Below are 112,095 nucleotides of genomic sequence, written 5' to 3' on the forward strand. Positions count from 1 at the left end.
ACGGGCAGGCTATGCTTGAAGACGATCATGACGCCTCGCTGTCGATGAGGAATGCCGTGCCGGCAACCTAACACTCGCCGGCCGGCTCGCAACCGCTATCCCGCCGCATCGTCGTGGAAATGGTTGTAGACGATGCGGGCGACCGATTCCGAAATGCCGGCGACCGCCATCAGGTCCGACATGCCGGCGCGCGACACCGCCTTCGCCGTGCCGAAATGCTGGAGCAGGGCGCGTTTCCGCGTCGGGCCGATGCCGCCGATCTCGTCGAGCGGGTTTTTCACCATCTCCTTCTTGCGCCGCGCCCGGTGCGAGCCGATGGCGAAGCGGTGCGCCTCGTCGCGCAGGCGCTGCACGAAATAGAGCACGGGATCACGCGGCGGCAGGGAAAAGTCAGGGACACCGCGCATGAAAAAGCGCTCGCGCCCGGCCTCGCGGTCGGCCCCCTTGGCGACGCCGATGGCGATGACCTGGTCGGTGATGCCGAGTTCCTCCAGGATGGCGCGCACCGCCGTCATCTGGCCCTGTCCGCCATCGATGAGGATGACGTCCGGCCAGGCGGGGAAGGGCAGGTCGGCTGCCTCCGTGCCGGTCTCGGCGGCGCGGTCCGGCAGGCCCTCCTCCTTGATGAGGCGCGAGAAGCGCCGGGTCATCACTTCCTTCATCATGCCGAAGTCGTCGCCGGGCGTGATGTCGGTCGATTTGATGTTGAACTTTCGGTACTGCCCCTTCACGAAGCCTTCCGGCCCCGCCACCACCATGCCGCCGACGGCATTGGTGCCCATGATATGCGAGTTATCGTAGATCTCGATGCGGCGCGGCACGGTGGGCAGCTTGAAGGTCGCGGCGAAACCGTCGAGCAGGCGCGACTGCGACGCCGTTTCCGCCAGCTTGCGCCCATGCGCCTCGCGGGCATTGGCCACGACATGGTCGACGAGGTCCTTCTTCTCGCCGCGCTGCGGCACGGAGATCGTCACCTTGTAATTGGACCGCTCGGAGAGCGCCTGCGCCAGAAGGTCGATTTCCTCGACCGTTTCGGAGAGCAGGATCTGCCGGGGACAGGGCTTGTCGTCGTAGAACTGGGCGAGGAAGGCGTTCAGCACCTCGCTGCCGGAAAGCTGCGGGTCGGCCTTGGGAAAATAGGCGCGGTTGCCCCAGTTCTGCCCGGTGCGGAAGAAGAACACCTGGATGCAGGACACGCCGCCCTCGTGGTGGATCGCAAAAATGTCCGCCTCTTCCACGCCCGCCGGATTGATGCCCTGGTGGCTCTGCACATGGGAGAGTGCGGCCAGCCGGTCGCGATAGACGGCGGCGCGCTCGAAATCGAGGTCCTCGGCAGCAGCGTTCATGGCGTCTGCCATATGCGCCTTCACCTTCTGGCTCTTGCCGGAGAGAAAGTCCTTCGCCTCCTGCACGAGTTCGCCATAGTCCGCATCGCGGATCTCGTTCGTGCAGGGGCCGGAACAGCGCTTGATCTGGTAGAGCAGGCAGGGCCGCGTGCGGCTTTCGAAGACGCTGTCGGTGCAGGTGCGCAGCAGGAAGGCGCGCTGCAGCGAGTTGATCGTGCGGCCCACCGCACCAGCCGAAGCGAAGGGGCCGAAATAGTCGCCCTTGCGGCTGCGCGCGCCGCGATGCTTGAAGATCGCCGGCGCCCGCGTGTCGCCCGTCAGCAGGATATAGGGGAAGGACTTGTCATCGCGCAAAAGCACGTTGAAGCGCGGGCGCAGGCGCTTGATGAGATTGGCTTCCAAGAGCAGCGCCTCGGTCTCCGTGCGCGTCGTCACGAATTCCATGTTCGCCGTCTGGCGAATCATCTGCGTGATGCGGTTGGAATGGCCGCGGCCCTGCGCATAGTTCGTCACGCGCTTCTTCAGGCTGCGCGCCTTGCCGACATAGAGCACGTCGCCATCCGCATTGAACATGCGGTAGACGCCGGGGCTGTTGGGCAGGCGCTTGACGAAGAACTCGATCAGTGCGGCGCCGACGACGCCTTCCGGCACGTCGCCGCCTTCGTTCCAGTCCATGCCGGGTGTCGCGACGGCGGGCGCAATGGCGCCTTCGAGCGGGCTTTCCTGAAGCTCGTCGTCCTCTTCCGTCTCGTTTTCGTCATAGAGGATGCCGCCATCCTCCACCTTCCGGCCATTCATTCCGCTATTCCCCCGACATCGGGTGTTTCCCAGGCGAGATGCTGCCCGCCATCGAGCGCTATCATTTGCCCCGTAATGGATGGCGTGTCGAACAAAAAGCGAACTGTTCGGCCGAATTCCCCAAGCGAAGGGCCGCGGCGCAGGATCAATCCCTCGACCTGCGCCTGGAAGGCGGCGTCGTCCTGCCGCTCGTTCGGCAGCGAAGGGCCGGGGCCGATCGCATTGACGCGCACGCGCGGCGCAAAGCTCTGCGCCATGGTGCGCGTCGCCATCCACAGGGCGGATTTCGAGAGCGTGTAGGAATAATAGCGCGGCGTCGGGTTCCAGACGCGCTGGTCGATGATGTTGACGATGGAGCCCGCCGTGCCGTCGGGAAGCTGGCGCACGAAATCCCGCGCCAGGATCGACGGCGCCTTCACATGCACCGCGAAATGGCGATCCCACAGCGCGTCGTCGAAGGCCTCGACGGTATCGGGCTTGAACAGCGAGGCATTGTTGACGAGCAGATCGAGCGGGCCGACCGTAGCGCGCGCCGCCGCAATGAGTCTGGCCGTCGCAGCCCCGTCCGAGAGGTCGCATTGCACGACGGCTGCCGTCCCGCCGCGCGCGGTGAGGGCGCTGGCGATCGCGTCCGCCTCGTCGCGGGATTCGTTTGCGTGGATGGCGACGGCAAAGCCGTTCGCCGCGAGATCCTCCACGATGGCCTTGCCGATGCGTTTCGCGCCGCCCGTCACGAGGGCCGTCCTGAGGGGGTTCTTCAAGAAAATCCGTCCTGCCGATTCATTTGTTTAACCGGCCCAAGATATAGACATCCCAGCGCAGGCTTAAACTCCCCCCGACAATTGGTTGCAGAAAAATTAACTGCAAAAGCCACTTCAAAGTAATTTGAAGTATATTTTACCGGTTTTCGCGCTTCTTGAATTCATGGTTAATAAATTCCCTGTTGTTCAAAAGTCACATCCCATTTGTGCCGTGTCTCTGCCACAATCATTTCACATTTTGGCTCTTTCAATTCCTCAATCTTTATTCAATTTCCCCTCAACCGGGCGGGACTGAATTAGAAATGACGACGCCCGACAGCCTCCCAACAGAGGGCGTCGTTCAGTAAAGGAGAATATCATGCGTACACTCATCGCCACCCTCATCGCTTCGACCCTCTCGATGGTTGCTTTCCAGGCCGCTCACGCCGCCGACGCCATCGACGAAGTACCCCAGGCTCCGGCCGCTGAATATTCCGAGCCGGTCTCGGGCGGCAACTGGGCCGGCGCCTATGCCGGTGGTACGGCAAGCTGGCAGCGCGGTGACTTCAACCGTCAGGGCGATGCCAAGGCAAACGGCCTCGGCGGCGGCGTCTACGGCGGCTACAACATGCAGTCCGGCCAGATCGTCTACGGCGGTGAAGCCGACCTGAACTACTCGGGCGTCGACGCCGAGCGCAACGGCCTGAAGGCCAAGCAGGGCGTCAACGGCTCGATCCGCGGCCGCGTCGGTATCGACCTGAACCCGGTCCTGCTCTACGGCACCGCCGGTGTTGCAGGCACGAATGTCGAGCTGAAGAACGGCGCCGGCAAGGACGACCGCAACATGGTCGGCTGGACCGCCGGTGCGGGTGCCGAAGCCTTCGTGACCAACAACGTCACGGCGCGCGTCGAATACCGCTACAGCGACTACCAGAAGAAGGGCTTCAACCTCGGCGGCGACAAGGTCAAGTCGGGCTTCGAAGACCACAGCGTCCGCGTCGGTCTCGGCGTGAAGTTCTAAGCCTCACGGCTCTGGAATACGGAAAGGCCGGGCGAAAGCCCGGCCTTTTTGTTTGTGCTCAATCCTTGAACTGCGCGAAGTCCGGGAAGACGGCTTCGAAGCGGGAGAGGAAGCGCTTCAGCTTCGGCCGGCCGCGCTGCCACTTTCCTTCGAAGCGCAGTTCGATATAGCGCAGCATGGCGGCGAGCGCGAAATGGCCGCCATTCGGCTTCTTGCCGAGGCGCGGCATGTTGGCTTCCAGATGATCGAGCGCGCGCTCGGCCTTTTCCCACTGCCGGTCGATCCACGGCTGGTAGATCTTCTCCTCCGGCCGGAAACGGCGTTCATAGACGATGGCGAGCAGGCAGTCGCAGATGCCGTCGGCGGTCGCTTCCAGCACGTCCACTTCGGTGCGCTTGGCCGCATTGCGCGGGTAGAGCGAGCCGCGCGTCTGGCGGTCGATATAGTTCATGATCGCGCGGCTGTCGAAGACGGCAAGGCCGTCGTCGGTCACCAGCGCCGGGATCTTGCCGAGCGGGTTGGCGGCCAGCAGTTCGGCCGGGTCGGCATTGGTGTCGGTGGCGATCGCTTCGACCGGCAGCCCGGCAAAATGCGCGGCCATGCGCACCTTGGTGGAATAGGGCGAGGTGGTGGAATAGAAGATTTTCATCAGCGGGTCCTGTTTTAGCGGATGGGCGGTTGTTCGATGGATTTGGCGCGGCAAGCCGCGCGGTCGACTTCGGGGCAGGGGCGGAAGGAGAGGTCCGACGTCATGCAGATGCGCACTTCTTCCAGCCGTCCGTCCTCACAGGTGACCGCGATGCCCTTGCGGTCGAGCCCGGGATTGGCGGCGGTGAAGGCCTGCTCCATGGCATCGGGCGAAAGGCGCGCGCCGCCGCGCTGCGGCTCTGCCTCCGCCGGAATGCGCACGCGCTCGAAGGCCGCGCGGGTGACGGCGAAATAGTCCTTCTGGCTGAGGCCCGAGCAGGAGCCGTGCTTGCGCCACTGGTGGCCGACCAGGCCCATTGAGGGGATGATGTCCAAGACAGTGCGGCCGAGGTTTTCCGGCACCCGGTCCGGCTCGCGGCTCGGGCAGAATTCCGGATAGCCGCGGTCGTTCTGCGGCCAGAGCCCATGCACGATGAAGCCGTTGTTCTCGCCGTGCCGGCACTGCTGGGTCTTGCCGGCGGCATCGTTGCCCGCGCACCAGGTCGGCGACCAGGACAGCGAGAGCACGTAGAAATCGAACCCTTTGCCGAGAGGGATTTTTTGCGCCGGCGTCTTGCGGCTCACTTCCGTCTTCGGCTTCTCGGCAGGCTTCTCCTCGCTGCAAGCGGCAAGCGTCGCCAGGCCGGCAAGGAGCAGGCTTGCGGATCGCACAACGGTGGAGAAGTGTGGCCGACTCATCGATCGGTGGCCGCGACGAAAGGCGTCATGAAAGTCTCCCGGTTCGGCGCGCGATTGTTGCCGCCGAACGGCAAAGGTCAAGAGGCCTTCGTTTCGCCCGCAAGCCAGAAGGCACGCGCCGAGGCGAAGCGATCCTGCGCCAGCCGTTCCTTCAGGAAGGGCAGCAGCACGTCGAGCTCCGGCTTCAGCGTGAAGGGCGGATTGACGACGATGAGGCCGGAGCCCGTCAGCCCCGTCGTTTCGCGGTCGCTGCGCACGGTCAGTTCCGCACAGAGCATCTTGGGAATGCCGGTCTCCTTCAGCGCCTTGTGGAAGGCGGCGATGGGCGCGTTCTTCTTCAGCGGATACCACAGGCAATAGACCCCGCCGGGAAAGCGCCGCACGGCCTTTTGCAGCCCGTCGACCAGCCGCTCGTATTCGCCCTCGATCTCGAAGGGCGGATCGACCAGCACGATACCGCGCTTTTCCTTCGGCGGCAGATGCGCGCCGAGCGACAGCCAGCCGTCGAGACGGGTGACGCGACTCTGGAAATCGCCGTCGAACAGCCGGTGCAACGTCTCGTAATCGTCCGGATGCAGCTCCATGGCGGAGAGCCGGTCCTGCGGGCGGAAGAGCTGGCGCACCAGTTTTGGCGAGCCGGGATAATAGGTTAGCCCGCCATGCGGATTCAATTCGTGAACGACCTTCAGGTAGGGCGCGAGGATATCCGCCACCGCCGCCGGCATGTCGCCGTCGATGAGCCGGCCGATGCCGTCAAGCCATTCGCCGGTCTTCTGCGCTTCCTCGCTGGAGAGGTCGTAGAGCCCGAGGCCGGCATGGGTATCGAGCACGCGAAACGCCTTGTCCTTGCCCTGCATGTAGAGCACGAGGCGGGCGAGCACGGCATGTTTCAGCACGTCCGCGAAATTGCCGGCGTGGTAGATGTGGCGGTAGTTCATTGTGCGACACCCACGATCATCCGCGCTGATGCGACGATGAATTGTTGCGATGGTAGAATGATTTGCCTTTTGGCACTTTGCGCTCTGCCATATAGAAAAGCCATGAACGTTGCGACCCCCAATCTCGGAAAACCCCGGATCGGCCATTCCGCCTGTCCGCACGACTGTCCCTCCACCTGCGCGCTCGACATCGAGATCGGCGCGGATGGCCGCATGGGACGCGTGAAGGGCAGCGCCGACAACAGCTACACGGCCGGCGTCATCTGCGCCAAGGTCGCCCGCTACGCCGAGCGCCTCTACCATCCCGACCGCCTGATGAAGCCCATGGTGCGCAGGGGCGAAAAGGGCAGCGGCGACTGGGCCGACATTTCCTGGGAGGCGGCGCTCGACGCGATTGCCGAAGCCTTCGTCAAGGCCGAGCAGGCGCACGGCACGGAGGCCGTCTGGCCCTATTACTACGCCGGCACGATGGGCCAGGTGCAGCGCGATTCCATCGAGCGCCTGCGCCACGCAAAACGCTATTCCGGCTTCTTCGATTCGATCTGCACCAATCCCGCCTGGACCGGCTTCACCATGGGCGCCGGCACGCTACGCGGCCCCGATCCGCGCGAAATGGCGAAGTCGGATTGCGTGGTGATCTGGGGCACCAACGCCGTCTCGACGCAGGTCAACGTGATGACCCATGCGGTGAAGGCGCGCAAGGAGCGCGGCGCCAAGATCGTCGTCATCGACATCTACGACAACCCGACGATGAAAACGGCCGATCTCGCGCTGAAACTGCGGCCGGGCACGGACGCCGCACTCGCCTGCGCCGTCATGCACGTCGCCTTCCGCGACGGCTACGCCGACCGCGCCTACATGGAGAAATTCGCCGACGACCCGGCCGGCCTGGAAGCGCATCTTGCGACGCGCAGCCCCGAATGGGCGGCCGCGATCACCGGCCTCACCGTCGAGGAGATCGAAACCTTCGCCGCCCTCGTCGGCCGCACCAAGAAGAGCTTCTTCCGCCTCGGCTACGGTTTCACCCGCAGCCGCAACGGCGCGGTCTCCATGCATGCCGCACTCTCCATCGCCACGGTGCTCGGCTCCTGGCAATATGAAGGCGGCGGCGCGTTCCACAGCAATTCGTCGATCTTCCACCTGCGCAAGAGCGAGCTGATGGGCACGAGGCTCATCGATCCGGACATCCGCGTGCTCGACCAGTCGCAAATCGGCCGCGTGCTGACGGGTGACGCCGTGGCGCTGCGCCATCGCGGCCCGGTCACCGCCATGCTCATCCAGAACACCAATCCGGTGAACGTAGCGCCCGAGCAGCGCCTGGTGAAACAGGGTTTTGAACGCGACAACCTGTTCGTCGCGGTGCACGAGCAGTTCATGACCGATACGGCGAAGCTCGCCGATATCGTCATCCCCGCCACCATGTTCGTCGAACATGACGACCTCTATCGCGGCGGCGGCCACCAGCACATCCTGCTCGGCCCGAAACTCGTCGAGCCGCCCGCCACCGTGCGCACCAACCTCTTCGTCATCGAGGAGCTGGCAAAGCGCCTCGGTGTCGATGGCATGCCCGGCTTCGGGCTGTCCGAGCAGGAGCACATCACCCGCATGCTGCCCTATTACGAGATGGATTTCGACGGCCTGAAAGAAGAGAAGTGGATCGATTGCCAGCCGGATTTCGAAGCCGCGCACTTTTTCAAGGGTTTCGGCTTTCCGGACGGCAAATTTCGCTTCCGCCCGAAATGGATCGACACGCCGGCGCCCAACCGGCCGCCAAAGGTGCTCGGCGCTTTCGGCCCGCATGCGGCGCTGCCGGCCTTTCCGGACCATGTCGAACTCATCGAGACGCCGGATGCCGAGCACCCCTTCCGCCTCGCCACGTCGCCCGCCCGCATGTTCCTCAACTCCAGCTTTACGGAGACCAAGGGCTCGCGCGAGCGCGAGGGCCGGCCGGAGGTGATGATCCATCCCGAGGATGCGATGGCCGAGGGCATCGCGGAGGGCGATATCGTGCATCTCGGCAATGTCCGCGGCGATATCCGCCTGCACGCGAAGATCACCGACAGCGTGAAGCCCGGCGTGCTGATCGCCGAGGGCATCTGGCCGAACTCCGCCCATCTCGACGGGGAGGGCATCAATGTGCTGACCGGCGCCGATCCCGTCGCACCCTATGGCGGTGCCGCCTTCCACGACAACCGCGTCTGGCTGCGCAAGGCCTGATTCCACCTGAAGGATTTTCCATGACGGCTCCAGCCACGTCCGCCATCCGCATCATCGACCAGCAGACCGTCTGGAAGCGCTTCATCCACCTTCGCACCCTCGTCATCGAACAGACCCGCGCCGACGGCCGGGTCGAACGGCTCGACCGCGAGGTGCATGACCACGGCCCGGCGGCCTCGGTGCTGCTGGTCGATCCCGCCCGCCAGTCGCTCATCCTCGTGCGCCAGTTCCGCCCCGGCGCCTTCTTCGGCGGGCATTCCGACGGCTTCCTGCTGGAGGTCCCGGCCGGCCTGCTCGATGACGACGCGCCCGAAGAGGCCGTCGCCCGCGAAGCGATGGAGGAGACCGGTTATGCCGTGCGCGACGTGCGCCACCTCTTCGACATCTATTCCAGCCCCGGCACGCTGACGGAACGCGTCGGCTGCTTCGTCGCCCGCATCGATGCCACGAAGCGCGACGGCAAGGGCGGCGGCGTGGACGGCGAGGGGGAGGATATCGAGATCGTCGAAATGCCGATCGACGAAGCGTATGGGTTGATCGCTACGGGTGGCATTCAGGATGCCAAGACGATCGTGCTGCTGCAATGGCTGATGCTGCATCGGGGCGAGTTTGGCTGAGGGGCGCGGGTGATTCTCGCTACTCCGGCCAGGCAGCTCTCGCGGCTTACCCCCCCTCTGCCCTGCCGGGCATCTCCCCTCAAGGGGGGAGATTGGATGTGGCGATGCCTTGCCTTTAATCGACGCCATATTTGAAGTGGTGAGTCTGCATCTAGCCGATCCCCGCCCTTGAGGGGGAAATGCCCGGCAGGGCAGAGGGGGGTGCCCATCCGCATCGCTTTCAACACTTGCTCCCAACGCGCCGACCTGGCCATTCCCCCGAAAGCCTTGACAAACGGGCGTGGTCATGCGCTTTTCCGCGCGATTTTCATGGTCGCTGCGCCGGGTTCTTCCCGCGCGGCCCTTCAGCATTTCAGGATAGCACGATGCACCGTTACCGCAGCCACACCTGCGCCGCCCTCCGCAAGTCCGACGTCGACGCCACCGTCCGTCTTTCCGGCTGGGTCCACCGCGTTCGAGATCATGGCGGCGTGCTCTTCATCGACCTTCGCGACCATTACGGCATCACCCAGGTCGTCGCCGACCCCGATTCGCCGGCCTTCAAGATGGCCGAAACCGTGCGCGGCGAATGGGTGATCCGCATCGACGGCCGCGTCAAGGCACGCACCGAAGACACCATCAACAAGACCATGCCGACCGGCGAGATCGAGCTTTACGCGCAGGAAATCGAGGTTCTCTCGGCCGCCAAGGAACTGCCGCTGCCGGTCTTCGGCGAGCCGGACTATCCGGAAGACGTGCGCCTCAAGTACCGCTTCATCGATCTTCGCCGCGAGACGCTGCACAAGAACATCATCAAGCGCACGCAGATCATCTCCTCCATGCGCAAGGGCATGGGCGAGGCGGGTTTTGCCGAATACACCACGCCGATCCTGACCGCCTCCTCGCCGGAAGGGGCACGCGACTTCCTCGTGCCGTCGCGCGTCCATGAGGGCAAGTTCTTCGCCCTGCCGCAGGCGCCGCAGCAGTACAAGCAGCTGCTGATGGTTGCGGGCTTCGACCGCTACTTCCAGATCGCGCCGTGCTTCCGCGACGAAGACCCGCGCGCTGACCGCCTGCCGGGCGAATTCTACCAGCTCGACGTCGAGATGAGCTTCGTCACCCAGGAAGACGTCTGGGACACGATGGAGCCGATGATGACGGCGGTCTTCGAGGAGTTTGCCGACGGCAAGCCGGTGACGAAGCAGTGGCCGCGCATCCCCTATGACGAGGCGATCCGTAAATACGGCTCCGACAAGCCCGACCTGCGCAACCCGATCGTCATGCAGGCCGTCACCGACCACTTCGCCGGCTCCGGCTTCAAGGTCTTCGCGAACATGATCGCGTCGAACCCGAAGGTCCAGGTCTGGGCGATCCCGGCCAAGACGGGCGGCAGCCGCGCGTTCTGCGACCGCATGAACGCCTGGGCACAGTCGACCGGCCAGCCCGGCCTCGGCTACATCTTCTGGCGCAAGGAAGGCGAAAAGCTCGAAGGCGCCGGCCCGCTGGCGAAGAACATCGGCGAGGAGCGCACGGAAGCGGTCCGTCAGCAACTCGGTCTCGAAGACGGCGACGCCTGCTTCTTCGTCGCCGGCGATCCGGCCAAGTTCTACAAGTTCGCGGGCGAAGCCCGCACCCGCGCCGGCGAGGAACTGAACCTCGTCGATCGCGACCGCTTCGAATTCTGCTGGATCGTCGACTTCCCGTTCTACGAATACAACGAGGACGAAAAGAAGATCGATTTCGCGCACAACCCCTTCTCCATGCCGCAGGGCGGCATCGAGGCGTTCGACAGCAAGGATCCGCTGGACCTCAAGGCCTACCAGTACGACGCGGTCTGCAACGGCTTCGAAATCGCCTCGGGCTCGATCCGTAACCAGTCGCCGGACCTGATGGTCAAGGCCTTCGAAAAGGTCGGCCTCAGCCAGACGGATGTGGAAGAGCGTTTCGGCGGCCTTTACCGTGCCTTCCAGTACGGCGCACCGCCGCACGGTGGTTGTGCCTTCGGCATCGACCGTGTCGTCATGCTGCTCGTCGGCGCGAAGAACCTGCGCGAAATCTCGCTCTTCCCGATGAACCAGCAGGCACAGGACCTGCTGATGAACGCCCCGTCGCCGGCAACGCCGACGCAGCTGCGCGAACTGGCCCTGCGCGTCGTTCCGACGGCGAAGAAGGACTAATCGCAAAACCTCTCCTCCGTCATGGTCGGGCTCGACCCGACCATCCAACACTTCGAGCAAGCCGGTGGATCCTCGGGTCAAGCCCGAGGATGACCTGGAGGTGGGGCTGATTTTCAGAAAATGGGCCGGCGGAAACGCCGGCCCCTTTCTTTTTGCCGAAAGACGCCACAATGCCGCGAATTCGCCGCCAGTCGATCAGAATTCGGCGCGCAATCAGTCGAAATGCACCCCTAGCGTGAAGTTGCGCCCACAGAGGCGATTCTCGACTGGAGGGACTTTTCATGACGACGACCGAAGCGGACGATCCCGTCCCCGCATCATTCCCGCATGCGATAAACCCCGAGCCGCGCGGCAACCTCGCCACCTTCCTGCGCTCGCCGGGCGTCAAGTTCATCATGATCGGCATCATCTCCGTGGCGCTGCTTGTGCCGCTGCTTCTCGTCTGGGGCCTGACGGAAGAGCGGGCGCAACGCGCCGCCGATGTCTCGCGCCGCATCTCCAATGGCTGGGGCGGCGACCAGACGATCAACGGTCCCTATCTGGCGGTGCCCTTCTTCGTGCAGCGCAGTCGAGACGTGGATGGCCGCACGATCGTTGATCAGGTGACCGAATGGGCGCTGGTGATGCCGGAGACGCTCGACGTCACGGCGGACCTGAAGACCGAGGAGCGCAAGCTCTCGATCTACACGCTGCCGGTCTACAACGGCGCGCTGACGCTCAAGGGCCGTTTCGGCAAGGGCATCTTGCAGGACCTGACGCAGTTCCCGGGCGAACCGCAGCTCGACCGGGCGTTCCTCGTGCTCAACATCAACGACATTACCGGCATCCGCTCCGATGCCGGCGTGAAGATCGACAATGGCGCCGTGCTGCCCTTCGATCCCGGCATGCGGCAGGTTTCCGCCATGGCGCTCGCCGCCGCTGACGGCTACCCAACGCCGCAGACGAATGTCGGCGTGCACCGGGCGATCGAACGGCCGCTCGTCGAAAACGGCTTTGCCTTCGAGATCGCGCTGTCGCTGAACGGCTCGCGCAGCTTCGCCGTCGCCCCCGCCGGCCAGACGACGAGCTTTGCCGCCAAGGCCGACTGGCCGCATCCGGGCTTCGAGGGTCTCTTCCTGCCGGAGCAGAAGTCCGTCACCGCGACGAATTTCGAAGCCAAGTGGACGATCCCCTATCTCGCCCGCGGCATCGACCGGGTCGCGGCCGGCTCGACGCTGCCGCTATCGGGCAGCCTGATGACGATCAACCTCGTGGAGCCCGTCCAGTTCTACCAGGTGATCTCGCGCACGCTGAAATATTCGATCGGCTTCATCTCGCTCGTCTTCCTCGCCGTCTTCGTCGTCGAACTGAAGGGCGGGCGCATGGTGCACTGGATCCAGTATGTGCTGACGGGCCTTGCCCTCATCGTCTTCTACGTGCTGCTGCTGGCGCTCGCCGAACATACCGGCTTCACCATCGCCTATGCGGTGGCGGCGCTCGCGACGACGCTGCTGATCGCCGCCTATCTCGGCAGCGCCACGGGCAGCCGCAAGAACGGCCTGTCGCTCGGCGCCGTGCTGCTCTCGGCCTATGGCGTGATGTATCTGGTGCTGCGTGAGGACGAATACGCGCTGCTCGCCGGTGCGCTCATCTCCTTCGTCACCATCGCGGCGACCATGTATGCGACGCGCCGCGTCGAATGGTCGGCCCCGGTGCCGCAGGCGACCCCGGCTCGTTGATGGCGCAAAACAAAAAGCCCGGAGCAGACGCTCCGGGCTTTCTTCGTTTGAGGTTGCCGAAACGGCTTACATTTCCTCGTTAGCCGTAACCGTCACGCCGAGGACCTGCGGGATGGTCTGCGGTGCGCCCATGGCGGCACCCATGATCATCGGGAACGGCACCGGCTCCTTCGGCTCGGCGCTGATCTTCAGGCTCTTCGGGTCGTCGAGATAGGTGTTCACGGCGGCCGAGATCTGATTCTGCAGGTCAGGCATGTTGAGCTGGGCGATCATGATCGGAACCAGGCCCTTGAGCGACTGCGCCATCTGGTCGCCGGAAACACCCTGTTCGCTGCCGGCATAGTCGAGCAGCTTCTTGGTGATCGAAGCATCCTCGAAGGAGAGCGACGCGCTGTTGAAGGTCAGCTGCTGCACGAGGCCCATCATGGCCATGCCCATGGCGGCGTTGGCCTCTTCCTTGTTCGGGTTGGCTTCGGCGGTCTTCATGGCTTCCTGCAGGTTCTTCAGGAAGTCCAGCGTGTAGCCGGAGAATTCCAGCGACAGGTTGAGGCGGCCGATATCCTTGAAGTCAAAGGCATATTCGTCGACCGCGAGCTTGCCGCTGGCAAGCTCCCAGCTGCCGGACATGTTGACCTTGCCTTCCAGCGACTGGATGCCGAGCTTGGCAAGCGTGTCCTTGGCCTTGGGGTCCTCGACGGTCGTCAGGTCCGCCTTGAGGTCGTTGAGCGTGGCGTCGAATTCAAGGCCGGCATCGGCGTCCATCCGGGTGATGTTCGCTTCCATGCCGGACATGGAGAAGACTTCCTTGCCCTTGGTCGAGACGCTGACCGGGCCGGCGGTGGCCGATTCGTACATCAGCAGCGATTCGAGCGTGCCGGGAACCACGGTGCCGGGGATCGATACGCCGTTCAGCGCGAGGTCCTTGGCCGAAACGGTTGCTTCTGCCTCGGTGACGTCGATGTCCTGGAATGCGACGGTCTCGATCGTGTAGCCGCCTTCGCCGTCTTCCTCGACGCCTTCCATGGTGATGGTGCCGAGCTTGATCGGCGCTTCGGCGCCCGTCGCCTTCAGCTCGGTGCCTTCCAGCGTCACGGTCGAGCCGTCGACGCCGACATTCGAATAGCCGATGGTAACGCCGCTCGTGGCATAGGTGGCATTCAGCTTCGCCATCAGATCCGCGCCGTCGAGCGCAAATGCGGGGCTTGCCAGGGTGGCGAGCGCAGCGCCGGCGAGAAGGGTGCGGAAATGGGAGGTGCGCATCATAGGTTTGGCTCTCTTTCTGGATTTTTTCGACGGCTGCCTTGCCGTTACCGCTCATAGACGTGCGGCGCGGTGACTATATTCGGGCCGGCGCAACTTTCCATGGCTTTCTCGCCCGCCCGCCGGTTTTCTCCGAAAGGCTTTACAAAGCACTATCCACAGCCGGATTGCCCGGATTCCTTGCCGCGAATCGGTCCGCGGGCTAGTCAAGTCCCATGGGACAAAACACCTTGCCGCCGGATGGCGGAGACGACAACATTCTGCCGGTCGACCTCAAGGCGGCGCTGGAAGAGCGCTACCTTGCCTATGCGCTGTCGACCATCACGCAACGCGCGCTGCCGGATGTGCGCGATGGCCTGAAGCCGGTCCATCGCCGCATCATCCATGCGATGAGCGAGATGGGCATCCGCGCCAACTCGTCCTTCAAGAAATGCGCCCGTATCGTCGGCGATGTCATCGGTAAATTCCACCCGCATGGCGACCAGTCGGTCTATGACGCGCTGGTGCGCTTGGCGCAGGATTTTTCCCAGCGCTATCCGATCGTCGACGGACAGGGCAATTTCGGCAATATCGACGGCGATAACGCCGCCGCCTACCGATACACCGAAGCGCGCATGACGGATGTCGCGACGCTCCTGCTCGACGGTATCGACCAGGACGCCGTGGATTTCCGCCTGACCTATAACGAGGAAGACGAGGAGCCGGTCGTCCTGCCGGGCGCCTTCCCGAACCTTTTGGCGAATGGCTCGTCCGGCATCGCCGTCGGCATGGCGACGTCCATTCCCTCGCACAATGTGCATGAACTCTGCGACGCCGCACTGCATCTCATTCGCCATCCCGATGCCGAGCTCGAAAAGCTTGTCGAATTCGTGCAGGGCCCGGACCTGCCGACCGGCGGCATCATCATCGACAGCCGAGAGAGCATCACCGAAGCCTACCGCACGGGCCGCGGCGGTTTCCGGGTGCGCTCGAAGTGGCAGACGGAAGATCTCGGCCGCGGCGGCTACCAGATCGTCATCACCGAAATCCCCTACCAGGTGCAGAAGTCGCGGCTGATCGAGAAGATCGCCGAGCTGCTGATCGCCCGCAAGCTGCCGCTGCTCGAAGATATCCGCGACGAATCGGCGGAAGACGTGCGCATCGTGCTGGTGCCGAAGAGCCGCACCGTCGATCCGACGATCCTGATGGAATCGATGTTCAAGCTCTCCGAGCTCGAAAGCCGCATTCCGCTCAACATGAACGTGCTGTCGATGGGGCGCGTGCCGCGCGTCATGGGCCTCAAGGAAGTCCTCGTCGAGTGGCTCGCCCATCGGCGCGAAGTGCTCCAGCGCCGCTCGCGCCACCGCCTTGCCGCAATCGATCGACGCCTCGAAATCCTCGGCGGCTACCTCGTCGCCTATCTCAACCTCGACGAGGTGATCCGCATCATCCGCGAGGAGGACGAGCCGAAGGTCTCGTTGATGGAGACCTTCTCGCTCACGGACGTGCAGGCCGAAGCAATCCTCAACATGCGCCTGCGCTCCTTGCGCAAGCTGGAAGAGTTCGAGATCCGCACCGAATTCGACACGCTGTCGAAGGAGAAGGCGGAGATCGAAGCGCTGCTCGCCTCCGACGAGAAACAATGGCAGACCGTCGCCTGGGAAATCGGTGAGGTCCGCAAGAAGTTCGCTAAAGCCACCGAGCTCGGCCGCCGCCGCACCCAGTTCGCCAGCGCCCCGGATGCCGATGTCGAGGCCATCCAGCAGGCGATGATCGAGAAGGAGCCGGTCACGGTCGTCATCTCGGAAAAGGGCTGGATCCGCGCGCTGAAGGGCCATATGTCCGATACGTCCGGCCTCCAGTTCAAGGAAGGCGACGCGCTGAAGGTGGCCTTCCCGGCGCAGACCACCGACAAGGTGCTGATCGTGACGACGGGCGGCAAGGTCTACACGCTCGGCGCCGACAAGCTGCCGGGCGGCCGCGGCCATGGCGAACCGCTGCGCATCATGGTCGACATGGAGAACGACCAGGACGTGCTGACGGCCTTCGTGCACGACTCGTCGCGTAAGCTCATCGTCGCCTCGCAGGCCGGCAACGGCTTTATCGTCGCGGAAACCGAGATGGTCGCCAATACCCGCAAGGGCAAGCAGGTGATGAATGTCGGAATGCCGGACGAGGCGAAGCTGGTCGTGCCGGTGCGTGGCGACCATGTCGCCGTCGTCGGCGAAAACCGCAAGCTGCTGGTCTTCCCGCTTTCGCAGCTGCCGGAAATGACGCGCGGCAAGGGTGTGCGCCTGCAACGCTACAAGGACGGCGGCGTCTCCGACCTGCGCTGCTTCGCCATCGCCGACGGCCTCACCTGGGACGACAGCGCCGGCCGCAACTTCGTGCGCAGCAAGGACGAACTCGCCGAATGGATCGCCGACCGCGCCACCGCCGGCCGCACCGTGCCGAAGGGTTTCCCAAGAAGCGGCAAGTTCAGCGGCTGATCAGCCGGAATAGGGGACGCTGACGTCGCGGAGGAAGCGCGTCGCGCCCTCTTCATCGATCTCGCCGGCGGCGACGGCGAGGACGAATGCGATGATATCGGCTTGCGACGCTTCGATCAGGAAGCCGTTCAGTATCAGGAATGAAAACGCCGCGAGGAAGCCCGTCCGCTTGTTCCCATCGGAAAACGGATGATTCCGTACAATGCCGTAGAGGTAAGCAGCGGCAAGCTCGAAAATGTCCGGCGTGCCGTAAGCAGCTTTGTTGAGCGGACGCGCCAAAGCGGCCTCCAGCGCGTTTTCGTCCTTTAGGCCGCTCAGCCCGCCATGTTCTCGCAGCTGTTCGTCGTGCATGACCTCGACAGCTTGGCGGGTCAGCCACTTGATGTTGCTCATTTGGCAAGTTCGCGCAGGGCAACGCGATACTTTTCCATGCCCATGCGAGCGGCCTTCAGTTGCTCTGCCAGATCGGCATTCTGCGGAACGAGTTGAATCTGACCGTTTTCTTCTTTCAAAGTCAGATCATCGCCCGCCTTAACGCCCATGCGGTCAAGGACGTCCTTCGGGATGATGATGCCTTCGGAATTGCCGATCTTGCGGATGGTGACGTTCATGGTGGTGATCCTTTGTTATAACTGAGTTATAACACGGCATGCCGCCAATCTCAACCTCACCCCGTAAACGGAAACTCCGCCGCCGGGTCGCCTTGCCGGGCGGCGCGGGATTTTGAGCGCATCTGCCAGAGGGAATGGGCAAGCAGGGCGAGGATGAGGATGGAGCCGCCGATCAGGGTTTGGGTGGTGGGGGTTTCGGCAAAGACAATCCAGACCCAGATGGGGGCGAGCACGGTCTCGACCAGGTAGAACATGCCCACTTCGGGTGCCGAGAGGTAGCGCGGGCCGGTGGCGAGGCACCAGAAGGCGAGGGGCAGCAGCACCAGGCCGTTGAAGAGGATGTAGACCGGTTCGGCGACCGTCAGGCCGCCGGAGGGAAGACAGAACAGCGCGACGACCCCTGAGAGCACGGCGGCGACGAGCGGCACGAAGCCCATGTCGGCGCCGCTTCTGCGGCTGAGCGTCAGGGCGATGGCCAGCAGGAAGGCCGAACAGGCGGCCATGGCGTCGCCGAAGACGTTTCCGCTCGAAAGCCCGTCATGCACGATCAGCAACACACCGGCGACCATGGCGGCCATGGTGAGAAGCGTCGCGTTGCTCGGTCGCTCTCCCAGGAAGATCCAGGAGAGGATTGCCGCGAACATCGAGGTGAAGGCTAGGATGAAGACGACATTGGCCGTCGTCGTGTTGAACACCGCCAACATGAAGGTCAGCCCGTTGATGCCGTAGACCAGGCCGATCAGCAGGCCGATGCGGCCGGGAATGAGCACCGTCTTGCGGCGGAACACGAAATTCAGAACGGCCCAAAGAACGAGCGCCATCACGAAGACCGAGATATTGCGCAGGACGACCATCGACCAGACGTCACCGTCGGCGGAGCGGATCAGCGGGATGTCGAAGGAGAGGGCAAGGCCGCCGATGGCGGTGATGAGAAGCCCCTTGCGATGAAGGGCCGGGTCATTCTTCTGGGACAAGGCGGCAATCGATTCTACGGCTGGGGTTCGCTATTTTCCCCATCATAGCGCTCCCAGCCGCGCGGCATCAGGTGTTCCTGCGGCAAAAACTTTGTTTTGTAGTCCATTTTGCGCGAACCCTTGACCCAATAGCCGAGATAGACATGCGGCAGGCCGAGCGCCTGGGCGCGGCGGATGTGGTCGAGGATCATGAAGGTGCCGAGCGAGCGTTCGGCGCGTTCCGGATTGTAGAAGGAATAGACCATCGAAAGGCCGTCGCCCATGCGGTCGGTGAGCGCTACGGCCAGCAGCTCGCCCTGCGGGCGCTCCTGAAGGCCGGAGCCTTCCTCGCGCAGGCGGTATTCGATGATCTTGGTGTGCACATGGGTGTCCTCCACCATCATCGCATAGTCGAGCACCGACATGTCCGACATGCCGCCCTTCTGGTGGCGGGCGTCGAGATAGGTGCGAAACAGCGAATATTGCTCGCTGGAGGGCTCGGCCGGATATTCGTGCGAGATAAGATCGGCATTCGTCGCCTGCACCCGGCGCATGGATCGGCGCGGTTCGAACTCGTTGACAAGGATGCGCACGGAAATGCAGGCGCGGCAGGTTTCGCAGGCCGGGCGGTAGGCGATGTTCTGCGAGCGGCGGAAGCCGCCCTGGGTCAGGAGGTCGTTCAGCTCCGGCGCGCGTTCACCCACCAGATGGGTAAACACCTTCCTCTCCATCTCCTGCGGCAGATAGGGGCAAGCCGCCGGCGCGGTGAGATAGAACTGCGGAGAGGATGTTGCCTGCGTATTCATCGGCCGTGAGGCGACTCCGTCGTGTGACACTTCTATGCCAATACCATGGCCTAGTTCGAAAAAAGGTCAACTGGCGCATGACCCTTCAAACCGCAATCGGTTTGCGATCATGCGCCGAACGGAGGGTCCTGGCCAGTCCGTTCCCTCAATAGCGGTCGCGGCGGACCACCACGGTGCCGAGCAGCAGGTCGTGCAGCAGGCGCCCGCGATCGGTGAAGAGGCCGACGAGCACGATGAACGGCGTCAGCACCGCATTGCCGATCCAGAACAGCACGAGATGCACGATGGCCGTCAGGAAATCGACCGGCCGGCCGTCGGTGCGGGCAAGTGCGAGGCCCATCACGTTCATGCCGGCACTCGCCTGGCTCGGGCCGCCCATCGTCAGGCCGAAATAGAGCATGGCGACGATGGCGAAGAGCGCCGGATAGAGGAAGAAGCCGAGGCCGAGCGTCAGGATGCCGAGGAAGAACACGATGACGGCGGCCGGAACCCACAGCAGCGCGACGATCGCATAGTCGATCAGAAACGCAAAGATCCGGCGCGACAGCACGCCGCGATAGGCCTGCCAATCCGTCGTCGGAACCCGCGTTTCATTAAAGTCGGCGCTCATCTCATTGTCTCCCGAATGGAACATGCCTGTTATATGGGGAGGCTCTTTGGGGAAAACAACGGTGATTGGGATTGGGGCGTATGCCCCTCATCCGGCCTGCCGGCCACCTTCTCCCCGCAAGTGGGGCGAAGGGGATATGCCGCGCCGTTTTCCTAACTCTCTGCCGTAGAGTTGGGCGCGCCCCCTCTCCCTGCTTGCGGGGAAAGGGCTAGGGTGAGGGGCAAATCAGATTTCAGCCCTTGCGGGCGAGATGCCGCGCCACGTCCATCGCGAAATAGGTCAGGATACCGTCACACCCGGCGCGCTTGAAAGCGAGGAGGGTTTCCAGCATGACGCGTTCGCCGTCGATCCAGCCGTTCATCGCGGCGGCCTTGATCTGGCTGTATTCGCCGGAAACCTGATAGGCGAAGACCGGGAGGCTGAAGGCCTCCTTCATGCGCCAACAGATGTCGAGATAGGGCAGGCCGGGCTTGACCATCAGCATGTCGGCGCCTTCTTCGACGTCCAGCGCCGCGTCGCGCATCGCTTCGGTGCCGTTGGCGGGGTCGATGTAATAGGTCTTCTTGTCGCCCTTCAAGAGCCCGCCGGTGCCGATCGCATCGCGATAGGGACCGTAGAAGGCGGAGGCGAACTTCGTCGCATAGGCCATGATGCCGACATTCTGGTGGCCCGCGGCATCGAGCGCCCGGCGGATCGCGCCGACCCGGCCGTCCATCATCTCGGACGGCGCGATGATGTCGGAGCCGGCATCGGCCTGGAGCACGGCGGCCTTCGCCACTAGCTCGACCGTCTCGTCGTTGACGATGACATCGCCGCGCAGCACGCCGTCATGGCCATGGCTGGTGAAGGGATCGAGCGCGACATCGGTGATGACGCCGATGTTCGGCACCGCCTTCTTGATGGCGCGGGTCGCCTCGTTGATCAGGTTGTCGGCGGCAAGACAGTGGGAGCCCGTCTCGTCGCGCAGGCTCATCTCGATGTTCGGGAAGGTGGCGAGGGCCGGAATGCCGAGATCGGCGGCTTCCTTGGCGGCTTCCACGAGCCTGTCGATGCTCATGCGGTTGACGCCCGGCATGGCGGCGACCGGATCGACGACGTTGGTGCCCGGCACCACGAAGACCGGCCAGATGAGGTCATCGACCGTCAGGCGGTTTTCCTGCACGAGGCGGCGCGTCCAGTCGGCCTTCCGGTTGCGCCGCATGCGGCGGTGGCCGGTGATCTCGTCGACGATGTTCCTGCTGCCGGTCATGATGTTTCTTCCCTTGCATGGGTCCTTTGCCGCCTCCTTATCACGCAAAAACCATCGATCAAATCGCGAGCGGTGAGGGGGCCTGCGGCATATGGCCGTGCATGACGGATTTTGCGGGCTTTATACCAGCCTACCTTGCCCTTACTGTCCGCGCCATGGTTGCTGATTCTGCCAAGGGCCCGAGATCTAGCCTGACCGAAACGCTGTTCGTGCTGTTCCTGCGGCTCGTGGCGCTCGGCTCGCTGTGGTTCGCGTTGCAATATTGGGCGATGCTGACCGGCGTCTCCTTCAACGGGCAGGGGCGCTTCGATCTTCTGCCGCCCGCGTGGAAGGCGGCCTATACGGCGCTGGCCGTCCTGTTCCCGGTCGCGGCCGTCGGGCTCTGGCTTCTGGTGTCCTGGGGGCCGGTGATCTGGCTCATTGCGGCGGCCACCGAAATCGCCATGCACGAGGCCTATCCGTCCATTTTCGGCATCGACCGGCTGCTGGTTTTCATGCATGCCGCAATCGCCATCGTCTTCGTGCTTTTCCGCCTCGCGCTCTTCATCCAGCGCCGCCGCCAGGCCCGCACGGTAAGAACTGATTCACCCTGAGACAGGGTCGCCTTCCGGTAAGGCGCTGTTAAGCCTGCGGTTTAAGTAGAATTTTAGATGCATTCGTTAGGTTCTCACTCAAGGCGGGAAAACAAACCACACCGCCAAACAAAACAGTGAGGCAGTAACCATGAACACCAAGATGAAGCCGCAGCAGGCCCCCGTCGTCGACCCGCAGGAAGACGCGATCCGCAACCTCTATCTGGAATCCCTCCACCTCGTCGAGCGTCTGCACCGTCGCCTGCTCGATGTGATCAAGGACGAGTTCGACCGTGGCGGTCGCTCCGACGTCAACGCCGTCCAGGCGCTGCTCCTCTTCAACATCGGCAATTCGGAACTGACGGCAGGCGAGCTGCGCTCCCGCGGCTACTACCTCGGCTCGAACGTCTCCTACAACGTCAAGAAGCTGGTCGACCTCGGCTTCATCAACCACCAGCGCTCGCGCATCGACCGTCGTTCGGTCCGCATCAGCCTGACGGAAAGCGGCCAGGAAATCGCCGAAACCGTCGCCAAGCTCTATGAGCGCCACATCGGCTCGATCCAGAAGGTCGGCGGCATCGGCGAAGGCGAATTCAACCAGATGAACAAGCTGCTCCAGCGCCTCGATCGCTTCTGGAACGACTCGATCCTCTACCGCCTGTAATCGTCGCGCGACAGTTTCGACCTCCTCCCTAAAAGCCGGCCGCGTTCCCTGCGCGTCCGGCTTTTCGCGTTTTGCGGCTGGCACTTGCGGGCCGCCGTGCCCGCCGAGACACGAATTGGCCATATTGCTGTGACACCCGGACAGTGGGGTTTGAGGTATGCGCGGGCGGCAGGGCCGGTTTGCGTTTGTTAACCCTGTTCGTGATAGCTGCATCGGGTATGGACCTTTTGGGTCGCCGTGCCACGTGCACCTCGCCGCCTTTCGCGGCGCTCAGGAGATGGTAGGATAAATGTCTCGCAAAACCGGATTTGATGTGTTCTCGCGCCGCGCATTCCTGCGCTCTGCCGCAACCTTCGGCGCCGCCGCAGTGGCCGGCCAGGCGCTCGCCCAGACGGCGCTCGACGACATCCTCAATGCTCCGCGCCGCGGCAACTGGGACGACCAGTTCGACGCCGAGGCATCGCGCACTGCCACCGCCGTCGTCTCCAACAACCCGATCTTCGGCTCCGGAAGCTCCGGCTACCTGCAGCAGGCGATCATGGATTACCAGAACATCGTGTCGAGCGGCGGCTGGCCGACCATCAACACGCAGCAGAAGCTTGAAATGGGCGTCGCCGACCCGGCTGTGGCGCAGCTGCGCCAGCGCCTGATCATCTCCGGCGACCTGCCGCGCTCCGCCGGCACGAACGGCGCCTTCGATTCCTACGTGGACGGCGCCGTCAAGCGCTTCCAGGCCCGCCATGGCCTGCCGTCCGACGGTGCCGTCGGCGAATATACGCTGAAGGCGCTCAACGTTCCGGCCGATACCCGCCTCGGCCAGCTCCAGACGAACCTCGTTCGCCTCCAGGCCATGTCCGGCGACCTCGGCCGCCGTTACGTCATGGTCAACATCCCGGCCGCCTATATCGAGGCCGTCGAGAGTGGCCGCGTCGCCTCGCGCCACACCGCCATCGTCGGCAAGATCGACCGCCAGTCGCCGGTGCTGAATTCCAAGATCTACGAAGTGATCCTCAACCCTTACTGGACCGCGCCGCGCTCGATCATCCAGAAGGACATCATGCCGCTGATGCGCAAGGATCCGACCTACCTGTCGCGCAACTCGATCCGCCTGTTCGACGGCAATGGCGGCGAAGTCTCGCCGGAGACGGTCGACTGGAACGCCGAAAAGGCGCCGAACCTGATGTTCCGCCAGGACCCGGGCAAGATCAACGCCATGTCTTCCACGAAGATCAACTTTCACAACGAACACCAGGTCTACATGCACGACACGCCCCAGCAGGGCCTGTTCAACAAGCTGATGCGCTTCGAATCGTCGGGCTGCGTGCGCGTGCAAAACGTGCGCGACCTTTCGGTGTGGCTGCTCAAGGACACGCCCGGCTGGTCGCGCTCGCAGATGGAATCGACCATCAAGAGCGGCGTCAACACGCCGATCAAGCTGGCGGAAGAAGTGCCGGTGTTCTTCACCTACATCACCGCCTGGTCGGCCAAGGACCGCGTCGTGCAGTTCCGCGACGATATCTACCAGAAGGACGGCGCCACCGAACTCGCCCTCCAGACCAACTACAACCAGGAAGGCGGCCAGGCCGTCGACAGCGACCTGTTGCCGCAATAAGGCCATTCGTCGTACTTTTTCAAAGGCCCCGCTTCCGAAAGGAATGCGGGGCCTTGCTGTTTTCAGGCATTTGGCGGCTTGTCGTTTTTGTCTCATAACGCGCGCGGAAATGGCGCAAACCGTGGAGCGGATATTGCCCTTGCCATGCGAGGACGATAAACACCGTGCCACCCACCCTTAAGGAGCCTCGAGGATGAGCAATTCTTCCGCTACCGACGTTTTCTTCACGCGTTCCCTTGCCGATACCGATCCGGAAATTTTCGGCTCCATCCAGAAGGAACTCGGTCGCCAGCGCCACGAGATCGAACTGATCGCCTCGGAAAACATCGTTTCGCGCGCCGTGCTCGAAGCCCAGGGCTCGATCATGACGAACAAGTACGCTGAAGGCTATCCGGGCAAGCGCTATTACGGCGGCTGCCAGTTCGTCGACATCGCCGAGGAACTCGCCATCGAGCGTGCGAAAAAGCTGTTCGGTGTCGATTTCGCCAATGTCCAGCCGAATTCCGGTTCGCAGATGAACCAGGCCGTCTTCCTCGCGCTGCTCCAGCCGGGCGATACCTTCATGGGCCTCGACCTCAATTCGGGCGGCCACCTGACGCATGGTTCGCCGGTCAACATGTCCGGCAAGTGGTTCAACGTCGTGTCCTACGGCGTGCGCGAAGAAGACCACCTGCTCGATATGGACGACGTCGCCGAGAAGGCGCGCAAGAACAAGCCGAAGCTCATCATCGCCGGCGGCACCGCCTATTCTCGCATCTGGGACTGGAAGCGCTTCCGCGAGATCGCCGATGAAGTTGGCGCCTATCTGATGGTCGACATGGCGCACATTGCCGGCCTCGTCGCCGGTGGCCAGCACCCGTCGCCGTTCCCGCATTGCCACGTTGCCACGACCACCACGCACAAGTCGCTGCGCGGCCCGCGCGGCGGCATCGTTCTGACGAACGACGCGGAAATCGCCAAGAAGATCAACTCGGCCGTCTTCCCGGGTCTCCAGGGCGGCCCGCTGATGCACATCATCGCCGCCAAGGCCGTTGCCTTCGGCGAGGCGCTGCAGCCGGAGTTCCAGGACTACGCGGCACAGGTCGTCAAGAACGCCAAGGCGCTGGCCGAAACCCTGAAGGCCGGCGGCCTCGACATCGTCTCGGGCGGCACCGACAACCACCTGATGCTGGTCGACCTGCGCAAGAAGAACGCGACCGGCAAGCGCGCGGAAGCCGCTCTCGGCCGCGCCTATGTCACCTGCAACAAGAACGGCATCCCCTTCGACCCTGAAAAGCCGTTCGTCACCTCGGGCGTGCGTCTCGGCACGCCGGCGGGCACGACCCGCGGCTTCAAGGAAGCCGAGTTCCAGGAAATCGGCAACCTGATCGTCGAGGTTCTCGACGGCCTGAAGGTCGCCAATTCCGACGAGGGCAATGCCGCGGTGGAAGCGGCCGTTCGGGAAAAGGTCGTCAAGCTGACGGACCGCTTCCCGATGTACACCTATATGTAAGGCAGCAGTTCCAGGAAAAGTGTCGCGCGGTTTTCCGTCCGGAACTGCGCAAAACAAGGAGACTTCATGCGCTGCCCCTATTGCGGTTCGGAAGATACGCAGGTGAAGGATTCCCGTCCGGCTGAGGACGGGGCCGCCATTCGCCGTCGGCGTATCTGCCCGGATTGCGGCGGTCGGTTCACGACCTTTGAACGGGTGCAGTTGCGTGAGCTCATGGTCGCCAAGAAGACGGGCCGCAAGGCCCCCTTCGACCGCGACAAGCTGCTTCGATCCTTCGAGATCGCGCTTCGCAAGCGGCCCGTCGACCGGGACCGCATCGAACGCGCGGTGTCGGGCATCGTCCGCCGGCTGGAAAGCTCCGGCGAGACGGAAATTTCGTCCGAAGAGATCGGTCTTCAGGTGCTGGAAGCGCTGAAGGCGCTCGATGACGTGGCCTTCGTGCGCTACGCTTCGGTCTATCGCGACTTCTCCCATGTCGACGATTTCGAGAAGATCCTCGCCGAGGTCTCCGCCAAGATCGCCCGCGACCCGGGCGTCGACAGCTAGATGTCCGGCGGTGCCGACGATAAGCGGTTCATGGCAGCGGCGATCCGCCTCTGCCGCCGCAATCTCGGCCTGACCGCCACCAACCCTTCCGTCGCCTGCCTTATCGTCAAGGACGGGGTGATCCTCGGTTCCGCCGTCACCGCGCCGGGCGGGCGGCCGCATGCCGAAACGCAGGCGCTGGCCGAAGCGGGCGAAGCCGCACACGGCGCGACCGCCTATGTCACGCTTGAACCCTGTTCGCATCACGGCAAGACGCCGCCCTGCGCCGATGCGCTGATCGCCGCCGGCGTCGCCCGCGTCGTCGTCTCGGTGACCGATCCGGACGAGCGGGTGGCGGGCAGGGGGCTTTCGATGCTGCGCGATGCCGGCATTGCGGTCGAGACCGGTGTTCTGGAGGCGGAAGGCCGGGAAGCGCTCGCCGCCTATCTGACGCGGCAGACGAAGAAGCGGCCTTATGTGACTCTGAAGCTTGCCGTTTCCGCCGATGGCATGCTCGGCCGGCTCGGCACGGGACAGGTGGCGATCACCGGGCCGGTATCGCGCGGGCAGGTGCATGTTCTGCGCGCCGAGACGGACGCGATCCTCGTCGGCATCGGCACGGCGCTCGCCGACGACCCGGAACTGACCTGCCGCCTGCCGGGGCTCGAAGCCCGCTCGCCGGTGCGCATCGTGCTCGACCCGCGGCTGGAACTGCCGGTGGCCTCGAAACTTGCGCGCACGGCGCGGGAGGTTCCGGTCATCGCGGTCACGACGAAGGAAAGCGCGCATGATCCCGCCCTTGCCGCCCGGCACGAAACGCTGGAAGCCGAGGGCGTCGAGGTGCTGACCTGCGATCCGCGTCGGCTCGACGCATTGCTGGCCGCACTCGCGACGCGCGGCATTTCCTCGCTTCTGGTCGAAGGCGGCGCGCGGGCAGCGCGCTCGTTCCTCGATGCGGGCCTCGTCGACCGCATCCTGCTGTTTAACGGCGCGGGCACCGTTGGCAAAGAAGGGGTCGCATCCCCATTTGTCTCCGGGCGGATGCCGGACGGGTTTTCGCTCCGCCGCACGGCGCATTACGGCGCGGATAGTTTGCAAGAATACGAAAGAGACGATTGATGTTTACCGGCATTGTCACGGATATCGGAACGGTCGAGACGGTCGAGCCCATGAACGAGGGCGTTCGCCTGCGCGTGCGCACCGCCTACGACCCCGCCACCATCCCCATGGGCGCCTCGATTGCCCATTCGGGCACCTGCCTCACCGTCACGGCGCTGCCGGAAGAGGGCTCCAACGCCCGCTGGTTCGAGGTCGAGGCTTGGGAAGAGGCGCTGCGGCTGACCACCATTGCCGGCTGGAAGGCCGGGACGAAGATCAATCTCGAACGGTCTCTCAAGATCGGCGACGAGCTTGGCGGCCACATCGTTTCCGGCCATGTCGACGGCAAGGCGGAAATCCTGTCGGTCGAGGCCGAGGGCGACGCCACGCGCTTCCGCATCCGTGCTCCGGAAGGCCTGGAGCGCTTCGTCGCGCCCAAGGGCTCCGTCGCGCTCGACGGCACCTCGCTCACCGTGAACGCCGTCGATGGCGCGGTCTTCGACGTGCTCCTCATCCGCCACACGCTGGAAGTCACCACCTGGGGCGAGCGCAAGGCCGGCGATTTCGTCAATTTCGAAGTCGACACGATGGCGCGTTACGCGGCGCGGCTTGCGGAGTTTCCCGCCCCGAAAGCGTGACGGTGGCGTGACACTTTCGATGCCGTTACGCATCGCGACAGCAGGCGTTAAAAATCTGCCGTCCGAAGTAACGATATCGATACCTCTCGCTTCCTAGTGTGCTGGCATCGGACTTTTGGAGACCGTTGCCGCATGGCGCCTGACTACCACACCCTCCTGCTGGCGATCGGGCTTGCGGGCTTCTGCCTGTCGGCGACGCTGTTCGCCTCATGGATGTCGGCGCGTGTCGAGCGGTTCCTCCTGTCCTGGGCGATCGGCATCGGCTGCATCGTGCCGGCGGTGGGGGTCTACAGCCTCTATATCGACGGGGTGAACGTTGCCGTCGGTTGCCTTGCCTTCCTGCTACAATTCTTGGGCTTCTCCTTCATCTATGGCGCCGCCTACCGGTTCCGCTCCGGCAACAGGGCGCGCCGGCGCATCGTGGCTTTGTTCCTCGCCAGCTCGGCCGTGGCCCTGCCGCTGCTGATCGCCGGCTACGACGGTCTCGGCTTCATCGCGCTCAACCTGTTGCTGGTCGGATGCCTTACCGCGACGGCCTGGGAATATTGGCGCGCCCGGCAGGAAGCGCCCCTGCCGCTGACCGGCATCGTCATCCTCTATCTGCTGACGGCACTCTCCTTCCTGCTCTGCGCCGGCGTGCTCATCCACGACGGCAAGTGGGTGATGGGCCATGCGCCGGATAACTGGGCGGAAAACCTCAATCTCATCGCCGCGATCATGGGCATTACCGGCATCGGCGCCATGTCGCTGGCGCTTAACCAGTGGCGCGTCGCCGGCAGCCACCAGCGCGCCGCCATGACCGACCCGCTGACCGGCCTGCTCAACCGCCGCGCCCTCTTCGACCGCTACGGCGACATGCCAGTGCGCGAAAATGGCGCCGCGATCGCCTTCGACCTCGACAATTTCAAGTCGGTCAACGACCGCCACGGCCATGCGGCCGGCGATGCTGTGCTGACCGCTTTTGCCGATATCCTGCGCGACGCCTGCGGCGCCTCAGCCTGCATCGCCCGCCTCGGCGGCGAAGAATTCATCGTCGTGCTCGACCGCACCTTGCCGGACCGCGCGCAGCGCATCGCCGAGCGCATCCGCGAGGATTTCGCCTCAAAACTCATTCCCATCGGCGGCCGCTCCATCACCTGCACCGTCAGCGCCGGCATCGCCTTTGGCAGCGAGGAGGGCGTCAGCTTCGATTCCCTGCTCAGCAATGCCGACAAGGCGCTCTACATGTCGAAGCGCAACGGCCGCAACCGCGTCTCGCTCGCCGCCTGAAGTGCCTCACGCGCCGGGCTCGCCCTCCCAGTAGTCGATGGTTTCACCCGCGCGCGCCATGGCGCGGAACTCCGTCCTGCCGCCGGTGGCAAGACGTGTCTTGGCCAGGAATTTCCCAGAATCCGGATATTCGCAGATCTCGGTCGCTGCCATGGACGAGATCGACAGGTATTTCAGCGGCACCGTGCCCGTATTGATGATCTGGTGCGCCGTCTCCGCCCCGCCGGCCGGTGCGCCGAGCACGTCACCAGGGCCGACGAGATGCCGCTCGTCGCCGTAACGATAGGTGCCGTGGCCTTCGAGGATGACGAAAAGCTCGTCCTCGACATGATGGCTGTGAAAGGGACAGCCGGACTTGCCGGGTGGCACCTCGCCATAGCCGATGCCGAGGTCTTTCAGGCCGAGAACCGCGCCGAAGGATGCGTCGCGGGACTCGTAGAGCGAGCCCTGCGTCCAGTGCTCCAACTCCAGCTTTGCGAGGGTGACGATCGGCGGTTTGCGGTCATCCATTGTTTTCTCCTCTGCCGGCCTTGACATATCGTTCACTTTTTGTTCATGTCTGTCAACCCCGTTCCAAGCGACAAGGCCCATGCCGGGAGCCGAAATCGCCGGGCGGGGCGGAAAACTCTTGCCAACCATCGCCCGTCGTGGTTTGACCGCCGCCTCTGCCCGCACTTGCGCGGCCTGCCTCCAATTTTCAGGTGATCCATGGCCAACAGCGATAATCCCCATCTCCTCATCGTCGAAGCCCGCTTCTACGATGACATGGCCGATGCGATGCTCGACGGCGCCAAGAACGCCTTGACCACCGCCGGCGCCAGCTACGACGTCGTGACCGTCATGGGCGCGCTCGAAATCCCGGCCGCGATCGCCATGGCGCTCGACGGCATGGAGAACGGCGGCACGTGGTATGATGGTTTCGTGGCACTTGGCATGGTCATCCGCGGCGAGACCTACCATTTCGACATCGTCGCCAATGAATCCAGCCGTGCCCTGATGGACCTCGCCGTCAGCGAGAGCCTGCCGATCGGCAACGGCATCCTGACCGTCGAGAACGATGAGCAGGGCTGGGCGCGGGCGCGGCGTTCGGAAGGCGACAAGGGCGGCTTTGCGGCGCGTGCGGCACTCACGATGATCGAATTGAAGAAGCAACTGGGCGGCGAACAGTGACGACGGACAAGGACCAGCAGCCGGTAAAGCCGGCCAACCAGCGTGGTGCTGCGCGGCTTGCCGCCGTGCAGGCGCTCTACCAGATGGATATCGGCGGCAGCGGCGTGCTTGAGATCGTCGCCGAATACGAGACCCATCGCCTCGGCCAGGAAATCGACGGCGACACCTATCTGAAGGCGGATGCCTCCTGGTTCCGGTCGATCGTCGCGGGCGTCGTGCGCGACCAGCGCCTGCTCGACCCGATGATCGGCGCAGCGCTGCAGGACGACTGGGCGCTGTCGCGGCTCGATTCCACCGTGCGCGCCATTCTGCGCGCCGGCACTTTCGAGCTGAAGGAACGCAAGGACGTGCCGATCGCCGTGATCGTCACGGAATATGTCGAGATCGCCAAGGCCTTCTTCGACGACGAGGAGCCGAAGCTGGTGAACGCGGTGCTCGACCGCATCGCCAAGCAACTGCGTCCGGATACGCGCAAATAGGTTGGTAGAGTGGCATGAGCACGGGTACGGTCGAAGGTCTTGAACGGGAACTTTCGGCCGCGCGCCGCAATGTCTTCCTCCTGATGTTCGCGCAGGCGCTGCTGGCGTCTGCCGGGCCCATCGCCTTTTCCATCGGCGGCCTTGCCGGTTACAACCTGCTCGGCGCCGACAAGTCGCTCGCGACCGCCCCGCTCACCGCCTTCAATGTCGGCGTGGCGCTCGGTGCGGTGCTCGTCGCCATCGCCGCTCGTTTGCTCGGCCGCACCTATGGTTTCATCGTCGGTGCTCTGCTCGGCGCAGCCGGCGGCCTGATCGCGGCCATCGCGCTCTTCCGCGGCGATTTCTGGCTCTTTGCTTTCGGCTTCGTCTTCATCGGCATTTCCGGCGGTTTCGCGCAGAAAATCCGTTTCGCGGCCGCCGATGCCTCGCCGTCCTTCTACAAGCCGCGCGCTATTTCCTGGATTCTCGCCGGCGGCGTCATTTCCGCCGTGCTCGGCCCCCAGGTGGTCATCCTCACCAAGGACGTGTTCGAGCCGGTACTGTTTGCCGGCGCCTTCGTGGCGCTGGCGCCGCTCTGCCTTGCCGCCATCGTGCTCTTCCTGTTCCTGCGCCTGCCGGATCACAAGGCGGCAGCGGTCGCCACCGGCTTGCCCGTCCGGCCGCTCCGCGAAATCGTGCTGACCCAGCGCTTCGTGACCGGCATGATCTGCGGCATCTCCTCCTATGCGCTGATGACCTTCATGATGACCGGCGCGCCGCTCGCCATGGTCATCGGCTGCGGCTTCTCGCCGGAGCTCGCGACGCTCGGCATCCAGTGGCATGTGCTCGCCATGTTCGCGCCGAGCTTCTTCACCGGCATGCTGATCCAGCGTTTCGGCACGGAGAAAATCGTGGCGGCCGGCCTGATCATCCTCATGGCCTGCGCGCTGGTGGCGCATGCGGGCATCGAGCTGTGGAATTTCTGGGGCGCGCTGATCCTGCTCGGCATCGGCTGGAATTTCGGCTTCATCGGCGCCACCGCCATCGTCGCCTCCAGCTACCGGCCGCACGAGGCCGACAAGGTGCAGGGTTTTCACGACATCATCCTGTTCGGCACGGTGGCGCTCGCCTCCTTCTCCTCCGGCAAGGTGTTCAACGCCTATGGCTGGCAGACGATCAACCTGATGTTCTGGCCGATCACCGGCGTCAGCCTGGTCCTCGTGCTTCTCCTGCTGCTGCGCACCCGCGCCGCCACCGTCTAATCGTTTCGCATCCGATCGGCGCCGAAAAATCCAGCGCACAGCACGGCTTGCCGCAGTGCGGCGGCTTGACGCAGCCGATTCGCAAACGCACTCTGGCCGCGCGCCGGCCCCCGCCTTGTGAGGAGGCAAAACGGGGACGGGCGCGAACCGGCCGCAGGGAGAGGACCCGGCGGTCTCCAAGGAGGACAGAGCGAAAATGACCATATTGTTGGGCGTGATCGCATGCGGGTTGCTCTCGGTGGTTTATGCCATCTGGGCGACGCGGTCGGTGCTTGCCGCCGATCAGGGGAATGCCCGCATGCAGGAAATTGCAGGTTATATCCGGGAAGGGGCGCAGGCCTACCTCACCCGGCAATACAAGACCATTGCCATCGTCGGGGTCGTCGTTTTCGTCGGCACCTGGCTACTGCTTTCCGCAACGGCTGCGATCGGTTTCCTGATCGGCGCCGTGCTGTCGGGTGTTGCTGGCTTCATCGGCATGCACGTTTCCGTGCGGGCCAATGTGCGCACGGCACAGGCCGCGTCCGTCAGCCTGTCCTCCGGCCTCGATATTGCCTTCAAGTCGGGCGCGATCACCGGCATGCTGGTGGCGGGCCTCGCCCTTCTCGGCGTCTCGATCTACTACGGCTATCTCACCGCCATCCTCGGCCAGGATCCGGCCTCGCGTGAGGTCATCGATGCGCTGGTGGCGCTCGGCTTCGGCGCCTCGCTGATCTCCATCTTCGCCCGTCTCGGCGGCGGCATCTTCACCAAGGGCGCGGACGTCGGCGGCGATCTCGTCGGCAAGGTGGAAGCCGGTATTCCGGAAGACGACCCGCGTAACCCGGCGACCATCGCCGACAATGTGGGCGACAATGTCGGCGATTGCGCCGGCATGGCCGCCGACCTGTTCGAGACCTATGCGGTGACCGTCGTCGCCACCATGGTTCTCGCGGCGATCTTCTTTGCCGGCGCCCCGGTTCTCGGCACCGCCATGATCTATCCGCTGGCCATCTGCGGCGCCTGCATCATCACCTCGATCATTGGCACCTTCTTCGTCAAGCTCGGCTCGAACGGCTCGATCATGGGCGCCCTCTACCGGGGCCTCATCGTCACGGGCGCGCTGTCGATCCTTGGCCTAGCGGCCGCGACGTCGGTCACCGTCGGCTGGGGTGTCGTCGGCACCGTCGCCGGCAAGGAGATCACCGGCACGAACCTCTTCATCTGCGGCCTGCTCGGCCTCGTGGTGACGGCGCTCATCGTGGTGATCACCGAATATTATACCGGCACCAACAAGCGCCCGGTGAACTCGATCGCCCAGGCATCGGTCACCGGCCACGGCACGAACGTCATCCAGGGCCTCGCGGTCTCACTGGAATCGACGGCACTGCCGGCCATCGTCATCGTCGGCGGCATCATTTCCACCTACCAGTTGGCCGGCCTGTTCGGCACGGGCATCGCCGTCACCGGCATGCTCGGCATCGCCGGCATGATCGTGGCGCTCGATGCCTTCGGCCCGGTCACCGACAATGCCGGCGGCATCGCCGAAATGTCACACCTGCCGCCGGAAGTGCGCAAGTCGACCGACGCGCTCGATGCCGTCGGCAACACGACGAAGGCCGTCACCAAGGGCTATGCGATCGGTTCGGCGGGCCTCGGCGCGCTGGTGCTCTTCGCCGCCTATTCGAACGACCTCGCCTATTTCGCGGCAAACGGGGACAAATATCCGTATTTCGCGGATATGGGGCCGGTCTCCTTCGACCTCTCCAACCCCTATGTCGTTGCCGGCCTGATCTTCGGCGGTCTCATCCCGTATCTCTTCGGCGGCATCGCGATGACCGCCGTCGGCCGTGCGGCTGGCGCCATCGTGGAGGAAGTGCGCAGGCAGTTCCGCGAGAAGCCCGGCATCATGGCCGGCACCGAACGGCCGGACTATGGCCGCGCGGTGGACCTTCTCACCAAGGCGGCGATCCGCGAGATGATCGTGCCCTCGCTGCTGCCGGTGCTGGCGCCGCTCGTCGTCTATTTCGGCGTGCTGCTGATCTCCGGCTCCAAGGCGTCGGCCTTCGCCGCGCTCGGCGCGTCGCTGCTCGGCGTCATCGTCAACGGCCTCTTCGTGGCCATCTCCATGACGTCTGGTGGCGGCGCATGGGACAATGCCAAGAAGAGCTTCGAAGACGGCTTCGTCGACAAGGACGGCCAGCGCCACATGAAGGGTTCCGAGGCCCACAAGGCCTCCGTTACCGGCGATACCGTCGGTGACCCCTACAAGGATACGGCAGGCCCGGCCGTCAACCCGGCGATCAAGATCACCAACATCGTGGCGCTCCTGCTGCTCGCCGTCCTGGCCTGATCGGCAAGACGCACAAAAGAAAACCCCGGGGAGCGATCCCCGGGGTTTTTGATTCTTGCGATAAAGCCGGCGCTTACTTGGGGCCGCCAGTGTTGAAGAAGTTCTGGATCGCCGCACCCGGTGCATTGCCGCCGCTGCCGCGCAAGAGCTGGCCGAGGAAGGTGAGCTCGTTGCCGCCGGTGGGGGTGACGCGGGAGATCATGTCGAAGACGCGACCGTCCTTCAGCGTGTAATGGGCGAGGCGTTCGACGACGCCTTCCTTGTCGAAGTAGACGGCGAGAATGCTTTGCTCGACGACCTTCGGCTTCATGAAGGCGACCGGGCGCGTGCGCTTCTGGGAAATGTAATAGAAAACTTCGTTGTCGAAGGTCGCGGTCGCCGACGGCGAGCCGAGCGAGAGCAGGACCTGTTCGCGCGACGAGCCGACCGGTGCCAGCGCTAGGGTTTCCTGGTCGACGACATACCCTTGATGCAGCACTTCGCCCGGACCCTGGCAGCCTGCAAGAACGGATGCGGAGAGGGTGACGGCAATGGCGGCGTTACGCAACAGCTTCATGTTCAGAGCATCTCTCTTCAACAACATCCCCGGGACTGTGATGGCCGCGCAGCCATTGCAATTCATGCCTGCTTCGGTAAACCAGCTTCGACCGTCATGCAACATGACTTGCGACGGCTCCATTGTTTGAATCGGGCAAAACTAGGCTTTATGATGATTTTCGGCCTGTTCGGCAAAAAAAACGGCAACCGGCGCATCGTCGAAAAACAGTACGCGACGCTGACAAAGGCTGCGCGTCACCCCTATCTCTATGAAGTGCTTGATGTTCCGGATACGGTGATGGGCCGTTTCGAGATGCTGTCGGCCATGCTGATCCTCTACTTCCGGCGCACGCGCAAAAGTGCGACGTCGGGCCAGGAGATCGCCCAGGAGATCGTCGACGCCTTCTTCGAGGACGTCGATCACTCGATTCGCGAGCTCGGTGTGGGCGATGTCGGCGTGCCGAAGCGCATGAAGAAGTTTGCCGGCATGTTCTACGGCCGGCTGGAATCCTATGCCGCGGCGCTCGATTCCGGCGACCGCGAGGCGCTTGCAGCAGCACTCCGCCGCAACATCCATCCGCAGGCGGGCGAGGGCGCGCCGTCGATGGCGGGGCTTGCCGACTACCTGTTTTCGGCCGAAAAGACCATGACGGCCGTCGGCGAGGACGAGATCGAGATCGGTGCGCTACGCGTCGCGGAACCCGGCGAACAAGGACAGACCGCCTGAAGGCGGCGCAAGGACGAGAGAATGAACACAGACGACACGCCATTTTCCTACCCGGTCAAGGTGGGGCACATCTCCGCCAACCCGGTCTCGGTGACGATCGAGGCCGACGCCGAGGAGCGCGCGGGGCTGGCAAGGCTCTGGTCCGTGCTGGAGGTGAAGGCACTGTCCGCCACCCTCCAGGTGCAGCGCTGGAAGCGCGACGGCGTGCGCCTCAAGGGGCGTGTCGCGGCGGATATCGTGCAGGCCTGCGTCGTGACGCTCGATCCGGTCGAGGCGCATATCGACGAGCCGGTCGATGTCATCTTCGTGCCGGAGGGCTCCAAGCTCGCGCGGCTTCCGCTGGCGACGGAGAGCGGGGAGATGCTGCTCGATCCCGATGGTCCGGACGCGCCGGAAATCTTCTCCGGCGACACGATCGACGCGGGCGTGACCGCCGCCGAACATGTCGCGCTGGCGATCGATCCCTATCCGCGCCGGGCCGACGTCGCCTTTTCCGGCCATATCGAAAGCACCGACAAGGACGATCGGAAGCCTTCGCCCTTCGCCGTTCTCAAGGACTGGAAAAAAGACTGAACGGCTCCATAAGCGCCCGATAATTCAGTTGTGCCCCCGGCGAAAAGCGGTATTTTGACCGAATTCCGCCGCGGCAGGCCTCTGCCCCTGGAAAACAAGAACTAAGGCAAGACACGCGTGGTCAGAATTTCCGTCGACGTCATGGGTGGCGATTTCGGCCCCAAGGTCGCTATCCCAGGCGCAGCCAAGGCTCTCGAGCGCCATCCCGACATTCGCTTCGTGCTTTTCGGCATTTCTGCCGAATGCGAGCCGATCCTGGCGCAATATCCCAAGCTGAAGGCCGCAAGCGTCTTCCATCATTGCGACGTCGCCGTCGCCATGGACGAGAAGCCGAGCCAGGCGCTGCGCCGCGGCCGCGGCAAATCCTCCATGTGGCGGGCGATCGATGCGGTCGCCAAGAACGAGGCCGATGTCGCCGTCTCCGCCGGCAATACCGGCGCGCTGATGGCCATGTCGAAATTCTGCCTGCGCATGATGGCCAATATCGAGCGCCCGGCGATCGCCGGCATCTGGCCGACGCTGAAGGGCGAGAGCATCGTGCTCGATATCGGCGCGACGATCGGCGCGGATGCGGGCCAGCTCTTCGATTTCGCGCTGATGGGCGGCGCCATGGCGCGCGCGCTGTTCGAGATCGACCGGCCGACGCTCGGCCTGCTCAATGTCGGCGTCGAGGAGATCAAGGGCCAGGAAGAGGTGAAAGCCGCGGGCCAGCTCATCCGCGAGGCCAATTTCGACACGATCGACTATTACGGATTCGTGGAAGGCGACGATATCGGTCGCGGCACGGTGGATGTGGTGGTGACGGAAGGTTTTGCGGGCAACATTGCGCTGAAGGCGGCGGAAGGCACGGCGCGGCAGATGGCCGAGTACCTGCGCGCGGCCATGTCGCGCACCTGGCTTGCCAAGCTCGGCTATATTCTCGCCAAGAGCGCCTTCGACCGGGTGCGCGAGAAGATGGACCCGCGCAAGGTCAATGGCGGCGTGTTCCTGGGCCTGAACGGCATCGTCATCAAGAGCCATGGCGGCACGGATGCCGAAGGGTTCGCGGCCGCGGTGGATGTCGGCTACGACATGGCCCGCAACGGCCTCAAGGACAAGATCGAAAAAGATTTGCAGAAGTATCATGCGGGCCGCCCCGTTGAAGGCGCCGCCCAGGGCATGATCGACGAGGTATAGAATGATCCGTTCAGTGGTCCGCGGCTTCGGAACAGCGCTTCCGAAGCGGGTACTCACCAATGCCGAACTTGAAAGCATGGTCGACACGTCCGATGACTGGATCGTGCAGCGCACCGGCATTCGCCAGCGCTACATCGCGGGCGAGGGCGAGACGACCGCTTCGCTCGGCGAAGGCGCCGCGCGCGCGGCGCTCGACAAGGCGGGCCTGACGGCCGCCGACATCGACGTCATCATCGTCGCGACCTCGACGCCGGACAACACCTTCCCGGCGACCGCCGTCAACATCCAGAACCGCCTCGGCATGCATCACGGCTTCGCCTTCGACGTGCAGGCCGTCTGTTCCGGTTTCGTCTATGCGGTGACGACCGCCGACGCCTATATCCGCGGGGGTCTGGCCAAACGCGTGCTGGTCATCGGCGCCGAGACCTTCTCGCGCATCCTCGACTGGACCGACCGCACGACCTGCGTGCTCTTCGGCGACGGCGCCGGCGCCATCGTGCTGGAAGCCCAGGAGGGTGCGGGCACCAACCAGGACCGCGGCGTGCTGACGACGCAGCTGCGCTCCGACGGCGCCCACCGCGAAAAGCTCTATGTCGACGGCGGCCCCTCCACGACAGGCACGGTCGGCCATCTGCGCATGGAGGGCCGCGAGGTCTTCAAGCATGCGGTCGGCATGATCACCGACGTTGTCGTCTCATCCTTCGATGCGACCGGCTTTTCGGCCGACGATATCGACTGGCTGGTGCCGCACCAGGCCAACAAGCGCATCATCGACGGCTCGGCGAAGAAGCTCGGCATTCCGCTGGAAAAGGTCGTCGTCACCGTCGATCTGCACGGCAATACCTCCGCCGCCTCGATCCCGCTGGCGCTGGCGGCGGCTGCCAGCGACGGCCGAATCAAGGAGGGCGACCTCGTGCTTCTGGAGGCGATGGGCGGCGGCTTCACCTGGGGCGCGGTGCTGCTGCGCTGGTAGCGTAACGCCGGCCCGCCGGACCGCTTGACCCGAGGGGGCAAGGACAATACTCTTCCGCCACTTAACCATACGCTTTCAATAGGAAATCGGTGAGGAACGATGAGCGGCAAGACGGTGACACGTGCAGATTTGGCCGAATCGGTTTTCCGGAAGGTCGGCCTTTCAAGGACCGAATCCGCAGAGCTTGTCGAAACCGTGATCGACGAGATCTGCAACGCCATCGTGCGGGGCGAGAGCGTGAAACTCTCCTCCTTCGCGACCTTCCAGGTGCGTGACAAGAACGAGCGCATCGGCCGCAACCCGAAGACCGGCGAGGAAGTACCGATTTCGCCACGCCGGGTGATGACCTTCAAGGCCTCCAACGTGCTCAAGCAGCGGGTGCTGAAATCGCATCTTTCGCGCAAGGCCAAGCAGAAACCGGCATCGCCGGCCTCCTGAAGCCTGCCTCGCAAGGCGCGATCTGGAAGATCGCGACGCGCTTCAGGCGATTTTTCTGCCGATTGCCGGCCGTTCGGCAATTTGAAACTTGAATATCGCCTGGCAACCCGCTGAAATGAATACGATTCGGCAGCGTCCAGAATTGGCGGCGCCGTGAGCTTTCATCGAGGGTAGAATGGACAAGAGTCCGGACGCGTTCCGCACCATCAGCGAAGTGGCCGACGATCTCGACCTGCCGCAGCATGTTCTGCGTTTCTGGGAGACGCGGTTCACGCAGATCAAGCCGATGAAGCGCGGCGGCGGGCGACGCTATTACCGCCCGGAAGACGTGGACCTGCTGAAGGGCATCCGCCATCTCCTCTACGACCACGGCTACACGATCAAGGGCGTGCAGAAGCTGCTCAAGGTCAACGGCAACCGCTTCGTCGCGGCCATCGCCAGCGGTGACCTTGCGACCGTCGAGGCGCTCGCCGCCGCCAGCCACGAAGAACCGCCGCCGCCAAAGGCCGCCAGCGACGAGGACCAGATCGTCGGCCGCGCCAAGGCGCCTGCCAGCCGCCGCTTCTTCTCCTTCGTCGGCGGCACCGACGACCCGCCGGAAATCTCGCTGGGAAAGACCAGTGTGGGCAAGGAAGACCGCGCGCTGCTGCAGGAAGCGCTCTACGACCTCCTGGAATGCAAGCGCCTGCTCGACCAGGTTCGCTAAGCCCGCCAGAAGATATTCGGCCGCCCCTTGACGGAGCAGGCGAGCAGCGGCGGTTGGAACATTGCTGGAGTGGATCGGTTCTCCCTTCGACGAAAGGAGACCAACATGTCCATCGACAAAACCACACCCACGGACAACGAAATCGAAACGCCACGCGGCCCGCAGGGCACCGGCGGAATTCCCGATCGCAAGCAGGAAGACGGGGTTATCCCGCCGATCATCAAGCCCGGCGACCAGAAGAACCCGAACGATCCGCCATTGCCGCTCGTTAGCCCCATAGCAGGTGGCGGGACGTTTTAGCGTCTGCGGCGGGAGAGGGTGCAAGCATCGCATGTCGCCGCGCGCCGCCCTCCCTCAGTCGCGCTGCTGCGTCGGGTCCCATCCACGCACGAAGCCCCGGCTGATCGCCGAACGGCTCATTTCAAGCTGGCGCCGCAGGTGGGCGCAATCGGCAAGCAGCGTCGCGATCGTCGCCTTGGCATCTCCATCATGCCAGGCGAGGGCGGCACTTACGGCGTCGTCCTTGCCATCGTTCGGTTTTGCTTCGTACTCGGGAAGCGGTCGCACGTCGGTATTCTCCTGTGGTGGCACAGCAAGCAGGCTGATTTAACGATCAGGGAAAGGCTTCTCACTTTTGTTCCCATTATGTTCTCATTCGCTTTCGAGTCAAGCGGGGAGACGGGATTCAGTGGAGAGAAAAAGCCCCGCACGATGGCGGGGCAAAACAAGCGTCACGCTTGGCTTTCTGTGACGCGGGGGAGTGCTCGCAAATGACAAGCGAGCGACAACACTCTACGACTTTGGTCTAATCCCGGGAAAGGCCTGATTCAGCCGATTCGGTACGGTTGTGAAAAAAATTGCACTTTTCCGACCTCAGCCGACGCTGCGGCAAAACCGCCGATAACGATGAAAGCCAGGGACCGTTTCCCGGTTGTAAGGGCACCGGCATGGCCGCACCTCTGAAACGCCAGGATAACCCCGGAGACACGAAGGAAAAGCCGTGGCGTTTTCCGTGTGAATTTCTGCTCGCAAAACTATCCTAAAGCTGCAATTCTCCACTTTTGTTCTGACGGTTTATTTTTGGGCTTGCATCCAAATGCCCGAGACTATAGGGGTTTCGGCGGTCCGGAATGTAGCGCAGCCCGGTAGCGCACTTGACTGGGGGTCAAGGGGTCGTGGGTTCGAATCCCGCCATTCCGACCATTTTCTTCTCCCTGATTTCCTGAGTTTGCAGGTTCTGCGCGCGGAACTTTGCGCCCCTGTCCGCGTTCTTCTGCCGCCGGCTCCTTCGCCGGTGCTATCCGGAGCTTGAGGAGACGGGAATGGAAGATGCAGGTATCGGCTGGATCGCGGCCATCATCATCGGCGGCATCGCGGGCTGGCTCGCGGAAATGTTCATGAAGAGCAACATGGGCGTGCTGATGAACATCGTGCTCGGCATCGTCGGCGCGGCTGTGGCCAATCTGCTGCTCGGGTTGATCGGCGTCTCGCTCGGCGGCTGGATCGGTTATCTGATCGCCGGTTTCATCGGCGCCTGCGTCCTTATCGCGATCGCAAGGGCGATCCGGCGGTAGGATAGGGGCAGAGTTTTTAGAGGGCCGTCTCTCCGCGAGGAGGGGCGGCCTTTTCGTTTCAGGCGATGAGGCCGCGATAGACGGCTTCCGTCTCGCTGATCATGCGGGCCAGGCTGTAGTCGCCGCTTCGGGCGCGGGCGGCGGCGCTGTGGCGGGCGAGGCGATCGGGATCGCTGAGGCGCAGCATGGCGCCGGCAAGCCGCTTCGGGTCGTCGTCGTTTTCGACCAGCACGCCGTTCTCGCCGTCCTTCAGCACCATGGAGGCGCCGCCGACATCGGTGAGGATCAGCGGCTTGCCGGCGGCGGCGGCCTCCAGCATGACATAGGACATCGCCTCGTAGCGGCTCGGCATGACGAGCACGTCGATGGCCGCCATCGCCTGCGGACCGGTGAAGCCGGTGGTGAGACGGATGCGCGGGGCATGGTCGGAGGCCTCGACCTGCTTTGCGACCGCACGCTCCGCTTCGCCGGAACCGATCATCACCAGATGCGCATTCGGCACGCGGCCGGCGAGAAGCTGGAAGGCCGCGACCAGGCGCTCCGGCGCCTTCTGGTGGCAGAGCCGGCCGACGAAGCCAAAGAGCAGTGCGTTATCGGGAATGCCGAGTGCCTGGCGGACCGACTCGCGGGCGTGATCCGGTGGGGTCTCCACGCCGTTCACGACGATCGACAGTTTGTCCCGCGGCATGCCGAGCGCGCGGGCATGGGCATATTCATCGGCAGAAACGCAGATCAGCTTGTCGGTGAAGCCGCGCGCGAGCAGCTTTTCGATCGAGCCGTAGACCTTGCGGCCGAGATTGCCGAGGCCGGGATCCATGGTGCGGAAGGCATGCGGCGTGTAGACCCGCGGGACGTGGCGGCCAGGCAGGCGAAGGCGCGAGAGCGCGCCGGCTTTGGAACTGTGACCGTGCACGATATCGAACGGGCCGGCGCGGCGCATGACGGCGCGGATCGCCCGCCAGGCATTGAGGTCCGAGGGGCCGGGCGAGCGCGTCATGGCGACGATATGCGTGCCGGCAAGCGCCAGCGACTGCAATTCCTCGACGAAGCGCTCTTCGGCCCTCAGCGGCGAATAGATGGCGTGCACGATATGGCCGCGCGCCTGCATGCCCCGGCAAAGGTCGATGAAATGCCGGCCGGAGCCGCCGCCGCTCGGCTCCAACACCTGGAGCAGGCGCATCTGCCGCGGGTTCCTGTCCTGTTTGGTGCTCATGGCCGGTCCGATGCGATCTTGCTTGTGTGGCGTGCTTCAAGCGCGAGGCAGCCCCACACGATGCCCAGCAGCAGGTAGAAATGGCGCCAGTGGTCCGTGTCGATGACGAAGCCGATCGCGGTGTGGCCGCCGATGGTGATGTAGGCGATCATCAGGTAGGGCTGCCAGGGCCGGTTGCGCAGCAGCGCCTTGAAGCCGGCCCATAGCGTCCAGACGATCAGGGCGAGGTAGCAGACGAAGCCGAGCCAGCCATAGGTGGTAAGCGATTTCAGCCAGATATTGTGCTCGTCTTCCGGAAACATCGTGCTGAACACCATGGGCCCGATGCCGAGCGGCTTTTCCATCGCCATCAGGAAGCCGATGCGGTGGCGATCGAAACGGCCGAGATGGCCGCCGTCATATTCCTGCACGAGCTGCGTGCGGCTGGAGAAGAGATCGGCGACCTTGTCGAATTGCAGGGCGACGACCAGCGCAAGGATCATCAGGCCGGCGGCGGAGATGCTGAGGATGAGGATCTTCAGCCGGAAGGCGCCGGTGCGCTCCTTCAAAAGCATGACGAAGACGAGCGCCACGACGGAGAAGAGATAGAGCGCCCAGGCCGCGCGCGAGAAGGACAAGAAGAGGCCGAGTGCCAGGACCAGCACGCCCGCGACCTTCAGGGGGGCGGCGAGGATGCGGCCGGTGAGCAGCCCGTGCATCAGGTAGAGCGAGGGCGCGACGAGGAAGGGGCCGAAGACGTTCGGGTCCTGAAAGGCGCCCTTGGCGCGGTCGTAGAGCGTGAAGGCCTCGGAGCCAGGAAAGGCATGGAAATAGCCGAGGATGCCGAGGAGGGAGGTGATGAGGGCGCCGGCCACCCAGGCGCGGAAGATGAGGTCGAGCCGCGCGGGCCTTGCCTCGATGATGGCGGCGAAGAAGACGCTGGAAAGCGCCAGGAACAGCGAGACGGCGATATACATCGGCCCGCCGGCAAGGTCGTCCATCACGGTCAGCGACAGCATGCCGCCGACATTGAACAGCACGAGGAGGATCAACAGTGGCGCGATGTTGCGCGAGATGCGCAGGCCGACGATCGCCCACAGGCCGATGAGGCCGGCCATGAAGACCTCGTAGGGCGCCGGCTCGCTGATGACGAAACCCGACAGGAACACGCCGACCGTCACCAGCATGGAGCCGATGATGCCAACGGCCGCAAGATGCGGCCGGAAGGGCTGGGCGTAGGGTAAGGCCGCGTCGCTCAATACGCGTTTTCCGTATTGAGCAGGCGGAAGGGCGTCAGGAACAGGATCTTCAGGTCGAGCCAGAGCGACCAGTTCTCGATGTAATAGAGGTCGAATTCCGTGCGGAAGCGGATCTTGTCGTCATGGTCGATCTCGCCGCGCCAGCCGTTGATCTGCGCCCAGCCGGTGACGCCGGGCTTCACCCGGTGACGGGCGAAGTAACCCTCGACGACATCGACATATTTGCGGTCGTGCGACTGGGCTTGTATGGCGTGCGGGCGGGGGCCGACGAGGGAGAGGTCGCCTCTCAGGGCATTGAAGAACTGCGGTAATTCGTCGATCGAGGACTTGCGCAGGAACCGGCCGACCGGAGTGACGCGCGGATCGCCCTTCGTCACGGCGGCCTTGGCCGACGGGTCGGCAAGGTGCGTGTACATCGAGCGGAACTTGTAGACCTCGATGATCTCGTTGTTGAAGCCGTGGCGCTTCTGCTTGAAGATGATCGGGCCTTTCGAGGTGAGTTTCACGGCGATTGCCGCGCCGAGCATCACCGGCCAGAGCAGGGAAAGCGCAAGCAGGCTGAAGAAGATGTCGAAGATGCGCTTGGCGACATTGTCCCAGTCGGCGATCGGCTTGTCGAAAATGTCGAGCATCGGCATGCTGCCGACCTGCGAATAGCTGCGCGGGCGGAAGCGCAGGCCCTTGGCGTGGGCCGCAAGGCGGATATCGACGGGCAGCACCCAGAGTTTCTTGAGCAGCGCCAGGATGCGCGCCTCGGCCGACAGCGGCAACGAGATGATGAGCATGTCGATGCGCGCCAGCCGCGCGAATTCCACCAGTTCCGCGACATTGCCGAGTTTCGGATAGCCGGCGATAATCGAGGGCGAGCGACGCTCGTCGCGGTCGTCGAAGATGCCGCAGATGCGGATGTCGTTTTCCGGCTGGTGTTCCAGCGTGCGGATAAGCTCCTTGGCGGGCTCCCCGCCGCCGACGATGACGGCGCGGCGCTCCATGGTGCCGTTGCGGGCCCAGCGGCGGATCGAATAGGCGATGATCTGCCGCTCAAGCACGAGGTAGACGCCGCCGGCGGCAAACCACGAGGCAAACCAGACACGCGAATAGTGATCACCGGATTTGAAGAAGAAGACGATGAGCGCCATCGTGGCGAAGGCGATGGCCCAGGCGGCGAGGATGCGCGGCGTCATGCGCCAGGGCGAGCGCAGCGCCGGCACCTGATAGGCATCCGCGAGTTGTAGCAGCAGCACGCCGATGGCCGCGCCGCCGACGAGCACCGACAGGTAGAACACCGTCATGCCCATGCTGACATAGAGCACGTGGATGCCGTAACCGAGCGTCAGCAGCGCCAGGAATTCGACGAGGCGCAGCAGGCCGATGATCATGCTGGGCGAATAGGTGTCGGCGCGGAACTGGAGCGCGATCTTCTGGGCGAGCGGATTGAGCTCGACGGTCTTGCCGCCGTCATACTCTTCCGCCGGCGTTCCCGGCGTGATGGTCCTGATCTCGGAGGCTTTCCGCCTCAGGGCTTCCGCATCGAAGGAAACGGGCTTGTCGACATGGTTCATGGCACGCACCTGTGGAGGCTTTGTACCGGAAATAGCACGAAGCCCCTAAGAAACGTTTACGTGGCGTGAGGCACCAACCTCAGGAAGCGTGCCGATTTCCGCCATTCTGTCGCGCCAGGATCTCGCGGTAGAGGCTGAGCAGCGAGGACGACATGACAGAGGCGGAGAAGGTTTCCTTGAAGGCCTTTGGCTCCGGCATCACCTTGCGCCGCCAGTCCGGGTCGCCCACCGCCTCGGCCATCACGGCCGCCAGCGCATCGGGATTGCCGGGCTCGACGAGCGCGATGCTGTCGGGGCCGAGAACTTCCGGAATCCCGCCAACGCGGCTGGCGATCACCGGTTTTCGCGCGGCGAGCGCCTCCAGCACGATATAGGGCATGGCCTCGGCGCGCGACGGCACGACGACGTTGCGGGTGAGCGCGAAGGCGTCGTGCGCCTTCATGGCGGGCAGCATGCCGATGCGCCGGCCAAGGCCCGCACGCAGCATCATGTCCTCGTATTTCGCCTTGTCCGGCCCGTCGCCGATCATCAGCGCGGACAGCGGCCGGCCGACGCGGCGTTCGGTACGCGCGAAGGCATCGACGAAGAGGTCCGGTCCCTTCAGGTCGCGCAGCATGCCGATATAGAGGAAATCGACGGCGTCCTCGCGCGAATAGACGGGCTCGAAGTCGCGATCGTGAATGCCGTTGTAGATGCGCTCGGTGCGCACGCGCGGTTTTCCCACGCGTGCGGCATAGGCGTCCCGTTCGTAATCACAGACGAAAACGAGCGCATCGCCGAGGGGTTCGAGCAGCCGCTCGGCCGCCAGCACCGCGAAGCCTGTCGCGGTGCGGCGGTCGTAGTGCAGGCTGCCGCCATGCGGCGAGTAGAGGCGGGCTACGCGATACCTGTTGACCCGCAGGGCTGAGCCGATGAGACGGGCAATGGCGCCACCCTTGGCGCCGTGCCCGTGCAGGACATCCGGCTGCAAACTTTTTATTTCATGATAGCTGTTCCAGAACGCGCGGATGTCGCCCGGGCTGACCGACCGGCTGATCGGCAGGCGAACGAGGCCGAGTGCCAGATAGGGCCGGATTTCGTCGAAAAGCCCGTCCTCGAAGGTGCTTCCCGTAAGGCTGTCGCAGACGATCCCGACTTCATGGCCTGCCTTCGTGTGGAATTCCGCGAGATCGCGCACATGCCGGAAGATGCCGCCGATGGGGGAGCGGAAACAATGTATGATTCGCAGGGGCCCATCGTCCGCCATGACGATCAGAACAGCCGTTCACGGACATAGATCGTATCACCGGCCAGAACCGGATCGGAGATGGAGACGCGGCCCGTGAGAATCTTGCCGTTGATCTTGCGTGTGACGTCGACATTGCCCTGGTTGGCGCGCGGCGAGAAGCCGCCGGCGACCGCGATGGCGTTCTGGATCGTCATGCCGGCGACATAGCTGTACTGCCCGGCCTGGCCCACTTCGCCCATGATGTAGATCGAACGGTAGCGGTCGACCTCGATGGAGACGTCGGGATCACGCAGATAGCCCTGGCGGAGTTTTGCCGCGATGGCGCCTTCGAGTTCCTGGATCGTCTTGCCGCGCGCGGGCACCGCACCAATGAGCGGAAAGGCAACGTAGCCGGCCTGGTCGATCGAATAGGTGTTGGTAAGGCCGGTCTGCTCGAAGACGGTGACGCGCAGGCGGTCGCCGCTGTCGAGCCGGTAGGGCTGGATGGTCGCCTCGTGGAACGCCTTTGGGGCGGGGCGGTAACTGCTGCAGCCCGCAACGGCCGGCACGATGAGTGCCAGCGCGAGCAGCATGCCCTTGTTGATGGTGGCGAATGTCATTCGCTTGAACCCAATCCCGCAAATCAGAAATCTGATCCCCGTTATCGATCCGTTAGGGTTAATGGCTGGTAAAGGCCGCGGCAGGTCGGGTCCGATTTTTTCGTGAAAGAAGCGCGTGAAGGTGAGGGGACAACCGCCGGTAATTAACCCTTGCGTTACCATGTTTGTTTACCGTGCCCGGAAATCGTCGTGTCATCGTCGTGTGGTGGAGTAGGGATATGTCGGGCGTTCACGGAAGCCAGCAGGATGTCGATATCGACCTTGGCGGTCTTTTCGGCGCGATCTGGCGCAACCGCATGCGAGTGCTTCTGGCAACCGTCGCCTGCGCGGGCATCGCCTTTGCCGGCGCAAACCTCATCACGCCCAAATACAAGAGCGAGGCCCGCCTCCTCATCGAAACGCGCGAGCCGGCCTTCACGACGGGCACGGATCGCTCGCAGGGCCGCGAACAGCCGGCCTTCGACGAACTCGGTATCGCCAGCCAGGTGCAGCTCCTGAAATCCGCCGACCTCATCAAGCAGGTCACGCGCAACATGAAGCTGCAGGAGCTGGAGGAGTTCGATCCGACGGCGCAGCCCTCCGCCATTTCCGACCTGCTGGTTCTTTTCGGGCTCAAGAAGAACCCGCTCGATCTCGCACCCGAAGACCGCGTGCTGAAGGAGTTTGCCGAAAAGCTCGTCGTCTACCAGGTCGAGAAGTCGCGCGTCATCGCCATCGAGTTCAGCTCGAAGGACCCGGGCCTTGCCGCGCGGATCCCGAACGAGATGGCCAAGGTCTATCTCTCGCTGCAAAGCGGCGCCAAGCTCGACACCAATTCCGAGGCGACGCGCTGGCTGGAGCCGGAAATCGCCAACTTGCGCGAGAAGGTGCGCGAGGCTGAGCAGAAGGTCGCCGAATATCGCTCGAACTCCGACCTCCTGCCGACGGGGGAAAACTCCACCTTCGCCGTGCGCCAGCTGAACGACATCTCGACGGAACTCGCACGCGTGCGCGGCGAACGCGCCAATGCGGAAGCGCGCGCCGAAAGCGTGCGCAACGTGCTGACGGCCGGCGGCGCGCCCGATACGCTGACCGACGTCGTCGGCTCGCAGATGATCCAGCGGCTGAAGGAGAGCGAGGCGCAGATCCAGGGGCAGATCTCCGATCTTTCCACCTCGCTGCTGGAAGGCCATCCGCGGCTGAAGGGCCTGCGCTCGCAGCTCGTCGGCATCCGCGGGCAGATCAAGGCGGAGACGCAGAAAATCCTGTCGAGCCTCGAAAACGAGGCGAAGACCGCGCGGCTGCGCGAAACGCAACTGGTGCAGCAGCTCAACACGGTGAAGGCGGACACGGCACGCGCCGGCGAGGATGAAGTCGGCCTCAAGGCGCTGGAGCGCGAGGCGACGGCGCAGCGCCAGCTGCTTGAAACCTATCTTGCCCGCTACCGCGAGGCGACGTCGCGTACCGGCAGCGGCTCGACGCCGGCCGACGCCCGCATCATTTCGGCGGCCGTCGAGCCGACCGAAGTCTCCTTCCCGAAAGTCCTGCCGATCACCATCGTCGGCGCCGCCGCCGGCTTTGCACTGAGCGCCATCGTCATCCTGCTTGCCGAACTGTTCAGCGGCCGCGCGCTGAAGCCGGTCGGCGTCGTCGCCTATCGCCGCGAAGAGGAGATCGAGGAGATCGAGCCCGAAATCCTGGTGGAGGAGCCGGTCGTCAAGCCGGAACCGGTGGCGCATGCCGAGCCTGTGGTGCGCAAAGAGCAGGTGGTCCACGCCGAGCCGGTGGCCCGGCCGGACTACGGCCCCATCAAGGACGTGCGCGCGCCGGCAAAATCCTTGCTGTCGAGCATTGCGCCTGACGAAGACGAGGTCGAGCCGGAAACCGTCCAGGCTTCGCTGCTCGATACGCCCGGTCTTGCCGATGACGGCGACTTCTCCGTGGCCTCCGTCGCCTGGCATATGATCGAGAACAATGTTTCCGTCGCGATTTCCGTCTCGCCTTCGGGCGACCGCGGATCGACCGCCACCGTCATGCTTGCCCGCCGCATCGCAGAAGAACACCGCAAGACGCTGCTGATCGACCTGACCGGCTCGGCCTGCCCGACGCGCCTGATGGCGCAGTCGACCCATGTGCCCGGCATCACCGACCTTCTCGTCGGCGACGCGGCCTTCGGCGACATCATTCATGGTGACCGGCTGTCCAGCGCGCATATCATCCCGCGCGGCAACGCCAACATCAAACGCGCCATGCGCGGCATCGACCGGCTGGCGATGGTGATCGATTCGCTCGCCGACGCCTATGACACCGTGATCGTCGAATGTGGTCCTGCCGAAGTGGAGGGCGTGCGACGCCTGACGCGCGGGCAGGAGACGGACATCATCCTCTCCATTCCGGGTGCCGAGGAGGACGAGATCGTCGAACTGATCGGCGCCTTTGGCGAAGCCGGCTACAGCGAGATCGTGCTGATGACGGGCGAGGGCGCGGAGCCGCCACGTTACCCGGGGCGCCGCGCCGCTTAAAAAATCTCTATTCCGCGTCGTCGCCGGCGCGGACGAACTCCGTCTTGCCCGAGCGCATGCGCTGCAGGAAGGAATAGACCTGCGGGTTTTGCTTGATGAGCCGCTTGGCGCCGGCTTTTGCCCGATGCACCGCCGCAACCATGCTGCCGGCCACCGTCGTCGGCCAGAGCAGGTCATGCTGCGGCGTCTCGATCGTGCACCAGGAGCGCTTGTAGGGCTGGTCGCCGATGCCGAAATCGAAGAGGCGCACGCCTTCGCCGCACAGTTTGCGGATCGCCAGGTAGAACAGGAATTCGCCGGGGCTGGCATCGGCCGCGATCGTATCGTCGATCGAGCCGAACTGGCAGATCACATGGTCGCCCTTGCGCGATAGCCCGGCAATGGCGACGATGCGCCCCTCGTTTTCACTCTTCAGGCGCACGGCATGGATCTGGAGCGGATAGTTGCCGTCCTTGGCCGGCACAGCGATCGCGCGGCGGAAGAAATTGCGCGTTTCCTCGTCGCGAAAGACGTCCGGCAGGCCCATCGTGTCGAAACGCGCGGCCTTCTGTCGGAAGAAGGTTTCGAGCAGGTGGCGGCTTTCCTCGTTGGTGGAGGCGACCACGTGTTCGTAGCCGCCAAGCGTCGCCAGTCGGCGCTCGGAAAGGCGGAATTTCTTGCGGCGGCGTTTTGCGTTGACCTGCGCCAGCGTGCGGTCGAAATCGTCGAAAAGCTCGAGCTGGAAGGCGGCGTTCTGGTTCAGAACGGAGGGCAGGTCGGCAAAGGAATTCGTTTCCCCGCGCCAGTTGAGCGGCACCTTTTCCAGCATGAACAGGTCGAAATAGCGGGCGAACTGGCTGCGGGCCTGTTCAAAAGCTTGGCGCAGGCGCGGCGGTGCGGCGAGGAAGTGGAATTCCTCCGTATAAAGCCCGGTATTGATGTTGCTGAAGGAGGTGGCGAGGAAGCGGGCGGTGCGCACCGGCCCGTGGCGCACGATTTCGAGCGGCAGGATGAGATGGGTACGCCCGCCGGAAAAACCTTCGACGATCAGCAGCTTGCAGGCATGGGTCTCCGCCCAGGCGCGGCACCAGTCATAGCTCTGGTGGAGCGAAAGCTTGTTTTCCGCTTCGAGCGCCCGCCAGCGGGTTTCCAGCGATTCCATGCGGTCGTGCAGGCGGATCGACAGAGGCACCGTCGAGGGCGTGCGCTCGCCACTGGCGACAAGGCCCAAATAGCGGCTCGCGAGCTCGCGCTCGGACGGCATGATCTGGAAATTGAGTTGCATCGCTCCCATGGCGTCGCCCTTATGCACCCGATGCGGCCGGATCGCCGCACAAACACCATAGGCACCAGACTTGCGGAAATGGTTTAAATCCAGTGGCATCGCCCCGCTTACCCGGGGAAATTGGCAAGTGCGGTTAGCAAGTTCATAACGAAATCCCGCAAAAGCAAAGGGCAGGAGGAAGACATGCAGACGTGGCGCCCGCCGCAGAAAATCCATGTGAAGGTGCTGGGCCTCGCCTGGCAGGGCAGCCGGCTGCTCGCCGCGGAAGTGACGCGGGACGACGGCAGCGTGAAGGGCGTTCGCCCGCCCGGCGGCACCGTCGAATTCGGCGAGACGCGGGAGGAGGCGCTGGCGCGCGAGTTCCGCGAGGAGCTCAACTGCGGCATCGCCATCAACGGCCCCTGGACCGTCTTCGAGAATCTCTTCTGGCACGAGGGCGCGCGCGGCCGCGAATTCATCTTCGCAGCGCCCATCCGCCTGCTCGACGAAAGCCTCTACCGCCGCCCGGAAATCACGCTGGTCGAGCATGACCGCTCGGTCTGGACGGCGCGGTGGTTCATACCGGATGCCTTGCCGAACGGCTGGGAGCTCTATCCGACCGGCCTCGCCGCCCATATCAAGGCGCGATAGAAGCTTATTCGTCGCGCGGCTTGCCGGGCTTTTCCATCCATTTGATGATCAGCATGGCCGGCAGGATCCAGAGCAGGCCGGTCACCGTGAAATAGATGAGGTGGGTCCACCACGGCGATTCCCCCAAGGTCGCGACGGCGACGGTGGTCGCGATCAGCGCATAGACGAGGACGAGGATGATGATCAGCACGGTGCCGATCAGTTTGCGCAGGCGAGGGGGCATTGGCGGTCTTTCAATTCATAAGCGGCAAGGGCGCGACGGCATGCCGCAAAGGTTCGGGCCTTGTTTTGCACGGCCCGGTCGGGCAAATCAACGCCAAGACAAGGAGCAGTTATGATGACCGCCACCACCGCGACCGCATACCGCAGTGACTACGACACGGACAGGACCGACCGCAACCGCCGCCAGGTGCGCCGGTGGCTCGGCTTCGTGCTGTTCACGCTGTTCGTGCTGGTGCTTGTCGGCGGCGCGACTCGGCTCACCGAATCCGGGCTGTCCATCACCGAATGGAAGCCGATCCACGGCGTCATCCCGCCGATCACGGCCGCGGAATGGCAGGAGGAATTCGACCTCTACAAGCGCATTCCGCAATATGAGCAGATCAACAAGGGCATGACCGTCGACGAGTTCAAGACGATCTTCTGGTGGGAATGGGCACACCGGCTGATCGCGCGCTCCATCGGCTTCGTCTTCGCCGTGCCGCTCGCCTTCTTCTGGCTGACCGGCCGCATCGAGAAGAAGCTGCGCTGGCCGCTCGTCGGGCTTCTGGCGCTCGGCGGTTTCCAGGGCTTCATCGGCTGGTGGATGGTCTCTTCAGGCCTCGCCGACCGCGTCTCCGTCAGCCAGTACCGGCTCGCCACCCACCTCACCATCGCCTGTCTGATCTTCGCCTGGACCACCTGGCTGATGCGCGCGCTCTCGCCGCACAGCGACGATCCGGCCCCGACCACGACCGCGCAGCGCATGGCCGGCATCATCGCCTGCATGGCGATCTTCCAGATCTATCTCGGCGCGCTCGTCGCCGGCCTCGACGCCGGCCTCTCCTACAACACCTGGCCGCTGATGGACGGCGCCGTCGTGCCCGGTGGCCTCTTCCTCCAGCAGCCCTGGTGGATCAACCTCTTCGAAAACCCGAAGACCGTGCAGTTCGTCCACCGAATCGGCGCCTACGTGCTCTTCGCGCTCGTGCTGATCCACATGCTCTCATCGCTGCGCGCCTCCCCCGAAACCACCCACGCCCGCCGCGCCCTCGTTCTCTTCGCCCTCATCTGTCTCCAGGCAACGATCGGCATCCTGACGCTGATCTGGCAGGTGCCGCTCGGCTGGGCGCTGGCGCACCAGGGCGGTGCGCTGATCGTGCTGGGTTTTGCGGTCGCGCACTGGCGCGGGTTTGTCGGGGAGTATGAGCGGTAGGAGGGGCGAAACTCAGCCCCGCAGCATCAGATCCATGTTCTGCACCGCAGCCCCCGAAGCGCCCTTCCCGAGATTGTCGAGCAGGGCGACGAGGTTGACGTGGGGGGCGCCGGCGGTACCGAAGACGTAGAGCTTCATGCGGTCGGTGTCGGCGAGTTCCACGGCGTTGACGCGGGGGAGTGCTGCGCTTTCCTTGAGGTCGACCACCTCGACGATGTCCTGGCCGGCATAGTGGGCGACGAGCGCCTCATGGATGGAGCCGAGCGAGGCGTGGTCGTTGAGGTCCGCGAGATAGAGCGGCACCTGCACGATCATGCCCTGAGCGAATTTTCCGACCGAGGGCGAGAAGAGGGGCGCGCGTGACAGCGTGCCGTGCACCTGCATCTCCGGCACATGCTTGTGCTTCAGCGGCAGGCCGTAGAGGAAGTGGGGCGACGAGATGTGCTCGGGGTGCTCGGCATCCTCCATCTGCGCGATCATATGCTTGCCGCCGCCGGTATAGCCGGAGACGGCATTGACGGTGACCGGATAGTCCTCCGGCAGGATGCCGGCAAGGCGCAGCGGGCGGATGAGGCCGATGGCGCCCGTCGGGTAGCAGCCGGGATTGGCCACATAGCGGGCGTCCGCGATCTTCTTCGGCTGCGCGCGGTCCATTTCGGCAAAGCCATAGGCCCAGTCGGGGTGCACGCGGTGCGCGGTCGACGTGTCGATGATGCGCACGGAATTGTTGCCGGCGACCATGGCGACGGCTTCCTTGGCGGCATCGTCCGGCAGGCAGAGGATCGCGACGTCGGCGTCGTTCAGCAGGTCTTCGCGCAGCTTCGCATTGCGCCGCTCGGCTTCCGGAATGGACAGAAGCTCGACATCGTCGCGGCCGGCCATGCGCGTGCGGATCTGCAGGCCCGTCGTGCCGTGTTCGCCATCGATGAAGATCTTCGGTTTCATCTGGAATCCCATCCTGTCAATGCATTCGCCGCGGACCGCCCGCGAGGGTCGGCCCGATATAGCGGCTTGCCTTGTCGCATTCAATGCCGACGGTTCAGCGTCGTTCCGCGAGCTGCGCGGCGTGCAGCCCCAGCATGTACATGGCGATGGTCGAGCCCGCGATGGCGGTAATGTCGGCGTGGTCGTAGGCCGGCGAAACCTCGACGACATCCGAGCCGACGACGTTCAACGCGCCGAGCTTGCGCAGCACCGAGAGGATCTTCGCGCTCGACGGGCCGCCGGAGACCGGCGTGCCGGTGCCGGGCGCATAGGCCGGATCGAGGCAGTCGATGTCGAAGGTGAGGTAGGTCGCCCGGTCGGCGACGTGGTGGACGATCGTGTCGGCGAGTTCGCCGGCCGTCATCTCCTCCACCTCGTAGCCATAGAGGATGCGGATGCCGCAATCCTCCGGCGCATGGGTGCGGATGCCGATCTGGATCGACGTTTCGGCATCGATCAGCCCTTCGCGCACGGCGGTGCCGACGAAGGAGCCATGGTCGATGCGGCCCTTCTCGTCCGCCCAGGTATCCTGGTGCGCATCGAACTGGACGAGCGACAGCGGGCCATATTTTTCGGCGTGTGCGCGCAGGATCGGCAGCGTGATGAAATGGTCGCCGCCGAGCGTCAGCATATAGGCGCCGGATTTGAGGATCTTCTTCGCCTCGCGCTCGATCGTTGCCGGCGTCTTCTGGTGGTTGCCGTAGTCGAGCAGGCAATCGCCGTAGTCGATGACGGCCATGTCCTCGAAGAGGTCGCGCTCGAAGGGATATTGCGGATCGTTGTCCATGATCGCCGAAGCCCGGCGGATCGCTTGCGGCCCGAATCGGGTGCCGGGGCGGTTGGAGGTCGCGGCATCGAAGGGAATGCCCCAGACGACGGCATCGACATCCTTCAGCACCTTCGAATAGCGCCGGCGCATGAAGGAGAGGATGCCGGCATGGGTCGGGTCCGAGGCAGCGCTTTTCAGCGATTTTGCCGTGATGGCGTGGTCGATCGTCTTGTTGGCCATGAAATTCCCTCCGAAATCTGGCCGGACGTTCGCCAATCGCGGGCTTTAAGGCAAGAGGGATTCTACGCGCCGAAAACGAAAAAAAGCCGGGGCGAACCCCGGCCTTTCCTGAACCAAAAATCGTCCGAGCGATTAACGCTTGGAGAACTGGAACGAACGGCGGGCCTTGGCCTTGCCGTACTTCTTGCGTTCGACGACGCGCGAGTCGCGGGTCAGGAAGCCGCCCTTCTTCAGAACCGCGCGCAGGCCCGGTTCGAAGTAGGTCAGTGCCTTGGAGACGCCGTGACGAACGGCACCGGCCTGGCCGGAAAGACCGCCGCCGGCGACGGTGGCAACGATGTCGAACTGGCCATCACGGGCAGCCGCGATGATCGGCTGCTGCAGGATCATCTGCAGAACCGGGCGGGCGAAGTAGGTCTCGAAAGACTTGCCGTTGACGGTGATCTTGCCGGAGCCCGGCTTGACCCATACGCGGGCGACAGCGTTCTTGCGCTTGCCGGTGGCGTAGGAGCGACCCTGGGCGTCAACCTTCTTGACGTGAACCGGGGCGGAGGCAGCGGGAGCTGCGGCAGCGACGCCGAGGTCCTTGAGCGAGGAGAGGTCGGCCATGATCAGGCGCTCCTTGTGTTCTTGCTGTTCAGCTTGGCGACGTCGAGGGTGACGGGCTGCTGGGCTTCATGCGGATGGTTGGAGCCGGCATAGACGCGCAGGTTCTTCATCTGGCGACGGCCGAGCGGGCCGCGCGGAACCATGCGTTCGACAGCCTTCTCGAGAACGCGCTCCGGGAAGCGGCCTTCGATGATCTGGCGAGCCGTACGCTCCTTGATGCCACCCGGATAACCGGTGTGCCAGTAATACGTCTTGTCGGAATACTTCTTGCCGGTGAAGACGACCTTTTCCGCGTTGATAACGATGATGTTGTCACCGTCGTCGACGTGGGGCGTGAAGGTTGCCTTATGCTTGCCGCGCAGGCGGTTTGCAATCAGGGTAGCGAGGCGACCGACAACGAGGCCTTCGGCGTCGATGAGGATCCACTTCTTCTCTACCTCGGCGGGCTTCTGTACGAAGGTTCCCATGGGAGTAGCTCTTTCTTTAGGGGTCCCGAAACCTTGCGGCTTTGGGCGCTTTTTGTTGCTTGGTTTGGCCCCTTGCGGACGCCAAAAATCGAAAGCGGCCCCAAAGGACCGCGATCTCGGCGGCTTATAAGCGAGTGCTGCTTGGGCGTCAAGAGACGCGATCCGGGTGGCGTCAAAGATAATATAGCAAAAACAATGGCTTGCTTATACGGTATTTTGATACCACAAATTATCGTGGCGGAATCGAGTAGGTCGCGGTGGCGTGCGCCACCAGATCCTCGGCATCCTCGTCGAAAATCGACGCTTCGACGATCGCGAGCCGCTTGCCGAGTTTCAGGACCCGGCAGGTGCAGGAGAGGGGGCCGGGCGCCGGCTTGCGCAGGAAATTGATGTTGAGATTGGTGGTGACGGCGAGCGCCACCGGCCCGATATGCGCCAGCACCGCGCACCAGGCGCCGACATCGGCAAGCGCGAAGAGCGTGGGGCCGGAGATGGTGCCGCCGGGGCGCAGGTGCCGTTCATTGGGCATGAGGCGCATGACGATCGCGCCGGGATGCACCTCCGTCACCTCGAAAACCTTACCGTCCGTATGAAGCTGCGGAAAATCGGCTTCGAGGAAGCGGTTCAGCGCTTCCGGGTCCATGATCGGCGTCAGTTTCATCGGCACATCTCCTGTCGCCTGCGTTTACAGACCGATTTGCCGGCCGCGGCAAGCCCCCTCAAAGTCTATGGCGCCACGCTTGAAACTGTCTGCCGCGAGGCGTAGGACCGCAAAACCGAACAGCGAAGGAGGCCGGTCATGGCGGATGTGGTGTCGTTCAGGAAAGAGGAGCCGGCCAACCCGGTGCGTGTCGAGCGCTTCGAGCCCATCCTTCGCATCACGCTGAACAATCCGCCGGCCAACGCGCTCTCCATCGCCGTCATGGAGGCGCTCAGTGCGGCGCTCGATGCCGCTGCCGCCGACGAGGCGATCCGCATCGTCATTCTCGCCTCGACCGGAAAAGTCTTTTCCGCCGGCCACGACCTCAAGGAAATGACGGCGCGCCGCGGCGATCCGGACGGCGGCCGCGCCTTCTTCGAACAGACGATGCGCATGGCCGCCGATCTCATGCTGAAGATCGCCGTGCTACCGCAGCCCGTGGTGGCCGAGATCGACGGCCTCGCGACGGCCGCCGGCTGCCAGCTCGTCGCAAGCTGCGACCTCGCCATCTGCACCGACACCTCCACCTTCTGCACGCCGGGCGTCAATATCGGCCTGTTCTGCTCGACACCCATGGTCGCCGTCACCCGCGCCGCACACCCCAAGCAGGCGATGGAAATGCTGCTCACCGGCGAAACGATCGACGCCTCGACCGCCAAGGATTTCGGCCTCGTCAACCGCATCGTGCCCCAGCAATACCTCCGCCAGGTCGTCGACAAATACGCCGCCGTCATCGCCTCGAAGTCGCCCCAGGCACTCCGCATCGGCAAAGCCGCCATGCGCGCCCAGGCCGGCCTGCCGCTGCCGGATGCTTATGACATGGCCGTCGCGACCATGGTCGACAACATGTTCGCGGACGATGCAAAGGAAGGCATCGGCGCGTTTCTCGACAAGCGCATGCCGGAGTGGAAGTGACGGCTCGTCAGCCGTAGTGATAGCGGCAGGCGGCGATTTCCAGCACCTGTGCGCCGCCGCTGCCGGCCACGCGGTAAATCAGACGATGTTCCTGGGTTATCCGGCGAGACCAGAAACCTTTCAGTTCGCCCCGCAGCGGCTCGGGCTTGCCGAGGCCTGAAAACGGCTCGCGCCGGCATTGCTTGATCAACGCCACGATCTTTTCCGCTGTCTTGCGGTCCGTCTCCATCCAATAGGTGAAATCGGCCCAGGCTTCGGGGGAGAAGCAGATGTTCATTCGCCGGCGACGGTCAGATCTTCGAGCGTCCTCGTGGTGCCTTTGCCGGCATCCAGCGACTGGATGGAGGCAAGCAGGTGATCCCGGTTGGCGGGGCTGGCCAGCAGGTGCATGGTCTCTTTCCAGCTTTCGAAGTCGGCGAGCGACATGATGACCATCGGCTCGCGGTTCTGCCGCGTGACAATCAACTCGTCCCGGTCAGCCTCGACGCTGTCGAAGTGTTTTGCGATGTTCGCACGCAGTTCGGAAAGACTGACGACCCGCATTTTCAACTCCACTGTACAGGAATACGTACATACGGCATGCGTGGCCGGATTTCAATGCTCACGCCAGCTTCAGCACCAGCACCCCGCCTGCAATCACTGCGCCGGCGATGTAGCGCCAGATGCTGGCTTTCTCCTTGAGGATGAAGACGGAGATGAGAAGGGCGAAGAGGATGGCGGTTTCGCGTAGCGCCGCGACGGTCGCGACGGGCGCTTTCGTCATCGCCCACAGCGCGAGGCCGTAGGAGGCGATGGAGCCGCCGCCGCCGAGGAGACCGCGGACCCAGTTGCGGCGCACGTGGTTCCAGACGGGGACGGCGCCGCGTTGCGAGATCGCCCAGCCGAACAGCAGCACCGGCGGCAGCAGAGACATCCAGAGCGTGTAGGATATGGCATTGCCCGAGGCGCGGGCACCGGCGGCGTCCACGAAGGTGTAGCTCGCGATGACGACGGCGTTTGCCAGCGCGAAGACGATGGCGCGCCGGCTGCCGTGGCGCGATTCGAAGGCGAGCGTCAGCACGCCGGCGGAGATGACCAGCACCCCGGCCATGGCCGTGGGCGTCAGGTGTTCGCCGAGCACCAGGCCGCTGGTGGTGGCGACGAGAAGAGGGGCGGCGCCGCGCATCAGGGGATAGACAAGGCCGATGTCGCCCGCCCGGTAGGCGGCTGCGACGAGCTGGAAATAGGCGAATTGCAGGACGGCCGACGTCAGGATGAACGGCCAGGCCTCGGGATGGGGAAGCGGCACCAGCCACAGGCAGGCAAGCCCGACCATGCCGCCGCCAAGCGAGACCATGGCGGCATCGAGCGACTTGTCCGTGCCGGATTTGACCAGCGCATTCCAGACCGCATGCAGAGCCGCGCCGAACAGCACGAGAAAAAGGACGTCTAGCGGCAATCTGGGACCTCGGGGGGCGGGCAGGCGGATGGGGAGTTGGCCCCTTCATCTGCGCAAAACCGGCGATTTGCAATCGGCATTTTCAGCGATTTCGACCAGTGGGAACGGTGAAACCCCGAAATGTGATCCGGATTGGCACAATTCGCAGGCTTTTGCGGGCAGCCGCCCGGTCGTCTTCTTTAAGGTTCTGCGCTAATATCTGTAATTGGAAGACGTGTGAGAGACGGTCGCCAACGCCGGAGGAGGCAGCGATGAACCACGATCACTATGCCGATAGCTATATCCGCCATATCCTCAAATCCGTGCACACCATCGCCGTGCTGGGTGCCTCGCCGAACGACGGCCGGCCGAGCCATGGCGTGATGGGCTTCCTGCTCGGCAAGGGCTATCGCGTCTTCCCGGTGAACCCCGGCCATGCCGGCAAAACCATCCTCGGCCAGACCGTCTACGCCCATCTCGCCGATATCCCCGAGCCGATCGACATGGTCGACGTTTTTCGCGCGGCCAGCCAGTTCGGGACGGTGGTTGACGAGGTGCTGGCGCTCCGCCCGCTGCCCGCGGTCATCTGGGGCCAGTTCACCGTGCGCGACGATGCGGCGGCAGCGCGTGCGGAGGCCGCCGGCATCCAGGTCGTCATGGATCGTTGCCCGGTGACGGAATATCCGGTGCTGATGCTCAAGGCATCCTGACGGTTGTCAATAATATTGACTTCACGCAGCGTTACCCCAATTCTCCCCCGAGAAGACGGGATAACGCCATGAATCATGATTCCTATCCGGACTATTACATCGCCGACATCCTGCGCTCGACCAAGCTGATCGCGCTCGTCGGCGCCTCGCCGAACCCGGAGCGGCCGAGCCATCGGGTGATGGCCTTCCTGCTGCGCAAGGGCTATCGCGTCATCCCGGTCAATCCCGGCCAGGCCGGCAAGGAAATTCTCGGCCAGCCCGTCGTCGCCCGCCTTGCCGACATCGTCGAGCCGATCGACATGATCGACGTTTTTCGCGCGGCCGATGCGCTGCCGTCGGTCGTCGAGGAGGCCCTGGCGCTTTCTTCTCTGCCGAAAGTCATCTGGGGTCAGCTTTCCGTGCGCCATGATGAGGCCGCCGCCACGGCGGAAGCTTCGGGCATCAAGGTGGTGATGGATCGCTGCCCGGCGATCGAATATCCGCGCCTCGTCGCGTGAAATTTTCGGGGCGCAAAACCGATCGTCGCACCGGAAATTCTTTCTTTGACCGGCCCCTATCCCTCTGAAATAGTGCGCCCGACTTCAGCCAGGGAGGCCATTTCATGACGAAGAACAAGCCCGGATTTTCCACGCTCGCCATCCACGCCGGCGCCCAGCCGGACCCGACGACGGGTGCCCGCGCGACGCCGATCTACCAGACGACCAGCTTCGTCTTCAACGATACGGACCACGCCGCCTCGCTCTTCGGCCTGCAGGCCTTCGGCAACATCTACACCCGCATCATGAACCCGACGCAGGCCGTGCTCGAAGAGCGCGTGGCAGCACTCGAAGGTGGCACGGCGGCGCTGGCCGTCGCCTCCGGCCATGCCGCGCAGCTCCTCGTCTTCCACACGATCATGCGCCCCGGCGACAATTTCATCTCGGCCCGCCAGCTCTATGGCGGCTCGGTCAACCAGTTCGGCAATGCCTTCAAGAGCTTCGACTGGCATGTGCGCTGGGCCGATACGAGCGACCTTTCCTCCTTCGAAAGCCAGATCGACGACAAGACCAAGGCGATCTTCATCGAGAGCCTGGCGAACCCCGGCGGCACCTTCGTCGATATCGCCGGCATCGCGGAAGTGGCGCACCGCCACGGCCTGCCGCTCATCGTCGACAACACCATGGCGACGCCTTATCTCGTGCGCCCGCTGGAGCACGGCGCCGACATCGTCGTGCATTCGCTGACCAAGTTCATGGGCGGCCACGGCAATTCCATGGGCGGCGTCATCGTCGATGGCGGCACCTTCGACTGGACGGCCTCGGGCAAATATCCGGCGCTTTCCGAGCCACGCCCGGAATATGCCGGCATGGTGCTGCACGCGACCTTCGGCAATTTCGCCTTCGCCATCGCCTGCCGCGTGCTTGGCCTGCGTGATTTCGGCCCCGCCATCTCGCCGTTCAACGCCTTCCAGATCCTGACCGGCATCGAGACCCTGCCGCTGCGCATGCAGCGCCATTGCGACAATGCGCTCGCCGTCGCCAAATGGCTGAAGGGTCACGAGAAAATCTCCTGGGTCACCTATGCCGGCCTGGACGACGACCCGAACCACGGCGTGCAGCAGCGCTATTCGCCGAAGGGCGCGGGCGCCGTCTTCACCTTCGGCCTGAAGGGCGGTTACGAGTCGGGCAAACGCTTCGTCGAAGGCCTAGAAATGCTCTCGCACCTCGCCAATATCGGCGACACGCGCTCGCTCGTCATCCACCCATCCTCCACGACGCACCGCCAGCTTTCGGAAGAGCAGCAGGTTGCGGCCGGCGCCGGGCCGGATGTCGTTCGCCTATCGATCGGCATCGAGGATGTCGCCGACATCATCGCGGATATCGAACAGGCGCTGGCGAAAGCCTGATTTTCCCGGGCGGTCTTCCAGGCCGCCCGCATTCCTTCCCAAGGAGCAAGCATGAGCAACGCGCAACCCTTCGACATTTCCGGCATCGAACCGGAAGAGGGCCGGCCGGCCGCGGACCGGCTGATTTCGGGCGATCCGGTCTTCACGAGCTGGAACATCGAGGAGGCCGAGGGCGGCATCTATTCCGGCATCTGGCAATCGACGCCGGGAAAATGGCGCATCCAGTACGACGAGTGGGAATATTTCCACATCCTCGAAGGCCGTTCGATCGTCACCTCCGACGACGGCGAGACCTTCCACCTCAAGGCCGGCGACCGGCTGATCCTCAGGCCCGGCTTCAAGGGAAGCTGGGAAGTCGTTGAAACGACTCGCAAGGACTACGTCATCCGCCTCTAATCGTCGGATCCCGGTTTCGCCGCCCGAAAGGCCTTGGCGAAGTCGGGCGTCGAGATAAGCCCGAGCAGGCTGCGCATCTCGGCCGAACGCTCGGCGCCGAACACGGCGTCGAAGCGCCCCTGCGCGTCGCGCCAGAGCGCCAGCGCCTCTTCTTGTTTGCGCGCCCCAAGCGGCGTCAGCCGCGCGCGCTTCACGCGCCCGTCGCGCTCGTCGGGGATGAGTTCTACCAGCCCATCACGCGTCAACGGCTTCAGCGTGTGGCCGAGGGCCGAGAGGTCCATCACCAGCCCCTCCGCCAGCGGCTTCAGGGGTGTGCCGTCCTTGCCGGCAAGCGCGATCTGCGACATCAGCGAGAACTGCGTGCCCTTCAGCCCGCTCGGTTCGATCAGGTCGTCATAGAGCTGGCCGAGTTGCCGCGCGGCACGACGGATCGCGCTGTTCGTGCAGTGCTGCCAGACGCCGTCGGTTTCGCTCATCTCTCACCTCGCTCATCTCTCGATAAAAATCGCGCGGGCCTATTGCAAGCCCGGATAGCGCTCCCAATATAGTGGCATATACCACTGAATTCAAACCGGAGACCTGACATGACCCGCACGACGAACCTTGGAACCGCTATCGTCACCGGCGCATCCGCCGGTATCGGCGCCACCTACGCCGATCGTCTCGCCCGCCGCGGCTACGACCTCGTGCTCGTCGCCCGTGATGAAGCGCGGCTTGCGGCGCTTGCCGAAAAGCTGAAGGCAGACCATGGCGTTGCCGTCGACGTGCTGCGCGCCGATCTCTCCGCCTCTGCGGATGTCCGCACCGTCGAACGCCGCATCCGCGATGACGCGGCGATCACGCTCCTCGTCAACAATGCCGGCATCGGCCCGAAGGGTGCGCTGCTCGCCGATGACATCGACTATCTCGACACGATGATCGCGCTGAACGTGACTGCCGCCAACCGCCTCGCCGTGGCCGCAGCCCAGGCCTTCGTGGCGCGCAAGAAGGGCACGATCGTCAATATCGCCTCTGCCGTCGCCATCATCCCGGAACTGTTCAACGGCACCTATAGCGGCACCAAGTCCTTCGTGCTCGCCTTCACCCAGTCGCTCGCCCGCGAGCTGGACGGTACCGGCGTACGCCTGCAGGCCGTGCTGCCGGGCCTGACGCGGACGGAAATCTTCGACCGGGCAGGGGGTTCCGTCGAGGCGCTCGACCAGAGCCGGGTCATGGACGTCGCCGATCTGGTCGATGCCGCGCTCGCCGGCCTCGACCAGGGCGAACTCGTCAGCATCCCCTCGCTGCCGGAAAAGGCGGACTGGGAAAAGCACGAAACCGCGCGCCAGGCGCTCGGCCCGAACATCTCCCACAACAAGCCCGCCACGCGCTACGCGGCCGCCTAGGACCGATCGGCATTCAGCCCATGCCGGCCTGCAAATGGCGATTTTCCGCGCTTCCGGTGCTCACGTACCGAAAGTACGCTGCGCTCCGGATCACCGAAATTCACCATTTTCGGCACGGCCTGAACTGAATGTCGATCGGTCCTGAGCCTCACCAGGTCAGGTCCAGCGCCTCCAGCCCGTGGAAATGGTAAACATCCTTGACCACGGGCTTTTGCGCGACCTTCAGCCCCGGCAGGCGCTGGAACAGGATCGGCAGGGCGATATTGAGCTCCAGCCTTGCCAGCGGGGCGCCGATGCAGAAATGGATGCCGGCGCCGAAGGAGAGGTTCGCGCCCTCGTTGCGATCCGGCCTGAAGGCGAGCGGATCGGAAAACTTCTTCGGATCGAGATTGGCGGCGGCGAGGATCATCGCCACCTTGTCGCCGCGGCGGAACTGGATGCCGTCGAGCTCGACATCCTCCAGCGCGAAACGATCGAAGATATGCACCGGCGCGGAAATGCGCAGGCATTCCTCCACCGTGCGCTCCGTCGCCGTCTCGTCCGCGAAGATCACGGACGGGTCGGCGCCGTTTTCGAGGATGCTGCGCACGGCATTGCCGATCTGGTGCACCGTCGCCTCATGTCCGGCATTGAGCAGCACGATGGTCGTCGAGATCAGCTCGTCTTCGGTGAGCAGCTGGCCGCGGTGCTCCGTGTGCACCATGTGCGAGAGCAGGTCGTCGCGCGGCTCCGCCCGGCGCTCGGCGATGACGCCGCGCACATAGTCGGAGAATTCCTTCGCCGCCCTGTCGGCCGCGACCTCGTCGTTCTGCGTGCGGCCGAACATGTACATGCGCACATAGGCATGCGACCATTTCAGGAGCTGCGGCCCCATCTCGTCCGGAATGCCGATCATGCGGGCGATCATCGTCACCGGCAGGATATCGGCGAAGGCGGCGAGCAACTCGACCTTGCCATCCTTCTGGAAACGATCGATCGCCTGGTGGCAGAGTGCCGTAATCTCCGGCGTCAGCCGCTCGATCGTGCGCGAAACGAAGGCGCGGTTGACGAGTGTGCGCAGCCGCGTGTGCTCCGGCGGTTCCAGCTCCAACAGCGACCACGCCTCCGCCGCATCGAAATGCCTCACATGATCCTGCGGCTCCGGCAGTCCCAGCTCTTCGCGCGTCGCCACATGCAGGATCTGCCGCCCGAACCGGCGGTCGCGTAAAAGCCCGTTCACATGGTCATAGCCGGTGAAATACCAGCGTTTCCGCTCTTCCCAGTAGAAGGTGGGACAGTGCGCATGCAGCGCGGCATAGACGGGATTCGGATCACGGTAGAAATCCGGATTGCGCGCGTCGAGCGAGACGCGGCGGCTGGCGGGATCGATGGAGAGAAAGGGGAAGGGGCGCGTTGTCATGGGAATGACCTAGCGGATTTCGCCGCGCCGTAAAAGCGCGACGATCCGCGGTCAACAGCCGCATCATTTCCCGATTGCAACACCCTCGCGCCGCGGATCGGCCGCGCCTTTCAGGCCGTCGGCGGTGAGTTCGATGGCGTGGAGGCCGGAGTTCATGTCGCCGATCTTGACCTCGTAGCCGAGGGCTTTCAGCGGTTCGGCGAGTTTTTCGGCGTCGGTGCCGGCTTCGAGGTCGTAGAGGCCGAAGCGGTTGATGGCGTGTGGCATGGCGACGATGGCGCCGACATCCATGCCCCAGTCGATATAGGCGACGAGCGCCTGCGCGACATAGCCGATGATCTGGCTGCCGCCGGGCGAGCCGATGGCGAGAAGCGGCTTGCCGTCCTTCATGACGATGGTCGGCGACATGGAGGAGCGGGGGCGTTTGCCGGGCTCGACGCGGTTGGCGACGGGCATGCCCTCGTCATGGGTCTTGAAGGAGAAGTCGGTCAGCTCGTTGTTGAGCAGGAAGCCGTTGGTCATCAGGCGGGAGCCGAAACCGTTTTCGATGGTCGTGGTCATCGAGACGACGTTGCCGTCCTTGTCGACGATGACGAAATGGCTAGTGGAGGGCAGTTCGATTGCGGCGTCGCGGCCGAAGTTGAAGGCGTGGTCCCATTCCGGCTTGCCGGATGTCACGGCATCCTCGCCCAGCGCCTTCTCGCCGTCGAGCAGCTTGGCCCGTTCGCCGAGATAGGTTTTTTCGAGAAGGCCCTTGATTGGCGAAGGCACGAAATCGGTGTCGGCAAGAAAGCGTTCCCGGTCGGCGAAGGCGAGGCGCTGGGCATCGCCGATCAGCCGCCAGCTTTCCGGATTGTCCTTGCCGAGCGCCTTGAGGTCGAAATTCTCCAGCAGGCCGAGCATCTGGCCGATGGCGACCGCGCCGGAGGAGGGTGGTCCCATGCCGCAGATGTCGAGCGCGCGGTAGGTGATGCAGACCGGCCGCCGTTCCTTGACCTGATAGTTGGCAAGGTCGGCGAGCGCCAAAACGCCGGCATTCTTGCCGGACATGCGCACCGTGTCGACGATCGCCTCGGCGATGGCGCCGGTATAGAAGGCGGGCGCTCCGCCTGCCGCGATGGCGGAGAGCGTTTCGGCATAGGCCGGGTTTTTCAGGATCGTGCCGGCCTTCAGCGGCGCGCCGTCGGCGCCGAAGAAATAGGACGTCGTCGATTCGAAGGTTTTCAGCTTGTCGCCTTCCGCGGCGATCAGGCTGGCGAGGCGCGGCGAGACGGCAAAGCCGTCGCGGGCGATCTTTTCGGCCGGGGCGAAGAGATCCTTCCAGGGCGTGCGGCCCCAGCGGTTGTGCGCCTCCTGCATCAGCATGACGGTGCCGGGCGTGCCGACCGAGCGGCCGCCGACGACGGCATCGAAGAATTTGAGGGGCTGGCCCGTCTCATCCAGGAAGAGTTTTGGCGTCGCCTCCATCGGCGCCGTCTCGCGGCCGTCGAGCGTGGTGATGCGCTTCGTGCCGGCGTCGTAATAGACGAGGAAGGCGCCGCCGCCGAGGCCGGAGGATTGCGGCTCGACGAGGCCGAGCACCGTCTGGACGGCGATCATGGCGTCGATGGCGCTGCCGCCGGCGGCAAGGACCTTTTCGCCGGCCTCCGCCGCGAGCGGATGCGCGGCGGCCACCATATGCGCCTTGGCGGTCACGACCTTGGCTGCGGAAAAGCCGGTCGCGCGCTCCGGCGAGATCGTGTCGGAGGCCTGCTGGGCGAATGCGCCGGCGGCGGTTGCAAGAAGGAGCCCGAGGGCTGCGATAGATCGTGTCGTCATGACTGTCTCCATCCGTCGGAATACGGGCGCAGGGCGCCGGGAAATGCGGGCAGGGTGATGGGACGGATTCATCCTTCCTTCACCCTGTCGGCGCTGCACCTGTGGAAATCGCTTTCCTGCGTCGCGCCAGTTAACCCCATTCTGGCATAGAGCGCCGCAAAACGCGCGTCCGTCTTGAAGTCAGATACCCTGACACTCTATGTAGGGAAGAAGAAACTTGCTGATTCCCAACGTTTGCGAAGGGTTTCAGGGCCACACCGATGAAGGATTGATATGAGAAATCCCGTAGATACCGCCATGGCTCTGGTGCCGATGGTCGTCGAGCAGACCAACCGCGGCGAGCGTTCCTACGACATTTATTCGCGTCTCCTCAAGGAGCGTATCATCTTCCTGACGGGTCCCGTCGAAGATCACATCGCCACGCTCGTCTGCGCGCAGCTCCTCTTCCTCGAGGCCGAAAACCCGAAGAAGGAGATCGCGCTCTACATCAATTCGCCGGGCGGCGTCGTCACGTCCGGCATGGCGATCTACGATACGATGCAGTTCATTCGCCCGGCCGTGTCGACGCTCTGCATCGGCCAGGCCGCGTCCATGGGCTCGCTGCTTCTGGCCGCCGGCCACAAGGACATGCGCTTCGCCACGCCGAACGCCCGCATCATGGTTCACCAGCCTTCCGGCGGCTTCTCCGGCCAGGCGTCCGACATCGAGCGCCATGCAAAAGACATCATCAAGATGAAGCGTCGGCTGAATGAGATTTACGTCAAGCACTGCGGCCGCACCTATGAGGAAGTGGAACGGACGCTCGACCGCGACCATTTCATGACGGCCGACGAGGCGAAGGACTGGGGTGTGGTCGACCGCGTCATCACCAGTCGCGAGGCAATCGAGGGCGTGGACGCGTCGTAATATCGGGGTCGGGGCAGCGCGACCCATGACGCTCGACGAATACAACGCCTTTTGCGCTTCGCTCCCGGCCACGACCCATGTCGTGCAATGGGGCGGGGCGCATGTCTGGAAGGTCGGTGGCAAGGTTTTCGCCATCGCCGGATGGAGCGAGGCGGAACTGCCGGGGGTCACGTTCAAGGTGTCGGAGCTCGCCTTCGATATCCTGCGCGAGCAGCCCGGATGCCGGCCCGCGCCGTATCTCGCCTCACGGGGCATGAAGTGGATACAGCGGCAAACGGGCGAATCAGTGGACGACGCGGCCTTGTGTGACTATCTAAGGGAAAGTCACGGTTTGGTTGCGGCCAAGTTGACGCGCAAGGCGCGCGCAGATCTTGGCTTAATGCGCGGATGAACGCAATCGTGCGATTTGTAATGATCGCGGGGCTTTATCCGCGCAGCAAAGCCGGTAATATTGGCCGTTAATGCTATGTTGATTTGTGACAGCTTAGCATTCGGTGTTTAAACGGGGAATGCGTTGCGACCGGTTGGCGGGCTTGCGTCCGGCCCGGTCAGTGCCCCTGGAGCCTTTGGAGGACGCGAAAGCGCTTCCGGCAAGGCGGTGTGAGTGGTCCGGCCATCTTCCGGGAGATGAACGGCGTGCTGGAAGGAAAGTGATATGAGCAAGGTCAGCGGCAGCAACGGCGGCGACTCCAAGAATACCCTGTATTGCTCTTTCTGCGGAAAGAGCCAGCACGAAGTCCGCAAGCTGATTGCCGGACCGACCGTCTTCATCTGCGATGAATGCGTCGAATTGTGCATGGACATCATCCGCGAAGAGAACAAGACCTCGATGGTCAAGTCCCGTGACGGCGTTCCGACGCCCCAGGACATCATCAAGGTCCTCGACGAATATGTCATCGGCCAGCAGCAGGCCAAACGCATCCTGTCGGTGGCGGTGCACAACCACTACAAGCGCCTAGCGCATGCCGCCAAGGGCTCGGACGTGGAACTGGCGAAGTCGAACATCATGCTGGTCGGCCCGACGGGCTGCGGCAAGACCTATCTCGCCCAGACGCTCGCCCGCATCATCGACGTGCCCTTCACCATGGCCGACGCCACGACGCTGACCGAAGCCGGTTACGTCGGCGAGGACGTGGAAAACATCATCCTGAAGCTTCTTCAGGCGGCCGACTACAATGTCGAGCGTGCGCAGCGCGGCATCGTCTATATCGACGAAGTCGACAAGATCTCGCGCAAGTCCGACAACCCGTCCATCACCCGTGACGTTTCGGGCGAGGGCGTGCAGCAGGCGCTTCTGAAGATCATGGAAGGCACGGTCGCCTCGGTTCCCCCGCAGGGTGGCCGCAAGCATCCCCAGCAGGAATTCCTGCAGGTCGACACGACGAACATCCTGTTCATCTGCGGCGGCGCCTTTGCCGGCCTCGACAAGATCATCTCCGCCCGTGGCGAGAAGACCTCGATCGGCTTCGGCGCCACGGTGCGCTCGCCGGAAGATCGCCGCGTCGGCGAGGTTCTGCGCGAGTTGGAGCCGGAAGACCTGGTGAAGTTCGGCCTCATCCCGGAATTCATCGGCCGTCTGCCGGTTCTGGCGACGCTCGAAGACCTCGACGAGGATGCGCTGATCCAGATCCTGTCCGAGCCGAAGAACGCGCTGATCAAGCAGTACCAGCGCCTGTTCGAGATGGAAGACGTCGAGCTGACCTTCCACGAGGACGCGCTGCGCGAGATCGCCAAGAAGGCGATCGTGCGCAAGACCGGTGCCCGCGGCCTGCGCTCGATCATGGAAAAGATCCTGCTCGACACGATGTTCGAGCTGCCGACGCTGGAAGGCGTGCGCGAGGTCGTCATTTCCGACGAGGTGGTCAAGGGTTCGGCCCGTCCGCTCTACATCTACTCGGAGCGCTCCGACGAGAAGGCCAACGTCTCGGCCTGATCGACGCACACCACTGAGAGGAAAGACCCGCCACGGCGGGTCTTTTCGTTTCAGGGTCAACTCGTGACATTTCGTGACTGGTCGCTAGGCCCCGGACGGGGCATGATGTAGTGCCTGCCGGCCTTATAAGACGTTGCGAAACGTCGCGGGCCAAGCGAATATGAAAGACTTTGATTCTGTATCTCGCGTATGCTCCGGCGCATTGCCGGGGGAAGGCCGCAAGTTCCGCGACAGCGCGGAAGACTACACTTCCTTCCGTTGGTTCGTCTGGCCTGGTGCGGGGTGGGGCACTCCGTAGCCGGGCTTGAAAAAGCGTTAACCGAACGCCACTTGTGGATGGAAAAGAACGCCGGCCCGGCGCCCCCAAGCGCCGATTGGACCGGTTCCCGGAAACGGGACGTTTGAAAGGAAATGACATGACGAAAAAGACGTCTGCGCCGCACGAATCGACGGCCTTCCCGGTCCTGCCCCTGCGCGACATCGTGGTGTTCCCGCACATGATCGTTCCGTTGTTCGTCGGCCGCGAGAAGTCGATCCGCGCGCTCGAAGAGGTGATGGGCACCGACAAGCAGATCATGCTTGCCACCCAGATCAACGCCTCCGACGACGATCCGGAAGTCGACGCTATTTACCGCATCGGCACCGTCGCCAACGTGCTCCAGCTGCTGAAACTGCCCGACGGCACCGTCAAGGTGCTGGTCGAAGGCCGTGCGCGCGCTGAAATCGACGGCTACACCGAACGCGAAGAGTTCTACGAGGCGATGGCCCATGTGCTGGTCGAGCCCGACGAGGACCCGGTGGAAATCGAAGCGCTGTCGCGCTCGGTCGTCTCCGAGTTCGAGAACTACGTGAAGCTCAACAAGAAGATTTCGCCCGAAGTCGTCGGTGCCGCGAGCCAGATCGAGGATTACTCGAAGCTCGCCGATACCGTCGCCTCGCACCTCTCCATCAAGATCGTCGAAAAGCAGGAAATGCTCGAGACGACGAGCGTCAAGCTGCGGCTTGAAAAGGCGCTCGGCTTCATGGAAGGCGAGATCTCGGTTCTCCAGGTCGAAAAGCGCATCCGCTCGCGCGTCAAGCGCCAGATGGAGAAGACCCAGCGCGAGTATTACCTGAACGAACAGATGAAGGCGATCCAGAAGGAACTCGGCGACGGCGAGGATGGCCGCGACGAGATGGCCGAACTGGAAGAAAAGATCGCCAAGGCCAAGCTCTCCAAGGAGGCCCGCGAAAAGGCGGATGCCGAGATGAAGAAGCTGCGCCAGATGAGCCCGATGTCGGCGGAAGCCACCGTCGTGCGCAACTATCTCGACTGGCTGACCGGCATTCCGTGGAACAAGAAGTCGAAGATCAAGACCGACCTCAATGCCGCGGAAAAGATCCTCGACGAGGATCATTTCGGGCTCGACAAGGTCAAGGAGCGCATCGTCGAATATCTCGCCGTGCAGGCGCGTTCGGCCAAGATCAAAGGCCCGATCCTGTGCCTCGTCGGCCCTCCGGGCGTCGGCAAGACCTCGCTTGCGAAATCGATCGCCAAGGCGACCGGCCGCGAATACATCCGCATGGCGCTCGGCGGCGTGCGTGACGAGGCCGAGATCCGCGGTCACCGCCGCACCTATATCGGCTCGATGCCCGGCAAGGTCATCCAGTCGATGAAGAAGGCGAAGAAGTCCAACCCGCTCTTCCTGCTCGACGAAATCGACAAGATGGGCATGGATTTCCGTGGCGACCCGTCTTCGGCTCTGCTCGAGGTGCTCGATCCGGAACAGAACTCGACCTTCATGGACCACTACCTGGAAGTCGAATACGACCTGTCCAACGTCATGTTCGTAACGACGGCGAACACGCTGAACATTCCGGCGCCCCTGATGGACCGCATGGAAGTGATCCGCATCGCCGGCTACACGGAAGAGGAAAAGCTGGAAATCGCCAAGCGGCACCTGCTGCCCAAGGCGATCCGCGACCACGCGCTGCAGCCGAAGGAATTTTCGGTTACCGACGGCGCGCTGATGGCGGTCGTCCAGCAGTACACCCGCGAAGCGGGCGTGCGTAACCTGGAACGCGAACTGATGAAGCTCGGCCGCAAGGCGGTCACCGAGATCATCAAGGGCAAGTCGGCGAGGGTCGAGGTCACGGCGGAGAACATCCACGACTTCCTCGGCGTTCCGCGCTTCCGCCACGGCGAAGCCGAAGGCGAGGACCAGGTCGGCGTCGTCACGGGCCTTGCCTGGACGGAAGTCGGCGGCGAACTGCTCACCATCGAAGGCGTCAGCCTTCCCGGTGGCAAGGGCCGCATGACGGTGACCGGCAACCTGAAGGACGTGATGAAGGAATCGATCTCGGCAGCGGCGTCCTACGTCCGCTCGCGCGCCGTCGATTTCGGCATCGAGCCGCCGCGCTTCGACAAGACCGACATCCACGTGCACGTGCCGGAAGGTGCGACGCCCAAGGACGGCCCATCGGCCGGTATCGCCATGGCAACCGCCATCGTCTCCATCATGACCGGCATCCCGGTCTCGAAGGATATCGCGATGACGGGCGAGGTGACGCTACGCGGCCGGGTGCTCCCGATCGGCGGCTTGAAGGAAAAGCTGCTCGCAGCGCTTCGCGGTGGCATCAAGAAGGTGCTGATCCCGGAAGAGAACGCCAAGGACCTGGCCGACATTCCGGACAACGTGAAGAACAACATGGAGATCGTTCCGGTCTCCCGTATGGGCGAGGTGATCAAGCATGCGCTCGTTCGCCGGCCCGAGCCGATCGAGTGGGACGGGACCGTCGAGGATACCAAGGTTCCGGCTGTCGAATCGACTGAAGACGGCCTCGGCGCCATCGCGCACTGAGCCTTAACGCCGGGTGAAGTATCCGGTATTTTGGCGCGAAACTGGAAAGACCGGCCCTCGGGCCGGTCTTTTTCGTTGAAAAGCGTGTGTAAACCCCGGATTCTCAGGGGATTGCGACGAAATTTTCTTGCGAGGCGAGGGGCGATGCGTATTCTGCCCCCGACTTGTATGAGTCGTTTCAAACCGTAAGAAAGGGGTGGAAACATGAACAAGAATGAACTCGTATCCGCAGTGGCTGAGAAGTCGGGCCTGTCCAAGACGGACGCAGCATCTGCTGTCGACGCCGTTTTCGAGACGATCCAGGGCGAACTCAAGAACGGCGGCGACGTTCGTCTGGTCGGTTTCGGCAATTTCTCCGTATCGCGTCGTGAAGCTTCGAAGGGCCGCAACCTTTCGACTGGCGCCGAGATCGAGATCCCGGCACGCAACGTGCCGAAGTTCTCGGCCGGCAAGGGGCTGAAGGACGCCGTTAACGGCTGATCCGATGCCGCTGCATGATCCTCGCATCCAAACAGGTGCGGGAAGGCATGATGCGGCATCCACAGTTCTGCTGCGCCCGGGGCGCGTCCTTCGGGGCGCTTGGCGCTGCAGGGCAGAGAGCGGTTATCCACTCCGCCGCCAATCCTGAGTTTCAGGGTCGGGGCCCGGTTCTTCCGGGCCCCTTTTTATTTCCGGGTGGAGGCGTGCAGCCGTCGTCGAATTGTCATCGGCCTGTAACACGAAGGCCTCAGAACCGCCGGGTTCCTTTTGACCGGATCCCGGAGGATTTCATGAAAACCCGTTCGATCACTGCTGCGCTCGCAGCCGTCCTCGCCGCATCGGTAGCTTCTGCCGCTAGCGCCGAGCCTGTATTCAATCGCATTGCATCCTTTGCCGTTGCCGACAACCTGCCGGAAGGCAAGGACAAGGCGACGCCGACCTCTTCGGAAATCATCAGTGCGTCTGAAGATGGCAACATGCTCGTCTATTCCGACAGCCCGAACAAGGCGATCGGCTTCATCGACATCACCGATGCAAAGGCCCCTAAGGCCGGCGGCACGGTCGCCTTCGAAGGCGAGCCGACCTCCGTCACGTTCGCCGGCGGAAAGGCGCTCGTCGCCATCAACACCCGCGAAAGCTTCGTCAAGCCGTCGGGCATCCTCGCCCAGGTCGACGTCGCTTCGAAGGCCATCGACACGACCTGCGACCTCGGCGGCCAGCCGGATTCGATCGCGCTCAACAAGGACAAGACGCTCGCCGCGATCGCCATCGAGAACGAGCGCGACGAAGAGGTCAATGACGGCGACATCCCGCAGATGCCGGCTGGCGATCTCGTCATCCTGTCGCTGAAGGACGGCGTCGTCGATTGCGGCTCGATCAAGCATGTCACGCTGACCGGCCTGGCCGACGTCGCCGGTGACGACCCGGAGCCGGAATTCGTCGCCTTCAACAGCCTGGATGAGATTGCCCTCACGCTCCAGGAAAACAACTACATCGCCATCATCGACGGCAAGACCGGCACCGTAAAGACCCACTTCTCAGCCGGCACCGTCAACCTGGAAGGCATCGACACCAAGAAGGACGGCGCCCTCAAGTTCACCGGCGAGATGAAGGATGTCGCCCGCGAGCCCGACGCCGTGAAGTGGCTCGACGACAACCGCTTCGTCGTTGCCAATGAAGGCGACTGGAAGGGTGGCGCACGCGGCTTCACCATCTTCGACAAGACCGGCAAGGTTCTCTACGAGAACGGCGCAGGCCTTGAGCGCGAGATTGCCAAGATCGGCCACTATCCGGACGCGCGCAACAAGAAGGGCATCGAGCCGGAAGGCATGGAAGCCGCCAAGTTCGGCGACGACAACCTGTTCTTCGTGCTGGCCGAGCGCGCCTCGATCGTCGGCGTCTACAAGGACACCGGTGCCGAGCCCGAGCTTCTCCAGCTCCTGCCGTCGGGCATCGGTCCGGAAGGCGCCGTCGCCATTCCGAGCCGCAACCTCTTCGTGACAGCCAACGAGACCGACCTCGTCGAGGACGGCCTTGCCCGCTCGCACGTCATGATCTTCGAGCGTGCGGAAGGCGAAGCGGCCTATCCGCAGATCGTCTCCACCGAAAAGGACGGCGAACTGATCGGCTTCGGCGCTCTTTCGGGTCTCGCTCCGGTCAAGGACCAGGCTGGCCATCTCTACGCCGTCAACGACTCGGTCTACGCCTCGCAGCCGACGATCTTCACGATCGACGCCACCGCGAAGCCGGCCAAGATCACCGACGCGCTGCGCATCACGCGCGCCGGCGCTGCCGCCCAGAAGCTCGACATCGAAGGCCTGGTGCCGGATGGTGAAGGCGGCTTCTGGCTCGCTTCCGAGGGCGATGCCGACAAGCTCTACAGCCACGCCATCATCCACGTGAACGAGAAGGGCGCCATCGAGAAGGAAATCGCCATCCCCGCCGAGCTGCGCGCCGGCGAGAAGCGTTTCGGCTTCGAAGGCATCACCAGCGTCGGCGAAGGCGATGACCTGACGCTCTGGATGGCCGTGCAGCGCGAATGGGGTGATGACGAGAAGGGCTTTGTGAAGCTCGTCTCCTACAAGCCCTCGTCGAAGGAGTGGGGCGCCGTGCGCTACCCGCTCGAAACGACGGAAGCCGGCTGGGTCGGCCTTTCCGAAATCACGGCGAACGGTGACTACGCTTACATCATCGAGCGCGACAACCAGATCGGCCAGGCCGCCAAGCTGAAGAAGCTCTACCGCGTGGCGCTCGCCGACCTGAAGCCGGGCAAGATCGGCGGCGAACTGCCGGTCGTGAAGAAGGAAGAGGTTCGTGACCTCATCCCCGACCTGAAGGGTGCCACCAACGGCTACGTCGTCGACAAGGTCGAAGGCTTCACCATCGACGCCGCCGGCAACGGCTACGTCGTGACCGACAATGACGGCGTCGACGACTCCTCCGGCGAGACGCTGTTCTTCGGCATCGGCCCGATGAACGCCATGTAAGAAGCGGACTTCCGGTGCCCCCTCGTGCGGGGGAGGCACCGGACCCTGCCTGAAAGGGCAAACGAAAAGGCCGGGATCTCGCGATCCCGGCCTTTTTGGTTTGGTGTTGCCGTCCGGCTTAGCCGACGGCCTGCAAGGGGCGGATGGGCGGAGTGTCGCCGGCCTCGTGCTGGTTCCGGCTGCGCTGCAACTCGTCGGTCTTCTCGCTGAGGCAGCGGATGATTTCCTTGAGCTGCTGCTTCTGCTCTTCCGTAAGGACGGCGAAGATCGCCTCGATCATCTTGTGCTGCGGCTGCTGGGCGGCCGAAATGACGGTGCGGCCCATATCCGTAATGGAGACGATCTTGGCGCGGCGGTCCTTCGGGTCCGGCTCGCGCTTCACCAGCTTGTCACGCTCGAGCCCGTCGATTGCTTCCGTCACCGTGCGCGGTGCGAAACCGAGAGCGCAGGCAATGTCCGTCGAGCGCTGTGGGCCCTGACATTCCAGCAAAAGCAGGAACTTGCTGCGGGCGAGCGACACGCCTTCATCCATCATGCACTCATTCACCAGGCGGCTGACCTGATGGTAGAGTTTGAACATGCCCTGGGAGATTTCTATCGTGCTAGTCATGAGGTGGAATATAGGTATTATGAGGGACCATGTCAAATGATCGTGAAGTTTTTCGGATAATTTGATCATAGATATTGAACGATGACTGTAAATGCGAACGGTCAGGCAACATGCGTTTTTCGCCTCTCTTCTCTGGCTTTTTCGGGGGAGGGTGATTTCTTTCCTGCATAACCCGGCCCGCGTTGCTGCAAGCATTGACCCGAAAGAGGGCTGAGGCGATTGTCCGGCCATGCCTTTCCGCTTCATTCACACGGCCGACCTTCATCTCGATTCGCCGCTCACCTCGCTCGCTCTGCGCAATGCCGATCTCGGCGACCTCGTGCGCGGCGCGACGCGCAAGGCGCTGGAGCGCATCGTCGACCTTGCCATTTCCGAACGTGTCGATGCCGTCATCGTCGCTGGCGACCTTTATGACGGCTCGCAGACCTCCATGGCGACGGCGCTGTTCCTGATGGGGCAGATGCGGCGGCTGGAGGCGGCCGGCATCGGCGTCTTCCTCATCCGCGGCAATCACGATGCGCAGTCGCAGATCACCCGCGAATTAACCTTCCCGCCGAACGTGCACGTCTTCGACGGCCGCGGGAAGCCGGTGAAGGCCGGCGCGCTCGAAAGCGGCCGCGAAATCCATGTACACGGCGTCAGCTTCGCCCAGCCGCACGCGCCCGCCTCGCTGCTGCCGACCTTTCGCGCGCCGGTGCCGGATGCCGTCAATATCGGCCTCATGCACACCAGCCTCGCCGGTGCCAGCCGCCACGATCCCTACGCCCCGGTTGGCATCGCCGACCTTTCAGCGCACGGTTTCGACTATTGGGCGCTCGGCCATATCCACCAGCGCCGCGTGCACTTGGAAAAGCCGTGGATCGTCATGCCCGGCAATCCGCAGGGTCGCGACATAAATGAGGGCGGGCCGAAGGGCATCACACTCGCGACGATCGCCGAGGACGGCACGATCACCTGCGAGGAACACCGGGTGGCCGTCGCGGTCTTCGAGCGGCTGTCCGTCGATCTCACCGGCGTCGACGAGTGGTCCGGCATGCTCGACCGCGTCGAAACCGTACTGGGGCAGGCGAGGGCGGCCGCAGGCGGCGCCCATCTCGTCGCCCGCCTCGCGCTGACCGGCGCCACGCCGCTCGCCTGGCGCCTGCGCCGGGACGAAGACCTGATGCTCGGCGAATTGCAGAACCTTGCCGCCTCGCTCGGCGAATGCTGGATCGAGGCGGTGGAACTCGCCGTCTCCGCGCCGCGCGCGGCCGCAGGCGCCGATGCCGGCCCGCTCACCGAACTGTCGCGCCTGATGCATGAGGACGTGGTGCAGAACCATGCCTATCGCGAGGAACTGCGCGAGACGCTCGCCGACATGCTGCGCCAGCTGCCGAAGGAGGCCCGTAGCCTCTTGGCAGCGGACGAGGCGGCGGAAGAGGCGCTGCTCTCCGACCTCTCCCTGCAAGGCTCCGATGCCGTGCTCGCCCGCCTCGGCGGCGAAAACGGGAGGGTGTGAGCGCATGCGCCTCGATCGCCTCGACCTCGTCCGCTATGGAAAATTCACCGACCGCAGCCTCGATTTCGGCGCGGCACGGCCGGGCAAGCCGGATTTCCACCTCGTGCACGGCCCCAACGAGGCCGGCAAGTCCACGCTGTTCTCCGCCTATCTCGACCTGCTCTTCGGCATCGAGCGGACAAGCACCTACGGCTTCCTGCACCCCTATGCGCTGATGCGCGTCGGCGGACAGTTTTCCGTCGGCGCCGAGCGCCACGAGGCCTATCGCCTCAAGCGCAACCAGGCCTCGCTCGTCGCCGCCGATGACCGTCCGCTGCCGGACACGCTCTTTGCCAGCGTGCTCGACGGCATGGACCGCAACGCCTACCGCACCATGTTCTCGCTCGACGACGAGAGCATCGAAAAGGGCGGCGAGGACATCTTGAAGAGCGAAGGCGAACTCGGCTCGATGCTGTTTTCCGCCAGCTCCGGCCTCTCCGACATGGCGAGCGGCCTTGCCGCGCTGAAGGCGGAAGCCGACGAATTCTACCGCCCCTCCGGCCGCAAACATGGCCTTTCCACGCTGAAAGCCGAGATCGATGCGCTGGCGGCCGAGCGCAAGGCGCTCGACATTGCGGCCCGCGACTACGGCGCGCTTGTGCGCGACCGCGACACCGCCACCCGCCACCACGAAGAGGCCACTGCCGCCCGTGCCGAAGCGCGTACCGCGCTGGCGCAGATCGAGCGCAGCCTCTCCGCGCTGCCCTATCTTCGGCGCCTGCGGGCGCTGCGCAACGAACTCGGCGCCTATGATCTCGGCGCGTCGCCACCGGGCACCTGGCGGTCTCTCACGGGCGAACTGGCACGCGAGGCGACGGAAATCGCCGCGCGGGGCGAGCGGGTTACGGGCGAGCGCGAACGTTATGAGGACGAGCGCGACGGGCTTACGGAGGACGAGGCCGTGCTCGCGGCGGACGCGGACATTGCCGCACTCGCCGGCTCCGGGCTCGAAGCCCGTTTCCGCACCGCGGTGATGGACCTCTCCGCCCGCGAGGCCGAGCGCGACCGCGTCATCGCCACGATCGGCGCGAGCATCGCCGCGCTCGGCCTGCCGCCGGATGCGAACCCGGCGGACATCCTGCTGCCGCCCGGCCTCGGCGAAAAACTCACGGCCCTCCTGTCGCGGCGAACGGCGCTTGTCGAGCGCTCCGAAACGGCCCGTCGCGAGCAGGCCGAGGCGGAACGGACGCTGGCCTCGCTCGGCAGCAAGGCAGGCGCGGTCTCGGATGCGGACGCCCAGAAGGAAGAGGAACTCGCAGCCACCCTCGGCGCCATCCTGCGCGCCGCCCGCTCGGGCGACCTTCTGGCCCGTCTGCGCGAGGCCCGGCGGCTCACCGCGCTTGCCCGGCAGGACGCCGATGGCGCGATGGCGCGTCTGGCGCCGTGGTCCGGCACGGCCAAGGCGCTTGAGGATTTGTCCATCCCGGCGCCTTCGGAATTCGAGGGCCTGCGCAAGCGATACGACGCGGCAGCCGAGGCCTTACGCCGGCAGCAGGAGCAGGTTGCGGCGCTGGAGCTGGAGGTTGCTTCCGCCCGGGCGACGCTGGATGCGCTTCAAAAGGCGACCGGTGCTGCGGGGGAGGAGCACGCCGGCCGCCTGCGGACGACGAGGGACGCCGCCTGGCAAAGACATCGCGCCGCCCTCGACGCCGAAACCGCGACCGCGTTCGAGCGCGCCATGCATGACGACGACCGCGCCGGCGAGGCGCGCCTGCGCAATGCCGACCGTCTGTCGGAGCTGCGGGTGCTCGAACGCACGGTGGCGGAAGGCGGCGCGCGGCTTGATGCGCTTGGCGGCGAAGCGCAGCGGCTGGAGCAGGCGAGGGCGGCGGTCGCGGCAGAGATATCTTCGCTCGCCCGGCGCTTCGACCTCTCCGACGAAACGCCGCTGGCGGAGGTGACGGCCTGGCTGGAGCGGCGTTCGGTGGCGCTGGAAAAGCTCGGCGATCTCGCACGGCAGACCATCGAAGCCGACCTCGTGGAGAATGACGTACGAGATGTGCAGGCCCGGCTCTCCGCCCTCCTGGGCAGCGAAATCCCCACCGGCACGCCGCTCGACGAGACACTGTTCCTTGCGGAAGACCGGCTGGAGGCCTTGAAATCGGCGCGCACGCAGCGGCTCGCCGTCGCGGAGCATCTTACCCGCGCCAGGACGGATGCGGAGGCGCGCCGGAAGGCGGTGGAGGAAACCGCCGCGGCCCTGGCGGCATGGCAGGAGACCTGGGACCGCGGGATCGCTGGCACCTGGCTTGCCACGGAGCAGGCGCCGGCCGAGCCGGAACGGCTTGCCGCAGCACTCCCCGCCTTGCAGGCGCTCGCCCAGAATGTCGAGCGGCGGCGCGAGTTCGATCACCGCATTACCGGCATGCGCCGCGACCAGCAGGATTACGGCAGCCATGCGCGCCGTCTTGCCGAGCGTCTTGTCGAGCCGTTCGATGCCGAGGACCCGCTCGCAGCCGTGGCCGGCCTTTCCCAGCGGCTCGCTGCCGCGAAGGCGGTGCACGACCGGCGCGAGGCGATCGACAAGGCGCTGCTGCGCCTCGATGACGAGGAGACGGTTCTGGACGAGCGCCGGGCGGTGCTGACGTCGCGGCTCTCCGAAATCTACGCCTTCCTCGGCTGCGACAGTCTCGCGGAGGCGGATCAGCTGCTCGAAGCCTACCGCAAGCGGGACGACATTCTGGGGCGCATCGAGGATGCCGGGCGCGACCTCATGCAGCAGATGCGCGCCGGGACGGTCGATGAGGCGGAGGCGTGGCTTTCGGCGGTCGACGACGACCAGCTTACCGCGGAGAAGGGCGACCTCGCCCTGCGTCTGGAAGAGCTCGACCGCGCCGTGCAGGAGCATCATCTTGCGCGGGCGCGGGCGGAGGAGGCTTTGGCCAAGATCGCAGGCAGCGACGAGGCGGCGGTGCTGGAGGAGCGGCGGCGCACGGCGCTGATCGAGCTTGCGGAAAAATCGCGGCGTTACCTCGCGACCCGCGCCGGCATTCTCGCCGCCGAACAGGCACTGCGGCTCTATCGCGAGCGCCATCGCAGCGCGATGATGGAGCGCGCCTCGAAGACCTTTCGCGATATCACGGGCGGCGAATATTCCGGGCTCTCGACGGTCCTGGAGAAGGACAGCGAGTTCCTCGTGGTCAATGCCGCTGGCGGCGGCTCGAAGCTGGCGAAAGACCTTTCCAAAGGCACGCGCTTCCAGCTCTACCTGGCGCTGCGTGTCGCGGGTTATCACGAGATCGCCGCCAGCCGCGAGATCGTACCCTTCATCGCCGACGATATCATGGAGACCTTCGACGACCGGCGCGCGCTGAACGCGCTCAAGGTGATGGGCGCCATGGCGACGGGCGGGCAGGTGATCTACCTGACGCACCACCAGCACCTGCGCGATCTCGCGCGCGAAGCCTGCCCGGATGTGGTGATCCATGAATTGTGAGGGCTGAAACGTTCGAGCTGTAAGGAAAGCGTTAACGCCCGGAACTTGACTTGGCGGATGGTAAGTGGTTCTTGGCGCACCATCGGCACCGCTGCTTTGCACGGCGCCCCGCGTTGACCAGAGGACGGGCACGAAACGGACGGCATGACGAACAGGACCGGAAAAGAAGCGACCATGTGGGAGCGGGGTTTTGCGCCCGCGGGCTTCCTCGTGCTGCTCTTTACCCTGTTCCTTTCGCAGTTCTCGCTGCCGCAGAGCGCCGCCACCGCTGGCCATCCGCAGCGCGCAGCCGCCGAAGGCGGCGTGGCACCATCGCCGCTCTCCACGACGGGCGACGAGCTTTGGTTCCCGGCGAGCGGCCATGCCGAACGGCGGGTCGCCAAGGCGAAAACCGGGCTTCCCGAGGGTGACGCGGCCGGCAAGGCGATCGTGCCGAGCGCTGGCCTGCTGCTCTATCCCTTTGAAATCGCCTCGTCAGGGGCATTCTTTGCTGTCGACGATGCTGCGCCGGCCTTGTCCGGCCATGCGGCGTTCCGCAGCCGCGCGCCTCCGGCTTTTGCCGCCTGAGGCCCTTTGGCGTTTCTGACGCCGCGCCATTCGATTGAAATTCCGATCCCAGCGGACGGCGCCGACTGATTCTGTCGCGCCCGTCCGTCAGTTTAAGTGGAACAACCCCATGAAAACCTCCAAATGGGCATTGTTGTTGTACACCGTGATCATCCTGTTCGGGGTGCTCGCGGCCGTGCCCAACGTGCTGACGACTGAACAGCAGGCGACGTTCGGGCGCTTCCTGCCCGCCAAGCCCGTCACCCTGGGCCTCGACCTGAAGGGCGGTTCGCATCTCGTGCTGGAAGTCGATTCCGCAGCACTGCGCAAGGCGCGCATGGACGTGCTCCTGAACGATGCGCGCGGCATCCTGCGCACCGCCGGCGAGCGCGCCTCGGCCGCCCGCCTCAACGGCACGACGCTGACGATCACGCTGGCCGACCAGGCCGCGCTCGACAAGGTCCTGCCGGAAGTGCGCAAGCTCGCCGCGCCGACCACGTCGCTCGGCTTCGGCACCGGCTCCTCCGACATCGATGTCGAGACCTCCGGCACCGTCATCACCGTGGCGCTGACGGAAGCGGGCATCAACGAGCGCATGTCGGCCGCCGTCGAGCAGAGCCTTGAAATCATCCGCCGCCGCGTCGACCAGGTCGGCGTTGCCGAACCGCTCATCCAGCGCGTTGGCGGCGACCGCATCCTCGTGCAGCTGCCGGGCCTCCAAGACCCGACGCGCCTGCGCCAGCTGCTTGGCTCGACCGCACAGATGAGCTTCCACATGGTCGACCAGACCGTGGACCCGAACAGCGTCGCGCCCCGCGGCGTGATGATCCTGCCCGGCGCCAACGACCCCGGCAAATATGCCGTGGAAGAGCGTGTGGCGATCTCGGGCGACCGCCTGGCGGACGCAAAGGCCGGCTTCGACCAGCGCACGAACGAGCCGATCGTCTCGTTCAGCTTCGATTCGACCGGTGCCCGCCAGTTCGCGGAAATCACCCAGGCGAATGTCGGAAAACCCTTCGCCATCGTTCTCGACGGCAAGGTCTTGACGGCACCCGTCATCCGCGAGCCGATCATCGGCGGCCAGGGCCAGATCTCCGGCAACTTCAACCCGCAGGAAGCGACCGTGCTTTCGGCGCTGCTGCGCTCCGGCGCGCTGCCGGCACCGCTCACCATCATCGAGGAGCGCACCGTCGGCCCGAACCTCGGCTCCGACTCGATCCGCATGGGCCTCTACACCGGCTTTGCCGGCCTTCTCGCCGTCGTGATCATGATGCAGGTGCTCTATGGCTCCTGGGGTCTCATCGCAAACCTCGGCCTCGTGCTGCATACGATCCTGACGATCGGCTTGCTCGGGCTGCTGGGCTCGACGCTGACCTTGCCCGGCATCGCCGGCATCATCCTCGGCATCGGCATGGCGGTGGACGCCAACATCCTCATCAACGCCCGTATCCGTGAAGAGACGGCGGCGGGCGCCGGCGCCATGAAGGCGCTCGATGTCGGCTTCAACAAGGCCTATGCCACCATCGTCGACGGCAACATGACGACCATGGTCGGCATGATCCTGCTCTTCATGTTCGGCTCCGGCCCGGTGCGCGGCTTCGCCATCACCATGATCATCGGCCTCGCAATCTCGATGTTCACCTCGATCACCTTCGTGCGCCTGCTGATGCGCGAAGTGGTCATCCGCAGCAAGATGAAGAAGATCGACATCCACTCGATGTTCGGCGCGGTGCCGAGCATCCCGACCTTCTCCTTCATGCGCGGCCGCTACATCGCCATCGCCATGTCGGCGTTCATCTCGACAAGCTCGGTCATCCTGTTCTTCACGCCGGGTCTCAACTACGGCATCGACTTCGTCGGCGGCATCCAGGTCGAGGCGACTTCCAAGACGCCGATCGACCTCGCCGTCGTGCGCGAGAAGATGGAGAGCCTGAACCTCGGCGAAGTGGCGCTGCAGGAATTCGGCCAGGGCACCTCCGTGCTCGTGCGCGTGCAGCGTCAGCCGGGCGGCGAAGAGGCGCAGTCCGCGGCCCTCCAGCAGGTCCGCGACGGCGTTGCGGCGGTGATCGCGGATGCGAACTTCGAGCGCACGGAAGTGGTCGGCCCGACGGTCAGCACGGAGCTTGCGCGTTCCGGCTTCCTCGCCGTCGCGCTCGGCATGCTGGCGATCCTGATCTACATCTGGTGGCGCTTTGAATGGCACTTTGCCGTGGGCGCCATCGCGACGCTGATCCTGGACATCACCAAGATGATCGGCTTCTTCTCCCTGATGCAGATCGACTTCAACCTGACGGCCATCGCCGCGGTGCTGACGCTGATCGGTTACTCGGTCAACGACAAGGTGGTGGTGTACGACCGCATGCGCGAGAACATGCGCAAGTACAAGTCGATGCCGTTCTCAGACCTTATCGACCTGTCGATCAACCAGGTGGTCATGCGATGCATCTTCACCTCCGTCGCCGTCGCGGTCTCGCTGCTGCCGATGGCGATCTGGGGTGGGGATACGGTCAAGCCGTTCGCTTGGCCGATGCTGTTCGGCGTCGTGGTCGCAACGACCTCGTCGATCTATATCGGCGGTCCGATCCTGCTCTTCCTCAGCCGCTGGTGGACGGATCGCGACGCGACACGGGCGCCCGGTTCGGCGACGACGCCAGCGACCGAAGCTTGAAACCGGAACGGGCGCCCTTGAGGCGCCCGTTTCGTTTCAGGGGAAGCGGGCGGGGCTGAAGGTCTCCGCCGTTATGCCCTCGCGGGCCAGCGGTTCGGGCACCGGGTCTCCGGTGAGGAGGGCGGCCGCGAGGCTGCCGAGGGCGGGCGAGGTGAGGATGCCGTATCCGCCCTGTCCGGCGAGCCAGAAGAAGCTCGGTTCGTCCTTGGCGGGGCCGATCACCGGCAGCCGGTCCGCAGAAAAACTGCGCATGCCGGCCCAACTGCGGAAGACGCGGCGCACGTTCAAGGTCGTCGCTTCCTCGACATAGTGGGCGGCATAGGCGACGTCGAGCTCCTCCGGCTGCACGTCGGCCGGTTCGCAGGGCGTTTCGTCGGCGGGCGAGGCGAGCAGGCGGCCACCTTCGGGCTTGAAGTAGAAGATGTCCTCGACCTCGTTGATCTCCGGCAGGCGGCTGGCGTCGATGCCCTCGGGCAGGTCAATGGTGACCGCCGTGCGGCGATGCGGCACGATGCCGGCCGGTGTGACGCCGCAAAGCCCCGCGACCGTATCGGCCCAGCCGCCGGCCGCATTCACCACTGTTCCGGCGGCGATCGTTTCGTCATTCGTTTCGATCAGCCAGCTGCCGCCGACCCGCCGGGCGCCGGCGAACGACCGGCCTTCAAGGATCTGGGCACCGTGGCGCCGCGCGTGGCGGGCATAGGCCTGCAACAGCGCGTCCACCTCGATATCCCAATAGTCCGGGTCGAAATAGGCCGCGACGGCATAGGCTGGGTTCAGCATCGGCGCGCGGGCGAGCATGGCCGCCGTATCGAGCCATTCCACCGCCACGCCGAGCACTTGCGCCGCCTCGAAACGGGTGCGCACCAACGCTTCCTTGCCCTCGGAGCCGAGGATGATGCTGCCACGGTCGATGAGCAACGGCACGGCGGCAAAATCGTCCGGCGGTGCACTGAGGAAGCGATGGCTGGCGCGGGCGAGTGCGTTCACGAGGGGTGCATTGTCGCGCAAAGTGAATTCGGCGGCCGAGCGGCCAGTGCTGTGGTAGCCGAGCGCGCCTTCGCGCTCCAGCACGACGACGGAGCGGTGCGGGCTCAGGAAATAGGCGAGCGATATGCCGGCAATGCCGCCGCCGATGATTGCGATGTCGAACGTCTGCATGGCCGCCTCCACTGTCTTTGCAGGGACAGGCCTAAGCAAGCTTTCGGCATTCTTCAAATTTATAGAGGTGAAGGTGGATATCAGCCGGATTGATGCGGCTCGCCCCAGCGCCATGGTGGCACCTCGGCCATGTGGGTGAGGAAGGCGCGCTCGGCCGGATTGAGCGCCGAGCCGGGATTGGTGATGCGGAAGGTTTCTGCCACCGGCAGATCGTCATAGGGCGGAAGCTGCCAGAGTTCGCCGGCCGTCAGCGCCACGCCGGTGAGGTGCGCCGGCAGCATGCCGATGCCGGCATTGGCCACCACGAGGCGCAGCACCTCCTCCACGTTGAAGGCGAGCGCGCGCACCTGCTGGCCGAAGGAGCCGACGGCGCGCACGGCCGTGACCGGCCCCATATGCGGCCCGCCCAGTACGTCGGCGAGGAAGGAGACATAGGGTTCGCCGCGCAGGTCCTCCAGCCGCGCATCGAGCGCGCCGAACAGCCGGTGACCGCGGCCGCAATAGAGCGCATAGCGCTCGTAGCAGAAGGGCACCTTTTCCAGCCCCTCAGGAATGATACCGTCGGAAAGCCCGAGCGTCGCCACGCCGCGCTCCACCGAGCGGATGACGTCGGTGGTCGTCTCGACCGTCACGCCGACGGTGACGCGCGGATGCAGCCGAAAGAAATCGGCGATCGCCCGGTCCCAGGCGGGGTTCATGGCGTGGCTCACCGAATGGATGGTGATATGGCCGGCAATGTCTTCGCTGGAGGGCTGCATCGCCTCCGGCAGCCGCACGATGGCGGTAAAGATATCGTGGCACAGCGCATGCAGCCGCTCGCCCGCTTCCGTCAGCTCGAAACGGCCGGGGCTGCGGTCGATCAGCCGGTGGCCGACCGATTGCTCCAGCCGCTTCAGCGCCATGCTGACGGCCGGCTGTTGCAGCAAAAGCCTGTTCGCCGCCCGCGTGATGCTGCCTTCCTCCACCACCACCACGAAGGTGCGCAGGAGGTTCCAGTCGAGATTGTGGGCGAAGCGTTCGAGACGGTTTGTGGGCATGCACGTAGCTAGGACGGCGGCGTGGGAAAAGGCAAGAGCCGAGGCGAAGGCCCGGTTTCACAACCCCTGCTGGATAAATGACTACCCCTGGTCGGCGACATGCGCTTTTCGACGGCAATGGCTCGTTTTTACCGGAACCAAAAAGCCCGCAGGCGCATTTTGCCGGTCGAACGAAGGGGAAATTGCCATATGTGGGAACGGTTTAGCACCAGCGGGCTCGCGGGGTCCTATCTCGATGACTTGCTGGCCGACGGCGTGAACGCACGCATGGAATTCCGCCCCAGACGGGCGTTCGACCCCCATCCATTTCTGGTCAGTCTTGATGACGAGGGTGAAGCCGAGGCGTTTTTCACCCGGCCCATCGATGGATCGGCCATCGGGCGGTCGCCCCGCTTCGAGCCTTGATGGCGCAAATGAAAGAGGCGGCCGAAGCCGCCTCGCTTTGGTGACAACCATCACCCGCCCACTGCCGTCATCCTCGGGTTTAACCCGAGGATCCACGCGACACCCGCGGCTGTGGATGGTCGGGTCAGGCCCGACCATGACGGAGGAGAGGTTGGGCAGACTTTGTCATGAAGCCAATTATTTCATCGTGTAGATGTCGATGGAAAAATACTTGTCGTTGATCTTCTTGTAGGTGCCGTCCTCGCGGATGGCCTTCAGGGCAGCGTTCAGCTTCTCGCGAAGATCGTTGTCGTCCTGGCGCACCGCGATGCCTACACCTTCGCCGACGAATTTCGGATCGGTGATCGGCGTGCCGGCGAGCTCGCAGCAGGCCTTGCCGTCGTCGTTCTTGGTGACCCAGTCGAGCAGCGGGATCATGTCGCCGACCTGCAGGTCGAGGCGGCCGTTCGCCATGTCGAGGTTCACTTCGTCCTGCGTCGGATAGAGCTTGATGTCGGCATCGGGATAGACGGCCGCGACGTAATCGGCCTGCGTGGTGCCGGACTGGGCGCCGATCGTCTTGCCCTTCATGCCTTCATTTGTGAAATCGGTAAGCCCGGCGCCCTTCGGCGCGGCATGCGTCATGGCGGCGAGATAGTAGGGGTCCGTGAAGGAAACCTGCTTCTTGCGCTCCTCGGTGATGAACATCGAGGCGATGATCATGTCGTATTTCTTGGCGACGAGGCCGGGAATGATGCCGTCCCAATCCTGCGCGACGACTTCGCATTCGACCTTCATCTTCTCGCAGAGCGCAAGGCCGATCTGCACGTCGAAGCCATCGAGATTGCCGGCGGAATCCTGGAAGTTGAAGGGCGGGTAAGCGCCTTCCGTGCCGATCTTCAGCGTTTGCGCGGAAGCCTGGGCGGAAAGCAGGGTGGAGCCTGCAAGAGCAAGCGCGAGCAGCATTTTTTTCATGGTCGTTCCCCTGTTCTGATTGTGACCGAGGGAACGGTAGCGCGGCCCCGTGCATAAACGAAATAGATAGCCCTGATGTCAGCTATCATTTCAGTTTATGCTCAGGCCGCCATGAAACGGGAGACGCCGCGCATCACGCCGCGCAGTTCCGCCAGCCCCTTCAGCCGGCCAATCAGCGAGTAGCCGGGATTGATGCGCGCCTTGCCGATATCGTCGGCGAGCAGGTGGCCATGGTCGGGCCGCATGGGAATACGCCAGTCGGCGCGGCCTTCCGCCTTGCGCCGCGCCTGCTCCTCCAGAAGCGCCACGACGACCTCCACCATGTCGGTCGAACCATCGAGATGATCGGCCTCGTGGAAGGAGCCGTCGGGCTCGCGGGTGACGTTGCGCAGGTGGGCGAAATGGATGTTCGGGCCGAATTCGCGCACCATGGCCGGCAGGTCGTTATCGGCCCGAACCCCATAGGAGCCGGTGCAGAAGGTGAGGCCGTTCGCGGGGCTGGGTGCGGCGGCAAGGATCGCGCGGGCATCTTCGGCACAGGAGACGACGCGCGGCAGGCCGAACAGCGAGAACGGCGGATCATCCGGGTGGATGCACAGCCGCGCGCCGACCTCTTCCGCCACCGGCACGATCTCGCGCAGGAAGTCTTGCAGATTGCCGCGCAACGCCGTGGCGTCGATGCCCTGGTACTCCTCCAGCGCCTTCCGGAAGCTGTCACGATCGTAGCTGCGCTCGGTCGCCGGCAGGCCGGCGATCAGGTTGCGCTCGATCGTCGCCACCTGGTCGTCATTGAGCGAGATCAGCCGGTCCTTCGCGGTGCGGATGGCCGCGGGCGTATAATCCTTCTCCGCATCCTTCCGGCGCAGCACCAGCAGGTCGTAGGCGGCGAAATCGACGGCATCGAAGCGCAGCGCATAGCCGGTGGAGGGCATGCGGTAGAGCAGGTCGGTGCGCGTCCAGTCGCAGACGGGCATGAAGTTATAACAGATCGTCCTGATGCCGGCCTTGGCCAGCGCCCGGATCGTATCCTTGTAGGCGCCGATATATTTGCTGCGCTCGGGGCCGGCGATCTTGATCGAATTGTGCACCGGAATGCTCTCGACCACCGACCAGGTCAGGCCCGCGGCCTCGATCGCCGCTTTGTGGGAGAGGATGCCGTCGAGCGGCCAGGCCGAGCCGTCATAGATATGGTGGAGCGCGGAGACGATGCCGGTGGCGCCGGCCTGCCTGATATGGTCGAGGGTCACCGGATCCTTCGGACCATACCAGCGAAAACATTCTTCCATCATCGTCATTCCTCCAGGCCCCAACCCCGGCGGTTGGATCACACGGGCAGGGGGTGCGCAAGGGGCGCGCCGGAAGATGACTCAATCTCTTCGAAAACCGGACCAACCGCCTGTTCCGACTCCGGTTTTGCGACCTGCATTGACGGCGTGGATTTCGTCACCGATGCCGGCCTGAAGACCGGCATCGGTGACGCGCAATCGCTACCAGCGCTGGTGCACATGCGGAGCGACGAGGCGGTAGTAAACCTCGCGCGTCGCTTCCATCACGTCTTCCGGAATGGCGGGCAGGCTCGCGGCCCTCGCGTTTGCCTGTGCCTGCTCGGCATTGCGCGCGCCGGGGATGACGACGCTGACGGCATCAGCCATCAGGATCCAGCGCAGCGCGAAGGCGGCCATGGTCGTGCCGGCAGGCACCAGCGCGCGGATTTCCTCGACGGCCTGCAAGCCGGTCTCGAAGGGCACGCCGGCAAAGGTCTCGCCGACATCGAAGGATTCGCCGTGACGGTTGAAGTTGCGGTGGTCATCGGCGGCAAAGGCCGTCTCGCGCGTGATCTTGCCCGAGAGCAGGCCGCTGGCCAGCGGTACGCGCGCGATGATCGCGACGTGGCGGCGGGCGGCTTCCTTGAAGAACAGCTGCGCCGGGCGCTGGCGGAACATGTTGTAGATGATCTGCACGCTGACGACGCCCGGGAACTCGATCGCCTTCAGCGCTTCCTCGACCTTCTCGACGCTGACGCCGTAGTTGGCGATCTTGCCGGCGGCCTTGATCTCTTCCAGCGCCTGGAAGACTTCGGGGCGGTAGTAGACCTCCGCCGGCGGGCAATGCAGCTGCACGAGGTCGAGGCGCTCGACGCCGAGGTTCTTCAGGCTGCGATCGATGAAACCTTCGAGATTTTCCTTGTTGTAGCCGTCGGCGACATGCGGCGAGAGCCTACGGCCGGCCTTGGTCGCCACCATCGGGCGCTGGCCGCCGCGTTCCTTCAGCACGTCGGCGATGATCTTTTCCGAGCGGCCATCGCCATAGACGTCGGCGGTATCGATGAAGCTCATGCCGGCGTCGAGTGCGGCGTGGAGGGCGGCGCGGCCGTCCGCCTCGGTGACGTCACCCCAGGCGCCGCCGATCTGCCAGGCGCCGAAGCCGATATCCGTGGTGGTAAAACCCGTGCGGCCGAATTTGCGATGTCTCATGAAAAAGTCTCCCGACACATTGATGTGTCGGGAGGTAGCATTCCGCTGGAACGCGGACAAGGAAATCGCTTCCGCCTATGGCTCAGGCCGGAGTGATTTCTACCAGATAGAAGGCCGCACTTTCGCCGGCCGAGACCACCTCGGCGCTGTCCGAGCCATTGAGCACCAGAGCATCGAGCGGCTGGAGGCCGATGAGGCCTTCAGCGGTGGAAACGCCGAGCGGGTCGAGGGCCAGCAACAGGCGTTCACCGGAGGATTCCGCGAGAGCCAGCGAGCCTTCCGCGACGTGCCGCGCCAGCCTGTGCTGGAAAACGCCACGACGGGTCATGACGTTGAGGTCGGTAATCGGCCCACCGGTGAGGCGCGCCGTGGTCGGTGCGTCGGCCGGGAAGGCGAGGGGCGCGGTCTCTGGCGTCAGCAGTTTTTCGCCGACATCCTCGATGGACAGCGCCATGCCGTCTCCCGAAAGCACCGCCAGCGTGCGGTCGATGCCGGGGAAGACCGAAAACGGTCCGTCGCTCGCCACCGTCGCCATGCTGACGCGCCAGCCGAACTCCGAAAGGTCGGCACCTTCCGGATGGACGATCACCTCGACCGTCTCGCCGCCGCCGTTCTTCCACGGCATGCGGCGATGCTCGATGTTGCGCAGAAGCCGCATCCTCAGTTGCCGAGGATGCCGGGCAGGCGCAGGCCCTTGTCCTTCGCGCAATCGAGCGCGATGTCGTAGCCGGCATCCGCATGGCGCATGACGCCGGTCGCCGGATCGTTCCACAGCACGCGGCCGAGGCGTTCGGCTGCCGCATCCGTGCCGTCGGCGCAGATGACGACGCCCGAATGCTGCGAGAAGCCCATGCCGACGCCGCCGCCATGGTGCAGCGAGACCCAGGTCGCACCCGAGGCGGTGTTGAGCAGCGCGTTCAGCAGCGGCCAGTCGGACACGGCGTCCGAGCCATCCTTCATCGATTCCGTCTCGCGGTTCGGCGAGGCAACGGAGCCCGAATCGAGGTGGTCGCGGCCGATGACGATCGGCGCGCTCAGTTCGCCGTTCTTGACCATCTCGTTGAACGCGAGGCCGAGGCGGTGGCGATCACCGAGGCCGACCCAGCAGATGCGCGCCGGCAGGCCCTGGAAGGCGATGCGCTCGGCGGCCATGTCGAGCCAGTTGTGCAGGTGCTTGTTGTCGGGCAGCAGTTCCTTGACCTTGGCGTCGGTCTTGCGGATGTCCTCCGGATCGCCGGACAGCGCAGCCCAGCGGAACGGGCCGATGCCGCGGCAGAACAGCGGGCGGATATAGGCCGGCACGAAGCCCGGGAAGGCGAAGGCGTTTTCGAGGCCCTCTTCCTTGGCGACCTGGCGGATGTTGTTGCCATAGTCGAAGGTCGGGATGCCCATGTCCTGGAAAGCGATCATCGCTTCGACATGCTCGCGCATCGAGGCGCGGGCGGCCTTTTCGACAGCCTTCGGGTCGCTTTCGCGCTTGGCCTTCCATTCGGCCATCGTCCAGCCCTTCGGCAGGTAGCCGTTGATCGGGTCGTGGGCGGACGTCTGGTCGGTGACCATGTCGGGGCGGATGCCGCGGCGGACCATTTCCGGCAGGATCTCGGCGGCATTGCCGAGCAGGCCGACGGACTTGGCTTCACCGGCCTTCGTCCAGCGGTCGATCATCGCGAGCGCCTCGTCGAGCGTGTCGGCCTTTTCGTCGATGTAGCGGGTGCGCAGACGGAAATCGATCGAGTCCGGGTTGCACTCGACGGCGAGGCACGAGGCGCCGGCCATGACGGCGGCGAGCGGCTGGGCGCCGCCCATGCCGCCGAGACCGCCGGTCAGCACCCACTTGCCCTTGAGGTCGCCGTTGTAGTGCTGGCGGCCGGCTTCCACGAAGGTTTCGTAGGTGCCCTGAACGATGCCCTGGCTGCCGATGTAAATCCACGAACCGGCCGTCATCTGGCCGTACATGGCAAGGCCCTTCTTATCCAGCTCGTTGAAATGGTCCCACGTCGCCCAGTGCGGCACGAGGTTGGAATTGGCGATCAGCACGCGCGGCGCATCCTTGTGTGTGCGGAAAATGCCGACGGGCTTGCCGGACTGCACGATCAGCGTCTCGTTTTCTTCGAGGTCACGCAGCGAGGCGACGATCTTGTCGAAATCGGCCCAGGTGCGGGCGGCACGGCCGATGCCGCCATAGACGACCAGTTCATGCGGGTTTTCCGCGACGTCGGGGTCGAGATTGTTCATCAGCATGCGCAGCGGCGCTTCCGTCATCCAGCTCTTGGCGGTGAGCTCGGTGCCGCGGGCAGCGCGGATTTCGCGGATGTTGTGGCGGGGATTGGTGGTCATTGGCTGGTTCTCCCGGGATCAGCGTGGAAGGGTGGAGGCGAGCGCCTCGAGACGGTTCAGGATGTCTGTCAGAACAATGCGCAGCCGCGCGGCCTTCTCGTCGTCGAGGGCAAAGGGCGGGGCTTCCGTGGCAAGATGGCTCACCTGCGCGAGTTCCATCTGGATGGCGTGCACGCCGGTTTCCGGCTTGCCGTAATGGCGCGTCGTCCAGCCGCCCTTGAAGCGGCCGTTGAGGATGCTGGTATAGTTCTCGGCCTTCGCGCAGGCGTCGAAGGTCGCCGTCTCGATGGCCTTGTCGCAGGTACGGCCCATGTCGGTGCCGACGTTGAAATCCGGCAGCCGGCCTTCGAACAGGAAGGGGATCAGCGAGCGGATCGAGTGGCAATCGTAGAGGATCGCCACGCCATGGATCGCCTTGACGCGCTCGATCTCGGCGGCAAGGGCCGCATGATAGGGCGCGTGGAAATTGGCGAGCCGGAAGGCGATGTCCGCCTCGGTCGGCGCTTCGCCATCCTTCCAGATCGGCTTGCCGTCGAAATCCGTTTCCGGCACGAGGCCCGTCGTGTTCTGGCCGGGGTAGAGGCTGACGCCGGCCGGATCGCGGTTGGCGTCGATGACGTAGCGGTGGAACGTGGCGCGCACGGTCGTCACGTTCGGCAGCAGATCGTGATAGAGACGCTCGATATGCCAGTCCGTATCGGCGAGGATGCGGCCGTTGTCGTTCAGGCGTTCCCATATGTCGGCCGGCACGTCCGTGCCGGTGTGCGGGAAGGCGAGGATGACGGGCGAGGTGCCCTGGTGGGTTTCGAAAACCGCCATGTCAGGCCTCCAGAACCGGCAGGATGCCCTTGGAAACGGAGGCGCCGAGCGCGCCCGACGAGACGAAGCTGCTGGCGGCGGCGAGATCCGGCGCCATGTAGCGGTCCTCTTCCAGCGTCGCGACCACAGTGCGCAGCGTTGCCACGACCTTCTGCAATTCCGGGCTGGTGACGAGCGGCGCGCGGAACTCGATGCCCTGGGCCGCGGTCAGCGCCTCGATGCCGATGATGGCGGAAAGATTTTCCGTCATGCGCAGCAGGCGGCGGGCGCCGTGGCAGGCCATGGAGACGTGGTCTTCCTGGTTGGCGGACGTCGGCGTCGAATCGACCGAGGCCGGATGCGCCATCTGCTTGTTTTCGCTCATCAGCGCGGCCGAGGTGACTTCCGCGATCATGAGGCCGGAATTGAGCCCCGGCTTCTTGGCGAGGAAGGCCGGCAGGCCAAAGGAGAGAGCCGGGTCGACCAGAAGCGCGATGCGCCGCTGCGAAATCGCGCCGATCTCGCAGACCGCGAGGGCGATCTGGTCGGCGGCAAAAGCGACGGGTTCGGCGTGGAAGTTGCCGCCCGAAATGACGCTGTTGTCGGACAGCACCAGGGGGTTGTCGGTGACGGCATTGGCTTCGATTTCGAGCGTGCGGGCGGCGGAGCGCAGGACATCGAGGCAGGCGCCGTCGACCTGCGGCTGGCAGCGGATGCAATAGGGGTCCTGCACGCGCTCGTCGCCGGTGATGTGGCTTTCGCGGATGACGGAGCCGGCGAGCAGCGCGCGCAGCGACGCGGCGGCATCGATCTGGCCCTTATGGCCGCGCAGCGTGTGGATATCCGGATGGAACGGCGCGGAGGAGCCCATGGCGGCATCGGTGGACAGCGCGCCGGTGACGAGGGCCGCCTGGGCCGCGCGATGCGCCCGGAAGAGACCGGCGAGCGCCAGGGCGGTGGAGACCTGCGTGCCGTTGATGAGCGCGAGGCCCTCCTTGGCGGCAAGCACGACGGGCTTCAGGCCGGCCTTTGCGAGGGCCGCGCCGCCGGGAAGGCGTTCGCCGGCATAGATGGCTTCGCCTTCGCCGATCATTACGGCCGCCATATGGGCGAGCGGAGCAAGGTCCCCGGAGGCGCCGACGGAACCCTGTTCGGGGATGACCGGGATAACGCCCTTTTCCTGCATGGTTTCCAGCAGGCGGACGATATCGAGGCGCACGCCGGAAGCGCCGCGGCCGAGCGAGATCAGCTTCAGCGCCATGATGAGGCGCACGATGTTTTCGGACAGCGGTTTGCCGACGCCGCAGCAATGCGACAGGATCAGGTTGCGCTGGAGCGTCGCGACATCGGCCGCTGCGATCTTGATGGAGGCAAGTTTGCCGAAGCCGGTGTTGATGCCGTAGACCGGCTCGTCGCCGCCGGCGATTTCGGCAATGCGCGCGGCTGCCTTGGCGATACCCGCGTCGAAGAACGGGTCGAGACGGGCGGAAACGCCGGTCCAGTAGATGGATTCAAGGGTTTTGAGGGGCACGGAGCCTGGATGAAGCGTGATCGTCATTTTGCATTCCTCGATGCAGCCCGGCCTTCGAATTGACCTGCTGCGAATTGACCTAATGTCCGCTGCGGATACGGGCAAACATGGGGTTGAAGCCCATGCGGTAGACCAGTTCCGCCGGCCGGCCGATGTCCCAGAGGACGAAATCGGCCCATTTTCCGGCTTCGAGCGTCCCCACTTCATCGACCAGGCCCAGCGCGCGGGCGGCTTCGCGGGTGGTGCCGGCAATGCATTCCGTGACGGTCATGCCGAAGAGGGTGGCGGCCATGTTCATGGTGAGGAGGAGCGAAGTCAGCGGCGAGGTGCCGGGATTGGAATCCGTCGCGACGGCCATCTTCACGCCGTGCTTGCGGAAGAGCTCGACCGGCGGCTTCTTCGTCTCGCGGATGAAGTAGAAGGCGCCCGGCAGGATGACGGCGACCGTGCCGGCCTTCGCCATGGCGGCGGCCCCCGCATCGTCGGTATATTCGAGATGGTCGGCCGAAAGCGCGCCGTAGGAGGCGGCAAGGGCTGCGCCATTGAGGTTCGAAAGCTGGTCGGCGTGCAGCTTGACCGGCAGGCCGAAGCCCTTGGCGGCGTCGAAGACCTTCGCCATTTCCGCCGGCGAGAAGGCGATGCCCTCGCAAAAACCGTCCACAGCGTCGGCAAGGCCTTCCGCCGCGATGGCCGGCAGCATCTCGTTGACTACCTTGTCGATATAGGCCGCCTTGTCGCCGTTCATTTCCGGCGGCAGCGCATGGGCGCCGAGGAAGGTGGTGCGCACGGTCACGTCGCGTTGTTCGGCAACGCGGCGGGCGGCGCGCAGCGACTTCAGTTCGTTTTCGGTATCGAGGCCGTAGCCGGATTTCAGCTCGACGGTCGTCACGCCTTCGGCGATCAGCGCGTCGAGGCGGGGGAGCGTCTGGCGCACGAGATCGTCTTCGCTCGCAGCGCGCAGCGCCTTGACCGAGGAGACGATGCCGCCGCCGGCGCGTGCGATCTCCTCATAGGAGGCGCCGGCAAGACGCAGCTCGAATTCATGGGCGCGGTCGCCGGCATGCACGAGATGGGTGTGGCAGTCGATGAGGCCCGGCGTGATCCACCGGCCTTCGCAATCGACGGTTTCCGCAGCGGAGAATTCGGCGGGCAGATCGGCTTCAGGACCAACGAAGGCGATGCGACCGTCGCGCACGGCAATAGTGCCATCCTCGACGATGCCGAGGCCGGGCAGGCTCTCGTTGAGCGTCGCCAGCCGGGCATTGCGCCAGACGCGCACCGTGTCCTTTTCCGCTGCTGATACCATGATTGCCTCTTCCCTGTGATGAAGATAATGTATATACATAATCGCAGAGGACGCAAGAGCGAATTTGCGGATCGGCGTCGAAGATACACCGGAAGAGGGAGGGAGCGGCATGGCCGTCATTCATGCAAGGCAGGCGCTGCTTACGGGCGGTTGGGCGAAGGATGTGCGGGTCCATATCGAAGACGGCCGCATCGCGCGCCTCGAAACGGATGCCGCCGCCGCAGCGGGTGACGAGCGCCACGACACCATCGTCGCCGGCATGCCGAACCTGCACAGCCACGCCTTCCAGCGCGGCATGGCGGGCCTTGCGGAAACGCGCGGGCCGGGCAGCGACAGCTTCTGGAGCTGGCGCAATGTCATGTATCGCTTCGCGCTGTCCATGACGCCGGACGATGTCGAGGCAGTGGCTGCCCAGCTCTATGTCGAGATGCTGGAGGCCGGCTTTACCCGCGTCGGCGAGTTCCACTACCTGCACCATGACAAGGACGGCGGGCATTATGGCGACATCGCCGAAATGGCCGTTCGCATCGCGTCGGCCGCGTCCGAAACCGGCATCGCGCTGACGCTGCTGCCCGTCTTCTATGCCCATGCCGGCTTTGGCGGCACGGCGCCCGGCGAGGGGCAGCGCCGGTTCATCAACGACCGGGGTTCCTACGCCGCACTGTTGGAGCGTTGCCGCACGCTGACGGATGCGCTGCCCGGCGGCGTTACCGGCGTCGCGCCGCACAGCCTGCGTGCCGTCACGCCGGAGGAGCTGTCCGCCGTCGTCGCGATGGCCGGCGACAAGCCGATCCACATCCACATCGCCGAGCAGGTGAAGGAAGTGGAGGACAGCATCGCCTGGTCCGGCCGCCGCCCTGTGGAATGGCTGCTCGACAACCAGGCCGTCGACGGCCGCTGGTGCTTCATCCACGCCACGCACATGACGGACACCGAGACGCGCGGCATGGCGAAAGCCGGCGCGATCGCCGGCCTCTGCCCGATCACCGAAGCCAATCTCGGCGACGGCATCTTCCCGGCAGAGTTTTTTGCCGCCGGCGGCCGATTCGGCGTCGGCTCCGATTCGAACGTGCTGATCGGCCTGCCGGACGAGCTGCGCCAGCTCGAATATTCCGAGCGTCTCGCCCACCGCGCCCGCAACGTGCTCGCCGCCCCCGGCGGTTCGACCGGCACGGCGCTGTTCGACGGTGCGCTGGTCGGCGGTGCCGCGGCACTCGGTGTGGACGCAGGCATCGCCGCCGGCAACGCGGCAGACTTCGTCAGCGTCAAGGCCCGTCATGGCCTCGCTCTTACGGGCGACGCGCTGCTCGACGGCTGGATCTTCGCGAACGGTGCCGAGGTCGATTGCGTCTGGGTGAATGGCCGCAAGCAGGTCGAGGGCGGCCGCCATGCGGCGCGCGAAAAAATCGGCCGGCGCTTCACCGCGACGATGCGGGCGCTCACGGACGCCTGAGGGCGTATTGTAAGGCGGGCCTGCCTTTCCTATGACTTGTCCCACCGGGCGATTGCGCCCGGCAAGCGCGGAGGCGACCATTTCCATCGACCAGGAGAAGACACGGACCGAGGCCAAGGAGCCGCCGCTGCATCGCCGCATCCTGGAGGAAGTGGAAGGCAAGATCCTCTCGGGCGAATGGCCGCCGGGCCACCGCATTCCCTTCGAGCACGAGCTGACCGAACAGTACCAGTGCTCGCGCATGACGGTGAACAAGGCGATCACAGAACTGGTCAAGCGCGGCCTCATCGAGCGGCGGCGCAAGTCCGGCAGCTACGTCACCCACCCGCATGCGCAATCGGCCGTGCTGGAGATCCACGACATCCGGCTCGAGGTCGAATCGCTCGGGCTGCGCTATCGCTACGAGAAGCGCACGCGCCTCGACCGGTCGGCAAAAGCGGCCGACCGCCGCCTGATGGACCTGCCGGAACCCGCACCGCTGACGGAGATTTCCGCGCTGCATTTTGCAGGTGCCCAGCCGTTCTGCCTGGAGGACCGCCTGATCAACCTCGTCGCCGTGCCGGAAGCCGCGGCCGAAACCTTTGACGATACCGCGCCCGGCGCCTGGCTGATCAGCCGCGTGCCGTGGAGTGCCGCCGAACACCGCATCCGTGCCGTCGGCGCCGATACCCGGGCCGCAGACCTGCTGGCGATCGCTCCGGGCACCGCCTGCCTGGTCGTCGAACGGCGCACCTGGAGCGGCGGCGTCTATATCACCCATGTGCGGCTGACCTATCCGGGCGAAAAACACGAGCTCGTCGCCGAATTCGCCCCGTCGCATCCCAAGCAAAACGCCTGAACCCTCAGGACCAATCGACATTCAGCCCATGCCGGTCTGCAAATGGCGCTTTTGCGTGCTTCCGGTGCTCACGTACATTGAGTACGCTGCGCTCCGGGTCACGCAAAACCACCATTTTCGCCACGGCCTGAGCTGAATGTCGATTGGTCCTAGGCGCCGCCGGCGAAATGTTCGGACCGGATGGTGGCGTAATAGGGGGCCAGCGACGGGCTTGCCTCGCTCAGCACATCGAAGGTTGCGTCGTCGGCTGTCAGCCGTCCGGCATATTTGTCCTCGATAAAGCGGGCATGCTGGGCCATCGCGGCATCCGGCAGGCTGCGCAGGGCGGTGAAGACGGGTGCTGCACCGCTGCGACCCTTTACCGTGATGCGATCGAGTTCCAGCACGGCGAAATCCTTCGCGGCAAGCGTCGCCGTGCGCTCGCCGATGAGCAGCGGCACGCCATAGGCCTTCGACGCCCCCTCCAGGCGCGAGGCGAGGTTCACCGCGTCGCCCAGCACCGAATAGTCGAAGCGCTGCGAGGATCCCATGTTTCCGACCACGCAGTCGCCGGTATTGATGCCGATGCCGATGCGCAGGGCGTGATAGGGCGTGCCGCTCGCCGCCGCTTCCGCCTTGAGCTTCGCATTCAATGTTGCCATCGCATCGAGCATGTCGAGCGCGGCGGCGACCGCGTGCCTGGCATGGTGTTCGTCATCGAGCGGCGCGTTCCAGAAGGCCATCACGCAGTCGCCGATATATTTGTCGATCGTTCCACCATGTTTCAGCACGATGTCGGAAAGCGGCGTCAGCAGCCGGTTGATCAGCGTGGTCAGCTGTTCCGGGTCGTCCTTCATCGTCTCGGCGATGGTGGTGAAGCCGCGCACGTCGCAAAACAGGATGGAGAGGGTGCGTCGCTCGCCGCCGAGTTTCAGCTGCGAAGGGTCGCGGGCGAGGCGCTCGACGAGGGCGGGCGAGAGATATTGCGAGAAGGCGCGCACGATCTCGCGCCGCCGCCGCCGCTCCTCCGCATAGTCGAGTGCCGTCTGGCCGGCAGCGACCAGCAGCAGCGCGACGGTGGGGCCGATCGGTGAAACGAAGAGCGTCGCCTCGCGGATCAGCGCGAAGCTCAGCAGCCCGAGCACCGCCGTGGTAAACATGCTGAGCACGACCGTTTGCCAGCGCGTCGCGCGCCGCACGAGCGCCGCCGAAAAAAGCGCCGCAAGGGCGACGGACGCGATGGCGAGCGGCGTGCCGGCGCGGGTGATCGCCGCACCCGTGGTGAGGTTGTCGAAAATCGTCGCCTGGATTTCCGCCCCCGCCACCAGCCGGCCGGTATGCACCGTATAGGGTGTCGCGAACGCGTCGGCGCCGCCGGAATTGATGACGGGCGCATTCTGCAGGCTGAGGCCGACGATCACCACGCGGCCCTTGAACATATCTTTCGGCAGCATGTTTTCCGGGTCGAGCGCCTGGTAGTAGGAGACGGTTGGGTAGCTGCGCGAGGGGCCGAAGGATTGCAGCAGTTTGCCCGCGGGCGAGACCGCCGCCTTGCCGGCGATGCGGGCGAGCGCCAGCGCAAAACCATCCTCGTAGCGCGGCAGGTCGCGAAAGACCCCGTCGCCGCCGAGTGTGATGGAGGCGATGCCGGTTACCGCCCCCGCTTGCGAAAAGGCCGGCAGCGGCGTGGTGCGCAGGAACTGCTCGGCCTGCGGCGTGACGATGACGCTCTCGTCGCCGGCAAGCACCACGTCCGGCCCGAGCGTCTTGGCCAGCGCCGCATCGGAGGCGGGGTTGGAGGGCTCGGCGAAGATGATGTCGAGGCCGATCGCCGTGGCGCCTGCCTTGCGCAGGCTTTCGACCAGCCGCGCGTGCAGTTCGCGCGGCCAGGGCCATTGCGCGTTGATCTCTGCCAGCGACGGCTCGTCGATCGCCACGATGACAGGGCTTTCGGCCGGCGGACGGGGATCGTCGAGGGTGGAAAAGTAGTCGAAGGCGCGCAGGTCCGCGAGCGACCAGCCCGGAAGCTGCGGCAGCGCGGAAACCAGCACGATCACCGCGAAGGTGAGCACCGCGAGGCGCTTGCTGCGGCGCGACCATCGGTGCGAAAAGCGCAGTCCCGTCTTCATGCGCCGGTGCTCCGGGCAAGGCGCGGCAGGGTGAGACGGGAGGGCGGGACGAGGCTTCGCATGGCGCCAGCACTCGACATCCCCTCAAAAAAGTCAAGCGGCGCCGCATGCATGCCGTTGCTTTCCAAAACCTCTCGGCTATCAGGAAGAAAACGGGGAACGAAGGCGACATGGCGGCGGTGGAAGATCGGCAGAGCATTCTCGAACGGGCAATGGGCGGCGGCGAGGGCATCGCGGTCGAGCATTTTGACCATATCCGCCGCATCAACGACGTTTTCTACGACCAGGTGAAGATTTCCGACCAGAAGGCCGCCTATATCTTCACCTTCATGCTGGCACTGCTTGTCACCTCCACGGAAAGCCGCGCCGTGTTCACATGGTCGCGTTATGCGGACGCCGATCTGTCCACAATCGTCTTTTCCGGCCTGCTCGCCTTTGCGCTGGTCTTTTCCATGGTCTCGGCGATCCTCGTCGTGCTGCCGCGCCGCGTCGACAAGGCGACCTCGCTCTTCTGGGGCGCCTGGCCGCATCACCGCGAAGGGTTCCGCAAGGCCGCCGAGACCCGCGACGTCGATTATCTCTTCGAGCAATACATGCAGAACGCCGACGCCATCGCCGCGATCGCCAGCGACAAATACCGCTTCGTCGGCTTCGCCTTCCGCGGCCTGCTGCTGACGGTCATCGCCTATGTGGCACTGCTTGCGACGCGGTGAAGGCGGCGATAGAGGTTCGGGCGGCATTTTGCTGTTGGCTTTGCCACCAGGAATTCTAAGGTGCGGGGTGGGTTCACGTCCCAGCGAGGATCGAGAATGATGGACATGCACGGCCTGAACGCTGCTGCTTATCGCGATGACAATGCAGGAGAGGGACGGCGTCCGCTCGAAAGCTTCGGCATTGCCAACATTCATGTTCACCGCGCGAAAATCTGGCACAAGGGCCACCTTCTTGTTGAAAGCCCGGTCTGGCTTGCCGGTGATATCTCCTCGCGAGGAATGATCGGCGCCTATACCTTCCTGCGGGACAATGTCCGGATTTCCGGGCAAACGGCGCATATCGGGCGATACTGTTCGATCGCCCCCGGCGCGGTGATCGGCGACAGCAACCACCCGACCGACTGGCTCTCGACGCATTCCTTCCAGTGGGGGGACGGCCAATGGATTCCGTCCGAGGCGATGCGGCAGTTCACCAGCCCGCCCAAGCAAGTGCCGCAGCGCACGATTGTCGGCAGCGACGTCTGGATCGGCGCCAACGCGATCATCCTGCCCGGCGTGACCGTGGGCGATGGCGCCATCATTGCGGCTGGCTCCGTCGTCTCGCGCGATGTTCCTCCCTATGCGATCGTCGGCGGCATCCCCGCGCGCATCATCCGGCACCGTTTCGACGAAGAGACGATCGCCCGCCTGATGCGCGTGCGGTGGTGGCGGTTCCGGCTCGACGACCTGTTCGACATCCCGTTCAACGATATCCAGCTGGCGCTCGCCGAGCTGGAAAAGCGGCTGGCCGCTGGTGCGTTGCGTGAACTGGAGCCGAAACTCTACGCGGTGGCGAAAAAAGAGATCACGGAACTGGACGATCCGAAGGCGCTGCGATTGTTCCGCAAGCGTCTCCATGGCGCCGAAACCAAGACCAAGACGCCTGCCGTCGTCACACCGAATGCGGAGCCGCAAGGGGAGCCGGTTGGCGCCATGTCACCGTTTGCTCGCCTCAAGCCGTTCCTGCCGTGGATTACGGCGTTCATCGCCGGCATTGTGGGAAGTGCAGCCTGGGAGATCGCTTTCGGCTGACGGCCTCGGACGATGCCGTCACGAAGGCCGCCATGCCTCGTCGTCTCCGCGCGCCATGATCAGCGTCGCGATGGCAAGCCGTTCCTCGACGGCGTCGCGCTCGGCGATCATCGTGCGCAGGGCTTCCAGGGCATTGCCGTTGTGAAAGGCGAGGATTTCGAGCGCTTCCTCGCGAAAAACCTGCTTTTGCCGTCGATCCGCGCGCATCATTGAAGCCGGAGCTCCAGCTGGCGCTTGCTCTTCAGCACGTAAAGGGGCTTGGCGACCGCCTCCAGCTTGCGCTGGAACTCGGCCCGGTGGGCCTGCTGTTTTTCGCGCAGCGCCCGGCAGGCGGCGACTTCGGCAAGGGCACGTTCGACGGCATCGGTTTGCATCGGCACCTCCATTTGTTCTCTTTATGTTCCATTTTCGGTGACGGATGTCAAGCCGCGAATCGAGGCGCCAAAACAAGGCGGTGCCGTGCGAAACCTGTCCAAAGGGAGGAGAAGGGCGCGGAAAGGGAGTAGGCGTGTGTACCCCTGCGGGTGGATTCCTGCGCTTCGATGAGGGTCCCTTGACCTTTTGCTCAAATGTCGGCCCCGCATTTCTATCGCTATGCTTGCATCATCGTCCATGCAACCTGATCGCTCCAGGTCAGGGCATCGCGGCGATTGCAGGGGCGTCATATGATTTTCTTGCTGCTCGAAAGCTCGGCGTCTCTTGCGTTGAGCGCCTTTTTCGTCGTCCTGTTGCGTTCATTGTCAGTTCCCCTTCACCTCATGGATCTGCCGGATCACCGGAAGATCCATGAGGGTGCCATCCCGCTGTGCGGCGGCATCGCGATCTTCCTGGCGTTCGCCGGCATCAGCCTGCTCGCTTCAGGCCCGATGGCTTGCGGGCCGGGCTTCTGGGCGGCGACGCTGCTGATCGTCGGGCTCGGCGTCGCGGACGATCGGTTCGCGCTGCCCGCCCGCTTCCGCTTCGGGGCGCAGGTGCTGATCGCGATCACGCTGATCTCCGCGGAAGGGCTGGGGCAGGTATCGTTCGGCGACCTGCTGGAACTGGGGATCGTCTTCGGCCCCATCGGCCTTCTCGTGCTCTCCGTCGCCTTCATCGTCGGGCTGATCAACGCCTGGAACATGCTGGACGGCGTCGACGGGCTCGCCGGCGGCAGCGCCGTTGCCGCGCTGGTGTGGATCCTCCTCCTGTCGCTGCACGCGGGCGCCGAGGGGCTGGTCGTTCCGGTCGCCCTCCTGCTTGCGGCGATCGGCGGCTTTCTCATCTTCAACCTGCGCAGCCCCTGGCGCGCCCGCGCCTCGGTCTATCTGGGCGACGCCGGCAGCACGGCGCTGGGGGGCATCATCGCCTACCTCATCCTGTGCCTGTCGAACGGCGCGGAGGGGCTCGCCTTCCAGAGCCTGCTCTGGCTGGTGATCATTCCGGTGGTCGATACGCTGAGCCTGATGGTGCGCCGCATGCTCGATCACCGCAGCCCCATGTCGGCGGATCGCCGGCACCTGCATCACCTGCTGATCGATACCGGGTTTTCGCCCGCGGCCACCAGCTATGTCATTGTCCTGGTGTCGTTCCTGTGCGGAGGCGTCGGCTATCTCGGCCTGGTGTTCAATCTTCCGGGGCCTGTAATGGTGATCGGCCTCGTCTTCGTCGCGATCGCCCATACCGCATTCGTGCTCGCCGCCGAGTCCGCCACGCGCCGGCGGGTCCATCGCGCCGCCCGTCCCTCAATTAAGCTGCAGATGTAACGGGGGAGGGCGGCCGATGTCGATTTCCGTACTGATCATGACGTTGAACGAGGAGAGGAACCTCCCCGCCTGCCTGGCCTCGCTGGACTGGTGCGACGACATCGTCGTGCTCGATTCCTACAGCACCGACAGGACGGTGGAGATCGCGAAGGCGGCGGGCGCCCGGGTCTACCAGCGGGTGCACGATACCGAATCGCACCAGCGCACCTACGGGCTGAAGGAAATCACCTACAAATATCCCTGGGTCTACACGCCCGACGCCGACGAGGTGACGCCGCCGGACCTGCGCGACGAGATGCTGGCGATCGCCCGCGATCCGGTGCGCCCCGAAAGCTCGTTCCGCATCCGCTACAAGAACATGTTCATGGGGCGCTGGATCAAGCACAGCAGCCTCTACCCCACCTGGATCACCCGCCTCGTGCGACCGGACCGCGTGCGTTACGAGCGCGACGCCCATTCCCGCTGCCTGCCCGAGGGGCCGGAGGGGCGGCTCAACGCGCATTTCATCCACTACAGTTTCAACAAGGGCCTCAACGCCTGGTACGACAAGCACAACCGCTATTCCTCCTCCGAGGCGCGCGAGACGGTGATCAGCCTGCGCGAGAAACGCGTGCCCTGGCGCGACCTTATGAGCGGGGTGCCGGAGGTACGGCGCCGCGCCATGAAGGAACTGTCGATGCGCCTGCCATTCCGCCCGGCCGCGCGTTTCCTCTACATGTATATCCTGCGCGGCGGGTTCAGGGACGGCTGGGAAGGCTACCACTACTGCCGCCTGCTCGCCGCCTATGAATATATGATCGTCATCAAGACGGAGGAGCTGCGGCGGCGGGAGGAAGGTCTGCCCGTCTGACCAAGTTCGTCCGTACGGGGTTGTGGGCAGTACCCCTTGCCTGCGACCGCCGCCGGGAGCGGGAGATGCGAGGCCCCCGCCTCCTGGCGGTTGCTCGTCCGGTGATGCCGACCGTCGTGTCCAGCGGACTCGGCGTTGAAACCCATTGCGTTCCGCCGATGACAGGGAGGCCCGTCCGTCCATGAAATCCCGTTATGACGATCCGGCCTTCGACACGCTGGGCCTTGCCGCACCGCTGCTCGGCGGGCCGACCTTCGCGCTGCGCTTCCGGCTGATGCGGCTTGCCTGGCTCATCGCCTGGCGGTGCCTTGCGGCGTGGACGCCGTCGCCCTTCCATCCCTGGCGCAACCTTTTGCTGCGCCTCTTCGGCGCCAAGCTCGACCCGACGGCAATCGTGCATGGCAGCACGGTCATCTGGTGGCCCGGCAACCTCTCCATGGGGCCGAATGCCTCGATGGGGCCGGGCGTGATCTGTTACAATGTCGCGCCCGTGACGCTGGAGGCGCTGGCGATCGTGTCGCAGCGCGCGCATCTGTGTACCGGCACGCACGATATCCAGCAGCCGGCCTTTCCGCTGGTGGCGCGGCCGATCGTGCTGCGCCGCAATGCGTGGATCGCTGCGGAGGCCTTCGTCGGTCCGGGCATGGAGGTGGGCGAGGGGGCGGTTCTCGGTGCGCGTGGCGTCGCGGTCCGGGCGCTGGAGCCGTGGACGGTTTATGCCGGCAATCCGGCGCGTGCCGTCGCCAGCCGCCGGCAGGTCGGCTAGCCGTCAGGTGGTGGGAAGCCCGACATTCTCGGTTGCCGGCGCATAGGCCTCGTAGAGGCCGATCGTCAGTTGGGCGATGCGCGGCCAGGTGTAGTTCTCGAAGACCAACCGGCGGCCGTTCTGCCCCATGGCGCGGGCCGCGGGCGCATTCGACAGCGTTTCGACCAGGGCGCTAGCGACATCCGTTGCATCGAGCGCCACGACCGCGCCGGCGCCGGCAACGGCCACTTCCGGAAAATGGCAGGCACGAGTGATAACGACCGGCGTTCCGCAGGCGAGCGCCTCGGTGATCGCCACGCTAAAACCCTCCTGCCGGCTGGGCAGGCAGAAGCAGGCGGCGGAAACGAAGGCCTGCAGCTTCGTCTCGCCATAGAGCGGGCCGACCATGAAGACCCGTCTTTCGAGCCCGAAGCGGCGCACGAGATCGCGGAAATCGTCCTCCGCGCCGCCATCCGGCCCCGCCACGACGAGATCGACATCCGGACATTCCTGCGCAACCCGCTGGAAGGCGTCGGCCAGAAGGTCGAGGCCCTTCTTGTAGTGCAGGCGGGAGAGGAACAGTACGAAGCGCCGCTCTGCCGGCAGGCCGATCAGCGTGGGAAAGGTCTTGGCGGAGGGGAGGTGTTCGAATTCCTCGATGAAGACGCCATTCGGAATGATCTCGGCCGGTGCCTTCAGGCCGAGCGGTCGCATCAGCTCCGCCTCGTCGCGGTTGAGGGCGTGAATGAAAGCCGCGTGGTCGAGCATCCGGCGGCATCCGAGCGCCAGCGCCAGGCGTTTCTTCCAGGGCTTTTGCGCAAGGCTCCAGGTGTCGAGCATGCCGGCCGGGCACACGCAATAGGGCACGCCGTTGCGGGCGGCGATGGCGGCGGCGAAGACGAGTATCGGCTCCCAGACGCCGTGCAGATGGACCTGGTGGGCATCAGCCAGGATGCGCGCGAGAAGCGGCCGCGCCTTGCGGCAGAGCACCTCTTCCAGCCTTCCCGGCGGCACGGCGTGCCAGACGATGTGCTGGAAGCCGGGAATGGCCTCGCCGAGCCGCGCCACATGGCCGAGCGTCTGCGTATCCGCCTGGCTCACCACATGCACCGCATGGCCGAGGTTGGCCTGGGCGGCGGCGAGCCGCATCACGACCGCCTGCGGGCCTCCCTTGTCCGGATCCATGGTGGTGATGACATGGACGATTTTCATGGCTCGTCGCCATGGGGGCCGTGCAGCCGGGACAGCACGTCGAGAAGGCGCGCGCCGTATTTGTCGACGGTATGGCTTGCCGCCGTGCGGCGCGCATTGGCCGACATGGTCGCGCGGACGTCCTCGTTGTCGGCGAGGTAGCGCACGGCATCGACGATCGCCTGCGGGTCGCGCTCCGGCACGATCAGGCCCTCGACGCCATGCCGCACGACGCTTCCCGTGCTGTAGGTGGTGATAACCGGGAGGCCGGAGGCTAGCGCCTCGTAGATGACGGTGGCCGACCCCTCGCAAAGCGAGGGCAGCAGGAAGACATCCGCCCAGCGATATTCCCCGGCGATCTCGGCGCGCGGCACGATGCCCCTGAGCTCGATCGACCGGCTCATCCGCCGGCGGACCGGCTCGGGCAGCCGGTGGGGGCCGGCCATGCGCATGCGCACGGCGGTGCCGAGGCGTTCGGCGGCCTGCAGGACATAGGGCGAGCCCTTGCGCAGACCGACCTCGCCGATCGTCAGGACATGCAGCGGGCCGGGCGCGCGGGGCGTCGGGTCGGAGCGGTCCTTCGCATCGACGCCGTAGGGCACGACGACGCAGCGTTCCGCCGGCCCGCCCTCGGCGATGACATGGTCGCGCACGAAATCGGACGGGCAGACGATGCAGTCCGCCAGCGCCCATTCGGCGCGTTCGCGCGCCGCGAAGGTTTCGGCATGGGGATTCTTCGCCGGCGGGCCAGCCCAGTCGGGAAAACGCCCCATCTCTTCGGCGAGGATGGCCTCCAGCACGGCGCGGGGCGCGACCATCTGCTCGACGGCGACCCAGAGGCCCTGCTTCTTGGCGGCGCGCATCTGTTCCAGCGCGTCGCCACTATAGGCATAGAGGCCGGCGGCGTTGTGAAAGCCCCGGGCTGCGACGAGCGTCGAGAAGCGGCTGCCGGCCCAGACGGCGTGCGACATTTCCCCGGCCTGGTCCTCCATGCGCAGGCGCCGGATGGCGGAGCGCACGCCGAAGAGCGGAAAATCCGTGATGAGTTCCGGCGGAACGCCATTCGGCACCCGCCCGACCAGCCGCCGTACCGGCCGCGGCAGCATCGATTGGGGCAACCGGTGGAGGAGGGCGGGCCAACTCTTGGTGCCGCAGATATCGGTGAAGAAATGGCCGAGCCGGCCTTCCTTCGCCAGGATGCGGGCGACGGCATAGTGCATGCGGGCGCCGAGCTGGCTGACGACGACGGTGTCGGTCATGACGTCTCCTGCTCCAGCAGGACGGCGCGGGCGGGCACGGGCGCGGCTTCGGCCAGGTCCCGCAGCAGCCCGCGCCAGGTGGCGAGCGCGCGGTCATAGGCGTAGTCGGCTTCGAGCACCGCCCTCGCGGTCTCGCCCATCGCGACGACCCTTTCCGGCGATGCCGCCAGGTCGGCGATCGTGCGGGCGAGCCTTTCGGCCTCGCCGATCGCGATGTTCACCCCGCAGCCTTCGGCATCGATGACGGCCGCGACGCTGCCTTTCGGATCACCGATGAAAAGCGTCGGCCTGCCGGCGGCGAGGATGCCGTAGAACTTGCTCGGGATGATGCAATGTTCGAGGCGCGGCAGCAGGGAGACGACGTGCAGATCCGGCACGCCGAGGCTTTCGGCAAGTTGTTCGGCCGGTTGCAACGGCTTGAAGGTGACATTGGCGAGGTCGCGTTCGCGCACGGCACCCTGGACGGAGGCGAGCTTGTGGCCGCCGCCGACCATCAGGAAGCGGATATCCTGCCGGTCCTGCAAAAGGGTCGCCGCCTCGATCAGCGTGGCGAATTCATGGGCGCGGCCAAAATTGCCGGAATAGCCGACGACGAATTTCCGGGTGTAGTCCCAGGCGGCGCGAAGGGGGTTTTCGTCACGGGGCACAGGGCGGATCTCGGCGGCATCGGACCAATGGTGCAACACACGCATCCGGTCGGCCGGGGCGCCGCGCGCGAGCAGATAATCCGCCATCCGCTCCGTCGGGCAGATCGTGAGGCGCGCGCGGGCGACCGACCGGTCACGCAGCCAGGCGGCGAGCCGCCCGAGCACGGGCGCCCTGCTGAAGAGGCCGAGTTCGATGGCGGTTTCGGGAAAGAGGTCCATGACCCAGTTGACCATCTCGCCCCCGCGCAGTCGGATGGGCAGCGCGCAGCCGAGCGAGATCAGCGGCGGATCGGTGCAGACCACCACCACGTCGCCGCGCCTCACATTGCGGATGAGCCAGCCGAAGGCCGCGAGGTGGAAGGAGAGGTAGTCGATGGCGCGGCCGGGCAGGGTGCCGCGGCCGAAGCGCGAGGTGGAGAGCCTGACGACATCCACGCCGGAGCAGGTTTCCCGCCCGGCGAGGGGAACGTCGGCCTGGTCATGCCGGGTGCGGCTCGCGACGACCGCGACCTCGCCGCCCTGCCGCGCCAGGCCGAAAGCGAGCGCCGATACCATGCGGCTCGTCGCCGACTGGTCGGGATGGAAATATCGATTGACGAAGATCGTCCGCATGAGCCCCCCGGGATCACAATTCCTGCGGGTTACGATCCTGCCAATACGCGGACGGGCGGCAAGTTCTCCAAAGGCGCTAGGGGGTATTTTGCCCCCGCACCCGGCCTACGCCTTCCGACGAGGGTGGCTAGACCTTCGTCGGGCGGAGGTGCGGCCTCGTCCGATCCGGAGAAAGCGAGACGATCCCCGTCCCCCGAACGGCCACCTTGCCGCGCGCACCGCGTCATCGCTAACTCACGAGACGACGGGCAGCGAAGAATTGTGCCCGCATGCCCCTCCTGCGAGAGCGACAATGCCTGAAAAAACAGCCTTGATCATCGGCGTGACGGGCCAGGACGGCTCCTACTTGACCGAGCTTCTGCTTTCCAAGGGATATCGGGTGCACGGCCTCAAGCGCCGCTCGTCCTCCTTCAATACGGCCCGCATCGATCACCTTTATGTCGATCCGCGATCGCCGGGGGTGCGCTTCCACCTGCATTTCGGCGACCTGACCGATGCGACGAACCTTTGCCGGGTGATCCAGGAGGTCCAGCCGGACGAGATCTACAATCTCGGCGCCCAGAGCCATGTGCAGGTGAGTTTCGAGACGCCGGAATATACCGCCAATACCGACGCGCTCGGCACGCTGCGGCTTCTGGAGGCCATGCGGCTTCTGAAGGTCGGCGAACAATGCCGCTTCTACCAGGCATCGACCTCGGAACTCTTCGGCGGCATCAAGGAAACGCCGCAACGGGAGGGAACGCCGTTTCATCCGCGCAGCCCCTATGCCGCCGCGAAACTCTACGCCTACTGGATGACGGTCAACTACCGCGAGGCCTATGGCTTTCACGCCTCGAACGGCATCCTCTTCAACCATGAAAGCCCGCGCAGGGGCGAAACCTTCGTCACCCGCAAGATCACGCGGGCGGTCGCTGCGATCGAATGGGGGCTGCAGGACAAGCTCTATCTCGGGAATCTCGATGCGAAGCGCGACTGGGGGCATGCACGCGACTATGTGGAGGGCATGTGGCGGATCGTGCAGCAGGACGTGCCGGACGACTATGTGCTGGCCACGGGAGAGGCCCACACGGTGCGGGAATTCGTCGAGTGCGCCTTCGACGTCGTCGGCAAATCAATCGAATGGGACGGCACGGGCGTCGATGAAATCGGCTACGAGCGCAAGAGCGGCAAGCCGCTCATCCAGATCGACCCCCGATATTTCCGCCCCGCGGAGGTCGATATCCTGCTTGGCGATGCGAGCAAGGCGCGCGAGCGGCTCGGCTGGCGCCAGACGGTGACCTTCGGCGAGCTCGTCTCGGAGATGGTCGAATCGGACCTGCGGGTGATCACCAAGGAGGAGGGGCGAAATGATCTCCACGGCTGAAGACGACACGGTATCCTACGACCTGCGTGGCAAGCGGGTCTGGGTGGCCGGGCATTCCGGGATGGTCGGTTCGGCGCTGATGCGCCGGCTGAAACGGGAGCGCTGCGACATCCAGACGGTGACGCGCGAGGACCTCGACCTGACGCGCCAGTCCGACACGGAAGCCTGGATGCGCAAGGCGCGGCCGGAGGCGATTTTCATCGCTGCCGCAAGGGTCGGCGGCATCGGCGCGAATGCACGCTACCCGGCGGAGTTTCTCGCCGAAAACGCCCTCATCCTCCTCAACATCATCAAGACCGCCTCCGAACTCGGCGTCGAAAAGCTGCTTTGCCTTGGATCGAGCTGCATCTACCCCAAACATGCCGAGCAACCGATCACCGAGGACGCCTTGCTGACGGGCAGCCTGGAGCCGACCAACGAGGCCTATGCCATCGCCAAGATCGCCGGCATAAAGCTCGCCAGCGCCTATGCCGAGCAGCATGGCTGTCGCTTCATTTCGGTGATGCCGACGAACCTCTACGGCCAGAACGACAATTTCGATCTCGACCATTCGCATGTCATCCCGGCGCTGATCCGCAAGATGCACGATGCGCGGGTCAGTCATCGCGACAGCGTCGTCGTCTGGGGCACGGGCACGCCGAAGCGGGAATTCCTGCATGTCGACGACCTCGCCGACGCCTGCGTGTTCCTGATGAAGGGATATGAAAGTCCCAAGCTGATCAATATCGGCTCGGGCGAGGAGATCAGCATCGGCGAACTCGCCTTCCTGATCGCGGATGTCATCGATTTTCGCGGCCGCATCGTCTTCGATGCCTTCAAGCCGGATGGCGCACCCCGCAAGCTCCTGGACAGTTCCCGCCTTCACCGACTCGGCTGGTCGCACAAGATCGCGCTTCGCGCCGGCATCGAGGAACTCTATCACCGCTGGCGGACATCGGGCCGCAACAGCCTGGTCAAGCAGCATCATCCGTAGGGCTCAGCCTGCGCCGCCGCCTTCCGCCGCGGCCATCAGGCGGGCCAGCGCCGGCAGCGAGCCGGCGCCCATGCGCTTCATGATCGCGGCGCGGTGCGCCTCGACGGTGCGCTGGCTGAGATCCAGATCCTGGGCGATCACCTTGCTGGACTGACCGGCCAGCACCCGTTCGAGAATTTCCCGCTGCCGGCCGGTCAGCGCCGCCAGGCGGTCCTTCGCCAGCCGCTGCCAGACGCCGCGCTTGCCGACGTCGCGATTGCGCTCCAGCGCCGCGGCCACGGAAGCCAGCAGGTCGGACGGGCCGATGGGCTTTTCGATGAAATCGGAAGCGCCGGCCTTCATGGCCTGCACGGCCGTGGCGACGTCGCCGGCGCCGGTGATCATGATGATCGGCAATGTGACACCCTTGCCGCGCAGGGTCTCCAGCACTTTCAGGCCGCTCATGCCCGGCAGGTTGACGTCCATCAGCACGCAGCCGGGTTCCTTGTCGTCGAAGGCGGTGAGAAAGGCCTCGCCGCTCGCGAAGGTCCGCACAGGCCGTTGATGGGCTTCGAACGTCTCGCGCAGCACCTCGCGCATCATGCGGTCATCGTCGACGATGAAGATCTCCGGTCCGTCGGACAGGGACAGCGGCGGCGCGTCGGGCCGGTCGTCATCGAGGCCCGCATTCGAGCGCAGCAACAGCTGGATCGCCTTCAGGAGGTCGTCGAGGCTCACCGGCTTCGGCATATGCAGGCAGTCTTCGGCCGAGAGAAGGCGCAATGTCTCCGCCGAAATATCGCCGGTCAGCACGATCGCGGGAACATCGTCGCCGAGGATGGAGCGAAGGTGTTTTGTCACCTCGATGCCGTTCTTGTCGTGCGGCAGGTTGTTGTCGGCCAGGATGAGAGTCGGCACCACCGCACCGCTCGCCACAAGCTCGATCGCGGTCTCGCCGTTCTCCGCCACATGGACGAGATGCTGTTCGTCGCGCAACGCAATCTCGATGAGGCTGCGGACCTTCGGGTCGTCCTCCACGACAAGGACGGTGCCGCGCACCGGGGGCGGCGGCG

107 protein-coding genes and 1 tRNA gene (2 of these 108 cut by a window edge) are annotated in these 112,095 nt (G+C 64.6%); 56 read left to right on the forward strand and 52 right to left on the reverse strand.

Annotated elements, in window-relative coordinates; all coding sequences use genetic code 11:
* From AC1Q6Z_RS19670 to AC1Q6Z_RS19680, 3 genes are all read right to left on the reverse strand, one after another.
* A protein-coding gene (locus tag AC1Q6Z_RS19670) for a hypothetical protein (protein ID WP_492648961.1) crosses the window boundary here: on the reverse strand, positions 1-29 show its start. It extends 445 nt beyond the left edge of the window; the window shows 29 of its 474 coding nt (coding positions 1-29); it begins with the start codon at positions 27-29; the stop codon falls past the left edge of the window.
* Between the two features lie 66 nt (positions 30-95).
* On the reverse strand, positions 96-2,144 hold the full coding sequence (gene uvrC, locus AC1Q6Z_RS19675; protein ID WP_492648962.1) for an excinuclease ABC subunit UvrC: 2,049 nt from the start codon (positions 2,142-2,144) through the stop codon (positions 96-98).
* Positions 2,141-2,905, reverse strand: coding sequence for an SDR family oxidoreductase (locus tag AC1Q6Z_RS19680; protein WP_492648963.1), 765 nt, complete (start codon positions 2,903-2,905; stop codon positions 2,141-2,143). The genes uvrC and AC1Q6Z_RS19680 overlap by 4 nt, the downstream gene beginning before the upstream one ends.
* A gap of 358 nt (positions 2,906-3,263) precedes the next feature.
* Here AC1Q6Z_RS19680 and AC1Q6Z_RS19685 point away from each other — a divergent pair, with 358 nt between their 5' ends.
* Positions 3,264-3,905 carry an outer membrane protein gene (locus AC1Q6Z_RS19685; RefSeq protein WP_492648964.1) on the forward strand — a complete coding sequence of 214 codons (642 nt, stop codon included), beginning with the start codon at positions 3,264-3,266 and terminating at the stop codon, positions 3,903-3,905.
* Between the two features lie 58 nt (positions 3,906-3,963).
* On the opposite strand, the gene AC1Q6Z_RS19690 is transcribed toward AC1Q6Z_RS19685, so the two are convergent.
* The 3 genes from AC1Q6Z_RS19690 to AC1Q6Z_RS19700 all read right to left on the reverse strand — a co-directional run bounded on the left by AC1Q6Z_RS19690 (position 3,964) and on the right by AC1Q6Z_RS19700 (position 6,229).
* Positions 3,964-4,554: a glutathione S-transferase family protein gene (locus AC1Q6Z_RS19690; protein WP_492648965.1), complete on the reverse strand. Its 591-nt coding sequence runs from the start codon at positions 4,552-4,554 to the stop codon at positions 3,964-3,966.
* Positions 4,555-4,568: 14 nt separating this feature from the next.
* Positions 4,569-5,291: a ribonuclease T2 family protein gene (locus tag AC1Q6Z_RS19695; protein WP_492648966.1), complete on the reverse strand. Its 723-nt coding sequence runs from the start codon at positions 5,289-5,291 to the stop codon at positions 4,569-4,571.
* 77 nt (positions 5,292-5,368) lie between these two features.
* The gene (locus AC1Q6Z_RS19700) at positions 5,369-6,229 is read right to left on the reverse strand and encodes a 23S rRNA (adenine(2030)-N(6))-methyltransferase RlmJ (RefSeq protein WP_492648967.1); all 861 of its coding nucleotides are present in this window, start codon (positions 6,227-6,229) and stop codon (positions 5,369-5,371) included.
* 102 nt (positions 6,230-6,331) lie between these two features.
* Here AC1Q6Z_RS19700 and AC1Q6Z_RS19705 point away from each other — a divergent pair, with 102 nt between their 5' ends.
* From AC1Q6Z_RS19705 to creD, 4 genes are all read left to right on the forward strand, one after another.
* Positions 6,332-8,446 (forward strand): molybdopterin-containing oxidoreductase family protein, encoded by a 2,115-nt coding sequence (locus tag AC1Q6Z_RS19705; protein WP_492648968.1) that lies wholly within the window; start codon positions 6,332-6,334, stop codon positions 8,444-8,446.
* Between the two features lie 20 nt (positions 8,447-8,466).
* Positions 8,467-9,063: an NUDIX domain-containing protein gene (locus AC1Q6Z_RS19710; RefSeq protein ID WP_492648969.1), complete on the forward strand. Its 597-nt coding sequence runs from the start codon at positions 8,467-8,469 to the stop codon at positions 9,061-9,063.
* Between the two features lie 365 nt (positions 9,064-9,428).
* The gene (gene aspS / locus AC1Q6Z_RS19715) at positions 9,429-11,219 is read left to right on the forward strand and encodes an aspartate--tRNA ligase (RefSeq protein ID WP_435265233.1); all 1,791 of its coding nucleotides are present in this window, start codon (positions 9,429-9,431) and stop codon (positions 11,217-11,219) included.
* A 281-nt stretch (positions 11,220-11,500) separates the two neighbouring features.
* The gene (gene creD / locus AC1Q6Z_RS19720; RefSeq protein WP_492648970.1) at positions 11,501-12,937 is read left to right on the forward strand and encodes a cell envelope integrity protein CreD; all 1,437 of its coding nucleotides are present in this window, start codon (positions 11,501-11,503) and stop codon (positions 12,935-12,937) included.
* Positions 12,938-13,003: 66 nt separating this feature from the next.
* On the opposite strand, the gene AC1Q6Z_RS19725 is transcribed toward creD, so the two are convergent.
* The gene (locus AC1Q6Z_RS19725; protein WP_492648971.1) at positions 13,004-14,200 is read right to left on the reverse strand and encodes an aq_1923 C-terminal domain; all 1,197 of its coding nucleotides are present in this window, start codon (positions 14,198-14,200) and stop codon (positions 13,004-13,006) included.
* Between the two features lie 212 nt (positions 14,201-14,412).
* Here AC1Q6Z_RS19725 and parC point away from each other — a divergent pair, with 212 nt between their 5' ends.
* Complete coding sequence (gene parC / locus AC1Q6Z_RS19730) at positions 14,413-16,665, forward strand: DNA topoisomerase IV subunit A (RefSeq protein ID WP_256118889.1); 2,253 nt, start codon at positions 14,413-14,415, stop codon at positions 16,663-16,665.
* Here the strand turns inward: parC and AC1Q6Z_RS19735 are convergent, their stop codons facing one another.
* The 6 genes from AC1Q6Z_RS19735 to hemB form a co-directional block, all read right to left on the reverse strand.
* Positions 16,666-17,058 (reverse strand): type II toxin-antitoxin system death-on-curing family toxin, encoded by a 393-nt coding sequence (locus AC1Q6Z_RS19735; RefSeq protein WP_492648972.1) that lies wholly within the window; start codon positions 17,056-17,058, stop codon positions 16,666-16,668. It abuts the gene before it with no gap.
* Entirely contained in the window at positions 17,055-17,276 is a 222-nt protein-coding gene (locus tag AC1Q6Z_RS19740; RefSeq protein ID WP_492648973.1) for an AbrB/MazE/SpoVT family DNA-binding domain-containing protein, read from the reverse strand. The genes AC1Q6Z_RS19735 and AC1Q6Z_RS19740 overlap by 4 nt, the downstream gene beginning before the upstream one ends.
* Before the next feature lie 56 nt (positions 17,277-17,332).
* The gene (locus AC1Q6Z_RS19745; RefSeq protein WP_439616998.1) at positions 17,333-18,250 is read right to left on the reverse strand and encodes a DMT family transporter; all 918 of its coding nucleotides are present in this window, start codon (positions 18,248-18,250) and stop codon (positions 17,333-17,335) included.
* 14 nt (positions 18,251-18,264) lie between these two features.
* The gene (locus AC1Q6Z_RS19750) at positions 18,265-19,035 is read right to left on the reverse strand and encodes an arginyltransferase (RefSeq protein ID WP_256118891.1); all 771 of its coding nucleotides are present in this window, start codon (positions 19,033-19,035) and stop codon (positions 18,265-18,267) included.
* A 145-nt stretch (positions 19,036-19,180) separates the two neighbouring features.
* Positions 19,181-19,645, reverse strand: a complete 465-nt coding sequence (locus tag AC1Q6Z_RS19755) for an RDD family protein (protein WP_256118892.1) — start codon at positions 19,643-19,645, stop codon at positions 19,181-19,183.
* Between the two features lie 232 nt (positions 19,646-19,877).
* Complete coding sequence (gene hemB, locus AC1Q6Z_RS19760) at positions 19,878-20,894, reverse strand: porphobilinogen synthase (protein WP_439616999.1); 1,017 nt, start codon at positions 20,892-20,894, stop codon at positions 19,878-19,880.
* Between the two features lie 155 nt (positions 20,895-21,049).
* On the opposite strand from hemB, the gene AC1Q6Z_RS19765 reads away from it, so the two are divergent.
* From AC1Q6Z_RS19765 to AC1Q6Z_RS19800, 8 genes are all read left to right on the forward strand, one after another.
* Positions 21,050-21,487, forward strand: a complete 438-nt coding sequence (locus tag AC1Q6Z_RS19765) for a DUF6163 family protein (RefSeq protein ID WP_256118895.1) — start codon at positions 21,050-21,052, stop codon at positions 21,485-21,487.
* A 130-nt stretch (positions 21,488-21,617) separates the two neighbouring features.
* On the forward strand, positions 21,618-22,130 hold the full coding sequence (gene ldtR / locus AC1Q6Z_RS19770; RefSeq protein WP_256118896.1) for a transcriptional regulator LdtR: 513 nt from the start codon (positions 21,618-21,620) through the stop codon (positions 22,128-22,130).
* 289 nt (positions 22,131-22,419) lie between these two features.
* On the forward strand, positions 22,420-23,742 hold the full coding sequence (locus tag AC1Q6Z_RS19775; protein ID WP_256118897.1) for a L,D-transpeptidase family protein: 1,323 nt from the start codon (positions 22,420-22,422) through the stop codon (positions 23,740-23,742).
* Between the two features lie 193 nt (positions 23,743-23,935).
* Positions 23,936-25,234, forward strand: coding sequence for a serine hydroxymethyltransferase (gene glyA, locus AC1Q6Z_RS19780; RefSeq protein WP_256118898.1), 1,299 nt, complete (start codon positions 23,936-23,938; stop codon positions 25,232-25,234).
* A 66-nt stretch (positions 25,235-25,300) separates the two neighbouring features.
* Positions 25,301-25,780, forward strand: coding sequence for a transcriptional regulator NrdR (gene nrdR / locus AC1Q6Z_RS19785; protein ID WP_319311457.1), 480 nt, complete (start codon positions 25,301-25,303; stop codon positions 25,778-25,780).
* Positions 25,781-26,878: a bifunctional diaminohydroxyphosphoribosylaminopyrimidine deaminase/5-amino-6-(5-phosphoribosylamino)uracil reductase RibD gene (gene ribD, locus AC1Q6Z_RS19790; protein ID WP_492648974.1), complete on the forward strand. Its 1,098-nt coding sequence runs from the start codon at positions 25,781-25,783 to the stop codon at positions 26,876-26,878.
* Positions 26,878-27,495 (forward strand): riboflavin synthase, encoded by a 618-nt coding sequence (locus AC1Q6Z_RS19795; protein ID WP_492648975.1) that lies wholly within the window; start codon positions 26,878-26,880, stop codon positions 27,493-27,495. Before ribD ends, AC1Q6Z_RS19795 begins: the two co-directional genes overlap by 1 nt.
* Positions 27,496-27,627: 132 nt before the next feature.
* Entirely contained in the window at positions 27,628-28,764 is a 1,137-nt protein-coding gene (locus tag AC1Q6Z_RS19800; RefSeq protein ID WP_492648976.1) for a GGDEF domain-containing protein, read from the forward strand.
* Positions 28,765-28,770: 6 nt separating this feature from the next.
* Here AC1Q6Z_RS19800 and AC1Q6Z_RS19805 read toward each other — a convergent pair whose 3' ends face one another.
* Entirely contained in the window at positions 28,771-29,274 is a 504-nt protein-coding gene (locus tag AC1Q6Z_RS19805; RefSeq protein WP_492648977.1) for a cupin domain-containing protein, read from the reverse strand.
* 198 nt (positions 29,275-29,472) lie between these two features.
* Here AC1Q6Z_RS19805 and ribH point away from each other — a divergent pair, with 198 nt between their 5' ends.
* The 4 genes from ribH (at position 29,473) to AC1Q6Z_RS19825 (ending at position 33,986) form a co-directional block, all read left to right on the forward strand.
* The gene (gene ribH / locus AC1Q6Z_RS19810; RefSeq protein ID WP_492648978.1) at positions 29,473-29,934 is read left to right on the forward strand and encodes a 6,7-dimethyl-8-ribityllumazine synthase; all 462 of its coding nucleotides are present in this window, start codon (positions 29,473-29,475) and stop codon (positions 29,932-29,934) included.
* Positions 29,931-30,413 (forward strand): transcription antitermination factor NusB, encoded by a 483-nt coding sequence (gene nusB, locus AC1Q6Z_RS19815; protein ID WP_256118905.1) that lies wholly within the window; start codon positions 29,931-29,933, stop codon positions 30,411-30,413. The genes ribH and nusB overlap by 4 nt, the downstream gene beginning before the upstream one ends.
* 14 nt (positions 30,414-30,427) lie before the next feature.
* Positions 30,428-31,654, forward strand: a complete 1,227-nt coding sequence (locus AC1Q6Z_RS19820; RefSeq protein WP_492648979.1) for an MFS transporter — start codon at positions 30,428-30,430, stop codon at positions 31,652-31,654.
* A 196-nt stretch (positions 31,655-31,850) separates the two neighbouring features.
* A complete protein-coding gene (locus AC1Q6Z_RS19825) occupies positions 31,851-33,986 on the forward strand; it encodes a sodium-translocating pyrophosphatase (RefSeq protein WP_439617004.1) in 2,136 nt (711 codons plus the stop codon).
* 73 nt (positions 33,987-34,059) lie between these two features.
* Here the strand turns inward: AC1Q6Z_RS19825 and AC1Q6Z_RS19830 are convergent, their stop codons facing one another.
* Complete coding sequence (locus tag AC1Q6Z_RS19830; RefSeq protein ID WP_439617005.1) at positions 34,060-34,542, reverse strand: outer membrane protein assembly factor BamE; 483 nt, start codon at positions 34,540-34,542, stop codon at positions 34,060-34,062.
* 153 nt (positions 34,543-34,695) lie between these two features.
* Between AC1Q6Z_RS19830 and AC1Q6Z_RS19835 the strand changes: the two genes are divergently transcribed.
* The 7 genes from AC1Q6Z_RS19835 to AC1Q6Z_RS19865 all read left to right on the forward strand — a co-directional run bounded on the left by AC1Q6Z_RS19835 (position 34,696) and on the right by AC1Q6Z_RS19865 (position 39,416).
* A complete protein-coding gene (locus AC1Q6Z_RS19835; RefSeq protein ID WP_492649045.1) occupies positions 34,696-35,250 on the forward strand; it encodes a ubiquinol-cytochrome C chaperone family protein in 555 nt (184 codons plus the stop codon).
* Positions 35,251-35,271: 21 nt separating this feature from the next.
* Complete coding sequence (locus AC1Q6Z_RS19840; RefSeq protein WP_439628249.1) at positions 35,272-35,823, forward strand: YceD family protein; 552 nt, start codon at positions 35,272-35,274, stop codon at positions 35,821-35,823.
* Positions 35,824-35,940: 117 nt separating this feature from the next.
* Positions 35,941-36,999, forward strand: a complete 1,059-nt coding sequence (plsX, locus tag AC1Q6Z_RS19845) for a phosphate acyltransferase PlsX (RefSeq protein ID WP_256118910.1) — start codon at positions 35,941-35,943, stop codon at positions 36,997-36,999.
* A 1-nt stretch (position 37,000) separates the two neighbouring features.
* Positions 37,001-37,972 carry a beta-ketoacyl-ACP synthase III gene (locus AC1Q6Z_RS19850; protein ID WP_435265247.1) on the forward strand — a complete coding sequence of 324 codons (972 nt, stop codon included), beginning with the start codon at positions 37,001-37,003 and terminating at the stop codon, positions 37,970-37,972.
* 99 nt (positions 37,973-38,071) lie between these two features.
* Positions 38,072-38,410, forward strand: coding sequence for an integration host factor subunit alpha (locus AC1Q6Z_RS19855; protein ID WP_023513396.1), 339 nt, complete (start codon positions 38,072-38,074; stop codon positions 38,408-38,410).
* Between the two features lie 175 nt (positions 38,411-38,585).
* A complete protein-coding gene (locus AC1Q6Z_RS19860; protein WP_256118913.1) occupies positions 38,586-39,116 on the forward strand; it encodes a MerR family transcriptional regulator in 531 nt (176 codons plus the stop codon).
* Between the two features lie 105 nt (positions 39,117-39,221).
* On the forward strand, positions 39,222-39,416 hold the full coding sequence (locus AC1Q6Z_RS19865) for a hypothetical protein (RefSeq protein ID WP_492648980.1): 195 nt from the start codon (positions 39,222-39,224) through the stop codon (positions 39,414-39,416).
* Between the two features lie 54 nt (positions 39,417-39,470).
* Here AC1Q6Z_RS19865 and AC1Q6Z_RS19870 read toward each other — a convergent pair whose 3' ends face one another.
* Positions 39,471-39,683, reverse strand: coding sequence for a hypothetical protein (locus AC1Q6Z_RS19870; RefSeq protein WP_435265250.1), 213 nt, complete (start codon positions 39,681-39,683; stop codon positions 39,471-39,473).
* Between the two features lie 559 nt (positions 39,684-40,242).
* Here AC1Q6Z_RS19870 and AC1Q6Z_RS19875 point away from each other — a divergent pair.
* Positions 40,243-40,319: transfer RNA gene (locus AC1Q6Z_RS19875), tRNA-Pro, on the forward strand.
* A 119-nt stretch (positions 40,320-40,438) separates the two neighbouring features.
* Complete coding sequence (locus AC1Q6Z_RS19880; protein ID WP_256118916.1) at positions 40,439-40,690, forward strand: GlsB/YeaQ/YmgE family stress response membrane protein; 252 nt, start codon at positions 40,439-40,441, stop codon at positions 40,688-40,690.
* 58 nt (positions 40,691-40,748) lie between these two features.
* Here the strand turns inward: AC1Q6Z_RS19880 and AC1Q6Z_RS19885 are convergent, their stop codons facing one another.
* The 5 genes from AC1Q6Z_RS19885 to AC1Q6Z_RS19905 form a co-directional block, all read right to left on the reverse strand.
* Positions 40,749-41,903: a glycosyltransferase gene (locus AC1Q6Z_RS19885; protein WP_492648981.1), complete on the reverse strand. Its 1,155-nt coding sequence runs from the start codon at positions 41,901-41,903 to the stop codon at positions 40,749-40,751.
* Complete coding sequence (locus AC1Q6Z_RS19890; protein ID WP_492648982.1) at positions 41,900-43,141, reverse strand: O-antigen ligase family protein; 1,242 nt, start codon at positions 43,139-43,141, stop codon at positions 41,900-41,902. Before AC1Q6Z_RS19890 ends, AC1Q6Z_RS19885 begins: the two co-directional genes overlap by 4 nt.
* Positions 43,138-44,703 carry an undecaprenyl-phosphate glucose phosphotransferase gene (locus tag AC1Q6Z_RS19895; RefSeq protein ID WP_492648983.1) on the reverse strand — a complete coding sequence of 522 codons (1,566 nt, stop codon included), beginning with the start codon at positions 44,701-44,703 and terminating at the stop codon, positions 43,138-43,140. The genes AC1Q6Z_RS19890 and AC1Q6Z_RS19895 overlap by 4 nt, the downstream gene beginning before the upstream one ends.
* A 79-nt stretch (positions 44,704-44,782) precedes the next feature.
* A complete protein-coding gene (locus AC1Q6Z_RS19900) occupies positions 44,783-45,949 on the reverse strand; it encodes a glycosyltransferase family 4 protein (protein WP_435265253.1) in 1,167 nt (388 codons plus the stop codon).
* Between the two features lie 5 nt (positions 45,950-45,954).
* Positions 45,955-46,530, reverse strand: coding sequence for a polysaccharide biosynthesis/export family protein (locus tag AC1Q6Z_RS19905; protein ID WP_256118921.1), 576 nt, complete (start codon positions 46,528-46,530; stop codon positions 45,955-45,957).
* A gap of 218 nt (positions 46,531-46,748) precedes the next feature.
* On the opposite strand from AC1Q6Z_RS19905, the gene AC1Q6Z_RS19910 reads away from it, so the two are divergent.
* Positions 46,749-49,031, forward strand: a complete 2,283-nt coding sequence (locus tag AC1Q6Z_RS19910) for an exopolysaccharide transport family protein (RefSeq protein ID WP_492648984.1) — start codon at positions 46,749-46,751, stop codon at positions 49,029-49,031.
* 7 nt (positions 49,032-49,038) lie between these two features.
* Here AC1Q6Z_RS19910 and AC1Q6Z_RS19915 read toward each other — a convergent pair whose 3' ends face one another.
* Positions 49,039-50,304 carry a GNAT family N-acetyltransferase gene (locus AC1Q6Z_RS19915; RefSeq protein ID WP_492648985.1) on the reverse strand — a complete coding sequence of 422 codons (1,266 nt, stop codon included), beginning with the start codon at positions 50,302-50,304 and terminating at the stop codon, positions 49,039-49,041.
* A gap of 174 nt (positions 50,305-50,478) precedes the next feature.
* Here AC1Q6Z_RS19915 and AC1Q6Z_RS19920 point away from each other — a divergent pair, with 174 nt between their 5' ends.
* Positions 50,479-50,925 carry an NUDIX hydrolase gene (locus AC1Q6Z_RS19920; protein ID WP_492648986.1) on the forward strand — a complete coding sequence of 149 codons (447 nt, stop codon included), beginning with the start codon at positions 50,479-50,481 and terminating at the stop codon, positions 50,923-50,925.
* A 4-nt stretch (positions 50,926-50,929) separates the two neighbouring features.
* On the opposite strand, the gene AC1Q6Z_RS19925 is transcribed toward AC1Q6Z_RS19920, so the two are convergent.
* Positions 50,930-51,148, reverse strand: coding sequence for a DUF2842 domain-containing protein (locus AC1Q6Z_RS19925; RefSeq protein WP_256118925.1), 219 nt, complete (start codon positions 51,146-51,148; stop codon positions 50,930-50,932).
* Positions 51,149-51,259: 111 nt separating this feature from the next.
* On the opposite strand from AC1Q6Z_RS19925, the gene AC1Q6Z_RS19930 reads away from it, so the two are divergent.
* A complete protein-coding gene (locus AC1Q6Z_RS19930) occupies positions 51,260-52,339 on the forward strand; it encodes a COX15/CtaA family protein (protein ID WP_492648987.1) in 1,080 nt (359 codons plus the stop codon).
* A gap of 12 nt (positions 52,340-52,351) precedes the next feature.
* Here the strand turns inward: AC1Q6Z_RS19930 and argC are convergent, their stop codons facing one another.
* The 5 genes from argC to AC1Q6Z_RS19955 all read right to left on the reverse strand — a co-directional run bounded on the left by argC (position 52,352) and on the right by AC1Q6Z_RS19955 (position 56,069).
* Positions 52,352-53,284, reverse strand: a complete 933-nt coding sequence (gene argC, locus AC1Q6Z_RS19935; protein WP_492648988.1) for an N-acetyl-gamma-glutamyl-phosphate reductase — start codon at positions 53,282-53,284, stop codon at positions 52,352-52,354.
* A 94-nt stretch (positions 53,285-53,378) separates the two neighbouring features.
* Entirely contained in the window at positions 53,379-54,332 is a 954-nt protein-coding gene (gene speB / locus AC1Q6Z_RS19940; RefSeq protein ID WP_319311693.1) for an agmatinase, read from the reverse strand.
* A 132-nt stretch (positions 54,333-54,464) separates the two neighbouring features.
* Entirely contained in the window at positions 54,465-54,941 is a 477-nt protein-coding gene (rpsI, locus tag AC1Q6Z_RS19945) for a 30S ribosomal protein S9 (protein WP_256118929.1), read from the reverse strand.
* A gap of 2 nt (positions 54,942-54,943) precedes the next feature.
* Entirely contained in the window at positions 54,944-55,408 is a 465-nt protein-coding gene (gene rplM, locus AC1Q6Z_RS19950; RefSeq protein WP_256118930.1) for a 50S ribosomal protein L13, read from the reverse strand.
* A gap of 229 nt (positions 55,409-55,637) precedes the next feature.
* Positions 55,638-56,069, reverse strand: coding sequence for a PaaI family thioesterase (locus tag AC1Q6Z_RS19955; RefSeq protein ID WP_439617019.1), 432 nt, complete (start codon positions 56,067-56,069; stop codon positions 55,638-55,640).
* A gap of 138 nt (positions 56,070-56,207) precedes the next feature.
* On the opposite strand from AC1Q6Z_RS19955, the gene AC1Q6Z_RS19960 reads away from it, so the two are divergent.
* Positions 56,208-57,023 (forward strand): enoyl-CoA hydratase, encoded by an 816-nt coding sequence (locus AC1Q6Z_RS19960; protein WP_492648989.1) that lies wholly within the window; start codon positions 56,208-56,210, stop codon positions 57,021-57,023.
* A gap of 7 nt (positions 57,024-57,030) precedes the next feature.
* Here the strand turns inward: AC1Q6Z_RS19960 and AC1Q6Z_RS19965 are convergent, their stop codons facing one another.
* The 3 genes from AC1Q6Z_RS19965 to AC1Q6Z_RS19975 are packed head-to-tail and all read right to left on the reverse strand — an operon-like array spanning position 57,031 to position 58,461.
* Entirely contained in the window at positions 57,031-57,300 is a 270-nt protein-coding gene (locus AC1Q6Z_RS19965) for a Txe/YoeB family addiction module toxin (protein ID WP_492648990.1), read from the reverse strand.
* Positions 57,297-57,566 (reverse strand): type II toxin-antitoxin system Phd/YefM family antitoxin, encoded by a 270-nt coding sequence (locus AC1Q6Z_RS19970; protein ID WP_492648991.1) that lies wholly within the window; start codon positions 57,564-57,566, stop codon positions 57,297-57,299. The genes AC1Q6Z_RS19965 and AC1Q6Z_RS19970 overlap by 4 nt, the downstream gene beginning before the upstream one ends.
* A 58-nt stretch (positions 57,567-57,624) precedes the next feature.
* Positions 57,625-58,461 (reverse strand): EamA family transporter, encoded by an 837-nt coding sequence (locus tag AC1Q6Z_RS19975; RefSeq protein ID WP_439617022.1) that lies wholly within the window; start codon positions 58,459-58,461, stop codon positions 57,625-57,627.
* A 251-nt stretch (positions 58,462-58,712) separates the two neighbouring features.
* On the opposite strand from AC1Q6Z_RS19975, the gene AC1Q6Z_RS19980 reads away from it, so the two are divergent.
* The 4 genes from AC1Q6Z_RS19980 to AC1Q6Z_RS19995 all read left to right on the forward strand — a co-directional run bounded on the left by AC1Q6Z_RS19980 (position 58,713) and on the right by AC1Q6Z_RS19995 (position 61,431).
* Positions 58,713-59,150, forward strand: coding sequence for a CoA-binding protein (locus AC1Q6Z_RS19980; RefSeq protein ID WP_439628171.1), 438 nt, complete (start codon positions 58,713-58,715; stop codon positions 59,148-59,150).
* 68 nt (positions 59,151-59,218) lie between these two features.
* Positions 59,219-59,647, forward strand: a complete 429-nt coding sequence (locus tag AC1Q6Z_RS19985; RefSeq protein WP_492648992.1) for a CoA-binding protein — start codon at positions 59,219-59,221, stop codon at positions 59,645-59,647.
* A 104-nt stretch (positions 59,648-59,751) separates the two neighbouring features.
* Positions 59,752-61,035, forward strand: a complete 1,284-nt coding sequence (locus tag AC1Q6Z_RS19990; RefSeq protein ID WP_492648993.1) for an O-acetylhomoserine aminocarboxypropyltransferase — start codon at positions 59,752-59,754, stop codon at positions 61,033-61,035.
* Positions 61,036-61,086: 51 nt separating this feature from the next.
* Positions 61,087-61,431: a cupin domain-containing protein gene (locus tag AC1Q6Z_RS19995; protein WP_492648994.1), complete on the forward strand. Its 345-nt coding sequence runs from the start codon at positions 61,087-61,089 to the stop codon at positions 61,429-61,431.
* On the opposite strand, the gene AC1Q6Z_RS20000 is transcribed toward AC1Q6Z_RS19995, so the two are convergent.
* The gene (locus tag AC1Q6Z_RS20000) at positions 61,428-61,907 is read right to left on the reverse strand and encodes a MarR family winged helix-turn-helix transcriptional regulator (RefSeq protein WP_492648995.1); all 480 of its coding nucleotides are present in this window, start codon (positions 61,905-61,907) and stop codon (positions 61,428-61,430) included. The two genes, AC1Q6Z_RS19995 and AC1Q6Z_RS20000, sit on opposite strands and share 4 nt — an antisense overlap.
* 108 nt (positions 61,908-62,015) lie before the next feature.
* Here AC1Q6Z_RS20000 and AC1Q6Z_RS20005 point away from each other — a divergent pair, with 108 nt between their 5' ends.
* Positions 62,016-62,816, forward strand: a complete 801-nt coding sequence (locus AC1Q6Z_RS20005) for an SDR family NAD(P)-dependent oxidoreductase (protein ID WP_492648996.1) — start codon at positions 62,016-62,018, stop codon at positions 62,814-62,816.
* A 148-nt stretch (positions 62,817-62,964) separates the two neighbouring features.
* Here AC1Q6Z_RS20005 and AC1Q6Z_RS20010 read toward each other — a convergent pair whose 3' ends face one another.
* Both AC1Q6Z_RS20010 and ggt read right to left on the reverse strand, forming a co-directional pair.
* Positions 62,965-64,215 (reverse strand): cytochrome P450, encoded by a 1,251-nt coding sequence (locus AC1Q6Z_RS20010; protein WP_492648997.1) that lies wholly within the window; start codon positions 64,213-64,215, stop codon positions 62,965-62,967.
* A gap of 63 nt (positions 64,216-64,278) precedes the next feature.
* Complete coding sequence (gene ggt / locus AC1Q6Z_RS20015; protein ID WP_492648998.1) at positions 64,279-66,033, reverse strand: gamma-glutamyltransferase; 1,755 nt, start codon at positions 66,031-66,033, stop codon at positions 64,279-64,281.
* Between the two features lie 273 nt (positions 66,034-66,306).
* Here ggt and AC1Q6Z_RS20020 point away from each other — a divergent pair, with 273 nt between their 5' ends.
* The 6 genes from AC1Q6Z_RS20020 to AC1Q6Z_RS20045 all read left to right on the forward strand — a co-directional run bounded on the left by AC1Q6Z_RS20020 (position 66,307) and on the right by AC1Q6Z_RS20045 (position 74,678).
* Entirely contained in the window at positions 66,307-66,939 is a 633-nt protein-coding gene (locus AC1Q6Z_RS20020; RefSeq protein WP_256118944.1) for an ATP-dependent Clp protease proteolytic subunit, read from the forward strand.
* A 25-nt stretch (positions 66,940-66,964) separates the two neighbouring features.
* Positions 66,965-67,330 (forward strand): MmcQ/YjbR family DNA-binding protein, encoded by a 366-nt coding sequence (locus AC1Q6Z_RS20025; RefSeq protein ID WP_256118945.1) that lies wholly within the window; start codon positions 66,965-66,967, stop codon positions 67,328-67,330.
* Between the two features lie 264 nt (positions 67,331-67,594).
* The gene (clpX, locus tag AC1Q6Z_RS20030; RefSeq protein ID WP_256118946.1) at positions 67,595-68,872 is read left to right on the forward strand and encodes an ATP-dependent Clp protease ATP-binding subunit ClpX; all 1,278 of its coding nucleotides are present in this window, start codon (positions 67,595-67,597) and stop codon (positions 68,870-68,872) included.
* Positions 68,873-69,288: 416 nt separating this feature from the next.
* A complete protein-coding gene (lon, locus tag AC1Q6Z_RS20035; protein ID WP_435265273.1) occupies positions 69,289-71,712 on the forward strand; it encodes an endopeptidase La in 2,424 nt (807 codons plus the stop codon).
* Positions 71,713-71,916: 204 nt separating this feature from the next.
* Positions 71,917-72,192 (forward strand): DNA-binding protein HupB, encoded by a 276-nt coding sequence (gene hupB / locus AC1Q6Z_RS20040; RefSeq protein ID WP_023516583.1) that lies wholly within the window; start codon positions 71,917-71,919, stop codon positions 72,190-72,192.
* A gap of 290 nt (positions 72,193-72,482) precedes the next feature.
* Positions 72,483-74,678, forward strand: a complete 2,196-nt coding sequence (locus AC1Q6Z_RS20045; protein WP_492648999.1) for an esterase-like activity of phytase family protein — start codon at positions 72,483-72,485, stop codon at positions 74,676-74,678.
* Between the two features lie 118 nt (positions 74,679-74,796).
* Here the strand turns inward: AC1Q6Z_RS20045 and AC1Q6Z_RS20050 are convergent, their stop codons facing one another.
* Positions 74,797-75,258, reverse strand: a complete 462-nt coding sequence (locus AC1Q6Z_RS20050; protein ID WP_256118949.1) for a MarR family winged helix-turn-helix transcriptional regulator — start codon at positions 75,256-75,258, stop codon at positions 74,797-74,799.
* Between the two features lie 259 nt (positions 75,259-75,517).
* On the opposite strand from AC1Q6Z_RS20050, the gene AC1Q6Z_RS20055 reads away from it, so the two are divergent.
* The 4 genes from AC1Q6Z_RS20055 (at position 75,518) to secD (ending at position 83,475) form a co-directional block, all read left to right on the forward strand.
* Positions 75,518-76,786: a metallophosphoesterase family protein gene (locus AC1Q6Z_RS20055; RefSeq protein WP_492649000.1), complete on the forward strand. Its 1,269-nt coding sequence runs from the start codon at positions 75,518-75,520 to the stop codon at positions 76,784-76,786.
* Between the two features lie 4 nt (positions 76,787-76,790).
* A complete protein-coding gene (locus tag AC1Q6Z_RS20060) occupies positions 76,791-80,261 on the forward strand; it encodes an ATP-binding protein (protein ID WP_492649001.1) in 3,471 nt (1,156 codons plus the stop codon).
* 144 nt (positions 80,262-80,405) lie between these two features.
* Positions 80,406-80,828: a hypothetical protein gene (locus AC1Q6Z_RS20065; protein WP_439628144.1), complete on the forward strand. Its 423-nt coding sequence runs from the start codon at positions 80,406-80,408 to the stop codon at positions 80,826-80,828.
* A 109-nt stretch (positions 80,829-80,937) separates the two neighbouring features.
* Positions 80,938-83,475 carry a protein translocase subunit SecD gene (gene secD / locus AC1Q6Z_RS20070; RefSeq protein WP_492649002.1) on the forward strand — a complete coding sequence of 846 codons (2,538 nt, stop codon included), beginning with the start codon at positions 80,938-80,940 and terminating at the stop codon, positions 83,473-83,475.
* 36 nt (positions 83,476-83,511) lie between these two features.
* Here the strand turns inward: secD and AC1Q6Z_RS20075 are convergent, their stop codons facing one another.
* Complete coding sequence (locus tag AC1Q6Z_RS20075; RefSeq protein WP_492649003.1) at positions 83,512-84,636, reverse strand: NAD(P)/FAD-dependent oxidoreductase; 1,125 nt, start codon at positions 84,634-84,636, stop codon at positions 83,512-83,514.
* Positions 84,637-84,716: 80 nt separating this feature from the next.
* Positions 84,717-85,673: a LysR family transcriptional regulator gene (locus AC1Q6Z_RS20080; protein ID WP_492649004.1), complete on the reverse strand. Its 957-nt coding sequence runs from the start codon at positions 85,671-85,673 to the stop codon at positions 84,717-84,719.
* Between the two features lie 99 nt (positions 85,674-85,772).
* Here AC1Q6Z_RS20080 and AC1Q6Z_RS20085 point away from each other — a divergent pair, with 99 nt between their 5' ends.
* On the forward strand, positions 85,773-86,078 hold the full coding sequence (locus AC1Q6Z_RS20085) for a hypothetical protein (RefSeq protein WP_256118956.1): 306 nt from the start codon (positions 85,773-85,775) through the stop codon (positions 86,076-86,078).
* Between the two features lie 177 nt (positions 86,079-86,255).
* On the opposite strand, the gene AC1Q6Z_RS20090 is transcribed toward AC1Q6Z_RS20085, so the two are convergent.
* From AC1Q6Z_RS20090 to hutI, 8 genes are all read right to left on the reverse strand, one after another.
* Positions 86,256-87,032, reverse strand: coding sequence for an ABC transporter substrate-binding protein (locus AC1Q6Z_RS20090; RefSeq protein WP_492649005.1), 777 nt, complete (start codon positions 87,030-87,032; stop codon positions 86,256-86,258).
* Between the two features lie 101 nt (positions 87,033-87,133).
* Positions 87,134-88,318: a mannonate dehydratase gene (uxuA, locus tag AC1Q6Z_RS20095; protein ID WP_492649046.1), complete on the reverse strand. Its 1,185-nt coding sequence runs from the start codon at positions 88,316-88,318 to the stop codon at positions 87,134-87,136.
* Positions 88,319-88,519: 201 nt separating this feature from the next.
* Entirely contained in the window at positions 88,520-89,506 is a 987-nt protein-coding gene (locus AC1Q6Z_RS20100) for an aldo/keto reductase (RefSeq protein ID WP_492649006.1), read from the reverse strand.
* A gap of 82 nt (positions 89,507-89,588) precedes the next feature.
* Positions 89,589-90,164 carry a HutD/Ves family protein gene (locus tag AC1Q6Z_RS20105; protein ID WP_492649007.1) on the reverse strand — a complete coding sequence of 192 codons (576 nt, stop codon included), beginning with the start codon at positions 90,162-90,164 and terminating at the stop codon, positions 89,589-89,591.
* A gap of 2 nt (positions 90,165-90,166) precedes the next feature.
* Complete coding sequence (gene hutU / locus AC1Q6Z_RS20110) at positions 90,167-91,843, reverse strand: urocanate hydratase (protein WP_492649008.1); 1,677 nt, start codon at positions 91,841-91,843, stop codon at positions 90,167-90,169.
* Positions 91,844-91,861: 18 nt separating this feature from the next.
* Positions 91,862-92,662, reverse strand: a complete 801-nt coding sequence (hutG, locus tag AC1Q6Z_RS20115) for an N-formylglutamate deformylase (RefSeq protein ID WP_492649009.1) — start codon at positions 92,660-92,662, stop codon at positions 91,862-91,864.
* A gap of 1 nt (position 92,663) precedes the next feature.
* Complete coding sequence (gene hutH, locus AC1Q6Z_RS20120) at positions 92,664-94,199, reverse strand: histidine ammonia-lyase (protein WP_492649010.1); 1,536 nt, start codon at positions 94,197-94,199, stop codon at positions 92,664-92,666.
* Positions 94,200-94,251: 52 nt separating this feature from the next.
* The gene (hutI, locus tag AC1Q6Z_RS20125) at positions 94,252-95,478 is read right to left on the reverse strand and encodes an imidazolonepropionase (protein ID WP_492649011.1); all 1,227 of its coding nucleotides are present in this window, start codon (positions 95,476-95,478) and stop codon (positions 94,252-94,254) included.
* A 109-nt stretch (positions 95,479-95,587) separates the two neighbouring features.
* On the opposite strand from hutI, the gene AC1Q6Z_RS20130 reads away from it, so the two are divergent.
* Both AC1Q6Z_RS20130 and hutC read left to right on the forward strand, forming a co-directional pair.
* On the forward strand, positions 95,588-96,931 hold the full coding sequence (locus AC1Q6Z_RS20130) for a formimidoylglutamate deiminase (RefSeq protein ID WP_492649012.1): 1,344 nt from the start codon (positions 95,588-95,590) through the stop codon (positions 96,929-96,931).
* 31 nt (positions 96,932-96,962) lie between these two features.
* Positions 96,963-97,769, forward strand: coding sequence for a histidine utilization transcriptional repressor HutC (gene hutC, locus AC1Q6Z_RS20135; RefSeq protein ID WP_492649013.1), 807 nt, complete (start codon positions 96,963-96,965; stop codon positions 97,767-97,769).
* A 149-nt stretch (positions 97,770-97,918) separates the two neighbouring features.
* Here hutC and AC1Q6Z_RS20140 read toward each other — a convergent pair whose 3' ends face one another.
* Positions 97,919-99,877 (reverse strand): CHASE2 domain-containing protein, encoded by a 1,959-nt coding sequence (locus AC1Q6Z_RS20140; protein WP_492649014.1) that lies wholly within the window; start codon positions 99,875-99,877, stop codon positions 97,919-97,921.
* 212 nt (positions 99,878-100,089) lie between these two features.
* On the opposite strand from AC1Q6Z_RS20140, the gene AC1Q6Z_RS20145 reads away from it, so the two are divergent.
* Entirely contained in the window at positions 100,090-100,590 is a 501-nt protein-coding gene (locus AC1Q6Z_RS20145) for a Pycsar system effector family protein (RefSeq protein ID WP_492649047.1), read from the forward strand.
* 96 nt (positions 100,591-100,686) lie between these two features.
* A complete protein-coding gene (locus tag AC1Q6Z_RS20150; protein WP_492649015.1) occupies positions 100,687-101,661 on the forward strand; it encodes a CatB-related O-acetyltransferase in 975 nt (324 codons plus the stop codon).
* An 18-nt stretch (positions 101,662-101,679) separates the two neighbouring features.
* On the opposite strand, the gene AC1Q6Z_RS20155 is transcribed toward AC1Q6Z_RS20150, so the two are convergent.
* Together AC1Q6Z_RS20155 and AC1Q6Z_RS20160 are read right to left on the reverse strand one after the other, a co-directional pair.
* On the reverse strand, positions 101,680-101,871 hold the full coding sequence (locus AC1Q6Z_RS20155; protein WP_256118969.1) for a hypothetical protein: 192 nt from the start codon (positions 101,869-101,871) through the stop codon (positions 101,680-101,682).
* Entirely contained in the window at positions 101,868-102,035 is a 168-nt protein-coding gene (locus AC1Q6Z_RS20160) for a hypothetical protein (RefSeq protein WP_256118970.1), read from the reverse strand. Before AC1Q6Z_RS20160 ends, AC1Q6Z_RS20155 begins: the two co-directional genes overlap by 4 nt.
* Positions 102,036-102,335: 300 nt before the next feature.
* On the opposite strand from AC1Q6Z_RS20160, the gene AC1Q6Z_RS20165 reads away from it, so the two are divergent.
* From AC1Q6Z_RS20165 to AC1Q6Z_RS20175, 3 genes are all read left to right on the forward strand, one after another.
* Positions 102,336-103,403 (forward strand): MraY family glycosyltransferase, encoded by a 1,068-nt coding sequence (locus AC1Q6Z_RS20165; protein ID WP_492649016.1) that lies wholly within the window; start codon positions 102,336-102,338, stop codon positions 103,401-103,403.
* A 16-nt stretch (positions 103,404-103,419) separates the two neighbouring features.
* A complete protein-coding gene (locus tag AC1Q6Z_RS20170) occupies positions 103,420-104,253 on the forward strand; it encodes a glycosyltransferase family 2 protein (protein WP_492649017.1) in 834 nt (277 codons plus the stop codon).
* A gap of 181 nt (positions 104,254-104,434) precedes the next feature.
* Positions 104,435-105,019: a putative colanic acid biosynthesis acetyltransferase gene (locus AC1Q6Z_RS20175; RefSeq protein ID WP_492649018.1), complete on the forward strand. Its 585-nt coding sequence runs from the start codon at positions 104,435-104,437 to the stop codon at positions 105,017-105,019.
* Between the two features lie 3 nt (positions 105,020-105,022).
* Here AC1Q6Z_RS20175 and AC1Q6Z_RS20180 read toward each other — a convergent pair whose 3' ends face one another.
* From AC1Q6Z_RS20180 to AC1Q6Z_RS20190, 3 genes are read right to left on the reverse strand one after another with little or no spacing between them, the layout of a single operon-like run.
* On the reverse strand, positions 105,023-106,210 hold the full coding sequence (locus AC1Q6Z_RS20180; protein ID WP_492649019.1) for a glycosyltransferase: 1,188 nt from the start codon (positions 106,208-106,210) through the stop codon (positions 105,023-105,025).
* Positions 106,207-107,448, reverse strand: a complete 1,242-nt coding sequence (locus AC1Q6Z_RS20185) for a glycosyltransferase family 4 protein (RefSeq protein ID WP_492649020.1) — start codon at positions 107,446-107,448, stop codon at positions 106,207-106,209. The genes AC1Q6Z_RS20180 and AC1Q6Z_RS20185 overlap by 4 nt, the downstream gene beginning before the upstream one ends.
* Complete coding sequence (locus AC1Q6Z_RS20190; protein ID WP_492649021.1) at positions 107,445-108,707, reverse strand: glycosyltransferase family 4 protein; 1,263 nt, start codon at positions 108,705-108,707, stop codon at positions 107,445-107,447. The genes AC1Q6Z_RS20185 and AC1Q6Z_RS20190 overlap by 4 nt, the downstream gene beginning before the upstream one ends.
* Before the next feature lie 292 nt (positions 108,708-108,999).
* Here AC1Q6Z_RS20190 and gmd point away from each other — a divergent pair, with 292 nt between their 5' ends.
* Positions 109,000-110,070, forward strand: a complete 1,071-nt coding sequence (gene gmd, locus AC1Q6Z_RS20195; protein ID WP_492649022.1) for a GDP-mannose 4,6-dehydratase — start codon at positions 109,000-109,002, stop codon at positions 110,068-110,070.
* Positions 110,054-111,043, forward strand: coding sequence for a GDP-L-fucose synthase family protein (locus AC1Q6Z_RS20200; protein WP_305112021.1), 990 nt, complete (start codon positions 110,054-110,056; stop codon positions 111,041-111,043). The genes gmd and AC1Q6Z_RS20200 overlap by 17 nt, the downstream gene beginning before the upstream one ends.
* Before the next feature lie 3 nt (positions 111,044-111,046).
* Here AC1Q6Z_RS20200 and AC1Q6Z_RS20205 read toward each other — a convergent pair whose 3' ends face one another.
* Positions 111,047-112,095 carry the 3' portion of a chemotaxis protein CheB gene (locus AC1Q6Z_RS20205; protein WP_492649023.1) on the reverse strand. It continues 3,238 nt past the right edge of the window, so the window shows 1,049 of its 4,287 coding nt (coding positions 3,239-4,287); the start codon falls outside the window, past its right edge; it ends in the stop codon at positions 111,047-111,049.

Source organism: Shinella sp. GW835-FHT14H05 (assembly GCF_058793575.1).

Coding starts and splice junctions, on each gene's coding strand:
- uvrC (WP_492648962.1), bottom strand. CDS start 2,144: ATGAATGGCCGGAAGGTGGAGGATGGCGGCATCCTCTATGACGAAAAC.
- AC1Q6Z_RS19685 (WP_492648964.1), top strand. CDS start 3,264: ATGCGTACACTCATCGCCACCCTCATCGCTTCGACCCTCTCGATGGTT.
- AC1Q6Z_RS19690 (WP_492648965.1), bottom strand. CDS start 4,554: ATGAAAATCTTCTATTCCACCACCTCGCCCTATTCCACCAAGGTGCGC.
- AC1Q6Z_RS19695 (WP_492648966.1), bottom strand. CDS start 5,291: ATGAGTCGGCCACACTTCTCCACCGTTGTGCGATCCGCAAGCCTGCTC.
- AC1Q6Z_RS19700 (WP_492648967.1), bottom strand. CDS start 6,229: ATGAACTACCGCCACATCTACCACGCCGGCAATTTCGCGGACGTGCTG.
- AC1Q6Z_RS19705 (WP_492648968.1), top strand. CDS start 6,332: ATGAACGTTGCGACCCCCAATCTCGGAAAACCCCGGATCGGCCATTCC.
- AC1Q6Z_RS19710 (WP_492648969.1), top strand. CDS start 8,467: ATGACGGCTCCAGCCACGTCCGCCATCCGCATCATCGACCAGCAGACC.
- aspS (WP_435265233.1), top strand. CDS start 9,429: ATGCACCGTTACCGCAGCCACACCTGCGCCGCCCTCCGCAAGTCCGAC.
- creD (WP_492648970.1), top strand. CDS start 11,501: ATGACGACGACCGAAGCGGACGATCCCGTCCCCGCATCATTCCCGCAT.
- AC1Q6Z_RS19725 (WP_492648971.1), bottom strand. CDS start 14,200: ATGATGCGCACCTCCCATTTCCGCACCCTTCTCGCCGGCGCTGCGCTC.
- parC (WP_256118889.1), top strand. CDS start 14,413: ATGGGACAAAACACCTTGCCGCCGGATGGCGGAGACGACAACATTCTG.
- AC1Q6Z_RS19735 (WP_492648972.1), bottom strand. CDS start 17,058: ATGAGCAACATCAAGTGGCTGACCCGCCAAGCTGTCGAGGTCATGCAC.
- AC1Q6Z_RS19740 (WP_492648973.1), bottom strand. CDS start 17,276: ATGAACGTCACCATCCGCAAGATCGGCAATTCCGAAGGCATCATCATC.
- AC1Q6Z_RS19750 (WP_256118891.1), bottom strand. CDS start 19,035: ATGAATACGCAGGCAACATCCTCTCCGCAGTTCTATCTCACCGCGCCG.
- AC1Q6Z_RS19755 (WP_256118892.1), bottom strand. CDS start 19,645: ATGAGCGCCGACTTTAATGAAACGCGGGTTCCGACGACGGATTGGCAG.
- hemB (WP_439616999.1), bottom strand. CDS start 20,894: ATGACCGGCAGCAGGAACATCGTCGACGAGATCACCGGCCACCGCCGC.
- AC1Q6Z_RS19765 (WP_256118895.1), top strand. CDS start 21,050: ATGGTTGCTGATTCTGCCAAGGGCCCGAGATCTAGCCTGACCGAAACG.
- ldtR (WP_256118896.1), top strand. CDS start 21,618: ATGAACACCAAGATGAAGCCGCAGCAGGCCCCCGTCGTCGACCCGCAG.
- AC1Q6Z_RS19775 (WP_256118897.1), top strand. CDS start 22,420: ATGTCTCGCAAAACCGGATTTGATGTGTTCTCGCGCCGCGCATTCCTG.
- glyA (WP_256118898.1), top strand. CDS start 23,936: ATGAGCAATTCTTCCGCTACCGACGTTTTCTTCACGCGTTCCCTTGCC.
- nrdR (WP_319311457.1), top strand. CDS start 25,301: ATGCGCTGCCCCTATTGCGGTTCGGAAGATACGCAGGTGAAGGATTCC.
- ribD (WP_492648974.1), top strand. CDS start 25,781: ATGTCCGGCGGTGCCGACGATAAGCGGTTCATGGCAGCGGCGATCCGC.
- AC1Q6Z_RS19795 (WP_492648975.1), top strand. CDS start 26,878: ATGTTTACCGGCATTGTCACGGATATCGGAACGGTCGAGACGGTCGAG.
- AC1Q6Z_RS19800 (WP_492648976.1), top strand. CDS start 27,628: ATGGCGCCTGACTACCACACCCTCCTGCTGGCGATCGGGCTTGCGGGC.
- AC1Q6Z_RS19805 (WP_492648977.1), bottom strand. CDS start 29,274: ATGGATGACCGCAAACCGCCGATCGTCACCCTCGCAAAGCTGGAGTTG.
- ribH (WP_492648978.1), top strand. CDS start 29,473: ATGGCCAACAGCGATAATCCCCATCTCCTCATCGTCGAAGCCCGCTTC.
- AC1Q6Z_RS19820 (WP_492648979.1), top strand. CDS start 30,428: ATGAGCACGGGTACGGTCGAAGGTCTTGAACGGGAACTTTCGGCCGCG.
- AC1Q6Z_RS19825 (WP_439617004.1), top strand. CDS start 31,851: ATGACCATATTGTTGGGCGTGATCGCATGCGGGTTGCTCTCGGTGGTT.
- AC1Q6Z_RS19830 (WP_439617005.1), bottom strand. CDS start 34,542: ATGAAGCTGTTGCGTAACGCCGCCATTGCCGTCACCCTCTCCGCATCC.
- AC1Q6Z_RS19835 (WP_492649045.1), top strand. CDS start 34,696: ATGATTTTCGGCCTGTTCGGCAAAAAAAACGGCAACCGGCGCATCGTC.
- AC1Q6Z_RS19840 (WP_439628249.1), top strand. CDS start 35,272: ATGAACACAGACGACACGCCATTTTCCTACCCGGTCAAGGTGGGGCAC.
- AC1Q6Z_RS19850 (WP_435265247.1), top strand. CDS start 37,001: ATGATCCGTTCAGTGGTCCGCGGCTTCGGAACAGCGCTTCCGAAGCGG.
- AC1Q6Z_RS19855 (WP_023513396.1), top strand. CDS start 38,072: ATGAGCGGCAAGACGGTGACACGTGCAGATTTGGCCGAATCGGTTTTC.
- AC1Q6Z_RS19860 (WP_256118913.1), top strand. CDS start 38,586: ATGGACAAGAGTCCGGACGCGTTCCGCACCATCAGCGAAGTGGCCGAC.
- AC1Q6Z_RS19865 (WP_492648980.1), top strand. CDS start 39,222: ATGTCCATCGACAAAACCACACCCACGGACAACGAAATCGAAACGCCA.
- AC1Q6Z_RS19880 (WP_256118916.1), top strand. CDS start 40,439: ATGGAAGATGCAGGTATCGGCTGGATCGCGGCCATCATCATCGGCGGC.
- AC1Q6Z_RS19885 (WP_492648981.1), bottom strand. CDS start 41,903: ATGAGCACCAAACAGGACAGGAACCCGCGGCAGATGCGCCTGCTCCAG.
- AC1Q6Z_RS19895 (WP_492648983.1), bottom strand. CDS start 44,703: ATGAACCATGTCGACAAGCCCGTTTCCTTCGATGCGGAAGCCCTGAGG.
- AC1Q6Z_RS19900 (WP_435265253.1), bottom strand. CDS start 45,949: ATGGCGGACGATGGGCCCCTGCGAATCATACATTGTTTCCGCTCCCCC.
- AC1Q6Z_RS19905 (WP_256118921.1), bottom strand. CDS start 46,530: ATGACATTCGCCACCATCAACAAGGGCATGCTGCTCGCGCTGGCACTC.
- AC1Q6Z_RS19910 (WP_492648984.1), top strand. CDS start 46,749: ATGTCGGGCGTTCACGGAAGCCAGCAGGATGTCGATATCGACCTTGGC.
- AC1Q6Z_RS19915 (WP_492648985.1), bottom strand. CDS start 50,304: ATGGGAGCGATGCAACTCAATTTCCAGATCATGCCGTCCGAGCGCGAG.
- AC1Q6Z_RS19920 (WP_492648986.1), top strand. CDS start 50,479: ATGCAGACGTGGCGCCCGCCGCAGAAAATCCATGTGAAGGTGCTGGGC.
- AC1Q6Z_RS19925 (WP_256118925.1), bottom strand. CDS start 51,148: ATGCCCCCTCGCCTGCGCAAACTGATCGGCACCGTGCTGATCATCATC.
- AC1Q6Z_RS19930 (WP_492648987.1), top strand. CDS start 51,260: ATGATGACCGCCACCACCGCGACCGCATACCGCAGTGACTACGACACG.
- argC (WP_492648988.1), bottom strand. CDS start 53,284: ATGAAACCGAAGATCTTCATCGATGGCGAACACGGCACGACGGGCCTG.
- speB (WP_319311693.1), bottom strand. CDS start 54,332: ATGGCCAACAAGACGATCGACCACGCCATCACGGCAAAATCGCTGAAA.
- rpsI (WP_256118929.1), bottom strand. CDS start 54,941: ATGGCCGACCTCTCCTCGCTCAAGGACCTCGGCGTCGCTGCCGCAGCT.
- rplM (WP_256118930.1), bottom strand. CDS start 55,408: ATGGGAACCTTCGTACAGAAGCCCGCCGAGGTAGAGAAGAAGTGGATC.
- AC1Q6Z_RS19955 (WP_439617019.1), bottom strand. CDS start 56,069: ATGAAACTGACGCCGATCATGGACCCGGAAGCGCTGAACCGCTTCCTC.
- AC1Q6Z_RS19960 (WP_492648989.1), top strand. CDS start 56,208: ATGGCGGATGTGGTGTCGTTCAGGAAAGAGGAGCCGGCCAACCCGGTG.
- AC1Q6Z_RS19965 (WP_492648990.1), bottom strand. CDS start 57,300: ATGAACATCTGCTTCTCCCCCGAAGCCTGGGCCGATTTCACCTATTGG.
- AC1Q6Z_RS19970 (WP_492648991.1), bottom strand. CDS start 57,566: ATGCGGGTCGTCAGTCTTTCCGAACTGCGTGCGAACATCGCAAAACAC.
- AC1Q6Z_RS19980 (WP_439628171.1), top strand. CDS start 58,713: ATGAACCACGATCACTATGCCGATAGCTATATCCGCCATATCCTCAAA.
- AC1Q6Z_RS19985 (WP_492648992.1), top strand. CDS start 59,219: ATGAATCATGATTCCTATCCGGACTATTACATCGCCGACATCCTGCGC.
- AC1Q6Z_RS19990 (WP_492648993.1), top strand. CDS start 59,752: ATGACGAAGAACAAGCCCGGATTTTCCACGCTCGCCATCCACGCCGGC.
- AC1Q6Z_RS19995 (WP_492648994.1), top strand. CDS start 61,087: ATGAGCAACGCGCAACCCTTCGACATTTCCGGCATCGAACCGGAAGAG.
- AC1Q6Z_RS20000 (WP_492648995.1), bottom strand. CDS start 61,907: ATGAGCGAAACCGACGGCGTCTGGCAGCACTGCACGAACAGCGCGATC.
- AC1Q6Z_RS20005 (WP_492648996.1), top strand. CDS start 62,016: ATGACCCGCACGACGAACCTTGGAACCGCTATCGTCACCGGCGCATCC.
- AC1Q6Z_RS20010 (WP_492648997.1), bottom strand. CDS start 64,215: ATGACAACGCGCCCCTTCCCCTTTCTCTCCATCGATCCCGCCAGCCGC.
- ggt (WP_492648998.1), bottom strand. CDS start 66,033: ATGACGACACGATCTATCGCAGCCCTCGGGCTCCTTCTTGCAACCGCC.
- AC1Q6Z_RS20020 (WP_256118944.1), top strand. CDS start 66,307: ATGAGAAATCCCGTAGATACCGCCATGGCTCTGGTGCCGATGGTCGTC.
- AC1Q6Z_RS20025 (WP_256118945.1), top strand. CDS start 66,965: ATGACGCTCGACGAATACAACGCCTTTTGCGCTTCGCTCCCGGCCACG.
- clpX (WP_256118946.1), top strand. CDS start 67,595: ATGAGCAAGGTCAGCGGCAGCAACGGCGGCGACTCCAAGAATACCCTG.
- lon (WP_435265273.1), top strand. CDS start 69,289: ATGACGAAAAAGACGTCTGCGCCGCACGAATCGACGGCCTTCCCGGTC.
- hupB (WP_023516583.1), top strand. CDS start 71,917: ATGAACAAGAATGAACTCGTATCCGCAGTGGCTGAGAAGTCGGGCCTG.
- AC1Q6Z_RS20045 (WP_492648999.1), top strand. CDS start 72,483: ATGAAAACCCGTTCGATCACTGCTGCGCTCGCAGCCGTCCTCGCCGCA.
- AC1Q6Z_RS20050 (WP_256118949.1), bottom strand. CDS start 75,258: ATGTTCAAACTCTACCATCAGGTCAGCCGCCTGGTGAATGAGTGCATG.
- AC1Q6Z_RS20055 (WP_492649000.1), top strand. CDS start 75,518: ATGCCTTTCCGCTTCATTCACACGGCCGACCTTCATCTCGATTCGCCG.
- AC1Q6Z_RS20060 (WP_492649001.1), top strand. CDS start 76,791: ATGCGCCTCGATCGCCTCGACCTCGTCCGCTATGGAAAATTCACCGAC.
- AC1Q6Z_RS20065 (WP_439628144.1), top strand. CDS start 80,406: ATGACGAACAGGACCGGAAAAGAAGCGACCATGTGGGAGCGGGGTTTT.
- secD (WP_492649002.1), top strand. CDS start 80,938: ATGAAAACCTCCAAATGGGCATTGTTGTTGTACACCGTGATCATCCTG.
- AC1Q6Z_RS20075 (WP_492649003.1), bottom strand. CDS start 84,636: ATGCAGACGTTCGACATCGCAATCATCGGCGGCGGCATTGCCGGCATA.
- AC1Q6Z_RS20080 (WP_492649004.1), bottom strand. CDS start 85,673: ATGCCCACAAACCGTCTCGAACGCTTCGCCCACAATCTCGACTGGAAC.
- AC1Q6Z_RS20085 (WP_256118956.1), top strand. CDS start 85,773: ATGCGCTTTTCGACGGCAATGGCTCGTTTTTACCGGAACCAAAAAGCC.
- AC1Q6Z_RS20090 (WP_492649005.1), bottom strand. CDS start 87,032: ATGAAAAAAATGCTGCTCGCGCTTGCTCTTGCAGGCTCCACCCTGCTT.
- uxuA (WP_492649046.1), bottom strand. CDS start 88,318: ATGGAAGAATGTTTTCGCTGGTATGGTCCGAAGGATCCGGTGACCCTC.
- AC1Q6Z_RS20100 (WP_492649006.1), bottom strand. CDS start 89,506: ATGAGACATCGCAAATTCGGCCGCACGGGTTTTACCACCACGGATATC.
- AC1Q6Z_RS20105 (WP_492649007.1), bottom strand. CDS start 90,164: ATGCGGCTTCTGCGCAACATCGAGCATCGCCGCATGCCGTGGAAGAAC.
- hutU (WP_492649008.1), bottom strand. CDS start 91,843: ATGACCACCAATCCCCGCCACAACATCCGCGAAATCCGCGCTGCCCGC.
- hutG (WP_492649009.1), bottom strand. CDS start 92,662: ATGGCGGTTTTCGAAACCCACCAGGGCACCTCGCCCGTCATCCTCGCC.
- hutH (WP_492649010.1), bottom strand. CDS start 94,199: ATGACGATCACGCTTCATCCAGGCTCCGTGCCCCTCAAAACCCTTGAA.
- hutI (WP_492649011.1), bottom strand. CDS start 95,478: ATGGTATCAGCAGCGGAAAAGGACACGGTGCGCGTCTGGCGCAATGCC.
- AC1Q6Z_RS20130 (WP_492649012.1), top strand. CDS start 95,588: ATGGCCGTCATTCATGCAAGGCAGGCGCTGCTTACGGGCGGTTGGGCG.
- hutC (WP_492649013.1), top strand. CDS start 96,963: ATGACTTGTCCCACCGGGCGATTGCGCCCGGCAAGCGCGGAGGCGACC.
- AC1Q6Z_RS20140 (WP_492649014.1), bottom strand. CDS start 99,877: ATGAAGACGGGACTGCGCTTTTCGCACCGATGGTCGCGCCGCAGCAAG.
- AC1Q6Z_RS20145 (WP_492649047.1), top strand. CDS start 100,090: ATGGGCGGCGGCGAGGGCATCGCGGTCGAGCATTTTGACCATATCCGC.
- AC1Q6Z_RS20150 (WP_492649015.1), top strand. CDS start 100,687: ATGATGGACATGCACGGCCTGAACGCTGCTGCTTATCGCGATGACAAT.
- AC1Q6Z_RS20155 (WP_256118969.1), bottom strand. CDS start 101,871: ATGATGCGCGCGGATCGACGGCAAAAGCAGGTTTTTCGCGAGGAAGCG.
- AC1Q6Z_RS20160 (WP_256118970.1), bottom strand. CDS start 102,035: ATGCAAACCGATGCCGTCGAACGTGCCCTTGCCGAAGTCGCCGCCTGC.
- AC1Q6Z_RS20170 (WP_492649017.1), top strand. CDS start 103,420: ATGTCGATTTCCGTACTGATCATGACGTTGAACGAGGAGAGGAACCTC.
- AC1Q6Z_RS20175 (WP_492649018.1), top strand. CDS start 104,435: ATGAAATCCCGTTATGACGATCCGGCCTTCGACACGCTGGGCCTTGCC.
- AC1Q6Z_RS20180 (WP_492649019.1), bottom strand. CDS start 106,210: ATGAAAATCGTCCATGTCATCACCACCATGGATCCGGACAAGGGAGGC.
- AC1Q6Z_RS20185 (WP_492649020.1), bottom strand. CDS start 107,448: ATGACCGACACCGTCGTCGTCAGCCAGCTCGGCGCCCGCATGCACTAT.
- AC1Q6Z_RS20190 (WP_492649021.1), bottom strand. CDS start 108,707: ATGCGGACGATCTTCGTCAATCGATATTTCCATCCCGACCAGTCGGCG.
- gmd (WP_492649022.1), top strand. CDS start 109,000: ATGCCTGAAAAAACAGCCTTGATCATCGGCGTGACGGGCCAGGACGGC.
- AC1Q6Z_RS20200 (WP_305112021.1), top strand. CDS start 110,054: ATGATCTCCACGGCTGAAGACGACACGGTATCCTACGACCTGCGTGGC.